Here is a 115,343-nt window from a genome sequence, read left to right as displayed (position 1 = left end):
ATCGTAGCCCTGATGGAGTATGCTATTGAGCAAAAGCAGGCCTCCGAGCTGCCGCCACTGAAGGAATCCTATGAAGCTGTGGCGCAAAAGTACAGGCTAACGCCTAAGGAAGTGGAGAAGGAGTGCAAGGCGATGGAACAGCGTATCCGCAGAACGGTTCTGACGGCGTTGACGAATCTGGCCTCCATTGGACTTACGGATTACAGCAATCATAAATTTGAGCATTATGCGCCGCTTTATTTTGATTTTCAGGACGTGCGTATGAAGATGAGGGCGATGGAAGAAGAGCAGGCGAGCGACAACAAGAGCAAGGTAAACATCAAGAAATTCCTGCAAGTGTTCTACATGGAGACAGTAGAGAAAATAAATAGCTAAAATAGTAAGTGAATGAAACCCATATTACAGCGCAGGTATGTGTAATTCAGAATTCTAGAGATCCTTTTCAAGGGTCTTTTTTTATTTTGTGTTATATAAAGTTACATAAAAAGAGGGTTTTCTATATGAAAATTTAGATTTTTGTACAAAAAAGTAGTCAAAAACAACATTGTGTTAATTTATTTTTCATATGTTGTTAATAAAATGTGTAGGATTGCGTAAGTTCTCGTAGGTGCAGAAATACAATACGTACATAAATACAAATGATCGATTCGGTCGATTCCAATCTAATCAGGAAAAGGGGTTTTTCCATGAAAAAGGTAGCATCCATCGTTATGGCTTCAGTTCTTGCTCTGGCACTTAGTGCCTGCGGCGCAGCAAAATCAGGAGAAGACAGCAGTGCCCAGTCTGCAAGTGGATCGGCAGTAACCAAATATACATTTGGTACGGATGCAACATATCCTCCGTTTGAGTTTCAGAAGGATGGAAAATACGTTGGGATCGACATTGACCTGATGAATGCCATTGCGGCAGAAGAAGGCTTTGAGGTGGAAATTAAACCGATGGACTTCAAAGGTATTATTCCGGCCATTACAGCGAATCAGTTGGATGGAGCGATTGCTGGCATCAGCATCACGGATGAGCGTAAAAAAGTTGTGGATTTCTCCGAACCCTATTATCAAGCCGGATTGTCCTTAATCGTGAATGAAGCTAACAACGATATTAAGAGCCCGCAGGATTTGAAAGGCAAAACGATTGCGATCAAAAAAGGAACGTCAGGTGCGAATCTCGCTGATGAATATGCGAAGACCTATGGCGCAACCGTGAAATATTTTGATGATAGCCCATCTATGTATCAGGAAGTAGCGAATAAAAACGCGGATGCGACACTTGAAGACTTTCCGGTGGTTTCTTACAAAATTGCCGTTGATCCGAACTCAAAGCTTAAGATTGTTGGTGACCGCTTGAACGGTGACTTCTACGGCATTGCCGTTGCCAAAGGCGATGCTGAATTGCAGAAGAAGATCAATGAGGGACTGAAAAAATTGCAGGCAAACGGCGAATACGACAAGATCGTTGAGAAATATCTAGGAACAGCAGCGAAGTAGAAAGGGGCGGTGACACGGATGGATTCCTCCTGGCAAGTCATACTGGACGCACTGCCTCTTCTGTTAGAGGGAACGGTCGTTACGTTAAAAATTGTTGTGATCTCGCTCATCTTTGCAATGGTGATTGGTCTGATCTCCGGCCTGATGAGCACTTCCCTGAATCGGTTGTTGCGACTGGTGGCTTCGCTTTATGTGGATATCATCCGTGGCACACCGCTTCTGGTGCAGGTATACTTCATTTACTTCGGTCTGCCTGTGTTTCTGGATATGCGTATCCCAGCCATGACGGCGGGCATTATCGCGGTTAGCTTAAATGCTGGTGCATACATCTCGGAGATTTTCCGGGCAGGGATTGAATCTATTGGCAAAGGGCAGCATGAGGCCGCAAGGTCACTAGGTCTGAGTCGTTTCAAAACGATGTGGCTTGTGGTACTGCCGCAGGCGACCCGGCGTATGATTCCTACTTTTGTAAACCAGTTTATTATCACGATTAAGGATACTTCGTTATTATCAGCGATAGGGATTGCGGAGCTTACACAGAGCGGGGAGATCATCGTTTCCGCGAACTTCCGGGCATTTGAAATCTGGGGTACGGTCGGTGTGTTCTACCTGATTATCATCGTGCTGTTATCACGGGCTTCCCGTTTCATTGAAAGGAGGTATGCAATCCGATGATTACGGTAGAGAACTTGAGGAAACAGTTTGGCGCGAACGAGGTGCTGAAGGATATCTCCACAACGATTCGGGAGCAGGAAGTGGTATGTGTGATCGGCCCTTCGGGGTCTGGCAAAAGTACCTTCTTACGCTGCCTTAATCTGTTGGAGGAAGTCACCTCAGGCAAAGTGGTCATTGGCGAGGTGGAGGTTACCTCCCCGAAGACCAACATCGACGAGCTACGCACCAATGTGGGTATGGTGTTTCAGCAGTTCAATCTGTTTCCGCATCTGACCGTGCTGGAGAACATCATGCTGGCGCCCAAACATATCCGGAAGCTGAGTAAAGCCGAAAATGAGAAAAAAGCAATGGAACTGCTGGGTAAGGTAGGGCTGTCTCAGAAAAAAAATGCCTATCCTGATCAGCTGTCCGGTGGCCAACAGCAACGTGTAGCCATTGCACGTGCACTTGCCATGAATCCGAGTGTGATGTTGTTTGATGAACCTACCTCGGCTCTTGACCCCGAGATGGTTGGGGAAGTGCTACAAGTCATGAAAAACCTTGCACATGAAGGCATCACGATGATTGTTGTGACACATGAGATGGGCTTTGCCCGTGAGGTCGCGGATCGGGTGATCTTTATGGACGGTGGTTATATTGTCGAGGAAGGCACGCCGGAGGATCTTTTTCAGAATACGCGTCATGAGCGGACCAAGGCATTTCTTGGCAAGGTGCTGTAACAAGCAGCATCCAGAGCAACACATGGCTACTACTATCTCTCTAATATCAAAATAAAATATGATCATATCCCTTGCGGGTAAACTATAGATCAAGCACATCGGATATGATGAACTTGAACAGGTTTACTTGCAGGGGATTTTGGTTGTCGTGCGTAATACATATAGAAGCTCTATACAAGTTGGAGTGTTCATGTGAACCTATAAATCCAACATTATATAGACGGCTTCACTGATAGCATCATCAGTAAACATCCACGAGCGGGAGGTCAGCATGATGGAGCGAGTAACTCAGATGGATAAAGAGATTTTCCGGTCACATCTGATGCAAGCGATGGAGAAGATTCGAATGCGGGATCAACTGGAATACGAGGAGGTTCAATTGCTCATTAAACCGATATACGAGCCGGAGAAATCTCTAAATGGCGCAGACGAGATGATGCGGCTGGTTGTACTGGCCCCGAACAATGTGCTGCATCGGCAATTTACGGTGGATGAGGCTGTGAATCTCTTATGTTGGCATGTTCCGTTAGTTCCTCTATGGATTGATGTTTCCTTGGTGGAGGTGGAGCAGAAACGGGCCGTGTTTAGACTAGCTTGCAGTTTGCGTCTGCGTAAGCCTACACAGCTTCGTCATGCGGACACAGGACATGCTCCATTCCAGGTAGTATAGGTGCGGATAGGCGAAAGAGTGTGATACTTAGAACAGAACTCGGAGATCAATGCGAATAAGATTCCCGTTAGAACTTCATTAATGAAATGTTAGTTTTCAAAAGTAATTATAATAGGAGGTTCTATATGAATATCAGCGCCAATGAAGAATTGGAGACCATTGCTATTTCAGATGTGCCACATATGAAAATTCACGGAAGAACAACAGGACAACGGTCGCCGGTAACGTTGTTTTGGACAGGCAGTGCAGTCGAATGTAACGTAAAGGGTGCAGAATTTTGGGTAGAAATAGAATCATCTTATGATCTGCTTGAGCCCTGGATTAGCATCATTATTAATGGTGTTCCAGTGAGTCGGCAGATGTTAATCAGAGGCAGAGCCTGGATCTGTATATTCCGTGGGATGAACCCGGCTATGGTGAAAAATGTACGTATCATTAAGGATGTACAGGCGATGAGTGTTGACCCGGGCAACAGCCTGCAGTTTCATGCAGTGAAGGCCGACGGCACGTTCCTGCCTGTAGAAGAGAAACCCCTTAAAATCGAGTTTATTGGAGATAGCATTACCTCGGGTGAAGGAGCAATTGGGGCGAAGACAGAAGAGGACTGGATACCCATGTGGTTCAGTGCACTTCACAATTATACGTTCATGACGGCTGAGGTATTGGATGCAGAATACCGTGTCATCTCTCAGAGCGGATGGGGCGTGCTGAGCAGTTGGGACAACAATCCCGCTGGCAACATTCCGGAGTATTATGAGCAGGTCTGCGGTCTGCTAAAAGGGGAGCGCAATGAGCGGCTTGGTGCGTTGGAGCCACATGATTTTACCTCTTGGCAGCCTGATGTGGTTGTGGTCAATCTGGGTAGCAATGACGATGGCGCATTCCAGTCTCCAGCTTGGACAGATCCAATCACCGGACAAGTGTACAAGCAACGCCTCAACGAAGATGGGACGTATCATGAGGGGGACTTGGCCAAATTCGAGAAGGCGGTGGAGCAGTTCCTGATTAAGCTGCGAAAAAATAACCTGCAAGCGCATATCATATGGGCTTATGGCATGCTTGGAGCTTCCCTGCTTCCCGCAATATACCGTGCGGTGGATGCATATCACAAGCAGACAAATGATCATGCTGTTTCGATCCTGCAGCTGCCGAATACAACCGAGGAAACGATGGGTGCGAGGACACACCCTGGCGATCGATCACATCGCCGTGCGGCTGATGTTTTAACAGAGTACATTCAGCGAATTCTATAATATACAAGTTGAACTGCATCTTTTACACGGAACACTCCGATGACAGAATGGTGTAAATGAATAGTTCAACTTATATAGATTCTCCCAATGGTTGTTATATACCCAAGGGTAACGAAAGACCGCACAGCAGGATGCTGTACGGTCTTTTTGCAGTTGTTTTATGGAGTCCGGTCGTCTAATTCTAATCAACCATCTGTTGCAAGACTTCGCTGTACCTCATATCGGATGGAAATGATCTGTCCGAGCGTCTGGGTACGAATCGTTTTCAGCAGGGTGGGCACGGTGCCTTTTGGAAATAAAGGGATACCTTCACCCAGTACTTTCGGGATAATAGCGACCTCAATTTCATCCAGTAACTGCTGCTCCATCACCGACTGAACAAGCTGGCCTCCACCTAGAATCCACACATCTCCATCGAAGGATTGTTTCATCCTTGGAATCAGTGTCGCCACGTTCTCGGTTGTGAATTGTACATGTGGTGCAGAGGGCTGTTCTGAACGAGAAAGCACATATGTCGGACGATCTGCATAAGGGAATTCCCCCGGTATGGTAAGCACTGCCTCGTACGAGGAACGTCCCATGACCACACTGCCAATCGTTTGATAAAATGTGGCATAACCGTTATCGCCTCCATCACCTTCCACATCAAGTAGCCAATCGAAAGTGCCATCCAATCGGGCAATATATCCATCCAGACTCATGGCAATGTACAGGATTGCTTTTGAATTGGAGGTATTCATATTTCATCGCTCCCTTCCTGTGATACCTGTAGGATACAGCATAACTATGACAATATCTGACGTAGTTTAATAGCTTATTCAAAGTACAGCTAAGGAGGGAGCTTGGAAGCCTGGATCAGCAATGAACTACCGTATCGTTTATCCCTGTAGCGAGCTATGTTTCATTTCATAGATTTTCTGGAGTATATGCTGATTTTCTTCCTTCATCGCATCGGACTCTGCATGTACATAATATTCTACCAGCCTGTACCCGAACACGAACAGAATCATCTCGTGTACACAGTGGTCTGCGAGTGGGGGAGCATCGGCATATTCCGCAAAGCCCTTGTAATACGCAGGGACACAGCGCTGATAATACTCCACCATATGCTCAATATCACACTCATCGGCAACCAGGCTGGCGATATCCTCTCCAAAGTATCCCCACCCTGAGGTATCCCAATCGATGAGCGCGATGTTCCCATCGGCATAGATCAGATTGGTCACCCAGAAATCCCGATGGTTCAACACAAGCGGCAGCTGTTCGATGCGAGCCAATACTTCGTCCGAGTGTTCATCCATATCGATCAACATTTGCCGGATATGGGGTGGGAACTCACAGGCTTCAGAACGGATGTAATCATAAACGACAGGCCATGAGCGATAGTGCAGATACGTATTTTTCATGAGATCGGCATGGCTCAAGTTGGTCAGACTCTTCAGCACTGCGGGCTGTTCCGCGTACAGTTTGCCTTGATAACGCCCTAATTCCAGCGCAGCCTGTTCAAACATTTCAACAGACAGATCCAGACCGGACACGCCGTCGATATATTCCAGCCACAGCTGAAATTCATTTTCTTCAGCATTCATCTCCGCGTAATAACAGGTGGGCCAGCGGAAGGTTTCCGAGAATGTCGTTCCGAGGTCAGACATGTACAGATCATATTCCCGGCGCCATGAACCGGGATCATTATAACGTTCCCATTGTTTCTGAACCTTCAGTACAAGTTGGTAAAGCAACTTTTGGCCATCTTCGGTTTCGGCTGTTCCTGTTACCAGATTGACGTTACCCATAGTTCCGCCATGCAGAGTAGTTGTATGATAGTCCGCTGCAATAATGTTCTTCTTAAAATATTGGTTTAAAACATGAGTTAAGGTTTGAATTGTTATCTTCGTCATCTTCGTCTTATTCATTTCTTCCGACCTCCACTTTTGTTGGTTTGTTTACTCTGAATCCTGTTGATTTTGTTTTTCGCCCTTTTTTCGATGAGGTAGCTGGTTTTATGCTGTACAAACCTGTTCTCCGACTGCTGGGAAGTATAGCTCTGCCAACGTTCATGCTGTAATGAACCGTCCGCGAGTGCTGAGAGAACGGCACATCCAGGCTCGGTCTGATGGCGGCAATCGGTAAAGCGGCACTGAGCGAATAAATCCTCGACATCGGCAAAGCTTGCACGAATACCTTCGTCAGCATCAAAAAGCCCAAGCTCACGCATTCCAGGCGTATCAATGACCATTGCACCCGAAGGCAGCATGAAGAGTTGACGATGTGTTGTAGTGTGTCGGCCCCGACTGTCGTCCTCCCGTATGGCCTGGACTTTCATGACGTCATTTTCATTTAATGCATTAAGCAGCGATGATTTACCCACGCCGGACATGCCGAGAAAGACAACGGTTTGACCCGGAGCAAGATATGGGGCGAGTTCGTTCAGCCCCAGACGGGTATGACTGCTGATCACGTGAATGGGCACATCGGAGATGCGATGTCTAACTTCTGTGAGCATGGGATGTTCCGCTGTAACAAGGTCTGCTTTGGTCAAAATGATGACCGGTTTACCACCGCTTTGTCTGGCTTGAGTCAGGTAACGCAGAATACGATTCACATTGAGATCTTGGTTCAGCGAAGTCAGGATAAATACAACATCGAAATTGGTCGCAACAACCTGCTCCAATATCGTTTTGGCATAGCTTGCAGCATGACCCGCATAGTCTGCACGCGAGAATTTGGACCTTCGGGGCAGCACCTTAACGATCAGGGAATCACCGATATCGTTGTAGCGTAGCAGGACAAAATCCCCCACACAAGGAAAGTCAGTCGGCATATCTGCCTGATAATAAAATGAACCTTTCAATACTGCGGGGACTTCACCGCGCTCTGTCATGACCGTGAATTGCTCGCGCCGTAGTTCCGTAACTCTGCCAGGTATTAATCCATCTGGGACCTCTTCTGTTTCGATATATCCGTAGGTTTTTAAATTCATCATGGGTATAGGGTTAGCTCCTTTAAATGTTGTTTTTGGACGCAAAAATGCCGCAAACAAGCAGCCTCTAAGAAGCTACTGTTTTGCGGCATCAGGACGCAAAAAAGATACGACCTTCATCGTATCTGCAAACAGCAATATTCACGAAAGGTTACTTTGAAGGGCACAACAAAGAATACGGGAGTCATCCCGCTTTTTTTCAGTTATGCCAGCTATTCAGTTTTAATACTGAACCACCAAATCCATATAAGTAGTAGCCAATTAAAACCTCTCCCTTCGTGTAAGGAACTTGCTTATCGCTAAGCTTCTTTACTATAACCTGTTTTGGAAAATGTTTCAATATTAGTTGGAGGCCGATTTCAATTCTTTTTGAAATCCAATTCTCATTTTTCTGACTCCGTGATAAGTGTATGGATTTTGCTCAAATTTGATTTGAAGTAGGTTGTAAAAGACCAACACTTATATTGTTCCGGTATGTCAATTTCATCGAGATGTTGCTGGTTCTGGATAGCCTCTGTCACTAGTACGATTACATCTGTGATATAACCTTTGACATCATGAAGCTCTTGCAGAGAGCAAACTTCTCCATGCCCGGGAATGATTGTCTCCACCTCAAGCTGCTCGATCTGTTCCAATATACGCCGCCACTCCTGTGGGTTGGCATTAGCCAAAACGGGATGATGTTTGGAGAGAACCAGATCTCCTGTGACAACGGTTTTCTCTTCAGGAATGTACAAGATAGCATCACTATGTGTATGTCCTCCGCCAAATGTAAGGAGTTGAACTGTACATTTGCTGCCATGAATGACCATCTGTTGATCAAAGGTTATCGTTGGAACAGTATGTTCCAGATCGGGGAGCATCTGCATAAACTCACGGTCACTGGCATTATCCCAGGCCATCTCGCGTTTTAACTTTATATCGGTCTCTTGCTGCAGTTGTATCTCTTGTTGATGAATCGCCTGATTCATCTGCTCCGTATTCTCCCGATATTGAGCTATTCTTTGTCTTGAAAAGGTATCCATAATCTCGCGGGTAGCCGTTGTCGAGATGATGAGAGCTTCGGGTACAAACACTTGATTTCCAGAGGTATGATCACTGTGCCAATGTGTATTTACAACGTAGGTTACCTGTTTCCCTGTAATAGAAGTGGCTGCTTCTTTCAGGTCGGATGCGGCCTGCGGGGTCAGGAAAGTATCCACGACCATTGTTGCATCGCCCAAATCAATGATGGTTGCATTCCCTAATGATCCTGTTCCTGGAACCGCAATGGCCGCAATGACCTGATCCGTGACATGTTTTAATTCAAAATGCTTGGAGCCTCGAAAGGCTGCGATCTTGTCTCTCAAAATCCCCACTCCGATCTGTTTATTGAAATATATTGTAGAGTTCATATTTTAATTTGAGTGGTAACTTCGGTTAGAATCTGTGTTTGTTGTATCGATCGTAGGCTTCGGCGGGTTATACGTTTCCTACAGTTACATTCATAGTTCCCTGTTGATTTATGATCTGATGAATCATTGCGAGCAGCCGTACGGTAAGATCAGCTCTGAAATTCAGTCGATATCCACCGCGTACGCGGTCGACAAACCCAAGTTCAATGCATTCTGTAAGAACCTGATCCAGATGTATAGTGTCTGGCAGGTGCGTTCGTAGTGTCTTTTCATCCAGTGCATACTCTGGCTTCAAGTCATCGATTTCTCGCAAGAGAATGAGTAAGACCAGGCGAACGTCATCCGATAACAAGTTGAGCGGGAATGCAGCTGCTGTCCTCAGCAATTCCACCGATTCTTTCAAGAATATCGGTGTAGCCATACAAGCAAGGCGATCTTTCGCCCAGAGACCTAAACCTGCTGGACCAAGGTGTATATGTACTAGAGATGGATTTCCACCTGAACTAACAGGTAGTGTAGAGGAAGGACCTTCGGTTAGTGTAATCATATGTTCGAGAAATGCGATTCGATCTGTTAATTCCATCTTATGGAGCGTCTCGCGGATTTGAGGGATTAATGATGTGAGTCCACCCTCACGTCCTAATAGGTAATCGGTCGAGCAATTAAACGTTTCTGCTATCTTTACGATCAGGGGAAGATCCGGTAAAGAATCACTATTTTCCCACTTGGAAACAGCTTGTGCTGACACGGATAAAAGCTTTCCTAACTCCTCCTGCGTCATGCCGCTAGACCGGCGGAGTTGTGCGATCTTTGTTCCCATTCCTTGCAGGTTGTTCATTGTGAAAAACCTCCTTGAACATGTTTTTCTATAGAATAACGTTTGTTCTTCATTATTTGTATGGAGGTCTAGGTGAAACTTCAACCAGCCGTTGATATTTTGATATCGCTGGTTGATTGAACATTAGCTTGGCTTGTAGCTTCGGATGTTAAGGACGAGTATAGATGATGAATTGTCCTTCGGCAGCAGTTTCGCCACCTACCCAGCCTACAGGCAATCCTTGATTTTTATAGACATTAAACATAGTTTCAAAATACGGATGTGGCTCCTTACATAACAATCGGGCTCTCGCAATCTGAAATAGATCACTGCTGATAATATCAGCAAGATGGTTAAGTCGATCAGGATTCAGTCCCAATTCCGTGGCCTGTCCCTCTAATTTTTTCTTCATCATGCCATAGAAGTCTTGTTCTTCTTCATACAGAATAAATGCTCGGTCGAGGGATTTTTGCTCCTCTCCAGAGGCAGGTGGAATATCTCCTAAGGCGTCTGCGGTAATGTCCAGTAAAAAGTAACAAGGCGGCTCAACGTCTTCTCCCTGGTAAAATATCAGGGCTTCTTCCAGATTCGTAAATGAATTTTGTGTCTCGAATGCTGTTCCAGTCACTGCACCGTCATGGGTAATCGAAAGGGAAGCCCCCTTCAATACATCGCCTTCTTCAATGTAATTAATAACCTCACGTACATCTGCAGGAAAGAGATCTTTACGGCTCATCGTTGTTTTCAACCCCCGACATTTAATAGTGAATGTTCTATAGTTCTACATTGGTGCGTGAAGGGCCTTCTTGTCACACAAACTTATTCAAGAATGTTGTGCAGCATACATGTTCGTGGAATAGCTCGGATATGTTACAATTTTACTATGACAAAAAGTGACGTAATTAAGGTGGGGTTCTGATGAATCAACGCAGGCTGGCGATGATGCGCCTTATGGATTCCAGACATAAGTTCACAGCTCGGGAGCTGGCAGAACGATTTGAAGTGTCGGTTCGTACGATCCAGCGTGATCTGGATGCTTTACAGGCGATGGGATTCCCTTTATACACCGAGGTAGGCGTCAACGGCGGATACCGGGTGCTGCCCAATCGGATTTTGCCGCCCTTGCAGCTGACACAGCAAGAAGCACTGGGCCTGTTTATGATGCTTGAATATTTGGAAAAGGTTCCTGATTTTCCGTATGGTATGATTCGGGGGCATCTGGCCGAGCAGTATTTCTCCACGCTGCCTGCGGATGTACAGGAACGGATTACAGGGATGAGAGAGCATATTGCATTTATGCAGCATCCGGGTGAACATCGGGAGTCTCTCACATCCGATCTGTTAACGGCCGCAGTCGAGAAGAGACTTGTTTCATTCAAGTACCATGCCCGTAGCGGCTGGAAAAAGATAAGCGTGTATCCCTTGGGCATCTATTATGAGCAGGGGTATTGGTACATGCCTGCGCGGAATAAAGATCGCGTATTGTTATATCGTGTGGATCGAATAAAGCAGCTGACGGTGCTGGATCAGATCGATGAATCTGTCCCTACACTAAAAACATGGCTGAAACAGGCTGCGCACACAGATGGCGAAGAGGTTGTACTGCAATTTACAGCATTCGGGGCAAGAATAGCGGCATCGGATGCGTTATTCAAGACCGTATCAGAGCAAAAGTGGTGCGGCATTGTGCCGCATTCGGAGTTTGCTTTTACCGCGCGTAGGCTACTCTCCTATGGACCCGAGGTTAAGGTGATATCGCCACCGGAATTGCAGGAGCAGGTTCGTGTGATGTTAGAGCAAAGTCTGGCGCAGTATAGGAACGAATAGAGGAATTAATAGAGGATTTTGGCTTCTCATATGGAAGATATAGAAGTGTTACCCGAAATGCTGGGGCATGACTTAACGTAATCTTATATCGATTCAGCGAAAGGGGGGCTACCATGATTCGATTCATAAGAAGTTTTAACACCCGCTCTATGCAGAGTCCATGTGAGGAACAACGGCGGTTGTTTGCATAGAGCCTAATATCCATTTCCGCCATCATTGACGTGATGAAGTCAGAAGTTTCCTCGTGAGGCTCTGCTACCTTAAAAGATTAACTTTTTAAGGAGTGGAGTACGATGAAATATGTAAATGCAGATGCCGTCTTTCCGAAGGCATTGCTCGAAGAGATACAGCGACATCTCCCAGGTGGATTAATCTATATTCCGAGGCCGAAGGACACCCATAAGAAATGGGGAGAGAATTCAGGCGGTCGACAACTAATTCGGGAACGGAACAACGAGATATGCCAGAAGTTTGCTACGGGATCAACGATCGATGAGCTTGCAGATCAATATTGTTTATCCTTGGAAAGCATCAAGAAAATTGTATATTGCAAAAAAGTGAAGTGAAGTTGAAATCAAGTGAGATGAAACTGGATAAAGTATGAGTCACATTCGAGCTATCGGATGTGGCTTTTTACTATGTACTTTTGGTGTGCGGACATGTAGATGTACAGAATGGTTAGAAAACGAATATTACGTATCTGTCCGACACTAGTATCCGTACAATAGAGTCCAGAGCACGCGTTTACTTATATATAGAGTAAGGAAGCGGGCGTAACCAGCGGAAGGAACGGTGATCTGTAACATGAACATCCAAGTGGAACTGACGAATTCAGACAAGGCGTACATCATCAAAAACATGTATCCGTTATACCTGCATGACCTGTCTGGACATTATGGGATGCGGGAGGGACATCGACCGAATAAACATGGCATTTACGAGGAAGATTCTGCTTACCGAACGTTACAAGACCAATATGATGTGCAAAATATATGGTGGGAAAAGCCGGGCTGTCTCTATCCTTTTTTGATCATGGCCGAGGACAGGCCTGCTGGATTTGCAATGGTAGCAACACCGCCTCACTGTGCGCCGGGCATCGATTTTTTCATGCATGAATTTTTCCTGCTACAGCCGTATCGGGGAACGGGTGTCGCGGAGAAAGCGGCTGTAATGATCTTTGCTATGCTTAAGGGCAACTGGGAGATATTCACCAATCCAGGGGACAAAAACAAAACGGGTCAGCATTTCTGGCGCAAGACGGTAGCGAATTATACGCAAGGTTTGTACGAGGAAGAGGTAGCCATGACTGCAGACGAGGATGGGCTCAAATTGATCTTTCGTTTCTTGAATCATGCCGTTGAGAGTTAGGCGGGTAGGTCGGAGTATTACAATTGTGCAAACCATCTAACAAATCAGGCTCACACTTCACCTGATACAGGTCGTGTGAGCCTATGGAAATGTTGTAGCATGGATGTGTAGCTGTGATCAGGACTGATTCATTTTTCCTTTTTCAACACTTAAAAAACGTAAGGAAGATTTCGCTTTATCAGGTAAATACAGATTCAAACGCTGCTGTGTATATGGTCCAACTTCTGTATGGAAATTGCCAGCTTCGTCAAACTGTACAGTGACATCTTCGATATGAATCGATACAGGACCTTCTTGTACTTTAATAACAACGCTCTGCCCTTTAAGACTCAGGAATTTACCTTCCAGAATCAAACGTCCATCATTCTTATATTGAGCAAAGAATGTTTGATCTTTATATGTGGAAGGTTTGATATATACTTCTTTATTAGGCATTTCAGGAAGAGTAGATTTGTCTGTAGGCTTTAAAGGACTACCTTTCAAGCTGTTGAGTGAATCTTGCAAGTGCTTTAGAATAACAAGTGCTTCTGCCTTGGTAACGTTGCGGGAGCCTTCATAACCGGTATAAGACAATTCCGTTACGCCCCGGACGTAATCTTTGGCAAGTACATATCTGACAGCATCATACCCATCCCAATGTTTCCCGTCTGCGGCAGCTGCAATCTCTGCTATTTGAATACGAGTGATTGGCTGGTTACGGTACTCTTTTTGTGTTATACCTGTTAGCGGATAGTTTCGATCCTTGGCTATTTGGTAGGCTGCATCAACCTCTGTCTTTTTGCCGCTTTGATAGGATGTAATATCAATCCGATATGTTTTCAGTAACATCATCCAGAATTCTGCTTCACTTACCATTGCATTGGGTTTCAACTTTCCATTGCTTGCCGGGGTAATAATACCTGTATTCAGTCCCCATTCGAGTGTTTCCTGCAAAGGGTGACTGACAGCATCAGAGGGTAATGTCTTGGAAGTACTGCTATAATTTTTCGTTTTCCATTTCGGATAAACCTTAACTTTGATTCGTGCTGTTTTTCCTTCCAATGTGGCTTTGATGGTGTAGTCTCCAGGTTTGAGGGCAGTGATCATTCCTGTTGCAGATATACGAAGTCCATTATCCTTACTGCTTATGTATCGTATTCCTTCAGTTACCTCATCAAAAGTGCTATCGTCGTAGTGACTGTACCATATCGTTTGCTGCTGCTCACCCTGATTTAACGTAATTTCATCGGTATACGGACGAATGGAAGTGAGACTGTGCCCTTTTCCTGTAGTAAACGACCATGTTTTTGATTTTGACTCTGAACTTTTGCCGATAGAATAGATAAGCGAAATGGTATACGTATGATTGCCTTTTAAAATAGACTTGGGATAAACAAACAGGGTGTTACTTTTTAACTCCTCATAATACGGAACAACCTTTCCGAGGTTATCTTTGATCTCTACCTGATGATTAGTGATTTTATCTGTTGCGACAGCTGATATGATATAACCGGAAAAATCCACTTTAAATTGAGCCAGTGGGTTAGGGATTTCGAATCCATAGAATCCTACAGGGACATTGATTTGTTGATCATAGGGATATACAGCTACGACATCATTCTTTGATGATGTGGTCCATGACCCGGCTAAATCAACAACAGCTGTGCCATCAACCAAAGCAATACCTATTTCGTCAAAAGCAGCGTCTAAAATAATATCGCGGTGATATGCGGTATCCAGCCAGCCCTGCATCGCATGTGAGCTGCTCGTTTGCTGGAAGTGCATAACTTCTCCGCTGGAAAACGCTCTACTTGAGGGTTGATAATTCGCGGTAACCAAGCGATTTTTAACGCTTTTTCCTGTAAATCCTGGCGTGTCTTCAATTTCGGAGTGTGCTTTTAATCCGGGAAGCTTACTTTTGTTAGCGTTATAATACGAAGCGTGATTATTTGCGGCTCGTGTGATCGCTGCATTTAATTTTACTGGAGGTACGCCCACTTTTTCACGAACCGAGTTGAGAAAATCAAGCGCATCCAATTGATCCTGGGTATACCCGGAACCGGTGCTGCTGTCTGCACTGGCTTGTGTTATACCGATGGAACTGAAAGTGGATGTCATAATGGTGAAAAGAGATACGAATGCGAATAGAGATGCCAATCGAGTAATGAAGCTTATTCCCCTCTTTGGAGTTTGTTCTCGCGTAAACAATGTATATAACCTCCCTCTGTGTAATATGAATACATTCGACAATTTCCTCTGTGAATCCTTCTAACGTTGTTATATGCTATTTTTTGTGCTTACATGGACATGATGTGCTCTTGTACATCAGAAAGAGACTTCTCCCAGATGCGAATCGCAGAGAAAGCCTCTTTCTGATGATTAGATTAGGAATTCGTCCGGGTAAACGTGGCATTGCCCTTCGCTGTAGCGTTACCATCAGCACTCACGGCTTCCAGAGACGGGGAGACATTTGCATCAATGCGAGCAACATAGTTGGCGTGACGGATCATGCGATCCGGTACATTGTGTGAAGTGAACTGGCTGTAGCCTGTAGCTTCAGGCAAGGATGGGCCCAGCATTTTGACTTCATGCAGTGTTGGGGTGTACCAGTTGCCCGGATTGTTCCACAATACGGCGTTGACCATATTGATTCGCACATAGCGGGCCGTGAAATGCACCGCATCCGTGGTGAAACCGTACGTCAGATTATTAGTGCGATCCAGCGTGGAGTAATTGACGCCATCGTTGCTAATCTCGATTTTGTATTTGTAATACCCCTCGGAACCTTTATACATAAACCACGAAGTGTTAATCTCCGTAATGGTCTTTGGTGCTCCAAAATCGACCTGCCACCACGCAGGCCAGCTATTGGAAGAAGCCACCCACGAGGTCTGGTAGTTACCGTCATTGACAAGGGAAGGGGACGAGCCAGAGGCCGTCGAGCTGGCGGAGGCTGCTTTGCCTTGGGCATGATTGACGAGAGCGGGTAACGTGACCTGACCTGTTGTCGCATCAATATTCCATGTCGTATGCCATTCTAGCGAGGCCGTTCCATTGCCATCATTCAACGTGAGGGGCAGCCAGATGTGTTTATGCTCGCCAAGGTTCATCGGATTCCAGCGATCCGCCATATAGATATAGGAAGTGGCGCTGCTGCCCTGGATCGTGGCAATATCATGAATCTGGGAGCCGAAGGCAGACGGGTTGCCATAAGGGGTAAGCACAGACCATGGTCCGGTCATCGAAGTAGCTGTAGCGTAAGCACCTTGGTTCGGATACCAGCCAGCCGCCTGGGAGGTGAAGAGGTAGTAGCGATTTCCTTTTTTCACAACAGCAGGGGCTTCACGGTATGCATTCTCGAACAACCATCCTACAAAAGATTGTACCCCCGTGTAGCTTGAATTCATTCTAAAAACAGCCATCGTATCATTCGCACCGCCGTTTTTGCGAGAAGCAGTAACCAGATAACCCGTTCCGTCCGTATCCACAAAAACAGTCATGTCACGGGATTCATAGTCAAGTGGACGGAAGCTGCCTTCATACGTAAATTTGCCGTTCGGTGTACTGCTTGTGGCTACCGCAACGCGGCCGAGGTTGTAGTCTGTTCCGTTCTCATAGTGAGCCCAGAGCACATACTGCTTGGTGGAGGTGTTATAAATTACTTTAGGACGTTCAATCTTGCTTGAGGCGAGTTCTGTCGCGGAGCCTTTGGTCAGGATGGCATTGCTAAAAGTCCAATTTTTCAAATCCGTTGAGGTGTAGACGTTTACACTGTCAAATTTGCCGCCCACCGCATGTTCTCCATACAGATAATACGTTGAACCGACCTGCAGGATATTACCGCTGTTGGCGTGAATGGGATTGCCAGCCGTATCAAGCCAATCGGTGCCATTGGTGATTGCTACACTTGCCGCGCTGGTCCGTTGAGGATGCAGGCCAAGCAAGGTTAATGCGAGTGTAAAAACCAGAAGCCAGACCGTCTTACGTTTTCCCATTACGTACACCTCCATATAGATTGGAAAATAATTAAAGCGCTTTCAAATCTATTGTAGTTGATTTACAATATTTAGCAAGTGAACAATTCAATCATAGCTGAACAAAGCAGTATCTTAGGGGGATAAGCGGCGGTAGCATCGATCCACTCCAACATAAGTGATTGGATATGAAGCCAATTGGAAGGTTATGGCGTATGTAACCGTTAGGGAGTTTTCCAAAAAAATGATTAGTAATTAGATATAAGCACTGGAGGTACTGGATGAGATGAATGCGACGAAAAATCCGTTATACTACGAGATAAACTCTGTTGAAGACTACATATCGATGATCAAAGAGATGCCTCATGGTCAGGAGGGGTATTATTATCGCGGAGAAAACAGGCGATATGTGACTCTATCCTCGTCCTTACTTCGATCAGGAATAGCACGATTGCTCCGGGATAACCCGGAATATTATGTGGATACAGTAAACGATTATGTTCGAGATATGGCAGATCAAGCGGGAGAGTGGGAGTGCCAGCATGTGCTGGCCTGGTGTCACCATGAGGGTCTGCCTACGAATCTGCTGGAACTTACAGCGTCTCCGCTACGCGCATTGTATTTTGCCTGTTTGGGCCGCACCGACCATAGCGAGGAGCCGAGTCAGGCAGGTTACGTATATGGTTTTGCGAGAGAGAGTACAGTCGATGTGACCGAACTCATATTGGAGAATGGGAAAATGAAGGCATCTCGTTATAACTTGATTGAGGATATGGGCGATGACCCGCGATGGATAGATCTGCTGTCGGATAACGATAAAAAGAGATCATCATACCCTGATCTGGCCCAATTCCCCTACCTGACTTACCAGGTCCCACACAAATATAGAGGTTCAGACGAACCGAATGGCCTATATTTCTATCAGTTGTTTCAGACGGTTTCCTCATCGTCCAGTCCGGAGTTTTCTTTTGATATCATGCAACAGCAGTACACACCTTCGCTGATCGTTAAAGTGAGCAATCAGACAGAGATTCGAGAGCAGCTTCATCACCGATTGGGGCTGTACAAGTGATTGAGATATCGCTACATTTTTTGCCCCCACGGATAGTCGCTGGATGACAGGACAATGTCTGGATGCCAGTGGTGGCTCACATTTATAATTTCTGATGATATAGCCATGGATTGAAGGAGGAACGGTTATGGATCGCTTTGTGATCAGTACGAATGCTCTAGTGGTCTTGCAGAAAGAGGATGGAGACGCGGTGTTGGTCAAAGGCGGTATCATCGCTGATGGTTTTGAAGTCTTGGCGACCTACTCCAAAGGTTGGCTGACATTTGCTTATCTTAAAGATCATCAGGGTATATGGTGGTTCAATGCGCGTACAAACAAGGCCAGTTTGTTCAGTCAGGATACGGAAGCATTCCGCGTCGTACACGAGGATTACAGCTCTGATTCGCAGCATGTCTACCTGGAGGACAAGCCGGTTTCTCCCTCCGATCCAGGCAGCTTTGAGCTGTTGCCAGGGACGCCTTATTTTGCAAAGGATAAACACCAGCTATACGTCAAAGCCAGTCAGCATTTTCATGTGTTTGATGAAATTGATACAACTCTAGCGATTGCACAGCATGATTACTGTACGGATCTGGATCATCTGTTTCACTTGTCGAGCGGTCTTCATTATGCCAATGAATATAAACATGAGATGGTAGATTGGTTGCAGGAGCATTATCCAGATATATCTGGCTGGTGGCAGGCTGACTACGCTCATCATGCGGATAATGCGGTGCAGCTTACGGGGGATTGGTATGCCACGGCTACCTCCGTATTCTATCGGACAGAGTCTGGCGGTGGGTGCAGGCGAGATGCTAAAGAAACCTTCAATTTGGTTCGCGGTGCGGACCGAAGTTCATTTGAACCGCTAGACGAACAGTTTGCGCGTGATCGGAATCGGGTTTATGTTCAGTGGCGTATCATCCGTGAAGCAGATCCGAAGAGCTTCGAGTCACTTGGAGGCCGATTTGGTCGAGACAAGCAGCATGTTTATTATAACGGGTATCGTGTTGAGGGAGCGGATGTGTCCACATTTGAATTGTTAGGCAGTATGGAGCATCTGGGTTTATCCAGAGATCAGAACGACGTATATCATGCGCAGTATGCGCGTACGAGTCAGCCTTTCGGTCATCCTGACGATGTACTTCAACGGATCAAGGGAGCGGATGCGGCAACTTTTGAAGTGCTCACACCATCCGGTAGTTGGGCTATAGATGCGAATCAGGTATATCTGTGGGGCATAGTCAATAAAAAGATAGATCGTGCCAGCTTTACTCATCTGTTCGAAGCTGATCCCCAGAGCTGGGCCAAGGATCGAGGTAGTCTGTATAATGCGAATGGCAAACGTACCGTAAAAGGCATCGATGGAGCATCCTTTGTCATGTTAAACAGGTATTGGGGCAAGGATAATCAGGCTGTATTCAGTTTTGTGACCGGAGGAGTATACAAGACGGCGGATGCGGAGACCTTTCAGGTGACGGATGATCAAGATAGCGCGGAGGATAAGCTGTTCTTTTATACGGTAGCAGGAAGTGTAGTACGGAAAAAGAAGAAGTGAAAATAGAGATAGAAATGAAACAGAACATTCGAAATCAAAAAAACGGTATTCAAAAAAAACCCCTCCTGTTCCTTATGTTGGAAGGAGGGGATTTTGAGCTGTCAGCTTGTTGGTCTTCAGGGAAGTAGCTTTATTGAGATTTCTTCAAGAGGCTGTCTTCAATAAATTGCAGCTGTGCTTCCAGAGATATCGGGTCATTATAGAATGAGCCCTCTGTGTTGATGAAATAAACCTGTTTGTTTTTCACAGCAGGAAGTCCCTTCCAAATATTGCTTTCGTACACCACATCAGGGTTGCCGTCGTCCCACCCCCAATTGCTTGTGAAAATATAATCGCCTGCATATTCGGGCAGTTTCTCCAAGGACAGGCTTGCACCTGTGCCTTCCCCATCAATGAGATCCTTCTGGATTAGAGTAGGGGCTTTCAGTCCAAGGTCCCGGTACAAAATCTCCCCCCCACGTGCACCTTTGTTTCCCCACGCGTAGATGCCTTTGGCATAGGGCTGAAGGATCGAAACCGTATGATTGCCCACGACGGCTTGAATCTGTGGTTTAACGTTGGCAATTTTGGCATTCCAATGGTCTACCCAAGTCTGAGCTTCTTTCTCTTTGCCCGTTAATTTTCCGAATTCAAGCAAGAGCTCTTGTGGAGTTGCACCGCCATATTTCAAGCTCACTACAGGGGCGATTTGGGACAAGGATTCATATTGATTGTCCACCAGATAGTCATATGTGATGATCAGATCGGGTTCCAGACTCAGTATTGCTTCTGCGTTGCTTCCTTCCTCCAGATTGATAATCCCTTCCAGCATGCCTTGATGGTAAGGATTTCGCATCGCATCATTAGTCGATGCTACCGGCTTGACACCAAGCACCAGTAAATTCCCGATGGCACTGCCCGTCAGATCGACAATTCGCTGAGGGTGGGCGGGAATGGTAATGGTTCCTCTACTATCGGTATAGGTCCGGGTTGCTGGCGTTGATGTCTCGGACGTGGCGGCTGATTTTTGTTGAGATACATTCGATTTCCCTGCTGTACCTGATGCTACTTTGTTCGGTGCTGTTGCTCCACCGGCGCATGCCGAGAGAATTAAGGTGAAACATAAGAGCAATGCCGCTGTGGCAATGGATGATGATCTGCTTGTCTTAACCATGGATAAACCTCCGCTTAAATGTAAATGAGAATCGTAATCATTGAAACTATAGCATTGAGGTTCAGTCCCAACAAGGGCAGATCGGGTATGAAGCTTGGGCATATCCGGTATCAGGTTCCCAGTCTGGGAGACAGTTGCCCGGTATTGAGCAGGGGTAGTACCGTATATTTTTTTGAAACTGCGGCTTAAGGTATGGGCATCCGGATAACCAACAAGTTCAGCAATTTCTTGAAGGGGGACTCCTCTGCGTGCCAGTATCTTGGCAGCCTCCTGTACACGAATTTTTGCTAACAGCCGTATGGGGCTTTCATTCAGACGAGACTTGAACAGTTTGGTCAGGTAGCTGACACTGCATTCGAACAGCTCTGCCAGGGATTTAAGTGTGATAGGCTCCATATAATGTTCCTGCATGTAATGTAACACCTGAGAAAGTAAGTCTGGGGCCACAGGTTCGATTCCTTGCTGTTTCATCTGTAACAGAAGTGCATGAACAAACTGATAGAACAGTGTACGTGCCTGAAATTGGTGGAGCATATCGGGGATCGTCCAGTTCGTGTACATATCATCCAGCTTAGACAGCAAAGAGGTCGGGTGGCCAGGGACAAATGCATATTGATATTGAAAGGAAGAATCGACTCCCGGTTGCCTTAACAGTGGATGAGAAGCAGGTAACATCATGACTGCTTTGTACAGAATCAGATAATATTCCAAGCGATCTTCTGCGAAAATGTCTATAAAGGCGCCGCGTCCTCCATGTAAGACATGGAATCTGCTCATGTAATATTGGGATTGATCAAGGCGTACCTGGGCATGTCCGTCCAGCACATATAAGAATGAATGTGCGGGAAGCTGGTATCGTTGTAAGCCTTCTCCGGGTTCCAGCACGGCAAGGCGAATATCCATGACTTTGACCGAAGAATAATTCCATACTCGGATATGATCATCTAGTGTTATTTTCATTCGTACGAACCTCCTGCCGTGCGTGGGCATTTCTTTTTATTATATTGATAATGATTCTCAACGTAAAGGGATAAAAAAGGGATAACGGATCTTGGCAAATCTCCGTTATCCCTCGTTATATAAGACCCTATAATCGGTCTATTTATGACCTTTACGAACTTTAAGCTGCATGCGTTTGATCGTCGTATTCTGCATAACTTCCAGTACCAGCGGCCCTTTGCCGTTCAGGATTTCCACATCCGTTACATTATCCAGAATGGTAATAATTCCGATATCGTCTGCGCTAACCCCTTCAATCTTCGCAATGGTACCTACAAAATCAACTGCACGAAGCTTCTTCTTCTTACCTCCGTTGAAGTTCAGCTTCATGATCTGCTGGTTCAACTGTTCGCGCTTGTCCTTTTTGCGTTCAGGCACGATCTTGAGGCGCTTCTCGAATTCTTCTCTGCGGCGATCGACCGCTTCCTCGGAGGGGGCTTTCATAACCGGGATCTCAAATCCAATATAGGATTCAATCTCCGCAAGACGTCTGCCGTCCTTCGGGGTTACCAAAGTGAAGGCTCTGCCTGTTTTACCTGCACGACCCGTACGACCTGTGCGGTGCACATAGCTTTCTTTTTCAAGCGGGATATCGTAGTTGATAACATGGGTGATGTTTGTGATATCAATCCCACGCGCAGCAACGTCAGTAGCGATCAGATAACGGAATTGTCCACGTCTGAACGCGTTCATGACTTCAATTCGCTCATCCTGCTCCATGCCGCCATGAATACGATCAGCCGGATAGTCCAGATCTGCCATGACCCGGAACAGTTTATCGACATTCTCTTGCGTACGGCAGAATACAATGCAGCTATCCGGGTTTTCGGTAATCAACAAGTCCTGTAGCAGTGCGGTTTTGTTCACTTCCGAAGTGCGAACCACGGCATGTTCGATGGTGGCTGTGGTCAGTCCGCTGGCCTTAATCTCAATCTCTACAGGTGTATTCATATATTTCCGTGACAGCTTCGCCACATCTTCCGGGAACGTTGCGGAGAACAGCATCGTTGTCCGTGCCTGTGGCAATGCCTGAATGATGGCTTGTACCGTCTCGATAAAGCCCATGTTCAGCATCTCATCCGCTTCGTCAATGACCAGATATGCGATGCGATCCAGCGGCAGGGTGCCCCGTTCAATATGATCCAATACCCGGCCTGGTGTGCCGACAGCCACATGGGTCCGTTGTTTCAGCTCGGCTTTTTGAATATGAAAAGGGGATTGTCCATACAGTGCGGTTGCTTTAATACGCTTAAAGCGCCCGATGTTGGTAATGTCCTCATTGACCTGCAAGGCCAGCTCTCGTGTTGGAGTCAGAATCAGAGCCTGCGGTTTATTTTCGTTCCAGTCCACCAATTCGCAGAGCGGAATACCGTATGCGGCTGTTTTACCGCTGCCCGTCTGTGATTTCACCACAAGATCCTGATTCTCCAGTGCGACGGGAATAACCCGGGTCTGAACTTCAGTAGGGTTCTCGTACCCCAGGCTGTCAAGTGCTTTGACGATTTCTTCCCCCAGGCCATAATCTTTAAAATGTTGCTTACTCATCGTTTACCTCTTTTGCGTTTTAGTTTGGAATGCAGTGTGCTTACGTTATGTTGGTTCAATCAACATGTCCATGATCTTACTTACTTGATCTCACTTACAAGCATTGCACCGTACATGTAACATATACCTAGCTTATTATACTCTATGTACAAGTGGAACGTGTGGCAAATAAAGAGACCCTCCTACGGATAGCCGTTCCCCCCTCCATGCAGGGAAGAAGTTACGGTCATAACCCGCACCCGCACCCGCACCCGCACCCGCACCCGCACCCGCACCCGCACCCGTAATATTCTAACGATCTCAGCTGAGTTTATTTGAACCATATAGCGCTTTCTGAAATTGTAACGATCACCAGGGAGCTTATTTTACTGAAAACACGATAAAAACGTCTGATCTCACTTCATTTTGCCCAAATAAGGTCTCCTGAGATCGTTAGAAAATAAAAACGCATAAAATGGACTAAATAGCGTTTCTGGAGATCGTTAGATGAAACGAGTCCTTCAAATCAGAGATGAGGGCATTCTACGATGCTCCCCTTCTTCATATGTGCAACGTTCCACGTGAAACGATTTGTATCATCCTACAGAGAGCTTCATCTATAGTGAACTCATATTAAGAAAAGACGATACCCCCATCATGACATGGGTGTACCGCCTTGATACATACAGTGTTATTTTAGAATACTCACATATTTGCCGTAAACGTATGCTATCTGTCCATTCAGCTTCACTTTGACCCAGCCATAGGCATGGCCTGTGCTAACTACTTCAAGCGTCGTGCCTTGTGGCACAGAAGTAATCACTTTAGATTTGGAGGATGCACCCGCACGTACATTCAGATGAGTGGCTATAACCCTCGCTTGTTTGCCTGAGACAGATGGAGAAGGTTTACTGCTTCCGGTAGACTTAGATGGTTTACCTGGTTGTGTGATGTCCGGCTTCACAGTGCCTGGCTTTGGTGCTTCAGGTGCAGGAGTTGGCTTCGGCTGTGCTGGATTGCCTGGCTTGTCCGGTGCAGGAGTTACCGGTGTCTCGGATGATGGGGGTGTTGAAGCCCCGTCATTGCCTTTACCTTCTACTGCTTTGCGAGCCTTGTTCAACTGCTGATAGAACGCGCCTTTTGTTTTTACGCCTTTGAATTGTGCTGCATCTACCTCTGCTTTGGAAGAGAGAGCTTCAATCTCGTCCGAAGTTACAGCATCCAAAATGTTAATGGAGGCAATGTTCGTATATTTGCCGTCTTCCGTAGTCGGAACGGTCATAACGCCGGCATTAATAAGTTCCACGACATCTGCACGTTCCGGTGCAGTCAGGTTTACACCAGTGATTTTCCAATGATGCTGAATTTCCGGTTCGTAGACACCTTTCATCACGTCTTTCAGATATGCGATAGACAGATTACGGATCGTGCCTTGAATCTCACCAAAGGCCGAAGCATCTTTGGAGGACCAGAGTTGCTTGAACTTGCGTCCTTCAAGCGCCCCGCCTTTGGCAATGAGTGCTTCCATCCGATAAGCATTCATACCGAGCTTGAGCGTATCACCCTCCTGAACAGCTTTTCCATTACTGTATTTCAAATTCGTGATTCGGCTGCCATATGGCTTGGTCAGATCAATCTCATAAGTTACACCACCAAAGAAATCATCGGTGCTATATTTGGAAGCACGTCGCTTTGGATCAAAGCTGATGGTTACATCCCCTGGGCGAGTAGAGTTGAAGTATCCCGCAGACCATTCCATGTAATCCTTCAGGTCGCGTCCGGTCACTTCATATACAGTTACTTCACCAAACGTGTACTGATAGTTGAATGCAATATCCTTTTTCTTGATCGGGCCAACGTCGAGTTTGGCTTTGTCATTATCGATCTGATGTGCAACAACATCCGCATCACTGTAATGGAGCATCACTTCGGTGAAGAAATCAGACAGTGGCGTTTCCTGAATCTGTACGGCAGGGATGCCTTTGATCTCATCCGCCGGAACCAGATTCATTCCTTTCAGTTCCGCGACCACGATATTAGCATCGGCACGAGCGAACTCGTGGAACGGATGCAGTGTTTTTTCCAGAGAAGGATCGGAAACTTCATAAGTGCCGTCTGCTTTTTTGACAGCGAGTGCCTTGGCTTCCTTGCTCTTCAACACAACCTTGCCGTCCTCTTTGGCAAACGTCAGGTCAATACGTGACATGTGTGTACCGTATTTGTTGGGCTCGGAGATCAGCACGCCGTTTACCGTCTGTGATTCAATCAGCTGATGCATGTGTCCGGCAAAAATAGCAGCCAGCTCCGGGTTGGCATTCGCGATATCCGTTACCCCGGTTCCGGGTTTTTCGTTCTCATTATCCAGTCCCATATGCATGAGGCCAACCATCACATCGACTTTGCCTTTCAGCTCGGCAATGGCTTTGCGAGTCTCCTCGACAGGATCTTTAACAATGACACCATCCAGGTGATCGGTTCCTTTTTCGAATTCGGTGATCATCGGGGTGTTCATACCAATTACGCCTACTTTGATACCATCGCGCTCAATAATCGTATATGCAGGCATGTAACGGTCGCCGTTTTCTTTGAAAATGTTACCGACAAGCGCCTGGCCTTTGAACTGAGAAGAGATTTTCTCCAGCACATCCAGGCCAAAGTTGAATTCATGATTGCCCATAACCCAGGCATCATAGTTCATCTCGTTCATGGCCACCATCATCGGTGACTGGGGTTGATCATTGAACAATTCGGCAGAATTGTCCTGAATCATATCTCCTGCATCGAGCAGGATAGTGTTGGGATTCTCAGCACGAACTTTTTTTACCATCGTATAGAGCTGTGTCATGCTTCCGGCAGGGTTGGGGCCATCCAGTGCGTAGTCCCATGGCATAAAGCGACCATGAATATCAGATGTGCCAAGTAAAGTAATCTTAGTCTCTGGATCTGCTTCAGCTGCGTGAGCATCTTCCGAAGCGAGCGGCGCGAGTAGCACGGAAGTGCCTAATAGAATGGATAATGACCAACTAGCGAAACGTTTTAAACCATGTGTACGCATGTGTAATCTCCCTTGTGTTCTAATGTGTGTAATGATATCTATCAATCCATACTAGAGAAACATCAAGGTAATGTAAACGCTGATGTAACATATATGTTCGATACAGTTGCGTAAAGAAGGGAAAAAAGATAAAGCAATAGGAAGTATACTTTTCAAAGTAAATAGTATGTTTTATATGTGTATAAAACCAAAATTATCCATTATGATGTCCTTGTAAGCGCTTTATAAAATAAACCAAACCAAGGAGGAATATTATGTTGAAGTCCAAATGGTTTAAGACGGTAGGTACGCTTGCTCTGGCAGGTGTGCTGGCCGCGTCAGTCGCGGTAGGCAGTGTCAGTGCCGGATTGGCTAAAGGCAGTAAATTCTTGGGGAATATTATAGCTAACCAGGTACCAAACAATTTCAGTCCCTACTGGAATCAGGTGACGCCGGAGAACTCCACGAAGTGGGGTGCGGTAGAAGGTACGCGTAATGTGATGAACTGGGCCCAGGCAGATATGGCTTACAACTATGCGAAAAACAATAAAATGCCTTTCAAATTCCATACGCTTGTTTGGGGAAATCAGGCACCTAACTGGATGAATGGCCTCTCTGCTAATGATCAGAGAAACGAAGTGCTTCAATGGATCAGAGCCGCAGGACAGCGTTATTCCCAAGCGGAGTTTGTTGACGTAGTCAATGAGCCGTTGCATGCAAAACCAGCCTTCCACAATGCGATTGGTGGAGATGGACAGACGGGTTGGGATTGGGTTATCTGGTCATTCCAACAAGCAAGACAAGCCTTCCCGAATTCCAAGTTGCTGATCAATGAATACGGCATTATCGGTGATCCTGCGAAGGCAGATCGATATATCCAAATCATCAACCTGTTGAAAAACAGAGGCCTCGTTGATGGTATCGGTATTCAAGCACACTACTTCAATATGGACAATGTATCTGTGAACACGATGAATACCGTTCTGAACAAACTGCAAGCAACAGGTCTTCCAGTGTATGTATCCGAACTGGATATGACTGGCGATGACAATACCCAGTTGCAACGTTACCAACAGAAGTTCCCTGTACTGTGGAAGCACCCGGCTGTTAAAGGGGTTACGCTGTGGGGTTATAACGAAAACCAAACTTGGACTAGTGGTTCCCACCTGGTAAGAAGCAACGGCACAGAGCGTCCTGCAATGCAGTGGCTGAAAACCTATATGGCGAACAATCCTTAAGTCTAGGAACTGGCCTTGGAGCTAGCTTTTGTGTAAATCTTAAGGATTAGTAAAAGCAGATCGGATTCACCTACCTTTTAAAATCAGTTGACCTGCATTATCCCCTCAAAAAAGGCCTGTCCTGCTAACCATGCAGGACAGGCCTTTTACGTTTACTATATACAATAGTATGTTGCTTGCATTTCTTACTTTTCTAAAGGGCTGTATTAACTTGTTTAATTACCTAATAACCATACTGTTAAATGAATCTGCTTCTAGCTGCACATGAATTGTTTGTCCTTCGGCGAACGTCAAGTGAAGGTCGCGGCGATCCGGGAACGGATTGTTAACTACGATGACGAGACTATTATCCGGGTTGCGGAAGGCAACGGCTTTGCCGCTCCATGCGCCGGAGAGGCCCAGACGGCGAGCACCGTTAACGACATGGTGAGCAAAATGCTTCATCACATAATACTCCGGATTACGAGTAATATCCTTGGTTGCGGGATCAACTGTAATCATTGAGTTCTGCTCCCAGCCCCAAGTACTTCGTCCTCTAGGCTCCAGCACCATATTCCAATAGATATAGGCGTTGACGCCGTTACTGAAATAATGCTGATAGAGGTTATATACGTGCTTGGCATAGTTCCACGAGTTGTTACCATCCCCGCATTCATTCTCGGTCTGCATGTAACGAAGCTCCGGGTAACTTGCCACGGTACGTTGAATGGCGTGTTTGCCTGCCCATTGATATCCGACCCCTTTGATATAGGAATAAGCTTTGGGATCACTGAGCACCAGCCCGGCGTATTCATCGAATCCGGTTGTTTTCTTTTTCATCAGTTCTTCCCACGGATCAGGTGCATTGATCGTACCCAGCCAGATTTCCGTGTCCAGACCATGCTTCTCAAAAGCAGGCCCCAGGTAATCCGCGATAAATTCACGCAGTTGCTCGCCTGTCCACATACAGGACGGGAACTTCTGGTCCGCGATCACTTCATTCTGCACATGCACCTGATGAATGGTAATGCCGGCTTCACGGTAAGCTTCAACAAACTTCACAAAATACAGAGCGTAGGCTTCGAGAATTTCCTTTTCCCAGCGCAATGTGCCGTAGTTGTAGGCTTTGGGGAACTTCATCCAGGTTGGCGGACTCCATGGCGATGCGAATAACTGCAAATCCGGGTTATAACTCAAAGCTTCCTTAATATAAGGGATCAGATATTTGAAATCCCGTTCGATGGAAAAATGGTTCATGGCCACATCTCCGTCGACCTCGTTGTGGCTGTACCACTGCTCTGCATAATCACTCGCGCCAATCGGCAGGCGACAGATTGTAAACCGATGCTCTCCTTCCGGATGGAACAGGGAGTGCATGACTTCGTGACGCTGTTCGTCACTTAAATGAGCCAGAGCCAGATAACCCAGCTCGTTGAAGCATCCACCAAATCCCTCGACAAGCTGATGTTGTTCTCCGGTTAGCTTTAAGTTAGCGCTTTCATTTGTGAGTGTGGCAGATATCTTCATCCATGGCTCTGTAGGTGTTGTCGAAAATCCGTTAAACGTAAATGTCATATGATGATCCTCCTCGTATGCTTTTCGGTGTTCCTCTTGATTACGTTCAGTATATCAACTTTCCCTGCAAAAGCAGATGTGCTAAACCGTGTAATATTTACCCTAATCCAAGGTTGGGAACTTAACAAAGCACGGATGGAACGGGGAAGGGAGGGCCAACCCACACATAGCAAACATGGATAGCTGTAATTATTGAATGACCAGCGTCGTGGCAACATATACCCTAATCCTGACGAATAGAAAATAGAAAATCCCCGCTTGAAATTCATGCGGGGATGTAGTCACGTTATTTATAATGAATGAAATTCACTAATTACACGATCATGGAATTGAGGTATAGAGTCATCCGGTTTATCTTTCTGTTGACGTTTGTACATCTGCACGAGCTGTACCCACGGTTAAGGCGCTGTTCATCATTAAGACGGGGGCGTGCCCTCATCAGGCTCAGGCTGCGGTTTATTTTCAAAGATCAGAATCGTTTTACTATTGGCAATATACCCAACGGTCGTATGAAGCTGCTCTGAAATAAATCGAACCGGAACATATGCACTACCATCCTTCATCAACAGCGGAGCATCATTCATGATGGGTTCATCATTGATTGTTACCTGTTTATTGCCTACGCTCCAGCGAATGGTTTGATCCTCTTGGGTAATCACAGCTTCACGCGTACCGCTGTTCCAATTCACACGAGCATTTAACTGCTCGGATACAAAGCGCAGAGGCACATATGTCCGGCCTTCATCGATAAAAGGGGCCGCATCCAATATGTATGCACGATCGCCAACGTATGCCGTAGTAGAGCCTTCAATCAGGCGTTGGAAACGCCCCTGTGGTGTGCGTTTCTGCTCTCTTACATTCATCTGGTTGAGCAGATCCATCGTATGACTGCCGTTGGTCACATCCAGATAATTATTCTGTACAGTCAGTCCCGTAGCCTCTGTCTCTGTCAGCACATTCTGTGCGCCTGAGGACATAGAGGAGGAAGCGGAGATATGATCTATACTTGGAAGCCCCGAATTGTCAGGTGTAAGAGATAATTCAGAGATCGGTGCCAGATTCCATATCCGGTTGCCCGATAGCTTTAGTGTGTTCAGTTTGATTAGCTTGCGCAGAGGCTCCAGATCATAGATCTGATTCGAATCCGCATTTAACTCGGTTAAGTTCGTAAGTACCGCAATGTCGCTCAGTTGCTGAATCTGGTTACCCGAGATATCCAGTGACCGAAGTTGTGTCATGTGGCTCAAAGGTGTAATGCTGGATATATGATTGCCTGCTACATTTAGCTCTCGCAATGTATTCGGCAGATCAGAGAGTGCATCAAGTGCCGAAATATGATTATTAGCCAGATTTAACTGTGTTAGCCCTGTCTGTTCTGCAAGTGGAGTGAGATCTGTAATGTAATTGTTTGAGATTTCAAGCCATTTCAGCGAACGCAGTTCGGATAGAGCGTCCAGACTTGAGATCTGATTGCCGCTGGCATGCAGTGTATGTAATCTGGGGAATTCCCGCACAACGTCAATGGAGGTTATTGAATTGTTGCTGATGTATAGTCGTCCCAGTTGCTGCAATGCAGCAAGAGGCTTAATGGATGTAATGTAATTGTTACGCACGTCAATCTCGCGAAGCTCAGTTAGGTGTTCCAGTGGTGTGAGATCCGTAACTTCGTTGCCATATAGACGCAAGTGTGTCAGATTCACGGCATGCTCCAGCCCGGACAAATTCTGGATACCGGCATTACTCAGATCCACCACACGAAGCTGCTTCAAATCTGTGGGCGTCAGGGATTTACCTACAGGAATATTCAAAATCAGTTTAAGTCCGTCTTCCAGTGCAGGATCTTTGATGAGGGGATTTTCCGTCTCAGAGGCAGTATAGGCCATCGCTTGCCCCGCCGTACCTATACTTAGAATACATATCAACAATAACAGTGTGATTCTCTTCATTACATGCCTTCCCTCCAAATCATAACGTCTCTAGTTATTAACCCATCTTGGGGAAATAGGAACATTGATTTTGTAACGTGTGTCTATCTATACTTTTATTCTATATGATATGGGCCATGCCCTGCACTTCTTCAGCATAACTTTGTCCAAATTAAAGATATTTACATCGCGTTAAACATATTTGCATCGGTCTGTATTCAACTCCTTTATGAAAAGGGTAAAGAAGTACAGATGCCATATGTGGAGAGGGAGATATTGATGAAGAAAGCGATGATCATTAGCAACCCGTCGTCAGGCAAGGAAAAAGCGGAACAGTACGTGTCTCAGGTTCAGGCTATTCTGGAAGCCAAGCAGTACGCGGTGGTCGTTAACGAAACGGCCGGGGAGGGTGATGCTGCTCATTACGGTCTGAATGCCTGCAAGGACGGGTGTGATCTGGTGATCTCCATCGGGGGAGATGGTACATTGCATGAAACCATTAACGGTATGCTGGATCAGGAGCATCGTCCTCTTCTGGGGATTGTTCCACTCGGAACGGTGAATGATTTTGCGCGGGCGTTACATATCTCTCTTGACCCGGATGAAGCGATCGAACAACTTCGCTCAGAACAGACCCAGTTGGTAGACCTTGGCATGGTGAATGGGCGGCTTTTTGCCAATGTGGTGGCTGCCGGATCGCTGGCGGAGGCGCTATTCTCTGTTTCGGCAGAAGAAAAATCCAAGCTGGGCTCGTTTGCTTATTTGAAGGAAGGATTGAAGGATCTAGTGAATACACCAGCAAACACCCTGAAGATCGAATATGACGGGCAGTTCTGGGAAGGGGAGTCCCCGCTCTTTCTGGCAGCACTCACTAACTCGGTCGGAGGTTTCGAGAAGCTGTCACCGGATGCAGAGGTCGATGATGGATTGATCCATTGTTTTGTGATCCGGAACATCGGTGTGTTCAGCAGCCTGACGCTAGGTACTTCGCTGTTCTTCGGCAATCTGAAGCAGCATAAAGATGTGGACTATTTTACAGCCAAAGAGGTGTATGTTCACTCAGATGAAAGCATTCGTACGAATGTCGATGGAGAGGAAGGCCCTGCTTTACCGATTGATATTCGGGTTCTGTCTGGCTATATGCAGGTCATCGTACCGGAAAAAAGTTAACGAAATCTGCCCATGGCCGGGCAGTCTGGCTCAAATCAAATCATTTCTCCATATAAATGTGGGGAAAGTCTATTGAAACCGATTGCAGATATGTGTCACAATCATAGACGGAAGACAGGCATGGACATGTATAGTTATTACGTATATGTACCAGGTCTCCTGCAAACACACTATTTTATTGAATATGGAGGGGAAACATCTTGAGAACCATGAAACTGGGCAGCAGTGCACTCGATGTGCCTGTAGTTGCTGTAGGTTGTATGCGAATCAATTCATTGGACAGTAAGGACGCGGAGCATTTTGTACGTTCTGCCATGGAAATAGGAGCGAATTTCTTCGATCACGCCGATATTTACGGTACGGGAACATGTGAGGAGATTTTTGCCGATGCTGTGCAGATGAATCCCCAAGTTCGTGAAAATTTGATTCTTCAATCCAAATGCGGCATTCGCAAAGGCATGTTTGATTTCTCCAAAGAGCATATCCTCAATTCGGTAGATGGTATTCTGCAACGTCTGAGAACTGAATATTTGGACGTGCTGCTTTTGCACCGCCCGGATGCACTTGTAGAGCCGGAGGAAGTGGCTGAAGCGTTCGATCAGTTGGAACGTGAAGGGAAGGTTCGCCATTTTGGGGTATCGAACCAGAACCCGAATCAGATCGCATTGCTCAAAAAATACGTCAAACAGCCGCTGGTAGCCAACCAGCTTCAGATGAGCATTACCAATACCACCATGATCGACAGCGGCATCAACGTCAATATGGAGAATGATGCTGCGGTAAACAGAGATGGCAGCATTCTGGATTACTGCCGTCTGCATGATATCACCATTCAGCCGTGGTCTCCATTCCAATACGGATTCTTTGAGGGTGTCTTCCTGGGTAATGAGAAATTCCCGGAGTTGAACGCCAAAATTGATGAGATTGCTGCGAAGTATGGCGTAAGCAATACAACGATTGCCATTGCGTGGTTGCTTCGTCACCCTGCACAGATGCAACCTGTGACTGGTACGATGAATATTGAACGTCTGCAGGATTGTGTGAAAGCAGGCGAAGTTCACCTGACTCGTCCAGAATGGTATGAAATTTACCGCGCTGCAGGGAATGTACTGCCTTAGGTCAGACACTTTAAGTACGAATAACAGTAAGTGTACTGCAAAATGTACACTGATCAACGGTAGATCAACACGAGCCCGCCCGGCTCGTGTTTTTTTATATACTTTGGGGCTTGGAAGAATAGCCCATTTCGATATAAAATATAGATACATACTTTATCGTTTAAAAGGGTTAAAATGTAATTAATACAAATTAGTTGAAATTATTTTATTGAAAAGCACGTACATATTACATATAATTACTTTTGCATACCAACAATCTCGTTTTGGCGTTTTTATTTTGGAGGGTGGTGTTCCCTTGGAGCCGACAACCACGATACGCGATCATTTAGAACGTTATCTGAAGCGTGAACAGATGTCGATTAGTCTTTTTTCAGAGTTGTCCGGAATTAATTCTGGCACACTCAGCAACATTTTGAATAAAAATCGGCCGATCTCCATGCAGCAACTGGACCGTATTACGGCGGCAATGAAGCTTGCGGCAGGCCATTTCTATGAGTTGTATATTGATGAGTGCTTTGTGCACGCTACTCCGGATTGGCGGAGGTTGGGGCCTTTTCTTCATCGATGTGCTGAACTGGATAAGCTGGACTGTATCGAAGAGGTCATTCGTCTGATGATGGATAACCTGTCGTATATCCCGTTGTTATTTGATGTGGCGGAGGAATTCTATCACGCTGGTAAATGGAAGCCGGCAACTCTCCTATATGAAACGATCGCTGAAAGCGAGAAGATGCAGCATTCGGAGCGGCTTGCACTCTGTCAGTACCGATTATTCAAGCTGGGGCTGACGAATGACCAACAGCGCAATGTCATTATTGCAGCTCAATTCGAATATTATGTGGATCGGTTGGATGAACGCTATCAACTGGATGCACTGAATGAACTGATCAATGCATTTGCCTCACTTCACAGATGGAGTAAGGTACAGGAGTTATCCGAGAAACTGCGAGTAAAGGCTACCATTCACTATGAATTGAATGGAAGAAGGAAAGCAGAAGAAACAAAACGACCTATCATTTTTTATATCATGTATGCTTATTTGGCCGCGGGCAGTGCATACTTCCATTTGGACAACTATGAGACAGCTCTTAAATATGTCGCGTTATATTCTGATTCCTCTTGGGTGAACAACCCCGATCATGAAGAAATAGTTGTTATTCAACAATTTCAGGAATGGGCTGAAGGGAATCGTTATATATATCAATTAATGGCCGGACAGTTTGAGATCCTTCCTCAGTATCTGGCCTACATTTCAACGAAAGAGAATGAGATATTTCCAGCTTTATGTGATATTGTTTCTGCCGCGAATCGATACGATATGGATATCGATGACGTGTTAGAACAGTACGCACCGCACTTTACTTATCAGGAGCAGAAGAACCGGATTGGGAAGGTAAGCAAGCAGGTTACAGATGATCGTTACGTCCGTCTTTTGGCTGGTGTGGGCAAGTATTGCCTGAAGAAGGATAGGTTTGCACAAGGTTTAAATTTTATTCTGGATAGCTTAAGATTTGCTATTGAAATTTGTGATGGACGAGGTATGCTTAGAAGTGTCGGACTATTTGAGCAGTACAGGGATTATGCGTCCGATACAGCTATACAGCAATACAAAATCTTGATTGGTGAGGTGCAGAAAATCAATGAAGAAAAAGCTGGCTTTGCTGATAGTTACTTGTAGTATCGTGGTGAGCATCTTGCCGACCGTTGCTGGGTCATCCCCAGTCAAGGAAGATACTACTCCTCCAATCTACCGAACGAATGATCACGGTCTAGGGACATAAGCCTGGGCCACAGAACGCTTCTGATTTAGTTCAGAGGCGTTCTTTTTTGTGAGCACATCTGTCATATCTTCATTCAACTATCGATTGGCATAATGCGCTAAAATATGACAAAAGGAGGGGGGACTATGGATCATATGGAATTAAAATCACAGATCGAAGACGCGAGGCAACAGCTGCATCAGATACACTTGCAATACGGCAGTCTGCTTCATCCTGAAGTGATCAGACAATCCGTAGTACTTGATGCCCTCCTCAACCAATATAACCGAATCCGTGTGGAGAAACTGTTGAACTAACCATGGCCTATTTACAAAGATGGTTTTGTATACTATAGTTAGTTACATGAGTAACTAACCGACTAAGTTAAATTATTATTATTATGTATGAAAGTTGGAAACAAATGAAATCGACTTTGGATGAATCTCAGCCTATTTTCCATCAGATCGCTATGATGATCATGGATGATATTGTAGAAGGCAGATTAAGAGTGGAGGAGCAGGTTCCTTCAACGAATGAATTGTCCCGCTTCTACAATATTAATCCGGCTACGGCACGAAAGGGGCTGCAGGAGTTGGTAGACAAAGGCATTATATACAAGCAGCGAGGTGTGGGTATGTTTGTTGCCAAGGGAGCGAGGGAAGCTTTGCTTGTTGAACGGAAAGAGCATTTTTACGAAGAATATATCAAGCCTTTACTTGAAGAAGCCAGGCGTATTCGTATGGATGAGGACATGATTATTGATCTGATTCGAGGCAAGAACAATAAGGAGAGTGAAGTATGATCCAGATGGAACAGGTATGTTACAGTTATCAGCAGAATAACCCCCCTTTACTAAACAACGTCACCTTGCATGAGAGTGAGCCTGTGATTGGGGCAATCTGGGGAAGGAACGGTGCTGGTAAAACTACGCTAATGAGCCTGCTCGCTGGGCACAACCGCCCGGACAGTGGAACAATTCAGATTATGGGCCAGAACCCTTATAATAATCTGTCAGCTCAAGGGCATTTATGTTATATCCAGGAGAATCATCCACTCGGTAAAAACTGGACGATGGATGACCTGGTCAAGATCGGATCGCATTTTCATTCCCTTTGGAATCAGCAGCTTGCCACACAGCTTATCGATGTATTTGAACTACCGTCTAATCAGAAGATTAGTAAATTTTCAAAGGGCATGAAGACAGCCGCTCAAATTATTCTGGGTCTGTGCAGTAATGCAAGTGTAACGATTATGGATGAGCCTACCAACGGGCTCGATGCTGAGAAACGGAAACTGTTCTATGAGGCATTGTTGGAGACGTATGAAGATAACCCTCGCCTGATTCTGATCTCGACGCACCACATTGAAGAGGTACAGCCTCTGTGTGAAACGCTGATTGTCGTCCATCAAGGGAACGTGTTATACCATCATTCTATGGAGGAAATACGCGAACGTGGAATTCTGCTAACAGGGTTAATTCAAGATGTGGAAGCAGCGTCTCAAGGTTCCATTATTATCGATTCTGCCCGTATGGGCACAACCGGAAAAGTGATGATTGATGACGTGTATTCCAAGGGATGGATCGCAAAGGCCGAGCAACATGGGGTATCCATTGAAAAGGCAGCATTCCAGGATTATCTGGTGAATGTAACCCGCAAGCAGGAAGAGGTGAGAGCATGAATGCAGTAAAAGGAACCAATCGGCTGATTTTGGACGATATGCGTTTATATCTAATCATCTTTACTTCCATTGCTCTTGGATTGACAGCCATCTATATCGCTATAGGTTTTCTGTTTGGCGTCAGTTATTCCTCGCAGTTATTCGGGCCGATGTATGGAGGGATATGTACTTTTGCCATTGCAGGTCTGATCACGCTCTATCCGGTAGCTATTGGTATGGGCAGCACACGGATTCAATTCATGAAGTCATTCTATCTGATGGGGGCCTGCATGGTTGCCGGCACAATGGTCTTTCTGCATTTAATTTATTTGGCTGTACATTTGCTGAATGTAGAAGGAGGGCTGCAGGTCACGTTATTCCAACCGGGTATGCTCTACTCTTCTGATTATCTTGTATTTCCTTATCTGTGGATTGACTTGATGCTTGGACTTTTAGTACTCGGTCTTTCCGTTTTCCTGACCGTTTGCTGGATTCGATTGGGGATGCGCAACTTTCTGTTTCTGTTGTTTGGTTTGGGCTTGGTGATGTCGCTGGTGGTTGCGTTTGGAGATATGAGACAATTCACGCTCTGGATTGCCTATCAAAATCGGATGCTCGTATTCACGGTGCTGGGTATAATCGGTGGCGCGCTGCTTCTGTCTACGTACCCCATGATGAAGCATGCTCCGTTGGTACGCAAAGGCAGCAAAGACTAACTGTGATCAATTACAGAGTTTAAGCCTTTTGGGAACGTAAATGAGGTTATTCAGTATTAATTACACCAGTAATTAGGCACGAGGGATAAGAAAAACACGAGGACGTATGCGCGCCTCGTGTTTTCTTTATTTTCTCACATGGGTTGTACTTTCATCTAAGCTCGAGCCTGTGGTTTGAAACCTTCCTCTTCAAGATACTCGCCAGCTTCACCGCGTGATTCAAAAGCCATCTCCAGCTCCTGACCAGCATATACACACCACATGTCATTATCATACTTTAACGTAAGTGTGTGTCCCTCTTCATTGATCCAGATCCCACCGCCTGATGACAGGATAACCGGAGCAGATTCTTTAGGGGACGGTGCTTTCTCAGTCACTTCAACTGCATCTGGATTATGAGACATTGCTTTAAGCGTTGCATCCAGCAATGTGCGCAGATCTGCTTCGGAGTAATCACGGACATTGACGAATCCTTTGGCATCCGTCTCGTAGTTCGGCAATAACCCTGCATAGATATAACCATTACCGTTCGGGTGAATATGGAGTGCTACAATCTTTTTTTCGTAGGCACTGTCCTCGTAGTGGAAATTCACACGCCCCAGAGAAACATTTTTGCGCTGCAGCTGTGGGTATGACTCCAGAATTTCAAGCTTTTGTTCAACGTTAAGCATATGTGCCTCCTGTTACTGTTAGGTAGTGGGATTATACCACAGGTGAAGGCTTGAAACATCCTCTGTTCATGAAGGATAGCGTGGTACGGCGTGGTATGAACACACCTCTCCAGTATAATCCTTATGCTTCTGTTAAAATACGTTGCCCAAGTGCTTTAAGGTTCTCCATGACTTGCAGATATGGATAAGGCCCGTAGCTGATTCGTGCTACACCTAGTGTTGCCAGTTGTCTGGGTGAAGGTTCGTTGGAGGTTACCATCACGTTGACGGGAATTGGCGAACGGTCACATAGTTCCTGAATCCAGTGCTGGTCCTGTAAACCTGGAATGAATATACCGTTTGCTCCTGCTTCCGCATATGCCTCGGACCGTGCAATTGCTTCGTTAACTAACGCTTCATTATGTTTCTCAGCAACTTGTTGTAGAAATAAATCTGTGCGTGCATTGATAAAAAGGGGAATGCCTGCCTCACTTGCAGCTTCGCGAGCAACGGATAATCTCAGACATTGTTCTGTGACGCTGTACAAACCTTCACCATGTGGCAACTGGTCCTCGATATTGATGCCTACAGCCCCATGTTCAATAATTTGCAACACGTTTTGCTTCACTTCTGACACAGACCTGCCATACCCTCCCTCTATATCGATGGTTACAGGCAGATCTACACTCTTTGTAATACGTGCAAGATTAGCAAGCACCAGTTGGAACGGCAGAGCTTCACCATCCTGTTCCCCATGAGCGGCGGCAACAGACCAGCTTCCCGTAGCAATAGCTTTGGCACCTGTAGATTGAATGGTCTGTGCGCTCCCGGCATCCCACACGTTCACCAGTACGAGTGGTTGTCCCTTCACATGATATTGATGAAATTGTTCAGCTTTTTCTTTCTGTGTGCAATGGTTGTTTTTCATTTTGGCTCACTTCCTTTACAGAAATAGATAAGGTGCTTTTACTGAAAATTCCTACTGTAATGACATCTGTCGCTCGTGCTGAAGCAGCCAGTTTTTACGTGTTAGTCCTCCTCCATAACCGCCCAGTTCTCCGCTTGTATTAATGACAAGGTGACATGGAATAACAATTGCTAGCTGATTAGCACCATTGGCCTGTGCCACTGCTCGGCAAGCAGACGGTTTCCCAACGGCATTTGCGATCTCCTGATAGGATCTCGTTTCCCCGGCTGGGATAGCTAATAAAACTTCCCAGACTTGTTTTTGAAATGGTGTTCCTAAACAGAACAACGCTGTGTCGAACGCTGTCCTTTTGCCGTCGAAATATTCATTTAATTCCCTTTCAATCGATCGAATAGGTGCTGTTGTGCCAGGTACAATCGCAGATTTAGTACGTTTGCGCAGGCGTTCCACCTCACGTTCCAGCCCTCGGCGATCAATGAATTCAAGCAAATATAAAGCCTGCTCATCCGCCACAGCCATCATAGGGCCAAGACGGGTATCGATCCAGGCTGCTTTCAATATCCGTTCCTCATCTACATGGGTAGGTGCAGCTCCCATAATTCGCGAAAAGGCATCCCGAAACCCGCTGCTCGACTCATACCCAGTAGAGAGCTGGCTATCGATGACGGTACGTCCTGAGCGAATATGCTTCAGCGCCAGTCCCATACGCCGAGCCCGTGCATATTCGACAAAGGTCATCCCGAATCTTTTTTTGAATTGACGGCGGGCTGTAGATTCATCCATGGATAATGCTTTAAAATCCTGTCCCTTCCAGCGTTTCTCCGGCTCCTTCTCTACAGCTTCGATCAGCATGCGAACCACATCCGAAACATGATTGGGGTGAGATAAAGGCTTACAACGCTGGCACGGACGGAATGACGCAAGCAGGGCCTGCTGGGCCGTTTCATAAAACTCGCAGTTCTCAAACTTTGGCTTCCTCGCAGGGCAGGTAGGGCGACAGAAAACACCCGTTGTTTTAACCCCGACATAAAATAAACCTTCATATTCTGAATCTTTGGCAACCAGCGCCTGATAATATTGTTCTTTCAGATCGGCAGAGATCATTGAACCGCACGTCCTCACTTCACTAAAATCGTAATCTTTTCCTTAATTATAGGGTAGAATCACATCTCCCATCACCGAAAATCAGGCATCAATTCTGGATTCTAATTTGCTTTTTTATCCCAAACCATGAATTGTTCAGAATTTGTTTAGAATGAAGTGATAACATTGACCTATGTATTTAGTTAAAAGGTAGTAATATGTGCCTACTTAAAGTTTAGTTAGATAGAAAAAAATTGTTTTTAAATGAAAAGATATAGAGAAATCATGCGGAGATTGACGAAAAAGGGAAGATAAGAATCGGAGGTCAGATCAAGATGAGATATTCTACGTATAAAAGCATTCACAAACATGAACAGGTTCTGATGGCAAAACCAGAGTTTACGTATGAAAAGCATACTTCTATGTTTTCCTTGCGAGATCAGATAACACGCCGAGCAATGATTAAATTTCTCATTACGATTACTGTATTTATTGCTGGTTGCAGTGTAGTGTTCAAGGCTTCAGCTGGTGATCAGCCGGTACATCTGAATCAGCAGATCGTTGTATCTTCAGGCGATACACTGTGGAGTATATCCCTTGCGAACAAACCAGAGCAGATGGATACTCGGATTTATGTCGAAGCGCTTAAAAATACAAACCAATTGGCCCACGGAACAATTCAAACGGGACAAGTGCTGGATTTACCGCAATTTCGTCATTAATCATTAGAAATGGCATGATTCTGCTCCCCAACTTCTTGGCTGAAAACTCATACGTTCATCACTACGAAAAAACAGTTGCAATCTGAATTTTTAAATCATTTACATATTATGGAGCTTCATGAGGGACGATATGGTGTAGTGATGATTAAGGTTCACGTTCCAATCTGTGTGAGAAGGATGCAAGAAGAATGGAAGGGAGAAGATGAAGTATGAAACTGACGATCAAGAGGTCTGCACTTTATACAGCTGTGTTATGTATGGTCATTGTCGTTAGCGCCTGTGGCGCGAAAAATAATAAAGAGTCTGTACAAGAGCACGCTTACCCGCAGTCCAAGCAACCGATCGAGGAGGCTGGACAAAGCTCTATACCTAATGCGGATGCCAAAAATAACAAGGACCAGAATAGCGCACAAGGCGAAGAGAGCAAGATGCAGATGCAATCTGACGCTGCGGCGACATCAGAGGAGATTGACATTGTCATTGATCAATCGGATAAACCGATGGAGGGTAACAGCTTTGATTTTGCGATCAAACAAGTGCCCAAAGGTTACAGTCTAACGGAAATGCGCTGGACATCCAACACGGTAACGATTGTGAATACGATGCAGGAAGCGATCGAGCATGGCGGGAGCGGAGAGGACGGCTTTTATTTTAGCGGTAATGGACAGTTCTCAGGCTTTATCTATTCGGACGAGATGAAGGGTGAACGCGGAAAAGCCACATTTGTATTTACCAATGATGAGGGTAACATGCTGATGTCCGAGAAGGAGATTCAGTTGAAGTAAATATATGTTAAGCAAGAAGTGGAATGGATTCAGCTCCTTCGTTCGTATAGAACGGAGGAGTTTTATTTTGCAGTTAGGATTCGTTTCAGCGGTATAAAATTCATAATGCAAGCTATACTAGAGTATTGAATGATGTTTAACTTGTTTTAAGTTAATTTAACTTGGTTATTGAATTTAAGTGAAGAATGACATAATATAGGAGTGTGAGGTGAATTGATTATGCCTATTACATATAGCGAGAAGAGTCTATTTAACAAAAATTCAAATCATATTGCTAGGGAACTTGCTTTCAAGTTAGGCGATTATGAGAACAGTGTTCTGCTGTTTAAAGTACTTGCACATGCTTTGCGTAATAATGAAACCCTTATACAAGAGTTTGACGAAGAAATTTTTGATAATCATGAAGCCTTTCAAAAAGGATTTGAGCAATTGTTGCAGCACGCTCTAATCGTCGCCACAGAAAAGGATGTAGAATTTGTATATCCAAAAGATAAAAAAGATATCGCTGAAGAATATACACCTAGCCAATTAGCCCAGTTTTTCGGTGTTAGTGTCATGACGATTCACAATTGGCTTAAACAAGGCAGATTCATTGGTGTTCAAAAAGCGGCTGCTAATAAACATAATAAGATAGCAGATGATACAGCCTTTAGGATGTCATCAGGGAAAGTCGTCACTGTTCGTGATGTTGTGGATATGTGGAAGAAGCAGGAGGATGAATCTATAACAAAGGAAGAGAACGACTTGGAATATTACACTCGTCAAATCTCGTTTTATGAAGAAAAATACGGTGGTGAATTTGAACAAACGCTCGGGACACAAAGTGAACTGACATCTGAGGAAGAAACCGATGCTCAAGTTTGGCAACACTTGCTTGGGAGGCAGAGACTTGAGTTTAAAGATACCGAAAAGTAACTTTAACTTCATAGAGGTAAACTTTTCAGACATCATCTCCGAAATTCGAGAAAGTGCAAATGGAATTCGAAGTGATAACAGGAGTATTAGAAAAACAATCCTGTTTCATGATTTCTCTAAATTAATTTGCATTGAGGAACTGGATAAGCGTCGATGTTTCATTGAGTTATATTGGTATGATTGGTACGATAGCAACAAACAATTGATCATGAAATTCCACGCTCATAATCACCCAGTCGGCACACCTTCTTCTATTACAAAATATGATCCATTCCATATTCACTCTGGTGATGATGAAAGACATCATAATGAAAAGTTCCGTGAATTAAATGATATTCTTGAATTTATTCGATTAAGACAACTGAGTATGAGACGTTAGATGACATTAATATTAGTAAGGCCTCCTCAAGTATCCTCTTTGTAAGGGGTATTGAGGAGGCCTTTTGACATCTGACCACTACATAAATTCAAAGAAATATCGAACGACGTGGAACATGACCGGCGAGGTGTAGGTGAGACTGTCGACCCGGCTGAGATAACTCTTTTTGAGCGCGTCTGACTTGTTGTCATCTCCGATCAGCAAATCACGCTTCAACACGGATACGGTGAGGCTGCCGAAGAACCCGGCGAGCCCGATCAGCGCCCCGATGAACAAGGAGAATTGCCAATCAAATGGTGTAAGATAGGAATGGATGAAATAGGAGGTTGCCGTCGTGACCAGGAATGCACACACAAACCCTTCCCATGTGATAAAAGGATTGGCTGTAGGCACCACTTTCCGTTTGCCCAAATATAGAGATACGAGATAGTGCACCACATCATTAAGCTGTGTCAACACCACAAGGAAGAGGACCAGCTTTGATCCGTACTCGGGTGAGGCAAACGGGAAATAAGCCAGATGACTTAACCCAAATACCATCAGCATGAGTCCCCACTGAGTAGAACTGACACTGCGCAGGAACCCGATCGTTCCTTTGTTGATCAGACGTGGCATGGGCAAGACGAGAAATACATAGAGCGGAATAAAGATAATAAACATGCCATACCATCCAATGTATATCCAGTAAAACTGCACCGGGATCGCGAGATATGCCCAAAGAAACAGACGACGGTCGGCTTTGCGGGTGTTGCGAATCATGGAGAAGTATTCTTTAAGTGAGAAAAATGCAAGCACCATGAGCGAGATCAGCGAGACGATGGGATTAAACAGGGTAGCGAGGCAAAAGATGGCCAGCATGCCCCACCAGGTTTTGATTTTCGTTCCAATGCCCGAATAATCCTTGTCCGGCTGCAGTTTAGCAATGACTTTGTACACAATATGTATAACGAGTAAAGCTGCAAAAATCAGGGTTAATGTGAATAGAGAGCTGTTCATGTACGAAGATCACCTGCTTATTCAATATGAGATTCCAATATAGGGTACCTATGTTATTATGAAGGAATAGTGCCAACTTGATAAGGGGAAATATGAGGATGACCGAAGAACGTTCGATTTATATTTTGCTGACAAATACAGGTACGCTGTTCACAAGAGTTATTCAGACTTACACCAAAGCGCCGTACAATCACGCTTCCATCTCGTTTGACCGGGAATTAACGGAATTGTACAGCTTCGGCCGCAAACATCCGAGCAATCCGTTGAACGGTGGGTTTGTGAAGGAGGATATCCAGACAGGGACGTACAGTAAATATCCGAATACGACATGTGTCATCTACGAGCTTCAAGTATCGGAACGTGAAGTGGAAAAAATGAAGCGTGTGCTGCACATTTTCATACGCAGTCGCCAGAAATATATGTACAACCTGCTCGGCGTTCTTGGCATTACGCTCAAGGAACCGGTGGAGTTCAGTAACTCCTATTTTTGCTCACAGTTTGTAGCCGAGATATTGCAACGCTCAGGGATCAAGCTGTGGAACAAGCTACCTGCACTTGTGACCCCGGATGATTTTCGCCAGTGTGAGCAGTTGAAGCTGGTTTATGAGGGAAGATTACGGGAGTATAAACCGGAGGTTCAGGACGGGGAAGATTAAACTTAATCAATGTTAGTCAAAATTCAGGTCCAAGAAAAGTAGGTCGAAAGAATTTGTTTGATAGGGGATTAATGATGAATAAGGTAAAAATGTTTTATTCGAATTTAAGTGATTATGTTGGTAAGCATCCTTTTATAGGTCTTGTTCTTCTGATTTTTTTTGCCGCCAGTGGTGCTTTACTTATATATAACTTTGGCAAAGATATCGGGGAATTCATCCAGTTGAGGCAGTCAAGTTAGGTAAAGGAAAAACAAAATGTATTGATTAGTAGTCTTGTTTCTATCTGGGATAAAAAAGAAGAAACCGCCCCCACGGGTGGTTTCTTTTGTTAGTCTTTTGAGATTGGACAGCTATAGGGATGTATAGGTCTTAAATAATGTTTTAAACAGTATAAATGTTGAAATTTGACGAAAAAGATGAAAAAATAGTCCGTTTTATCTGCTGAAAACGGTTTTATCACCTAATTTTTACCCTTTTGTTCAGAATCCGTTCAGAGTTGTGTACTACAATAGGCCTATCTATTTAACAGAAAAGATAGAGCAAGTATTTTAGAATGAGAACATCTGAGGAGGATGAAAATGGGCAAGATCCGAAAATCATTTAGTTTATTCGTCGTTTCACTCATGTTGCTACAGGGAGCGTTAACTGGTGCTGGTCCTGCGGGGGCAACACCGGTTGACAGTAATTCAACCTCTACAACAAGCACGAATTCACCCGTCAATACGGAATCATCTGATCCATCGAATAATACGTCGACAAGCAATAGCAATGAAGTATTAGATAATAACAGCGGTACGGAACAAAACAGCAGCGGCGGTTCAAATACAGAGAGTACAAATAATAATGAGAACACGGGTAGCACGGGCAACACAAATACGAACACGAACACTAGCCCTGAGAATAATGAGGGTACTGGCAGTAACAATAACTCCAATTCGGGAAATAATAACTCGTCCAACGAGGAATTAAATCCACTCGAAGAGTTGAATAATGCTCGTGTAAGCAAAAGCGAAGCAGAAATCCTTGCCATTATTAAAAGCCCAGATTGGTTGGAGCTTCCAGAAGGGTTTAAAAATCTCCATCCAAATGATCAGTTGATTGTTGCTCGTGCGGTAAAGAAGTTTATACCTTTCAATGAAAAGTACGATACAAATGCTCAAGTGCAATATGCTTTGGAGGTTGGATACAAAGGCCTCATGACATTCCTGCAAACCGATGTAGTCTTGTTTAACCAGCATTTGGAGGATTTATATACTCATTTGAGTAAGGTATCTCAATATACGTCTTCCCCTCTGTTTATGAGTTTACAAGGACTTGGTATGAAGTATCTCTCGTTCTCGAAAGTGGATAAAGAGTTATTGTCTAATATCGCTAAGCGTTTTACGCATGATGAGGATATCTTTACGAAGGATTCCTATGGTTTCTTCCTTATGCTGCTGATGCAGTATTCACCTATTAACAGCTCAGACGGAACTGAGGGAATGGCCAATGCTTTATTGAAATTGCACACCTTCCAGAAATTGATAGAACAAGAAGTAGTAACGAATGAAAAGTTCCCTCTGGATTTCAGCAAGATGTCCAGTTTTGCAAATGATGAGGTCAAAATGGGACAGCTCGCTCAATGGATGCTTGACAAGAAACCGGTTGAAGGATATCAGAGTTATGAACAAATTCAGAAGGCATTTAATAGTTACTTCGGTCCTGTAATCACTCCCACAGACCCTGATTCTTCAACAGGAGGTGGCAGTAATTCTGGGGGTAACTCAAACAACAATAATGGCAACAATACTGGTGGTAACTCGAGCAGCGGTAATGGTAACGGGGGCGGTGGATCAACTGCACCAGCAACGAATGTATCAACAACCAAGCAAGAGCAGATCGTGGTGGATGTGAATAGCGTTAACGGCACCAACCTGACCAAGACACCAATCACACGTACAACCGAAACCAACGGTACGGTTAAAGATTTGGTGAAAATGACAGATGCGATCGCCAAACAATCGGTTGAAAAGGCAAAACAACTGGGTAGCAATACGGCACGCATTGTGATTCCAGATACGAAAGATGCTGTGTCTGAGACTCGGGTTGAAATTCCTAAAACAGCTGTCAAAGATCTAAGTGACGGTTCGATGAAACTGGAAATCTCAACAGAGAATGCAGTCATTTCAATTCCGACGAAATCAATCAACGGCTTCGATCAAGACTTGTACTTCCGCGTAGTTCCACTCAAAAAGGAATCGGAGCGCAAAGACTTGGAAGAGCGGGCGAAGAAAGAGCAAGTGATTCAGCAAGTTGCTCCAAATACGAATGTTCGTGTACTGGCTCGTCCAGTTGAGATCGAAACGAATATGCAGAGCCGTGAAGTGACGCTGACTTTGCCGCTAGGTAACAGCCTGCCAACGGATGCGGCAGCTCGTCAGCAGATTTTGGATAACCTGGCTGTGTACATTGAACACAGTGACGGTACCAAAGAACTGGTACAAGGCAAGCTCGTGAAACTAGCTAATAACAGCGAAGGCATTGAGTTTACGGTAACCAAGTTCAGTACGTTTACACTGGTTGTCGTGGATGGACTGAAAGCTACTCAAAAGACAAATCACCCGTACATCCAAGGTTTCGGTGCAGATTTCCGTCCAGATGCATTGGTTACACGTGCTCAGATGGCTGCAATGCTGGCTCGTAATCTGCCGGGTGAAACAGCAACAGCTACGGTGGCAGGGACAACCTTTGCCGATGTAGCCGCAACACATTGGGCAACAAGTGAGATTCAACAAGCACAAGCCGCAGGTATTATGAATGGTCTGAGTGGCACAGCGTTTGCACCAGAAGGTTCGATTACGCGTGCACAGATGGCAACAATCGCGTACCGTTGGTTGCAGAAACAACAAACGAACGCTGTAACAACGGATACCACAGGAACAGCATCAGAAGTATCTTCCTTTACGGATGTAGCCGCGGATCTGTGGGCAGCCGATGCGATTGCCTATGTGCAATCCGCAGGCCTGATGACGGGTTACAATGATGGTACATTCAAACCAGACAGCAAACTGACCCGTGCAGAAGCAGTAAAAGTGCTGAACGTCCTGTTCAAACGTACACCGCTGACAGGAGTGGCGACGCCATCCTTTAGCGACGTGCCTGCAACACACTGGGCCTACGCAGATATTGAAGCTGCAGCACAGAAGTAGTTTTTTAACTAAAAAGATGGAAGCAAAAAACCACCCGAGGGGGTGGTTTTTTGTGTATCTACTGAGATTGAAGTAGCATAGGGATTATGAAAATCATGAATAATGTTTTCACAGTATACTATAACGTAAATAAGCATGAGAGGTGAAAGGATGAAGCTCAATAAATCTGTTTCCATTATAGTGCTCATCACGGTTGCTTTAGGTTTCATACTGGGATGGTATCTCCATCCGAGTAGTGAACTGGAGAAATGGGAGCCAGATCTAATAAATCTTTATCGCGCTGAAGAACAGAAAACAATACATAAAAAAGAAGATCCGCAACGTTTTGACCAGATTCTCTCTTTAATTGTGTTTGAAAAAGGAGATATGATGTCAGGTGGCAATGCTCCGTTATCAGAAGATGAGGTCAATGATATAAAAAAGGGTGGCGCCATAGAATATGTCTATAATGAACCAATTACAATAGAGATGAACAATGGCAATAACTCTGCAGAAAAAGTGAAATTCAAATCAATTCTTTTTCCTGTAGATGATAAGTGGAATGGTGCATGTTACATTCAAACAACAGATTTCACATATTTGTATTTTGAATCAAGGCCAAGTTTATCTTTTATACTTAGACATATGTAGGTTTCAAAAGAGCTGCCCCAAAGCCATTCATCGGCTGGGTACAGCTCTTTGTTGTATATGCTTATTTTATAATGGATTGATCTCCATCTCATATCTGCAACTCAATCTACTCTGCTAAGATCCAACATCTTTAAGTCTATGCTCAGCAGGGCTAGTTCTGCTGTTCCGGTATTTCTGCTTGTTGTTCATAGAGCCTACCCTCTCGCAAACGATCCACGAATCCTTGAAGCCAGACATAGTATTGCTCTGCATGCTGGAGTTTGTGCAAATCTCGCAAGGCCTCTTCCCGTTCTTGTGCAGTTGTATGTTCCGATAGAATTATGGTTGTCAGGTCAGGGATGACCTCGCGGATGCCTTCCAGCATCACATCCACTTCCCGTTGCAACTTTAATCCGAAGAAGTTTTGAAACGTGCGAAAGAAGTCAGTCTCCGCCACATATTGATCCTGCCGTTCCTTTTTCTCGTCCAGCTTATAGATCATTTGAGATTCGGTTAACGAACGAACGGCATAACTCATGTTGCTTTTGCTCATATTCATAGAGGTTTTCATCTCTTCCAGCGTCATTGGACGGTCTTCGAAATACATCACGCCATACAATTTACCAAACGTATGATTAACCCCATATAAGTCCATCGTATTGGCAATCGCCTCGATGACTCTCTCCCTTAGTGCAGACCGATCAGGTAACGATAAATGATTCGGGTTCCCGGCAATTTCTTTTCCCACAATGTCACCTCGGCAATAGAATAAACGTTTCCATGAACATATTCATATTTTACATGACTCCTTCGAATTTTAACACAACCCCGAAATAGATTTTTCAATTCGAATGTACAATCATTTTTGTACAGAAGATTAAACAAGTCAATATATATCTATAAATTGCCAATTGTTAAAGAAAATTTGGACAATAAGGAGTGGGAGAATTGCGTTTGAAATGTTGGAGGGAGTCGGAGGCGGTTCTATTCACGTTGCCTGCTCTAATCCCGCTGTTGATTTTCTGGCTGGGGCCTCTGGGATACATCGTATATCTCAGTTTTACGGACTGGGACTTCATGAGCCCGGACAAGCTGTTCGTCGGGTTGGATAACTACACGTACCTGCTAACGAACTCTGAATTCTATCGATCTTTGAAAGTTACGCTGTTGTTCGGACTCGGGAGTGTGATCCCTACGATTGTGGGAGGACTTGCACTAGCGATGCTGATGAATAGCAAAATGAAATCATCCGGTATTTTTCGCACATTACTCTTTTCACCATGGGTGACACCAACGGTTGCCGTATCCATCGCTTGGTCATGGATTTTTGAACCGCAAGTGGGTCTGGCCAATCTGATACTAGGTTGGGCGGGGATATCGCCGATTGGATGGCTTCGTGATATGGACTGGGCACTGGTTGCTGTGTTGATTGTAACCTTGTGGAAGTCCATTGGTTGGGCGATGGTGTTCTATCTGGTAGCTCTGCGGAATCTGCCGTCCGATCTGCTTGAAGCAGCTTCTATTGACGGGGCGGGAGCTTGGGACAAGTTCAGAAGCATTACGTTGCCGCTGATCTCGCCAACGACCTTTTTCCTCTCCATCATTCTGACCATTCAATCGCTGCAGGCTTATGACCAGATTAATGTCATGACCCAAGGCGGCCCGGCGGGTTCAACCCGAACGCTGCTGTACATGTACTATCAGTCTGCTTTTGAATCGTTTAATGTCGGAGAAGCTTCATCGATCGCTGTAGTTATTATTCTGATCTGCGTGCTGTTATCGGGAGTGTCCTTCCTGCTTGGCAGACGCCTGGTGCACTACTAATGACAATGACTATGCCAAAAAGTAAAACTAGCCAAATGAAGCCCAGAGAGATGCATAAGGCATCCCGTAAAAAAGTAAAAATCAGTGCCATCCTTCGCTATCTGGTGCTAGCTATTATTGCACTTGCCACTGCCTTTCCGTTCTATTGGATGGTCATTAGCGGATTCAAAACAAATGATGAAATCTGGCAGTTCCCACCGACCTTCTGGCCGGAGACATTTCTGTGGCAGAACTACGTGGATGCCTGGAATGCTGCACCGTTTGCACGGTACATGCTGAACAGCACCGGGGTCGCCATAGCGATCTGTCTGCTCCAGATTGTGAACTCCAGCATGATGGCATACGCCCTGACTCATATGAGATTCCGCCTCAAAGGAACGTTGACCGCCATCATTCTGGTGGGTTACATGATCCCGAGCACAGCCGTATATCTGCCAGGTTACTTGGTGTTAAGTGAGCTGAATCTGCTGGATTCCTACACGGGCCTGATCGTATCCAACTGTGTCAGTGTGTTCTCCATTTTCCTGATTCGTCAGGCCTTTATGCAGGTGTCTCATGAACTCGTGGAAGCCGGACAGCTGGACGGGGCATCGCATTTCCGCATTCTCTGGACGATTATTGCACCGCTCGTTCGCTCCAGCTTCGCCGTGATGGTGCTGATTACATTTATCGAACAGTACAACAACTATTTCTGGCCAATGCTCATCACCAAAGACCCTGACCTGCAGCTGGTATCTGCCGGGCTGCGAAGTTTCTTCGTGGAGGGCGGAGCCTATGGCCTGGCCTGGCCGCAGATTATGGCTGCAAGTGCGTTTACCATCGCACCTTTACTTATTCTTTTCGTGTTCACCCAGAAAACGATCATGCAGAGTGTTAACATGACGGCTGGCGTCAACAAGAATTGATATGCTTCACCTTTTGCCTAATAAAGTCACCCAAAAACAGGAGGAACAACAATGAATTGGAGCAAGCCAGGCATGACTTTAAAAAAGAAAATGAAGCTGAGCTGGAAAGGTGGCATGTCGCTGGTACTTGCCGCAAGCTTCGCTTTAATAACCGCTTGTGGAACACAAGCCCCGGCAGAATCGAATTCAACGGCTGCTGCTAGCGGCAGTACGGACACACAGGCCAAAGCACCAGTGGAGATTGAGTTCTGGTATGGGCTGGGCGGTAATCTGGGTGACAATATGAAAAAGAAAATCGATGCCTTCAACGCCTCGCAGAATGAAGTGGTTGTGAAGGGCATTGTACAAGCGGACTACACCGAGACAGAGCAGAAGCTTCAAGCGGCCATTGCGTCCAAGAAAGTACCTGCCGCCGTTCTGAGTGCCAATATTGACTGGGCGCGCAAAGGTTACTATGCACCTATGGATGAGATGATCGCGGCTGATCCGGAATTCAAAAAAGATGATTTCATTCAAACGTTCCTGGAACAAGGGAATGTGGATGGCAAGCAGTTCTTTTTACCGATGTATGGCACGACTCAAATTATGTACTACCGTATGGATACCTTCAAAGAGAACGGAATTGACCCGGCAAGCCTGACGACATGGGAGAAATTTGCCGAGGCTGCCGCGAAGATGACCAAGAAGGAAAATGGTAAAACGACCTTCTACGGCTGGGAGCCGATGTGGGGTAGAGACAACATGATCGATGCGGTCATGGGCAAAGGCGGCAAAATCCTCAGTGATGACGGTAAAACGGTGTTGATTGACTCCCCTGAATGGATCGAGACATGGGAACTTTTCCGTAAATGGATCAACGAAGACAAAATCATGGGCATTCAATATGGCGGTCAAGGCTGGGAGTATTGGTACAAGACCATTGACGATGTGATGAAAAATAAAGCGGCTGGATACACCGGTTCAAGTGGCGACCAAGGCGATCTGGACTTTAAAATCGTTGCGGCCATGCAACAGCCAGGCTGGGAAGGCATTGGCGAAGGCAAACCGGTAGCGAGTGCAATCCTTGCAGGTATTCCGGCAGCAGCTAGTCCAGAGCAACAACAGGCAGCGTATAAATGGCTGACGTATTTTTCCAAAACCGAGAACACCGCTTCATGGTCGATGAACACAGGTTACATTGCGGTACGCCAATCTGCACAGCAAGATCCAGACTTCAAGAAGTTTAGCGAAGAGAACCCACAGATTACCGTACCATTGCAACAGGCAGCACATGCTTCAGCTCCATTCCGTGATCCAACAGGCGGCAAAATTAACGATGCCCTGAAAGAAGCAGCGGATAAAGTGCAGATCAACAATGTTCCTGCAGAGCAGGCGCTGAAGGAAGCCAAAGAGAAAGCACAGAAAGAACTGGATCGAATCGCTAAATAATTCATTGTAATACATGAAGTTTGCATCTTCTCTCATGTATAAGCTTTAGTGCCTAAGGAAAAAGGGTGGTACAACACGTACCGCCCTTTCCATTCATTACGATCACAGACAAGGAGTTTAGTCCATGCAAGAGAATAGAGTAGACGATAGAACACAGGTGCAGGTTGAAGCCATTCTGTTTGATAAGGATGGGACGTTGCTTGATTTTACAGGCATGTGGGGGTTCTGGACAGATTGTGTGCTCAATGATTTCAGAGAACAACTGGTTATTCGTGGTCTAGAGATGGATGAAGCCGATCTTCCAAAGATCTGGGGCACGTTTCACGATGAACAGGGGCGGATGAACGGTTACGATGTCCGGGGCCCGCTCGCCATGGGTACGATGGATGAAGTATATGCCGTTCTGACGTGGCATGGATATCGTGCAGGACTCAGCTGGGCAGAAGCCAAAATGATCGTAAGAGCATGCCTCGCACAGGCCGAGGAAGCGATGGAGTTACATCGTCCGGCGCATCCGCTACCTGGTGTGAGAGAATTTTTGGAGCAGTCTCGCGAGCAGGGGTTGAAAATGGGCGTAGTGACAGCCGATGAAACGGCAAATGCAGTCAAACATCTGCAATGGATGGGGCTGGAGGATTACTTTGACATCGTCATTGGCACAGATCTGGTGGAACGCGGTAAACCGTTTCCTGACATGTTGCTACTTGCTTGTGAGCGACTCAGTGTACAGGCACAGCAAGTCATGGTGATTGGCGACACGGACGGAGATATGGAGATGGCGAGAGCTGCAGGAGCAGGCTACAAGATTGGCATTGGTGAGTCTGGGAAAATACAACTGGCGGATCGCACAATCCAGACGTTCCATGAATTGCTCTCCGGTGGGTTAGGCCGATGACGAGTAGTCAGACTTATCTGGGCTGGGTGTTGCTGGCACTTGCCATTGGTCTGGAACTGAGTGCCACGATATTACTTAAAGTGTCGGATGGTTTCTCCAGATTGTGGCCTTCCGTGATGATGTTTGTGTGTTACGCCGCAAGCTTCACCTTTCTGAATTATGCCGTCAAGTATATGCCGCTGGCTGTGGCCTATGCGATCTGGTCAGGCGTGGGGATCACGATGATTGGCGTGGTGGGGCATTATTTCTTTGGTGAACGACTACGACTGACATCGATGGTATGGATCGGTTTTATTTTGATAGGCATTATTGGACTGAAATGGAGTGATTCGTAATGAGTACTACTGAGCAGCCACTGGCTACCTTTCAGGTGATCACGGACACACATGTACGGGACGAGGCAGATCATATTCATAACCGGCATCTCGAGCAGGCGCTGGCGGATATAGCTTCGTTTAGCGATGGAAGCAGTGGCATTATGCATGTGGGTGATGTAACCGACCGCGGGTTGCCGAGCGAGTATCGGGAATGGCAACGAATCTGGGAGCAATATGCGGAGAAGTTGCCGGAGATACGTTTCACAGTAGGTAATCATGATATTGGTGCAGTCATCTGGCAGAAGCCGCCAATGGTATTACTTGAGATGACCGAAGGGCATGTTGCTGAACTGCTGGAACAAGATGCGGAGTTAGAGCATCCGGTGAAGCAGACTGCGGAGGAGTCAGCGGCGCTGATTCAGAAGCTGGCTGGCAACCAATTCGAGCTAGCTGGGCAGGCCGGACATGAAGGAGAAGTGGGGAGTCCAGATGGCGGTGTAGATGGCTATGTGTATGACAGGGAGGATGGAAATACAGATGGAAGTGCACATGGAGAAGTTCAGACGGAAATACCTGCTGGAGCCAACGCCGAAACAATTACTGTAGCAGGCTTATGGCATCGGCGTTTGATTGATTTTGAAGCGGCGACAGGCATGAAGGGAAGTTATCACGATCACTGGATCGATGGATATCATTATATCTTTCTCGGCACGGAACAACCGCATCCGAAGGACTGTGAGATGTCGTCTGAACAGTTGGAGTGGCTAGATGCGAAGCTGGCTGAACAGGCTGTACTGGATCATCCCATTTTTATCTTTATCCATCAGTCGTTGAGGGACACCGTTGCGGGATCACTTCAGGCACAAGGCTGGTATGGCGTGAATCAGGATGCGGAATTGAAAGCCGTGCTTGCCAAGTACCCACAAGCGATTCTGTTCTCCGGGCATACGCATTGGCAGCTGCAAGCACCGCATACGATGTACGATGGTGCAGGCCACATGCCAACCATGTTCAATGCTTCCTCTGTTGCTTATCTATGGACGGATGAGGACGAGCATCTGGAGGGTAGCGAAGGGCTGCATGTTGAAATTTACAAGGATCGGGTGGTTGTGAGGGGGCGTGATTTTACTGCCGGGAAATGGATTGAGGGTGTGGAGTATACGGTACGGTATCCAGTAGTGAAGGGCTAATCATCGTTTTACCAAAATAGTAACAGACGGCTATTGAAATGATGGTAATAGTCCAACAGAGTCGCTCCTATAAACGACTCTGTTTTTTTATTTTCTTTTGTCCCTACTAGATTAGGCGAAACCTTAAAACTCTCAATCAAGCTCGCTATGTGAAATTTTACAGCTGTAATAATTCCCAGTATTTTATATATGATTATAATATTAGATGTTGTACACTGTTCTCAATTCACCCATTTTTTGTGAAAGGATGTTCTCTTCTTGAGGAATATAAACTGGAACTGTTATGGAAAGTCGATGTTACCTGTAATTATACCTGTTTTAGGAGTTGTTATTTTTAATACATTTAACCTTCTTCTAAAAAGCACGGTTACTCTTGCTGAAAAATCTTACAGTCTAGGATACAAGTTAGGTAGTTTAATCGATACATTTTTCTAGCATAAATTGTTTAATATGTATCGGGAATGATGCGTTAACAATTTTCGATTTCCAGATATTTTCACACATTTATTAAGGAGTTCCCCGTATGCAAGCACAAAATATAAAAAGATTAATCATTATTGATTTTATCATTGGTTTTACTGTGTTATGTTTAAATTTTAGTACAAGTCCGACATCCGTATATAATTTCATGATTTTTCTACTACTCGTGTACTTTTATCATAAAACTCAAAATAAAATGTATGTGCCCTATTTCATTCTGCAATTTTTCGTTTTCTCCCTCGTATTTCTTAATCGCCTATTTCCTCATTTTTTGAATGGTAGAGACCCTTTTGTTAATACCACTATGATTATTCTCAGTATTGCAGGTGTACTCTTTATGCTGGCTGTAGCTTTTGGTACCCGAATAAAGAAACAAAAGTAGAGGAGAACAGGGCTTGTAAGGTCAATCTCTATACATATACATATTTTGGGGGTTGGTCCGTTAGCAAAGGAACACAAAGTGTCCCTAATAGTTATAGTGATTGATTACATACATACTTACAATATTTATAGGGGTGTCTAATTCTAAAGCAACATTATCTGAACATGTATCGTTTAAAGATCTTTACAACTGAATCCTAGAAAGGGGCTACTTGCGAAAGCGGGTAGCCTTCTTTGTATCTTAACTTCGAAGTAACTATAACTCGAAGTGGGCCCCTATCTAACATCACCCAATGTATTCATCTGGGTAAAGTTGTAAATGGGTATGCCAACGATTTATACTCAAATAGATACACATGGTTAGTCCTTATCATGCTCTAATCATGATGAACAATGAGTGCATTTAATTCACGGAGAGGATGTAGAAGCGGAATGCGAGAACTACAAGTTCAAACGAAGTATGGTACCGTTCAAGGCGAGCTTTTACACGTTGCAAGTGTATGGAAGGGTATTCCGTATGCAAAGCCGCCAGTAGGAGAGTTGCGTTTCCGAGCTCCAGTAAAGCCCGAGTCATGGGAAGGAATCAGACAGGCTACCGAATTCGGGCCTGAGAATATACAACCACGTCATGATTCAGAGTGGATGGGCGGGCAGAAGCCGCCAGAGTCGGAAGACAGCCTGTATCTGAACATCTGGGCACCCGAAAAAGAAAGCAGCCACCTCCTTCCCGTTATGGTCTGGATTCACGGTGGATCATTTGTCACCGGATCAGGCAGTCTGCCTGTATACGATGGCACACAACTAGCCGTCCGTGGCGACGTAATCGTGGTGACGATTAACTATCGACTTGGGCCGCTAGGATTCCTGCACATGGCTCCGTTAGGTGATTCCTACGTATCCAATGCAGGGTTGCTGGATCAGGTAGCTGCGCTACAATGGGTGAAAGATAACATTACTGCCTTTGGCGGTGATCCGGGTCAGGTTACGGTGTTCGGCGAATCAGCAGGTAGTATGAGTATTGCCGCATTGATGGCGATGCCAGCAGCCAAGGGGCTGTTCCAACGTGCCATCATGGAGAGTGGCGCTTCGCAGCTCATGCCTTCTGAGCAAGCTTCGGCTTTGCGTGAAGGTATGTTGAAGGTTCTTGGTGTAGACCGAGACAACCTAGATAAGCTAAACAGCATTCCGGTAGAACAGATTATGGCGGCAGCGGAAACGGTGAAGCAGCAGAGCGGAGCAGGCATGGCCTTGTTGTTCCAACCCGTTCTCGATGGTGAGACACTGCCGCAAATCCCGCTTCAAGCCGTAAACGAGGGTTCCGCACAAGGTGTGTCTGTACTTATCGGCACAACGAAGCATGAAGGAGCATTGTTTATACAGCCAGATGTACCGTTCTCGAATGAAATTGATATGGTGCAGGGTGTTGATTTCATGACACCAGATCTGGAGAATCGCGCTGCTATCGCGGATAGTTATCCGAAGACAGCGGATGGACAAGCTCAAGTCATGACGGATATGTTCTTCTGGCGGTCAGCACTACAGTATGCATCTGCACAGCAGAAGCATGCTCCAGTGTGGATGTACCGTTTTGACTGGGTGATGCCGGAGCATCCACTTCTGAAAAGGGCGATCCACAGCATTGAGATGTTCTTTGTATTTAACACGCTGGATGCGCTAAAATTCATGAAGGCTGTGCCGGATGAAGCGGCTAAAGCACTTGCTCTCAAAGTGCAGGATGCCTGGATTTCCTTTGCGAGAAACGGTAAACCGGAGACAGCGGGAATCGAATGGCCTGAATATCGTCAGGATCGAGCGACACTCATTTTCAACCATGAGATTGAAGTTGTTCATGATCCAGAGGCTTCTAAACGCGAACTGCTGGGTGTTAAGTAAGGCATGCTTTCCTTCGTTTCCAAGCAGAGAACATGATGAGGTTTCAACGATTCAACAATTCAGGTATCTGAAAATACAAAAGGCGTCCTCTCATGAATTATCCATGAGAGGCCGTCTTATTTGGATATGTGATGCTCCCTGTAAGGGAGAGTACACTTGATTTCTTATTTACGCGAGGCTCGTGTACGAGAGACCTCGTCGAAGTAGAAGGAACGTTTTCCGCCCGAGAATATCACGACCACCACATGGATGAACAGGATAATATACACGAGGAAGGACGCAAAATTTAAACTCAGGAAAATCCAGACCAGATAAGAATTAAGCACATCATCCTGAGTGTTAGGGTATGCATAATTGCTTACCAGTTGAATAATCGTTATCAGAAGCCACGGAGCATAGATGGCGATAAATCGTTTCAATAGCGCCGGAAGCGTAGGCACACCACTTTGACGATCCACATAACGGAACCGTAGAACCGCAGAGCCCGGTGTAACTCCGTTGCGTACCCAAGGGATAAAGAACAGAACGATAACCATCGCCGTGGATGTATTTATAGCATCTTGAATGTCATTGGATGCTGTGAAGATGGACATGATTATGTCGATGATCATCACGACAATACCATCGATAAGCAGTGCAAGCAGCTGTGGCACAGGATAGACTCGGTTCTGCTCCACAATGTGCTCGCTCTTGGCCCGAATACTCGCGCGTGACGGGAATAAAGCCAGCAGTAACGGGGCTGCGAAGAAACCAATCACTGCACCGGAGGTGTTCAGCATCAGATCATCCACATCGAATAACCGGTAAGGACAGCTGTAATATCCGTACAACCCGGTGAGTTGGGTGACTTCAAAAAATAAGGAAAGTCCGAAGCCAGCCACCAAGGCGTGTTTCCAGTACGCTCTCTTTTGCCAGAAATACCGGATATATACCCCCAGTGGCATGAGCAGTAATACATTGAACAGCACTTGCAGGAAAGCTCGGCCCTTAATCATGTTAATCCACGTAGAGGGTTGAGACCAGATGATGGGGTTTTCCTTCATAATGTCTTTCACAAACATAAAGGGTGTCAGGTTATAATAGACGGCATTTGCAGCGTGCCCCGCACAGGTGTTTCGAGTCGTCGGAAGCGGCAGTATGACCAGACAGTAGGCGGCTAAGAGGAAGAAAATAAAAGAAAAGCTGACAGTAAACCGTGACCAGCTGAAGAAGCCATCTTTACGATAACCATAGATTAACCACGGCACCAACAGGAACATAGAAGCAATGACAAAGATAATAAACGCGGTCTGAATAGGAAAAACATAGGATGACATAAGGCGAAACTCCTTTGGGATGAAAGATTAATTTTATAGAATCATGTATCGGTTTTTACAAAGGGCAATCCATTACTGATGCTGTTAAAATTTTCTTATAATTACCATTACGATGATGCGCTGTTTTCTAATCATAATGGTCTTTCCTTAAACTGAAGATCATGTTCTTTTAAATTTCGTTTAAAAATAGACAAATGAGGAATGCAGTGAGGCATCGTATGGAACATATCACCGAAATCACGTATACTTGCGAGATAGCGAAAATGCAGAATGGAGAGTTTAATACATATGTCTAATTTGCCTAATTGTCCAAAATGTAATTCGGAGTATACGTACGAGGATGGCCTGTTGTTGATCTGCCCGGAATGTGCGCATGAATGGTCTCTGGAAGCAGAGCAAGGTGATGCTGAGGAATCCAAAGTTGTGCGTGATGCCAATGGGAATGTACTGAATGATGGTGACACGGTTACGGTCATCAAAGACCTCAAGGTGAAAGGTAGCTCCCTCGTCGTAAAACAGGGAACCAAGGTGAAGAACATCCGTCTGATCGATGGGGACCACGATATTGATTGCAAGATCGATAGCTTGGGTGCGATGAAGTTGAAGTCCGAATTTGTGAAAAAAATCTAGGCTGACTCGTAAGTAGCATACTTGAGCCTGCCTGCATGAATTAATCCATAAAGAGCGTTCATTTCTGCATTGCTGTGGAAGTGAACGTTCTTTTTTGGCTGCTGAGAGAAGAAGAATGAACCTTTGAAGAATTGGCTTTGTCTATAGATTTGAAAAGGCTGATGCAGAGAAAGGAGGTAAAACATTTGAGCGAAAAGGAATTGTTTGAAATGTACAACAAGGATGTGTACCGGACTTGTTACTACATGCTCCATCATGCGCAGAATGCAGAAGATGTCTGCCACGACGTTTTTATTACCGTCTTCCGTCAGGACTGGAGGAAGGTAGAATACATGAAAACATGGCTGATGAAAATCACAGTGAATCACTGCCTTAATTTTATGAAAAGAGAGCATGCATCCAAGCAACGGGAAAAGAGGCTTTTTATGCTTACGCCGCAGCGAACGGAAGATCCGGTTGATCAGGTGGCTCAGCATGTGGAGGAATCGGAACTATGGGAACAATGGGTTCAGGAACTGCCGGATAAGATGCGTTCAGCCATTCTGCTACGCTATATGAACGAATTTAGTTTATCTGAAATTGCAGAGGTGTTAGAGGTTCCGCTAGGGACGGTGAAGTCAAGAATATATAAGGGAATCCGTTTGCTGAGGAAAAAATGGGAGAAGGCCAGTAAACAACATCAGAAAGGGGAAGGATATAGTGAAACATACGGAAAAAAGGTTGTCTCATCATCTGAAAAATGAAACGGATATCCACTATCCCGATTTTAATGCCATGTGGGATCAGATCCAAAAGGATCAAGAGCGTTGCCCTGAACTTCATGCTGTAGCGACGAAGGAAAATGTACGGCGGAGCCTGAGATGGAAAAAAACGACACTGATCGGAACAGCAGCCGTTATTCTTATGGCGACACCTGTATATGCAGCAGTCCACTATGACTGGTTTGACCTGTTGAATCACCGGAGTGGTATCCAGAATGCGTTGCAAAATGGACTTGGGCAGAAACTGAATCAATCGGTGACAGTCGGCGGGGTAACATTAACACTCGATACTGCCTTTACAGATGATAATCGTACCGTTATTTTGTACACCTTGAACCCCGGTAAGTACAAAGGGGATACGGTAAGATTCCCTTCGATCGGCCTGCGGGATGAGACGGGGAAGCGGATCGAAGGCAGGTATTATCATGATTTTGATCAGGTGAACGGAGTATACAAAGGTTATTTTGAAACGGAGTGGACACCGTCAGGAAAAGAAGCTGATGTTGATTTCACAGTAAATGGAGTCCAGGTATTGGCTCCCGCGGAACAGGCAATTAACCTGGATCTCTCCCAGCGGAAGTCACAAGGATTCGATATCCATAAAGACGGCTTGGGTAAACTCGCAGTGAGTGTATTCAACGAGAAAGATAATCAAGTGATGCTGTCTACATCGTTAACTTATGACCAGTCTGATGTCCGTGACTATGCTTATCCTTTTTTGAAGATTTATGATCAGAAAGGACAGACATTAGAGTCGGTTGCACCGAGTATAAGCGGTAAGCCAGGAGCCAATGGTGAATATATATCAGAACAGTTCTATAACCTGGATACGTTAGAGCAGCAAGCCTCATCTTATGTACTCGCGTATCATAAAGAAGAAGGCAGAATGGATCAGTCCCTGAATATCGGTATACGATTAGATAAAACGGAGATGCTTAGCGGCACGAGCAGAAAAGTGTTGAATCTTCCTCTGGGCCAGCAATCGGAAGGAGTGCTCGTGAAGGAGGCCATCATTACACCGACACAAATCCGGGTGATTCTTGCTCAGGATAAATCTATCTTGCAACTGCCCTATTTGAAATATGATCTGGATGTGAATGGTACCCGGTTGGAAGGTGGCGTATGGCCGTCAGATCATTCGAATCAAATGGAATTGCGCTTTGAAGTAAACCCAGGTCTGAAGATTAATCCGGATACCCCGATGACTCTGTATGCCCATCATCAAGTCCAATATATTGAGGGTGAGTTCGAGCCGGTTACTTTACCTGCAATTGGCGAGAAGCCACAAGTTGTGGATTCAAAGCTTGGCGGTTATACAATCCATTGGACCTATTACCTTAAGGACGGGGATTTGTACGTGGAAAGGTATAGTGATGATCCGCATTTTGGAGGGATGAATCAGACCTTTATGCTCGTAAAGGGTGAACGAAGCTATGGTATGCCTACCAAGACCCAGTTTGCGGGTGACGGAGACAATCAGGGTATTGATCGGTATGAGAAGTATACATCGGATACGGCAGTTGTATATCCTTGGATGTACAGTACAGAAGATCCGGAAGCTAAAATAGCTGTACCATTAGTGGAAGAGAAGAAAAAATAAGAAGGATTGATGTAATACGGTTTGTATTTTATAAGTGAGTGAACTATTCTGGTTTATTGTGAACTTAGAGTTGACAGTAAATATTTAGGAGAACTATACTTGGGAAAATTAAAATAACAAACGCAATGATCAGGAGTATTAAGGTATATGGCGTGGTTCAGAGAACTGTCAATTCGGTGCGAGACAGTCCGGCCTGTCCCCAACTCACCTGTGAGCAGTAGGATCGAAGAACAGTTGTAGAAGTGTCTTCATTGGTTCAGCGAACGAAGGACTGAATGAAATGGTGGATATGACGAACTGAATTCACGTAGATTCTGACGGGTAACCTCCGTCATCAGGTCCTGAGATGTTATGGAAAGATAGGTTGGTATAAACCCTTTCCATGAACAAAAAGAGTGGTACCGCGAAGGTCAGACCTGTCGCCTCTTAGCTGAGGCGGCAGGTCTTTTTTGATGTTCCGTAGGGCCATAATCCAGAGAAAAGGGTAGGTGTACAAGAGATGGACAGAGATCAGGAGCGCATTATTCAATATTATTCCGGTTTTGATGAGTGGGGCAGGCTGGAGCGTGAACCCATCGAATTTATCATTAATATGAATTACATTCGGGAGTATCTTCCTGCAGGCGGTCTGATTCTGGATAACGGTGCTGGACCGGGGAAATATGCGATGGAACTCGCCAAACAGGGATACCAGGTGACGTTATCGGATCTTACACCTTCATCCGTAGCACTGGCGCAGGAGAAAGCCGAAGCATTGGGGCTGACTCAGCAATTTAACGGATTTCATGTACTGGATGCCACTTGCCTGAACGGGATTGCGGATGAGACCTATGATGCAGCGCTTATGCTTGGACCACTGTATCATCTGCAGAAGGAAGAAGCGCGGATGGCGGCAGTGCGTGAACTCTATCGTGTAACGAAGCCGGGAGGCATTGTGTTTGTGGCAGTACAGACCCGGATGCGAATGAGCATCAACTCACTGCAATCACCGCAGCAATGGAGACCCAATGACAGTATGGACGCGATTCAGTCTTTTGTCGAAAGAGGCACGTTTGATCATCAGGATCAAGGGCGTTTCACGGGAGCATACTATTTTCATGTGCAGGATGTTGTGCCGTTCATGGAGCAGCATGGCTTCGGGACTGTTCAATTGATCGGCTCCTCCAGCCTCAAAGCGTTGATTACAGACGAGCAGCAGCAATATTGGAGGGAACGCGGTGAAGAGCAAGAACTGCTTCAATACTTGATTGAGGCGGCCAAAGACCCTTCCATTCTGGGAATCTCGTCCCATCTGTTGTATATCGGAAGGAAGTTGTAGAAGATGGGCACTTCTATAGCTTAATTTTCGGTTAGTGAATTCATTGAATGGATAGATTGCATGTTATAATGGACGTATCGAATAATCGGAGGTGTCAACTATGCAATGGAAAGAGGTTCAAGAACGTTTCCCAAATGAATGGGTTGTTTTTGAAGCGACGAAGGCCTATTCGCAAGAAGGTCAACGTTATATTGAAGAAATGGCTGTTATAGATTCATTTAGTGATTCAACAAAGGCCTTGAAACGATATAGCGAATTGCATCAGGAAGACCCTAATCGGGAATATTGTTTTTTTCATACCTCACGTTCTGAAGTTGTGGCTAGAGAAAGGTATGTTGGAATAAGGCCGTTATTAATCTAAACTCTATGGAAATACTCCTAAAGTGATCCTGATGTAATAAGAAAAGTGCCCTCTGGAAACAGAGGGTACTTGTGTTTTTGCTCAAAATAGTCCAATATAAAGTTATATAACAAAAGGTGATCTACTTACAATAGGTTAGATGGACGACGGATCGCTTCATACACAGGAGGAACATATCATGGAAATCGGAATCAGTACATTTGTAGAAACAAATCCAGATGTAAATACAGGAGAAGTGATTAGCCACGCACAGCGTATTCGTGATGTGGTGGAAGAGATTGTTTTGGCAGATCAGGTGGGCCTGGATGTATACGGCGTAGGGGAACATCATCGTTCGGATTATGCAGCTTCATCTCCGGCAGTCATTCTGGCGGCGGCAGCTTCGCAAACGAAAAACATTCGCTTGACCAGTGCGGTAACGGTGTTGTCGTCGGATGATCCAGTACGTGTGTTCCAGGATTTTGCGACATTGGACGGTATTTCGAATGGACGTGCAGAGATTATGGCAGGGCGTGGCTCATTTATTGAATCGTTCCCATTGTTCGGTTATGATCTGGGCGACTATGATGAATTGTTCGACGAGAAATTAGACCTGCTTCTGAAACTGACGGAGTCGGAAAAAGTAACATGGTCGGGCAAGCACCGCCCTTCCTTCAACAACCTTGGCATCTATCCGCGCCCGGTACAGGAGAAGCTCCCGGTCTGGATTGGCAGTGGCGGTAATCAGGAATCGGTTGTTCGTGCAGGTCTGCTCGGATTGCCGCTGGTGCTTGCCATTATCGGTGGTCGTCCAAAACAATTCGCACCTCTGGTGGAGCTGTACAAAAAAGCAGCCGCACATGCCGGACACGACGCTTCCAAGTTAACCGTTGCTTCCCACTCTCATGGCTTTGTTGCCGATACAACCGATGATGCGGTAGAAAAGTTTTTCCGGCCTGCACAGGCAGTAATGAACCAGCTGGGACGTGAACGTGGATGGGGACATTACGGGCGTGAAACATTTGATGCAGCACGTAGCCTGGAAGGTGCGCTATACGTAGGGGATGTGGACACCGTCGCTGAGAAAATCATCTATCTGCGCAAAGAGGTTGGTATCACCCGTTTCATGCTGCATACGCCACTCGGTACACAGCCGCATGATGAGGTCATGCACGCGATCGAACTACTGGGCAAAGAAGTAGCGCCGAAAGTTCGTGAGGAAATTGCACGCTGGGAAGCGGAGAAGGCCTAAGTTTCGCCCGGACAATGAATATAAAGTCACACAAAGAGGAGCAGCCTTTGCTTGCGTAAAATACGCTCGGGGCTGTTCCTTTTTGTGTTATTTATTAATAAAAAGAAGTCCATAGGCAGCACTACTTCCGCAAGCACCGAGCGCAATGGGAAGTTGATCTGTAGAGATTAAGAAAGCAATTAATCAGCCAGACATTCCAGGAAGAACTTGCTTGACTAACAGGTGCCTGATATTCCGATCCATTCCATCATAAACGAGACAGACATGCAAAATTATGCTTTATCTTCACAATTGGCGGCCTCGTATTTCTCACGGTGAAGTTTCTTCATCTGGATATAATCCTCATCCTTCTTCGCTACCTCCCATTGCGCTTTGAAAATGGCAGCAGCTTCCGCCTTCATGGGGTCGTTCTGATAAGGTAAGATCGAGCCATCCTCCTTCGAATATTTACGTCCGCCTTTATGATTCGTATAACGTCTGGCCCGAGTATAGCCCATCTGTAAAAACTTGCGAGCCATATCCATGCCAACGAAATCGTTCTTTTTCTTATACTCCAGAAATAGTTCATAGATCTTCTCCGATGACTCTGTGGCGATCTCGGGTGTCTTGAACCGCCAGTGCGGAAGAATCTCGCTTTTGTACGGTTCCACCATGAGTACACCCTGCTCGCCCTTGCCAACGGTATATAATTCAGGTTGCTTGCGCAAATCGAGCTCCTCGTAATTGAGACTGTAATCGAATTTTTTCATCCGGTTATCCTCCTTGGAAAAATATTTGCGATTGCATCCACTTGCACATCGTATAGTAACGTTCATGTGCTCTTTTTCTTTTTTACCCCGATTCTGATGTAACATGCACGGTTAATGGGGAACAATAGAAGGAAATGTCAGGAGGGATAACGCGATGGGCATGTCGGGCAGATATGTGGTAGTAACCGATGAATTATTGAATGCCATTCGATCAGGAGAGATTAGCGTGCTTGATTGTCAGGTCGATCTGGATATTGATAAAATGTGGCAGATACTGCAGTTCACGTTGAACGGTAATCTGGTGGATGGAGAACCTCCGCTTGGATACGTTGTGCCGCTCGCCAGTCAGCAATATCTGGGGAACTATTCGGATATGGATTTGTTCTTGATTGATAACAAGCGGGTTCTTGAGGCTTATATGGCATTGGAGCAGCTTACTCCTGAGGATGTTCAGATGCGTTTCAGCTTGGATAAAATGCTTGCTGAAGGAGTATATCCCGTAATGGAAGGCTGGGATGAAGAGGACCTTTTTCAGGAGATCATGCAAACGATTGACCAAATCCAAGCTTTGTTTCAAGTCACCGTAGAGAACGGCAACGGGATTATCTTCTATGTGTTTTAGATGCCTATTTTTATAACGAGAAATTCCAATCTGTCGCCATCATGGTTTGGGACAATGTTTGATTCATTGGCTATCCGGTTATTGATACACACAAGGCAGCGCCTTGATGATTTCGCCGAAGAGAGGGAGAGCCACTATGACACAAAATCAGAATGAAGAGAACAAAGCGATCCAAGACGATGAACCGGATCAATTTGAGACACCTGTGACGCCGGCAGATGAAGTGAAGGATGAAGAAGCTGCGGAAGATCAGGAGCAGGAATAGTCTGAAAATATTACACGAAACAGCATGTTTCCACGCGCATGTTATGACATACGAAGGATAGAAGAACCAGAAGGCCGGCCGTGTTCCGGCCTATTTGGCCTATTTTTATACGTATCCGTTTACATTGTTTCCGCATGCCCTCATAATATGGGTTGAACCATATTTTTCTAAGGGGGAGATCCCAATTAAAAGCCAAAAGTTGTACCAATGGTTGGCAGTACCGCTTGTCCTGTTAATGGTTTTTCTTACAGGGTGCCAGGCCGTAGGTGGCGTTGATGTTAGCCAAGCCATAGTCAATAACACAAAAGTAAAATCCGGTGAATCTAAACAATCCATGCACATTAACATAGAGCCGGACAAACAACTTGCAACCGATGAAGCTCTCGAAATGATCAAACGAATCAATTCGATCTCACTGAATATCGACCATGCCAAAATGAAAGACACCGACACGGCATCGGTCAAAGGATCACTGAGCATGGATGGAACAAAACTGCCTTTCCATCTGTCCATGGACAAGTCGGGCATGACCATCGATATCGATGGTGCGCAGAAACCGGTTTACATATCTCTGGATACACTTGGGGGAGCAGAGACAATGCTTCTTCCTATAGATACAAAAGAGCTGGAGAAACAGATGCAGGAGCTTTCTCCAAAGGTATTAACTTTTGTCATGAAACATCTGTCTAATCCGAAAAATATATCGGTAACTCCTGTTCAGGAAGCCGTAAATGGTGAAACGTTGTCTCTTAACAAACTGCATATGGAGATTAACGGTGAAGAGTTGCTTGCCATGGTTAAGCCATTCCTGACGAGTATTGCCAAAGATGAGCAAGGTCTCAAGCAGTTGATTGGAGACCTGTATGATGTGCTGTACCCTGTATTTGAAAGTTATATGGGCTTGGAAGGTATGGAAGGTATGGAAGACGATGAAGTGACTTCCATCGTACCCAAATCGAAGGAAGAAGCAGTCACATCCATCTATGACATGATTAAAGAAGGTTTGGACAGTATTCTGGTGAACTATGATGAGGAACTGAACAACCTGCTGAAAGATACACCGGAGCTGAAAACGGTATTTGGCCCGGAAACCAAATTGAATCTGGACTTCTTCGTGGATAGCAAGCTGGACATTCGCAAACAAAGTATATCGTTGAAAGTGGCTGTTCCTGCTTCGGAAGACCTGCCGGTTCGTGCTGTAACGATCAGTGCAGACAGTGAACTGTGGAATATCGGCGGTGCTGTCACGGTGGATGAAGTAGATGTTTCCCGTGGTGTAATGGAACTTGCAGAAGGGGAAGTTACACCTGGTCAGGTGCTTCGTAATTTTGATCCGAATTCATTCGTATATCAATTACTGAAAAATGAGATGAAGATAACAGCCAAAAGCATCTTCCTCTACCCAGAGGACGAAGAAACAGGTGCAATCACCGTCAAAAATACAACGTTTGTGCCGCTTCGGTATTTGTCTGAACAATTGGATGCAGAAGTGAAATGGAATAAAGGTTCGAAGCAGATCGTTGTCATTGATGATATTACAGGGGACGAGATCGTGCTGACGTTAGGTTCTTCGAAAGCAACAGTTGCAGGCCAAGAAGTCACGATGGTGGAGTCTGCCTTTGTTGGCAAAAACGGCAAAACCTATGTACCGCTACGCTTTATGGCTGAATCACTTGGTGCTACAGTGGATAAAGAGCAAGAAACAGGCTGGATTTTTATTGATCGCCCATAATATAATGTATCTAGCTGAAAATGATGCGTGAATTGGAAGGGGATTTCAGAGAATGCCAGACTTCGCGTAATGATGTAGAAAAGAACAAGGCGCAAAAATTCCGTTAGCCCAACACGGGATACGTCTGTTCTTTTTGACCCATTACGAGGAGCTTCGGCGTTTGATCTGAAAGGATGAAACGATACGGGAGTACCTCTATTGGAGGTGCTCCTTTTTGTCGTGTCATCGCAAAATAATCCCTAAGAGGTGTTCTATATGAATCATGGATTTTCGATTGTTGCGAGTGCAGTGATGTTACGCCCTTTTACTTTGCAAGACCAAGCCACTCTTACAGCCTTGACACATCAGCCTGAGATTACCGACCTGTTACCCGATTGGAAGATGACAGAAGAACAATTAACTGATTTTTTGCAATTTGTTGTGGGTAGTTATGAGCGGTTTGATCCGCAAGATGTGCGAATGTTGCTTGCGGTCATTCATCAGGAAAGTCAGCAATTGATCGGTTGGTGTGGTGTGTTTCCAAACGATATGCTTGATCCGTCTGATTATGAAGTGGCATATGCTATCTCACGCGATCACCGCAACAAAGGTTATATCACAGAAGCGGTTGGGGCGTTAATAGCATATCTATTCGAACATACATCGTTAAATCGGATTGTGGGCATTGTGAAGACGTACAACCCGGCTTCTCGTAAAGTGTTGGAGCATACAGGCTTCCAGTATGTGAATCGGAGACGCCTGTCTGATGGGGAGGTCTATGATTATTTTGAACTTCACAGCACGAGTTCCGATGGGGAAGCTGCTGGGCAGATTAAATCCAAACCATTATCGATAAACCTGCGCCGAGCAGAGCGCGAAGATGCCGCCATGCTGACGGAAATCTGTACACGTGCTTTTGATCATGCCATACACGTCTGGGCGAACGGAGAGCAGAAATTGGATAGCAATCTTTGTCCTCCGGGGTATAACGCTGTTCGCCTCCATGAGTATGTGATTCGTGAGTGGGACTATTATGTAGTGGAAGCAGATGGTTGTGCCATTGGTGGCGTGAGCGTAAATGTGCTTGGACATGGAATCGCAAGGTTGGATAAAATCTATATCGACCCTGTCTGCCAAGGACGCGGAGTAGGCTCACAAGTGATCAGACAGATTGAGGCTGTGTTCCCGCATATCCAGCACTGGAGGCTGGAGACTTCTGGTCGGCAGACAAGTAATCATCATTTTTACGAAAAACTCGGTTATGTTCGTACATATGCCTCCGATGCAGAGTACGGTTATGAGAAGAAGATAGATACGGGGAGCGGGCAGTATGATCCAGTGAAAGAACGTGAACATGTTCAAGCCGATTTGGATTTGATGTGGTACAGCTCCAGCACAATGAAGAGCAGCCGCATCACCGATTGTAATCTGAGCGGAAGCAAATTAACGAACTTGAATATGACGGAAATGCTGCTGGCGGATTTGCGTTTAACCCATACCAAGTTTGAATTCTGTGCACTGGACGGGGTTCAGTTTCAGGATACACATCTTGGTGCAGACCGTGTACCAATGCAGTGGAAGCATTGTGACCTGAGTGGAAGTCATTTTGCCGATTGTGATCTGTCTGGTGTTGAGCTTGAGGCATGCCAGGTAAAAGGAATGAAGATCAATGGAGTTTCCATTGAGCATTTATTGGAGGCATATGAGAGGCTTAACAATAATTGAAAGGATTCCAGATCAATCCGGCGGTGAGCAGTCGCCAAGTACGGAGTAAATACAGATCATCGAATGAAGCTAAAGCTAAAAGCTAAATGTAAACATGCCCTTCCGAACCATCAACGCTTGGAAGGGCATGTTTTGTTGTTTTGAGATTATCGGTAAGCCGCGTACTGAGCTTCAATTACGATGGGCAGTAACATCGTTTATCTTATTACATCGTCTGACTTCTATTACGTGTGTTGCAGTAGCTGTGGATTTTTGCTAAATCCGGTGCTGCCAGCGGTATAACCCATCCCTTGATAAAATGCATGGGCTGCTTCACGATCCGCACGATTACCGCTGTTTAGCGATATAGAGTCCACTTGCTGTGCCGCTGCCCATTGTTCAGCAGCAAGTAGAAGTTGACGGCCGATGCCGGAGCCACGGTAATGCTCATGAACAACCAGTGCCATGATACGGCAATGTCTTCCGTTCTTTTCATATGAATAAGACGTCTGCATACCAATTAGTCCCACTACACGTCCGCAAATTTCGGCTACCAATGTTGTGAAATTGGCATCAGCGGTGATGTGAGTGTATCTTTCCTGCATCTCGGCGTAAGTTGTTGGATATCCAAGTTGATCCATGAGAATAACCATGTCCTGCAGATCCTGATCGGTGCTATGCCGAATGTGTACATCCGTGCTCATACGCTGGATACCTCCCCAGAACGTTCTTGGAGAGACAGATCAATTATTGTGTCGAGTAACTCGGCAAAAGAAATCCCTGCAGCGGCTGCACTTTTGGGCAGCAGACTGTTACGGGTAAGTCCCGGTAAGGTATTTACCTCCAGCACATAAGGCACACCTTCCCGAATGAGCATATCCACCCTGGCGTAGACACTGCATTTGAGCACGTTATAACAGGTTAACGCCGCGGCTTCTACGAGCTGTTGTAAATCAGAAGGTAGTTGCACGACCTGCTCATCCGCACCGTTATCGTCGTATTTGGCAGCATAATCGAAAAAGGCTGCATTGGAACGGATGGAGATCACGGGCAGCATTTTGCCATCGACAATGGCACAGGTAATCTCTTCTCCTTCAATGTATTGCTCGATCATCACACTGTCGTCCCAGGCAAGAGCAGCTTCTACCGCCGCAGGCAAGGCGTCCGGCTCATATACGATCTGTGTGCCAATGCTGGAGCCGCCGGAATTGGGCTTGACGACTACCGGGTACATTAAGTGTTGGAAAGCCACCGAGGACAAATCTTGCATTCGTTTCACTTGAAGCCAATCGCCTGTAAGTACTCCTGCTTGCCGCATGAGCTGTTTGGACATGTCCTTGTCCATGCATACACTGCTTGCAAGTACACCGCAGCCCGTATAGGGGATACCTAGCGATTCAAGTGTGCCTTGCACCGTACCATCTTCTCCGTATTTTCCGTGCAGGGCAAGCAAGGCCACATCAATTCCATCTGACTTGTCGATCAAATCCCGCTTGGAATTCAGCTCGATGGGTACGACCTCATATTTGCTTCTGTCCAGATTCGCAATCATCTCCTGTCCGGTGAGCAGGGATATATCTCGCTCTGAAGATGTACCGCCCATAATAACGCCGACTTTCATGTGAAAATCCTCCCTTATCTCTATAAGCTGAAACAAAGGTTTTACACAACCCACTCCGATAACAGAATAACCTTCCAATCGCTGTTATCCCCAGATTTTTGGGGTTCCCTTTCTCAAGGGGAAATCTGGTGATAAAGGCGACCGCTTCGCTTTTTTAGGTTTTTTCTGTCCTCTCCGTTAATGTGTAAAAAATTAGTTCATCTTATATTGTGCTTATATTAAATCAATTCAACATGCTCGTAACGGTCTCCCCGATGATACGAATGCCTTTGCGGATGTCCTCATCGCTGACTCTGGAGAATCCAAGCCGCATGGTGTGAAGCCCTTGACCCGGCTCCAGATAAAAGGTATCTCCAGGGGTAAAGGTCACTCCCTTTACCTTGCACACGGCAAGCAGTTCTCTTGTTCGCACCTCCGGTGGGAATTGCACGAACAGATGCAGGCCGCCTGCTCCGGATATTTGACACATCGGCAAATGCCGTTTCAGGCAATGTACAACGAGTTCATATTTTCGCTTGTACTCTGTACGAGCTCGTTTCAGATACTTTTCAAAATTACCGTTGCTCAGATATTGATATAACAGAGATTGATCCAGAGTAGACGTATGAATACTGCGAGCTCGTTTCATGCTTTCCAAATAATCGATCAACGCAGCATCCGCAATAATCCAGCCTACACGAAGCCCAGGGAACAATATCTTGGAGAAGCTGCCCAGATACACGAGGCCATTCCCGTTACCCATACTTGCGATGAGGGGTGAGACATGGGAGCCGGAATAACGAAGCTCTTCATTGAATCCATCCTCGATGATCGGAACTTGATACGCATTCATCAAACGTATGATTTCAATTCGTTTGGCGGGGGAAGTCACGATTCCGGTTGGGTTGTGATAAGAGGGCACAAGATAGGCCAGATCATACGCACTGCCAGCCAGCTCTTGCTCCAGCTGCTTCAGGTCGAGTCCATCCGGTTCCATATGGATACCGGTTAGCTGGAACTGGTGCAGCTTCAGGTTTTTGATTGCTGTGTGATGTGTGGGATTCTCACAGAGCGCTTTACCGCTCTTTTTGCGCAATGCCCCAAGCACCAGATCGAAACCCTCCGTAAATCCGTTCGTAATCAGAATATCCTTGCCGGTAAGGTCTACCCCTTTGTTCTCCATATAGCGCAGTAAATATTTCATGAGCGGTTTGTATCCTTGCGCGTAACCGTAATTAAGCAAAACTTCCCCTTCAAGCGACATCCGATCCAGAAAAGCCCGCTTCACATTGTGCAGATCAAACAGCTTTTCATCCGGCGCAATGCTGGTAAACGAAATTTCGCCGCGCTCTGCTCCCGAGCCGTGTTTCATCAGATCGTATTGCTCTGCCTGAATCGCATAGTCGCTGACCTCTGCTGTCCAGTCCATTTGCCAGTGCGTTGTGGCCTTCGGCGTTTCAATGAGCGTACTGACGTAATTGCCCTTACCTTTGACTGCATAGATCAAGCCTTCCTCTTCAAGTTCGGCATAGGCGAGCAGAATAGTGCTGCGGCTTACCTTCATGAGTGTGCCAAGCTCACGGGTTGAAGGTAACTTCTGATTAGGCTGTAAACCGCCTTTTAACATTAATCGCTTCAAATAATCTTTGACTTGTATATATACAGGGCGGTCCTCCGTCAATTGCAGATCGGAATACATCCCATCACTCCCTCTACTGGTATCTTGCCATATTATAAACCCAGCAGAAAGAACCACGATAGCTCTGTTTCACTGCTAAGGTGGCCTGGGCTGTACGAACAACGGGAAAAAGCCCTGGCTCATATGCCGGGCTGGAGGTGAAGCCTATTCGATTCTAAGAGTGTAATGCTATGCTGTCTAACTACTATGACATGTTCTGACTAGTCTCTAAATGGTTATCTATCTCTTCTTCTACGCGTATCTACATACTCTGATGAGGTTAGGCTATTTAAATCATTCTCATTCTAGATGATGAACTGGATGCTGTAATAAAAAAATCTTTAAAGGCTAATAATTGCCATTCATTGCTTGCTGCAATTGGTTTTCGTATAGATGGTGAATCTACAATCTACTACAAAGCTACGGTTCTTGCTAACTGTACTCTTCTCGTGTGCACGTCACCGAATTCAGTATGAAAAAGATAAAGCATGGTAAGCCCAATAAGACGGGCGTGGATACAAAGACATATGTCTTAGTGCCCAAATTCTTCCTCATACCCCTATAGTACCACTTTGAATCAGGGAAGTTAACCTTTTTTTTGAAATATTTGTCGCAAAAGCGAAAATTGCGTGAATTGTACTTCTTTTAACTCAAAATGGTGTCGGATTATGATATGTGTTAGGATGTACTTCTATAGAATATTAAGGAAGTGAAAATGATGATTCAAATTACGGTTCCTACTCCGGATGTGACCATTACAAAGCAGGTAAATCCACAGTTGAGCCACATTTACGGATTTACTGATTTTCACCTGATTACGCGGGAGCAAGGTGGAATTTTCATGTTTTATAATAGCGATGGTGAGTTGTTATTTGTCGGGAAAGCGCGAAAATTAAGACCGCGAATCAAAAAACATTTTGAAGATACGGTATCCCCGATGAAAGATCACCGCGAGGAAGTCGCGACGATTGAAGTGTGTCTGGTAGAAGACCCGGTAGATCGTGAAATTTACGAAACCTACATCATCAACACGATGCGAGCGAAGTATAATGCTGATAAGGTGTTTTATAAGTAGGTAGAGGATTTACAGAGATATAAAGTTGACAATGTATACACACTGTCGGGGAATACCAGGACATATGTCCTAGATGATTATGTAGATGGGCAGGGTGTGATTTATGCATCGCATCCGGCTCCGTTTATCAAGCAAAATTAGTTCCACATAGTCTGTGAAGAGGTTGAAGAAATCAAATTGTTAAGGAAGTAGCACTAGGCATGGGCTTTACAGATTTACTAAATACATAAGAAGAGGTGATTGTGTTGATCGGTCGTAGCGGTAACCCTACACTTAAAGACAGCACGTTTGAGAACAGAGGATATGGAGAGGATCGATACCAGAATTACATGACGATTAACGGCACGGTGAACAAAGCATTCATCACATTGATCATCCTGCTGGGTAGTGCATTTGCAACCTGGATGATGTTCTTTAACGGACAAGAAGTGATGCCGCTTGCATATGGCGGCTTGATTGTTGGTTTCATTTTGGCGCTGATTATCTCGTTTAGACCTGTGGTATCTCCTTATCTTGTTCCGATCTATGCGGTAGCGGAGGGCATGTTCCTGGGAGCACTTTCCGCACGTTATGAGTCCTTGTATAACGGAATTACTCTGCAAGCAGCCTTGCTGACTATGGCGGTGTTCGTAGCTCTGTTAACGGCGTATAAAACGAGATTGATCAAAGCAACAGAGAACTTTAAGCTGGGTGTGGTGGCAGCAACGGGTGGCATCATGATTATGTACTTGCTTAGCTTTGTGCTCGGCCTGTTCGGTATTACGGTTCCATATCTACATGAAAATAATCTGATTGGTATTGGCATCTCTGTTGTGATTGTCATTGTTGCTGCTCTTAATCTGGTATTGGATTTTGATTTTATTGAAGGCGGCGCGGATCAGGGAGCACCCAAGTATATGGAATGGTACGGAGCTTTTGGATTGATGGTTACGCTGGTATGGCTGTACATCGAGATTCTTCGCCTGCTTAGCAAATTGCGGAGCCGGAACTAAAGCAAGCTAGGCATAAAACAAAAAAATATACCTTTAGTACTCGTTGTTTGTACTCTTGAATTCATAAAAAGCCCCGGCGCATGTAGATGCTCGGGGCTTTGATCGTTTTCAACATATGGATATGTCCTACATCTATACCGTTTAAAACGGATGTTACTAAAATTCCTAAAATATAAAGCGACATTACAGAGTTTCTATGCAACTCTCGCAATAATTTGGTTATTCTCCAGAACGGCTTTAGATTCAGTATTAGCAGGGTAGTAACCTTTTTTTAAAAATAAAAAAACGAGAATGGGTCTTTAAACCCATCCTCGCTATCAAAGACTAATCAAGCCATGATAGAGATGCTCCAGCGTGATCGTTTGCGGCTCACTTGGCAGTTCACCGCCAGCAGAGCAGGCAGCCAGCATATGCTGAGAATCAAGTGGCTGGCTGTAGAAGTGATGATGTGTGAGTTGGTTGTTTAGAGCATCCGGATGTTTAACATCATCATCAACATTTGTGTTTTTCGGACTGTTCGAATCGTGCAGCTTCAAATGGATAATGTGTTCATCTTGTCTGCAACGCCAAATTAGCTCGCCCTCAAGGCTTTGTTCCTGCTTGCTTGGAAGAATAGCAAAGGCGCTCAGCGGCATGGACAAGCCCGTGCCTATAGCTTTAATGTAACTCTCCTTTAGCGTCCACAGACGATAGAAGGTATTTAACTGTTGATCGTCAGACTGCGTTGCCAGATACGTATTCTCTTGTGGCGAGAAGAAACGCTCTGCGATCTGCAGGTCGATCGGTGCTATTTTCTCCACATCTACACCGAGTTCATCCTCACCTCCAGCGATTAGCGCAACCCAATCGCCGGAGTGCGAGACATTAAATGGTACGCCAGCAACGTTGTTGAGGGCAGGTTTGCCGTACTTGTTACGGGTAAACGAAATCTCTCCAGGCTTTAAGCCAGTCAACTTGCTTAATTTCACACGGGTCAGCACTTCACCGATAACAGAGCGGTACGCGTCCGCCAGATGTACAAAACGAGAAGCCTGTGCCCGGCGCTCCTCGGATACGGATGACAGAAACATATCCCAGTATACTTCGGGTATCACAGAGGGTACTTGCAGTACTTGTATAGTTATCATCATTTATCACCTGACGTTGTATTCGGCATGGCTGGCTGTCTTTCCTTTATTTTCATCCCGTTCCTCGAGCTTCTTCGTCGCCTCAGGTTTGTTGTGTTCTTTTCCATTCTTGATGTGCAACTTGTATCCGATCCCACAGTTCTCTTCGTTCCTGTTCGGTATAGTACACCAACGGTTCATAGAACTGCTTAGCCAGAACGTCTTTCCATTCGTTATAGGTTTGAATCTCCATTTTACTTATGCCTTCAATTCCATGCGTGCGAAGCATACATCCCCTGAGCTCATAGCTATGGCCTGCATCCCTCTGACGGAGCAAAAATGCATTATGCCAAGGCGAATCCACGGATTGACTGTAAAATGCATGCTTGGGAATAAACTCTTCCAGAGTTGTGAGTTCTTCAGGATCATAATCCACTCCCTTGCTTGGTCCGTTAGGCTCGTATTCAAGCCTCCATCCACCGGGGACAACGGAAGAGGGCATTAATGTATAAGTAAACGGCGCGGGTCCATAGGCTCCGTAACGAAGAGGAAGCGGTTCAAAAGGCATGCCGCCCAGACCCACATCCACAATCCAACGTTCCGCAGTCGGGTCTGCATCTGGCAAAGAGACAGATAGACCGAGATGGAATGAGTTCACGCGTGGCTGCTCTCCATGGGGCTGAACGCCCGCGCGGTGCCAATGCACCTTGTATCCCAGCGACTGTAGTAAAACACTGAAGGCCCCATTCAGATGGAAACAGTAACCGCTGCGTCCACGAAGGATGAGTTCGACAGATTCCCGAAGATCGATGCCTTCGGGTCGGCCCGCAAAAATATCGACCGTTTGCCAAGATAAATGGTGGATATGTGCCTGCTGAACTTCGGAAAGGAATTCCAAAGTGGGTTTCTTGATTTTATTAATGCCTATCCGCTTCAGATAGGCGTGTATTTCAGATGGAGTCAATGTAATCTTCATCTCAATCACCTCTTAGTCATATCATGGGCTGCATGCGAAATGTCTTGATAGCTGCTACCCTGAATACATTGTAAAAGCGAACATCTGAAATGCACACTCATGTTTAGTCCAATTGTACCGGTACAGTTTCTGTGGTGATAAAATATGTAGAGGAGATATGGTTTATAGTACATACATATTTCGACAAATGAGAGTTTGGTTTCTTTTTCCGGGGTATGTTAACCGTTTGGAGTGGAAATAGGTTAGAATATAGATAGATAGCAGGATTAGGAGATGGAAAACATGGCTAATGATGAAGTGATTTTGACACAGGAAGGCTTGGAAAAGCTGGAGGAAGAACTGAAGGAACTGAAAACGGTGAAGCGCAAGGAACTGGCAGAACGACTGAAGCTTGCGATCAGTTACGGGGACCTGAAGGAGAACAGTGAGTATCATTCAGCCAAAGATGATCAGGCATTTATGGAGACACGCATTCTGATTCTCGAGAAAATGCTGACTAAAGCGAGAGTAATCAGCTCTGACAATATTGACTCTAACAAGGTGAGCATTGGTTCCACAGTGTTGCTGAACGACCTTGAGTTTGCCGAAAAGATTGAATATCAACTGGTGGGTCCAGCAGAAGCGGACGTATCCAACAACAAAATTTCCTACGAAAGTCCGCTTGGCAAAGAGCTGATGGGCAAAGAAGTCGGCAGTGTGATCCATGTCAATGCTCCGATGGGTGTAATCAAATACGAATTGCTTGAAATTAAAGTATAGACAGCTTCGAATCAGAGTGAAGCACATATGTAGAGTGGTGAATTACACTCTGTATGCAGCACAGTAGAATTTTTCTTTAAAGAGATGCTTCAGAAGCCTTGCCATTGGCTGTCTGGATCATCTCTTTTTTATGCTTTATTAATGAGTATATGGTTAAGTCATATCCAATTGACCCATACTGGAATTAGCCCTCAATATGGTGATTTTCGACAAATTTTGATTTTTGAATGACCTGACAAGCGGAGTAGTATATAATTACGGGAAAACTTTAAAGTGATGGAGTAGATACAATGAATTTGAGTAAGTCTGATCTGGACCCAAACAACGCTGGCAAAGGGGAACGTTTCTCGCGTGCTGGTTTTATTTTGGCGGCTATTGGTAGTTCCGTGGGTCTCGGTAACATGTGGAAATTCCCGTATATTACGGGCGAAAATGGGGGAGCAGCTTTCTTCCTGCTCTTTATTGTCTGTCTATTGCTCATTGGTCTACCTGTACTGCTTGCGGAGCTGGCTATTGGACGCAGTGGACGGGGTAGCGCAGCGACGGCATTCATTAAAGCAGGCGGGCACAAAGGCTGGCTGGCGGCTGGTCTGTTGCAAGTATTAACACCGTTTATCATTCTGTCCTTCTACGTCATCATCGCGGGCTGGACATTGCAATATGCCGTAACTTCGTTTAGTGGCACATTGTTTAACAATCCGGATTATGGCGCACAATTCGACAGTTTTGTCGGTGGTTATATGCCGATTGTATGGCAGTTGGTTTCTGTCCTGATCACAGGCTGGATTGTAGCGAAGGGTGTATCAAACGGAATTGAGAAGTTTAACAAAATTCTGATTCCTGCCATGTTGGTTCTGTTAATTGTACTGATGATTCGTGCAGTTACACTGCCGGGATCAGGTGCCGGGGTTTCCTTTTTCCTGAATCCGGACTTCTCTCAGCTCACAACAGAGTCGGCGCTAGTTGCGCTGGGACATGCCTTCTTCTCGCTGTCGCTGGGTATGGGTATTCTCGTAACATATGGTTCGTATGTGGATAAAAGCCAATCTCTCGGTGCAGCAACGGTTGCTGTCGGTGCGGGAGACTTGCTCTATGCTTTTATTGCGGGTCTGATCATTTTCCCGACGACCTTCTCGTTTAACATTGCACCCGACCAAGGACCGTCCCTGATTTTCATCGCGCTGCCTGCAGCATTCTCGGCTATGCCACTAGGCTTCCTGTTTGCTGGATTATTCTTTGTTTTGCTGGCAATCGCAGCGTTGACATCAGCGGTTTCGCTGCTGGAGGTTCCCGTAAAATATTTCATGGAGCGTTTCGCATGGAGCCGTAATCGCGCCGTATGGAGCATTGCTCTCGCTGTATTTATCGTAGGTTTGCCTTCCGTGCTGTCGATTGGACTGTTCCCGGAGTGGAAGATCGGCTCCAAGAGTGTGTTCGACTGGATGGACTTCATGGCGTCCAACATTCTCTTGCCTGTAGGTGGATTGTTAGTTACGATTTTTGCGGGATACTTTTGGAAAACGGCTGCTGAAGCAGCTGGTCTGAGCTCCGGCTGGTTCCGCATCTGGATCTTCATGCTTCGTTATGTCGCACCTGTTCTGGTTCTGCTCGTTCTGTTGCATACGTCTGGCATTATTCACTTCTAGGCCGTCTGCGCAGATTTACCAAGCATAAAACCTCTTGGAAGAAATGCAAAAGCCCTTGTGTTCCCTTGTTAATTTTGGGACAATACAGAGTAGAGGTTTTTTGGGTAAGACGACCGATGAACCATATGCTTTTTGCGAAAAGAGGTTTATACCATGATTAAATCATCCATTTATGGATTAACATTAGAGCAATTACGTACTTGGCTGCCTGAGCATGGGCAGAAGAAATCCCGTGCTTCCCGCATTTGGGAGTGGTTATATCAGGAGCGAGTCCATGATTTCGGCGGCATGTCCGATGTTCGTCAGGAATGTTTGGATGTGCTCACGGAGCACTTTACGATGAATTCACTGAGTGAGCATGTGAAGCAGGAGTCGGCAGACGGTACCGTGAAATTCCTGCTCCGACTGCAGGACGGCAACTTGATCGAGACTGTGCTAATGCGGCAAAAGTACGGTTTGACCGTCTGTGTAACCACACAAGTTGGATGTAATATCGGCTGCAGTTTCTGTGCCAGCGGACTGATCAAGAAAAGCCGTGATCTCTCCGCTGGAGAGATTGTAGAACAGATCATGCATGTACAGCGCCATCTGGATGCAGCGGGTCAGGGCGAGCGTGTCACCAACGTTGTGGTGATGGGGATTGGCGAACCGTTTGATAACTTCGAACATATGAGCAACTTTATCGAAGTAGTTAAGGATCGCAAAGGACTGGCTCTCGCAGCGAAGCGAATCACGGTGTCCACAAGCGGTTTGCCGGATAAAATCAAGGAATTTGCTGACAGCAGTCTACAGGTAAACCTTGCGATTTCGCTCCATGCGCCGAACAATGAACTCCGCACACACATTATGAAGATCAACCGGGCGTTCCCGATTGAACAATTGATGGATGCGGTAGATTATTATCTGGAGAAAACAAACAAACGTATCATGTTCGAATACATTTTGCTTCGGGATGTGAACGATCAGCGCGAACATGCGGCTGAACTCGCAGAACTGTTGTCCAGTCGCAAGAGCATGGTCAGCGTGAATCTGATTCCATACAATCCGGTGGATGAGCACAGCCAGTATCAGCGTAGTACGGAGGAGTCCATCTTGGGTTTCTATGACACGTTGAAAAAGAACAACATCAACTCTACCGTACGGATGGAGCATGGGTCGGATATCGATGCCGCCTGCGGGCAATTACGCAGTAAACAGATGAAAAATAGCGCGGAAGCCAAAGCAGACGAGCAACCACTTGCAAAACCAGATGCAAGCCGTCTGGCGATGGGATAAGGTACGCAACCCATAACGTAGCGTAGCGCAGCTCATAAAATGCGCATGGGGGACAGGGTCACGGTTGGGCTAATGTTTTCTTGCTAAGTTGTAAAGTGTGCCCGAGTCGAATGAAAACAATAAACGCCTTTATCTAATCACGGAAAAAGTGAGGATAGAGGCGTTATTTGTGTTACAGACTAACTTTAAGTTGGAGCCAATTCGGCCTAAGTAAGCTATGTTAGGCTTTTCGTCATCAGCAGATGGGGGATACCATCCTCCATGAATACCTCTGACGCAGGAGCATAACCAAGACGTTCATAGAAGCCGGAGGCTTGAACCTGGGCGTGAAGCTTGGCTTTCTGCAGTCCATCCTCTATTGCCATTTCCTCCAGTTTGTTGATTAATACACGACCAAGGCCGTGCTTGCGGTAATCCAGCATGACACAGATGCGCTCCAGTTTGGCAACTTGCTCCACGATGCGCAGTCTGGAAGAGGCGGCAGGTACACCATCCACATAGAGCAAGATATGGCGTGCTTCCGTGCCTAGCATATCAAATGAATCAAACTCATCAGATGCAGGTACGCCTTGTTCTTCTACAAAAATGGCCATACGAATGGCAAAGCACGCATCGAGCAGTTCTTGGGTGTTCGCTTCAACAATAGTTATATTCATGAAATTGTTCTCCTCTGCATGTTTGGAATTGAATATCGAAATGGAATGGAAAGTGATACACTAAACTAGTGTAGTTATATCATTAATTATGTTGCGAATGCAACAATTTTATAAGGATGTGAACTCTGTGAATGAACCTGAAGAACAAAACGAGCTGAGCGGAGTGCATAAGATACATGAACCACACGGAGCATGTGAGACGGATGAACAAAACGAAGCAAGAGAGGTGCTGCGTGAGATTGGCATGATCGCTCGCTGTCTGGATTCCATCAGCAATGTGGAATTCCAGCATCTGAACCTGTCTCGTGGACAATATTTGTATTTGTACCGTATCTGTGAGAACCCCGGCATCATTCCGAATCAACTGGCTGAACTGATCAAGGTGGATCGTACAACAGCAGCCAGAGCAATTAGCAAGCTGGAATCAGACGGTTTTATTGTCAAACAGCCAGCATTGGGTAATAAGAAGAATAAGGTGCTCTATCCAACAGAGGCAGGACTGGAAGCATGGGAGTTTATTCGCAAAGAAGGTGTACATTCGGATCAGGTCACACTGAACGGTCTGTCAGAGGAAGAGATCCAAACCGCAATACAACTGCTGAGGAAAATGAGACACAATATTGAGGTGGATTGGAGATTTGTTAAAAAGGGAGGCCGCCGCCCATACATGGATAACCATGAATAAGCGCACACTTTGGATAAGGCCATCTTCATTCACCAGAAGTATCAGAAATGGCTCGGTTGCCCCGTCATATATTCCCGTCAGGAGGAATGGTGTGAAGTTTATTTTTCGGAACCAGCGGTCATGGTACATACTACTTCTGATTGTTGCATCTGTAGCGATCGTGTTTCTATGGAGGGAGCGGTTTATCATTGAAAAGGTATCGCCTACAGCCGCCTTTGTTGAAGAACATATGACCAATGCGAATGGCACACTTGCAACATATTTGCAGGATGCCCCGTCCGAGAGAGCGGATATCGTTGCAGGGCGAGAGACATTGTCGGAATCCGTGGGGCTGTGGATGCAATATGCTTTGGCGAGTGACAACGAGATGTTGTTCGAGCAGGCTTACAAGCAGCTACAGACGTATTATGTAATTAGGCCGGGCATTTATATCGCTTGGAAGCTCGATCCACAGGGGAAAGCCCATGTGGGCACCAACGCGCTGGGTGACGATCTGCGAATTATGGGAGCGCTTCTGCAAGCAGCAGATCGGTGGGGACAGGGTAGGGCAGATAAGCTGGCGACAGCATCGGCACTCTCTCGAACATTAACTCAGCGAACAGAAAAGCAGGGGTACATGGTTGATTTTTATGATTTCAAAAGTGGACATTCCACAGATACGTTGAGTCTGGTTTATGTGGATTTACTCGCATTGCAAGCGATGAGGGATCACCAGATGCTGGACAAAGAAGCTTATGCCAGGTACGAAGATGTGTTGCATAAAATGCCAGACGATGGATTATTCTATCCGAAGAGCATCGATGTAAACACCAAAGCTTATACCTATGATGATAAGATCAACCTTATTGATCAGCTCATCGTGGCGAATCACGTCATGGAGACGGAGCGTAGACCGGACAAGCTGATTACTTTTCTGAAAAAAGAGTTCGACACCCGCGGCAAGCTCGCCGGTCAGTATGACCGTAAGACACGCACTCCCGCTGTAGAATACGAATCCGCATCCGTCTACGGGCTGGCCATCTTGCTTGCGGTTCGCTCAGAAGATTCAGCTTGGGCGAAGCAATTGTATAAACACATGATTACCTTCAGGGGTCAGGACACACGTTATCCGGGTGGTTATGTGTTTGAAGAAAACACGCATCTGTTTGATAATTTGTTCCCGTTGTTGGGTGAAACATACTTGTATAATTTTCTTAAAAAGTAAATTTTTATTTATATAATATGAGATTATATGTTACTATATCATTGTCTTTAATTGTCACTTTTTGTTGAATTTTCAATAAAAAAAGAGGTGTTGGCACCGAGTCATTCTGAAATTCGATGCAGAGAAGGAGGACTATGAGAAATAACGCACCTACCCAGCGTCTGGCCTGGGGTTACGCCATCTTGATTAGTCTCGCCATCGTACAGCAGTTCTTTGTGTATCTCCACTTGTACATGAATCAAAGCTATACCAAGCTTGATGTTGTATTTAGCATAGTATCACTAGGGGCGATAGCCGCGGGGCTTTTGCTTCCCGTTGGTGTATCCGTCGTGTTGATATTTGTTTACTTGGTTACCTATTTTGTGTGGCTCGTGACTTTCGCAGAACCGAATGCGCTCATGTTTTCCTGGTGGCTACTGATCCCGGCGAATACGGCGATTGCAGCACTGATTAAGAGAAGACTTGTGAGAAGTGCTCGGGTGATTGAGCGTCTGGAACAGATGAAGGATCGTAATCCGGAGATTGATCTGGATACGACACTGGGCAATAAGGAAGCATTTGAAGATACATTAATCAAACAGAGCAACCTTGCCCGACGTTATTCTGATTGCTATGGGTTCAGCATCGTGATGTTTAAGATTGAATTTCTTCCGCTTGTGCTGGAGTCACTCGGTTCAGTGAGGTATTCACAATTTTTGCTTGAGATTTCACAGACCATTCAGAAACAGATTCGATATGAGGATCACAAATTTTTTGTAGACCGTGGTCGTTTTGTCATTTTGTGCCCAATGGTCAATGTGGATTATCTGCCAATGCTAACACAACGAATTAAAAAAAATATTATGGATCTGGACGTGCACGACAAAAAGGGAAACGATCTACAGACCGTTATCAAATCCGGTGCGCTCGTGTTTCAAAAGGAACAATTCAGCAAATACGACAATCTTGATGCTGTTCTTGCTGCACTGGAACGAAACACGGAGACGGATTTAATTGGGGAATATATCTGACAGGAAGGAGCGAGGCTGATGGATTATATGTCCTGGTTTATCCCGATCTGTATTGCTGTCAGTTGTATTTTTGTGGTGTTCACCATCGGATTAACGATTGCAACGCTCCGATTTCGCTCTAGAGTTATTCGAAGGTATGATCGGAGGAAAATGGATGGCTGATTTCATTCTGATCTTGTCGATATTCAGTATTTGGATTGCTGTATTCGAATCCATCGTCATTATGGTTGGTGCCATTCGTTTCATACACAAGCAAGAGAAGAAGGGCATTCAGATTCCGGAAAATATGGATCATTACCCGACCGTCACGGTTATGGTACCTGCCCATAACGAGGGTCTGGTTATTGTGGCAACGGTAGAGCATATTTTGCGTCTGAACTATCCGGAGGATAAGGTACAGGTGATTGTCATTGCGGATAATTGTACGGATGATACTGCCGATCGGCTTAAATCATTTCTCGGACAGACCAGCTATGTGCACCGTAATGTCACGGTACTTGAACGCAAAGGCACCGGAGGGAAATCCGGTGCGCTGAACGACGGACTCGAGCTGGCAACCGGCGAATGGATCTGCATATTCGATGCAGACGCTGCACCGGAGCGGAATTCATTAATGTTTCTCGCACAAAAATCGTTGGAAAATCCAGAACAGTATGGGGTCGTATTTGGGCGGAACAAAGCCCGTAACCGTGGGCAAAACTTCCTCTCCAAATGCATTAATCTCGAAATTATTACATCACAGCGTGTCTACCACACGGGGTTATGGGAGCTGTTCAAGCTTGGAACGATCCCAGGTACAAATTATATCATCAAGACAAGTTTGATTCGGGAGATCGGCGGCTGGGATGTAACAGCGATTACGGAAGATACAGCTTTGTCGTTTGAGATTATGAACCGAGGCCAGTTGGTTGCTCTTGCACCGCAAGCGGAAGCGTATCAGCAGGAGCCGGAACAACTTGGTGTATACATGAAACAACGTGAGCGCTGGGCCAAGGGGAACTATCAGGTCGTGCTGGACAACATTCATAATCTGTTCAACCGTTCCAGCTGGCGCAACAAGTTGCTTGTTCTCTACTACGCAGTCAGTTACTTCTGGTTTATGCTGGCCATTATTGTGTCGGACATCATCTTTGTGGTCAACCTCGTTTATCGGGTTATTGCAATATTCAAACCGGAAGTCAGTTCTCCATTCCAGTTTGCAGGGGATGCCTACGTCTATCTGGTCATTGGTTGGGCACTGATGTATTTTATCTATGTGCTACAGATCAACCTGGCACTGGCAGCCGATATCGGGCAGAGCAACACCCGTAACTTTATCTACGCTTGTGTATCGTATTTCACGTATGCACAGCTATTCATTCTGATCTCGATCCGCGCCTTTTACAATCTGTTGATGGACAAGATCCGCAAACGGGAGAGCAAGTGGTACAAAACGGAGCGATTTGGTTAGGACGTAGAAGCGAAGTTATACTCAGATTGGTGAAAGTTTTGCACAGAAAACCGTGGATAACACAATATATAGGAGTTTAAAGCCCAAAAACTATCCACATGTGGATAAGTATTTGGGCTTTGTTTGTATTTTTACTCTGCTTTGTTCTGTCTTTTGTATCTTCAATGGTGGTGTTTCTACCCCTTAGTTGCTGCTGCCCGTACATAAACTCGTTCACCGTGCTGATCTACTTCTACTGGGGCTTCAAAGAAATCACTTAATACGTCCTGTGTCATGAGATCACCGGTTAATCCACACCCGAAAACTTCACCCCGACGGAGCAAAAGGCTGTGCTGGAAGACAGGCAAAATTTCCTCGGTATGATGCGTTACATAGATCAGCGAAGGTGAGTCTGAACGTACTGTCAGCTCACTGATGCTGTCCAGTAGACGCTCTCTGGAAAATAGATCAAGCCCATTACAAGGCTCATCCAAAATGAGCAGCTGTGGATTCGCCATCAGAGCACGGGCAATAAGCAGTTTCTGCTTCTCCCCCTGCGAGCAAGTGCGATACTCACGATCCCACAGATGCTGGCAGCCCAGCGTTTGCATCCAGTGCATCGCCTGATCCAAATCTTCGTCTGCCAGTTTGTCATACAGACCGATCGTAGCGTGTTTCCCACTAATCACGACATATTGCGTACGATCAGAAGCGTACAGTTTCTCCTGCAAGGAGGAACTGACCCAGCCAATCAACTTTCGAAGTTCCCTCAGGTCTACACTGCCATATTCATGGCCGAGTACCGATATGCTGCCTTCCGTAGGCCACAGGTAGCCGGTAATCATATTAAGGAGCGTTGTTTTGCCGGAGCCGTTCAGGCCAAGCAGCGCCCAGTGTTCGCCTTTGTTTACACGCCAGCTGACATCGTGCAGCAGGGTGAGGGATTCTCTTTTCCAAGTAACATGCTGTATATCAATGATCATTGAACCATCCCTTCTCTCTGATAAATATTGCGCCTCTGCTTCTCAACTTATTGTATTGAACCTGCTATGCAAGTATCAATGGCTTGTTAAGCTTTAGCGGATGGATCACTGCGCAAGAATATAGCACACACGCCGATCAGGGGCAAAAAGGAACATAGTCGGATGACGAATGAAATACTGGTCACATCGATCAGAGAACCAATGACAACCGAACCGAGTCCCGCCATACCAAATGACAGGCCAAAAAACAATCCAGATACGGTTCCAATGTGACGCGGCAGCAATTCCTGCGCGTAGACGATAATAACACTGAAGCCCGACATCAAGATTAATCCGATGATACCGCATAGCACCATAGATAGGACGGGACCTGCATAAGGAAGCAGTAGTGAGAACGGAGCGGTACCTGCAATGGAAAACCAGATCATCGGTTTGCGCCCGTAACGATCCGCGAGTGGTCCGCCAAGCAAGGTTCCAATCATGCCTGCGAATTGAAGGATAAACAAACAGAGCTGTGCCTTCGAGAGCGGCAGATGATGCACAGCCGTGTAATAAAAGGCGTAGTATCCTGTCATAGCTGCGATATAAACAAATTTCGAGAATAACAGCAGAATGAGAACACTCATGGATATGACAATTCGTTTTCGACTCACGGGCTGAAACGTTGATTCAGCTTCAAGTGGCGCATGATGTTTGGGCTGCGTAAGTCGGGTACGTTCGGCGTTCAGCTTGTGCTTATACCAACGGCTGACGGAAGATTGGATGAGGATGCCGATAAGTGCAAAGGCCATTAGCCACAGAAATTGTAACTGACCATGCGGAAGCAGTACAAAAGCGACCAGCAGAGGGGCAATAGCTTGTCCGGTATTCCCGCCAACCTGAAAGATGGACTGTGCCATGCCGCGGCCTCGACCCGCTGCCAGATGGGCAACACGCGAGGATTCGGGATGAAGAATGGATGAGCCGATACCAATCAATGATGCGGATACGAGCAGCATCCATAGCGATGACGAGAAGGCAAAGCCAAGAATCCCGAACAGGGAAAACACCATGCCGCCAGGCAGCAGAATAGGCATGGGTTTGCGATCGGATATATAGCCGATCAGCGGTTGCAGCACCGAAGCAGTAATGTTTAGTGCGAAGGCAATCCAGCCCATTTGGGCGAAGCTGAGATGCATGGCTTGTTGGAACAGCGGAAAGGCTGATGTAACAACCGTTTGCATGGCATCATTCAGCAGATGGGCAAAACTCACCCCTGCAAGGGCCCAGTTCGCTGCGTGGTTTAGTTGAATTTTGTTTACGGCGGCTTGAGCCATTTAGATCACCTCGGATATTTTTATCCATAATAAAAGATAGCCAGAGAGCTTGTCTTTGTGAAAAGTGCTTGGAATCTAAGCACGATTTGCTATAATGTCAGCAGGTGAGAAACGATGGAATTAAACATGGCATTCAATGGTTTGGAGTTATGGAAAGCTTCTGGCGGGTTCGCCAATGAACCCCATATGCATGATGACTGGTATCAGGTAACCCTGCCCATTAGAGGTCAATGCTTGCTGGTGCAGGAACAACAGACATATTCATTACAGGCTGGATTCGGAATCATCGCCCATCCCCAGATGGAGCACTTTTTTGAGATCGGCTCAGACGCAGCCGTCATTGTGATCAAATTTCGTAACCTGCCGGGAAGGCTGGCGAACCAGAGTTCAACAGCAGTCCCTTCAGAATTACAGGTCACTCAAGCTTTTGATCCCGCGGAGATCAGCAGGCTGTTCCGGGGTTGGCATGTGACCGGGCTGGAGGATGAACCGGACCCGCTACTCATTCAGGAGACTGAACTGTCTGTAGAGCAGTATCTTGAACGCATATTGTCTGGACCCGAGCATTCGCACGAAGCAGCAAAAGAGGTTGGTTCCATCTGGGCCGGAAGCCGAGAGGGGCTAATGCTTTCTGGCAATGATCGTTCACATATCCTTGGAGTTACCGGGAGTAATGTGGGCATAGACCCTCATATGCAGCGTGTATTGGAGTACATTCACAGTGACTTCACAAGCGCGATCGATATTGACTCGATGGCAGCGGTAGCACATCAGAGCAGGTATCATTTTATGCGTTCGTTCAAAATGCTGACAGGTTCAACGCCGTACCAGTATCTACTGAATTTACGTGTGGAGGAAGCTGTTCGTTGTCTGCGCAATACAACCGAATCAGTGACGGCAATCAGCTTTGCACTGGGATTCTCACATGTTAGTCAGTTCTACAGGGCGTTTCAGCGCGTCAAGGGTGTAACACCGATGCAATTTCGCAATCAGTTATGATATGCAGATGTAATACATGTTGAGGCAGAATAGTTAGACTATTCCTGCCTTTTTTTCGTATTCGGATGTAAGTATCATGCATTTTACGTAAGCCACGGGGGCTAATGATTTTTAAAAATGAAGGGCTAACCTGATTTTATTGTTGCTAAACACGAAAGACTCTGCTAAGATGAGAAAAAGTTTATGAAAGCGTATACATTTAAATTAAAATTACAACGTTGTAATTATGGAGGCGGCAAGTACTGAAAAGACTTAACTGAGGTCCAAGAAAGATTGTATCAACCCACTATTCCTTTTAAATAAGAGATATAGTATAGGTTATTACCAAATCGGAAATTGGAAAAACAACAGATAAATCGGTGAAGTTGATATTTTTTTATCAAAAAATTCAAACGTTGTAATTATGGAGTGAAGGGAAGTGTTTACGTTGAAAAAACGCATGTCCACGCTGTTCAGTCTGATTCGGCGGGATAAGTATTTGCTGCTGATGTTCTCACCAATCTTTCTGTATTATCTCATCTTCATGTATCTGCCGATGCCAGGTGTACTGCTTGCATTCCGTAATTTTATACCCGGTCAAGGCATGTTCAGCGGCGAGTGGGTGGGTTTACGCTGGTTTGAGCAGTTTGTAAACTCGATCTACTTCTGGCGGCTGCTACGCAACACCTTTTTACTGGCTTTTCTGCCGCTCTTATTTGGTTTCTCCATCCCCATTCTATTTGCAGTCTGCATCGTAGAGATTAAGAACCGAACCTTTAAACGCTTCGCGCAAACCGTAACATATCTTCCTCACTTTATCTCCACCGTTGTGGTGGCCGGCATTATTATCAACTTTCTATCACCAACAGACGGTATCATCAACACCCTAATCGCTAGACTCGGTATGGAAAAAATAAACTTCATGATGGACGCCGGCTGGTTCCGTACCATCTTCACCAGTTCAGACATCTGGCAGAGCTTTGGTTTCAGCTCCATCATCTACATCGCAGCCATTATGGGCATTGACCCCGAGATGTATGACTCCGGCAAAATCGACGGCGTGAACAAATTCCAGGAATTGTGGCATCTCACCCTGCCAAGCATCAAACCAACCATTGTTATTCTGTTGCTACTGTCGCTCGGCGGCATTATGAGCGTAGGTTTCGAGAAAGTATACCTGCTCTATAACGGAGCCACATATGAAACGGCAGATGTACTGTCCACTTATGTGTACCGGATGGGGATTGAGGGCCAGAACTATGGCTTTGCCACAGCTATTGGACTATTTAACTCGATTATCACCTTTATCCTTGTTTTTGCAGCCAATACCCTGACTCGCCGCCTGACCAAAATGTCACTCTGGTAAGACACACACTGATCCAAAGGAGAGCCTGTATGCAAAAATCGAGAAGTGACCGATTATTCTATGTCTTCGTCTACCTGCTGACCATCCTGGCGGTTGTAGTCACCTTATATCCATTCCTTTACGTGGTCAGCATTTCCTTCAGTTCGGTGGATGCCATCGATAAACAAAAAGTGGTGCTCTGGCCTGTAGGGTTCACTCTCTCAGGATATAAGATGGTGCTTCAGTACAAGGAACTGTGGGTGTCCTTCTATAACACAGTCTGGTATACCGTTGTGGGCACGCTGCTAAACATTGTAGCAACATGCCTGGCCGCATTTCCTTTGTCGAGACAGCAGTTTTTTCTACGGCGCAAGCTGAACTTTTTTATCGCTTTCACCATGTATTTCTCAGGTGGACTCATTCCAGTCTACATGCTGATCACATCGCTTGGTCTGTACAATACGCGCTGGGTGATGGTGCTGCCTGTACTGGTAATTACGTTTAATGTGATGATCTGTCGCTCAGCCTTCGAAGGCATTCCGAATGAAATATTTGAGAGCGCTAGCATTGATGGAGCCAATGAGATGACGATGCTGTATCGTCTCGCTGTTCCGATTATCAAGCCTACACTGGCAGTACTTACGCTGTATTATGCCGTATTCCACTGGAACAACTTTTTCTCGGCCCTGTTATATCTGGGGAAACAGGATATGCAGCCGCTACAGATGTTCCTGCGAAGGGTGCTGATCATGGCTTCGCCAGAGGTGATGCAGAAGATGGGCGGTACGATGACATCCGGTGCATTGGCGGTTTCATCGCTGCAAGTTCGTTATGTATCTATTGTGGTCAGCATTCTGCCGATCGTCATGATCTACCCGTTTATCCAACGGTACTTCGTTAAGGGCATTACCCTCGGAGCCGTGAAAGGATAGATTGCATTACCAAGCACCACAGTCATTCAAGCAAGTCATTCAAGGGAGTTCAAAAGGGTTCATACCAAGGAGGAATGATGGATGAAAATCAAAGGGGCAGGAAGAAAAAGTGTAATTGCAGCGATACTTGCGATCAGTTTGGCGGGGTGCAGCGGGGGAACAGGTGCAGGAACCGATGCGGGGAAAACACCTGAGAGTACAGAAAAAGCCTTCAATTATACCGGCGCTGGGCCGGTAACGGATCAACCGGATGCCAAACTGTCTGTCTTGGCAACCAATGCATGGACCACGAACGTGGATTTGTCCACCGCAGCCATCGTTAAGAAAATTGAGAGCAATGCGGGTGTAAAAGTGGATTGGGATCTGATCCCTCCTCAGAATTATGCAGATGCGGTCAATCCGAGGCTGGCTGCCGGTACGGGGCTCCCGGATATCGTTTACCTGCCGGATCAGGATCAATTAATGAAGTACATTAACAGCGGTCTGTTTATTCCAATTAATGATCTGGTAGAGAAATATGGCGTCAATCTTAAAAAAATATATGAAAAGTCGCCATCCGTGAAAGCCAGTTTAACCACGCCAGATGGTAAAATGTATTATGTTCCGCAACAGACGCTGACGCGTAACTACATGCCCGTATTCATGGTGAATGAACGTTGGCTCAAAAAGCTGGGATTATCCGAGCCAACTACGCTCGATGAGTTCACAGCGATGCTGCGCAAATTTAAGACAGAAGACCCGAACGGCAACGGCAAAGCCGATGAGATTCCATTATCCATGGAATCGAAGTTTATCCCTATGGCCTTCGGTCCAGCCTTTGGACTGGACCTATCGAACAATTTCTACGCAGACGATCAAGGCAAAGTGCACTTCAGCTATTATGAGCCAGCCTACAAGGAATACCTGACTTACTTGAATGGTCTGTACAAAGAAGGTCTGCTTGGGGTGGACTACGCGAGTACCACAAGCGACCAGGTTACTTCACGGATCTCGCAAGACGTAACCGGAGCGACGTTTAATTTCAGCTGGTATATGTCGATGGTATACAGCCCGCTCTTCAAGGATTACAAGCCGGAAGAGCCGATTATCAAAGGTATTCTGCCATTAAAAGGGCCGCACGGAGACCAGTTCTACATCGGACGTACACCGGTTAGTGGTATCTTCGGTATTAGTAAAGATAGCAAAAATCCGGAACTGGCTTTCCGCTTCCTGGATTATGCGGTTAGTGATGAAGCACAGACATACTACACTTGGGGCATCAAGGATGACACGTATACAGAAGAGAACGGCGTGAAGAAGTTCACGGATAAAGGTAAAGACAATGAATATATCCAAAAGCTTGGAATCGGCCCAGTAAACCTGCCAAACATCCAGTCCACGGATTCTGCGGATTCGATCGTTGCACCATGGCATGCGAAGCTGGACAAAGAATTAGAGAAATATGTGCGTGAGCCGTTCCCGTTTGTGTATGCTTTGCCGGATGAAGCGAGCGTAGAGAGCATGTCCATGCCTGACATCACAACGTATGTGGAAGAGATGAACTTCAAGTTTATTAGTGGTGATGCAAGCCTGGATCAGTTCGACAAGTACATCGAGACACTAAAAAGCATGAATGTTGAACAGGTGATTGCAGGCAGACAGGCACAATATGATCGCTATAAAGCTGCACAGAAATAAGAGACAGGTTTCAGGCATATGAGAGGTGTTGATTCAATTTGATTACCATTAAAGATATTGCCAAACTGGCGGGGGTGAGCTACAGCACGGTATCGAAAGCACTGAATGATGATCCCCGGATCAAACCGGCGACCAAACAGAAGGTGCTCGCGGTAGCGGAAAAACACCAATACCGGAAAAATATGCTGGCCCGGCAGCTCTCCACCGGCAGAAGCAATATCATCGGTTTTGTGCTGGACGAACTGAGCAACCCATTGTTCTCCAACATATCGGGCAGCCTGCATACCGAGCTGAAGAAGCGAGGATATCAGATGATTCTGGTTGTGGCCGATGACGGGGTGGACGTGTTCAGCCAGCTGCGAGTCGATGGTTGTATCCTGTGGGACTATGCGCTGGACAATCGGGATGCATTTTGGAAAAAGTTTGCGACCTTGAACATGCCATGTTTTGTACTCGGTACAGATGAAGCACCGAACTCTCCTTACATCAAGATTGATCGTAAGGAGGGGTTGTACAAGGCTGTGGAACATCTGAAATCACTCGGTCACAGCCGAATTGGATTCATCGGTAACTCACAGCATGTGAAGCTGGAAGGTTATCGGGAGGCATTGCAGCGCACAGGACTGGTTTTTAATGAGGACGATGTGTTGCCCGCGCATTCTTCGTGGGAAGACGGATATTTCGCGATTCGGAACTATACGTTTGGCGCGGAGTCTCCCACGGCATTTATCGGCTTGAACAACCTTGTAACACGGGGAGCACTTCGGGCTTTGCTCGAAGCTGGCTACAGCGTGCCGCGTGATATCTCCATTATCGGTTATGATGATCTGCCGGATATGCAATACGCCGAAGTAGCATTGACCACCATTGGTCCGCCCCTGGATGAACTGGCTGCCCAGGCTGCAGAGCTTATCGTATCTCTAATCCGTGACGAGCAGGTGGATGTGCCAGTTGTTATCCAGCCGAAGCTGAATCTGCGTAATTCAACAGCAACGTGCCGGCAGTAATGCCGGCTTTAATAGAAAGCGAGTGTAGCGAGTAACAATAGAATTGCAGATAGAAAACAAGTTAACCCTAGAAAGGTAGGTTAGATAGAAATTTGGATGTATGAACAAATGTAGAGCTGTCATAGAACGAACGATTGAGTGAGTGCAGTGGCTAGTAACAGATGCATGTATTGCAACGAAACAAATACTAACTTCTAGGAGGTACCGCGATGCAGGTACAGACGCAGCTATCCTGGTCTGAGCGAATTGCAGCTACGATTATGCAGCAATGTAACGAGGACGGCTTTCATGCGTTCCCTTCGGGACGATGGGCATATGTAGAAGGCATGACGTTGATGGCTATGGCACGAACAGGAGAAGAGTACAATAAGCAGGAATATATCGATTTTATGAAAAAACATATGGATCTGTATGTACAGCCAGACGGGTCCATCGGTACGTATTCTCTGGAAGAGTATAATCTGGATCAGATTAATCAAGGGAAAAACCTGTTTTCGTTACTGGATGATGCCAAGGATGGGCGCTATGCAGAAGCCGCTCATCTGCTCGCAGCACAGCTTGCAGGGCAGCCTCGTACATCCGAGGGCGGATTTTGGCACAAAAAAATCTATCCGTTCCAGATGTGGCTGGATGGACTGTACATGTCTTCTCCTTTCCTATCTCAATATGCAAAGACGTTCCAGTGTCCTGAGTTATTTGATGAGGTAGCTCACCAAATTTTACTGATTGAACGCCAGACGCGTGATCCGCGTACCGGGCTGTTATACCACGGCTGGGATGAGTCTAAAGAGCAGATTTGGGCCGACTCCCTGACCGGATGTTCCCCGCATTTCTGGAGCCGAGCTATGGGCTGGTATGCCATGGCCATCGTGGATAGTGTGGAGCATTTTCCGCTAAATCACCCTAAACGGGGTACGATCATTGGTATCTTTGAACGGATGTGCAATGCGTTGGTACGCGTGCAGGAGCAAGAGAGCGGATTATGGTTCCAGGTGCTGGATCAAGGGTTCCGCAAAGGAAACTATCTGGAAGCTTCGGGCTCAAGCATGTTTATTTATGCACTCGCCAAGGGCGTGCGATTGCGTTATCTGGAACCTCACTTCAAAGAAGCGGCGGAGAAAGGTTGGCAGGGACTTACCTCCAGGTTGGTGGAAGAGACTACGGAAGGCGTGAAGTTGAACGGCATCTGTCATGGAGCGGGATTGAGTCTGGATCGTGATGGCTCGTACGGCTACTATGTCAGCGAGGCGATTGTAAGCGATTCCTTTATGGGTGTTGCTCCGTTGTTGCTGGCTGCACTGGAAATGGAGTGTTTGCCATGACGGAGCAACGCTCGGCAGCGGATCTCGTGTTGGAGTCATCTGCACCCTGTATTACGGTTGCTTCTGACGGGTCAGGAGATTATACAACCATTCAGGCAGCAGTGGATAGTCATCCAGATCATGGTATTGGCAGCCTTCCGATCCGAGTGAAGGCAGGCGTATATTATGAGAAGCTGCACATGGATAAGCCGGGCATCCATCTGATTGGTGAGGGCGCCGAGCAGACGATCATCACCTATGATGACCATGCACTCAAACGATTTCCCGACGGTTCGCAGTATCATACATTCCATTCGTACACGGCTTTCGTCGGGGCTGATGATTTCAAGGCGGAGGGCATCTCTTTCGTGAATTCGGCTGGGCCAGGTAGCGAGGTAGGACAGGCGCTAGCGATATATGTTGATGGGGATCGTGCCGTGTTCCGCGGATGCCGCTTTATCGGTCATCAGGATACGATCTTTACCGGACCGCTGCCTGAGCAACCGCTGGATCGCAGTTATTTCGGCGGGCCGCGTGACGGCGCCGAGCGCAGGAAGTTAAGACAGTACTTCGAGGATTGTTATATCGAAGGGGATATCGACTTTATTTTTGGCTCGGCTACAGTTGTGTTCAAGGGTTGTGAGATATTTACGAAGAGCCGCCTGACCGAGGCTGAGGTTGCGGAAGGACATGTGAATGGCTGGATTACAGCGGCATCTACACCAGAAGATGTTCGTTACGGATATGTGTTTATGGAATGTGATCTGACCAGTAATGCCCCTCCGCAATCGGTGTATCTGGGCAGGCCTTGGCGTAATCATTCCAAAGTCTGTTTCCTGAATTGCTGGTTCGGTGCACATGTGAAACAGGAGGGCTGGCACAACTGGAACAAGGTTGAAGCGGAAACCACAGTGCTTTATGCCGAATATAAAAGTGCCGGGCCTGGAGCCGGACGTGCGGACGTGCGCGTGCCCTGGTCTCACATACTGACGGAGGAAGAAGCAGCCGAGTATACGTTGTCCCTCGTTCTGTCAGGGGAGGATGGCTGGAATCCATTTGATTAAGTGGGGGCCCAGAAGCTATTTTGGCAAAGTGAGCAGAGGCTGTGTCTAAATTCGATCAGGAATTTAAACACAGCCTCTTTGGTGCTTGCTAGCGAAAATATTGTGTGGTTTTTTCCCCAAGATGCAGTATGACTCAACAGGTAGAGCCTATCCATTTATGTGGCACCTCATTTTTGAAGATTTCTTAGTAGTACACATCTTGCTGTTGACCAGAAGTTGAGTGTTAACTAGTATCGTTATATAGGATTTTATCCTATTATTTGTATGTTTGTGAGGTGAGCATGATGGATTGGGCCAATTCAATTCGAGAAAAGTTGATGCAGCATTTAAAGGATAATCGGATCAAACATTCCCACTTTGCTGTGGCATCAGGTATAAATTCAGGAACGCTCAGCCGAATATTACAAGGGAATAAACCTATATCTATGAAGCAACTCGCAGCAATTACCGCTGGGATGGGATTGCCTGAAGATTACTTTTTTGATGATTATATAAACGAGTGTTTTTCAACTTTAATCTCCATTAGACGGATAAGGCCATTTATATTTCGTTGTGCTGATTTTAATCGGCTTGGTTGTATTCAACAAGTCACGAATCGTATATTAGAAGATCTTTCTTATGTTCCAGTATTATTTGATATAGCTGAAGAATTGTTCAATACGAACAAACATGCAGCTGCAGAGATTTTATACAGAGGCGTGTGTGAAGCGGAAAAGTATCAGCATTCTGAACGTCTTGCACATTGCCACTATCGTTTGTTTTTGATTGATTTAGGAGATGACATTGATAAAAATGTACGAGCTGCAACTCAGTTTGAGATATACGTGAATCGTTTGGATGAAACGGATCAACTAGCAGCATTAAAGCATCTGATGCATGTTTTCGGAATGGCCCATAAGTGGGAGAAAGTTGATATGTTAGCCAAAGAGATGCAACGAATTGCAACGATACAATATGAATTGTGTTTCCGTTCTGTTCGTCCATCAGAAGTAAAGAAGGGAACAGAAAGACCGCTTTATTACTATATTTTATATGCATATTTGGCTCAAGCTACAGCAAGTGAAAAGTGCGGTGATTTCAAACGAGCACTGGAACTTGTAGGTTTGTATGACCATGGTGAACGCTGGATTCGAGAGAAGGATGAGGAAGCTGAGCAGATTATCGGGCAATTTTCGGAGTGGGCTGCCGCCAATACTTATCTGTATCGTCTGATGTCAGGAGAAGTGCATGTGTTAGATGAATATGCTGATTATATAGCAACCCGTGAAGGTGAAATATTCATTGCTCTGTGGCATATGATCCGAGCTGCGAACATATATCATTTCAATATTGACAACATCTTGGAACGCTTTGCAGGATATATACCCTATCAGTCGGGGGAAGCTGAGTTTGGCGAGTATAAACCGAATATAATAAAAGAAAAATACATTCAGTTTCTAGGTGATTTGGCCGTTTATCGCTTCAATGAAGGTGAGGATTTCCATTCTGCTACAGAGCTTATGCTAGAGGGCTTGAATTTATCGATTGAAATGGGGAGCAGCAAAATTATTAATTCCTGTTTGGCTATTTTCAAAAAAATCAGAGAGCATTCAGAGCTTCATAAAGAGATTCATACAGTTACGAATAGTATAGAGAATAAAGTTAATTAATGAATCGGTTTAATCAAGGCGTTTTTCTAATTTAGAGAAGCGCTTATTTAATATCTGATTACAACTCATTTTGTGCCTTTAAATCAATATTCTATAATCTGACATCAAATTCTAAAATATTATGGAGGGCTGAATTTGATGAGGAGAAGCATACTTATACAGTTGAGAATGGAGCAAGCCAGGAGCCGCCTGTACGAACTTGCGAAGGAATATAACGGGTTTCTACATCCTGAAGTCATCGAACAGTCGGTAATTCTGGATAAACTCATTAACCAGTTTAACAATAAACAAGAGACCAGAAACAAAGCCGATCATTGAGCAATCGGCTTTGTTTGGTCGGTTGTTAATGTTATTTGATACGATCCAATCAAAAATCAAAGTTATCCGGGTCAGGGCCTACACGTACATTTTCGTTCAATGCATTAATACGTTGCATCTCTTCCATGGACAGCTCAAAGTTAAAAATATCTGCATTTTCGATAATTCGTGGTTCTTTGGTCGATTTCGGGATGGTCACAACACCATTTTGCAGATCCCAGCGCAGGATAATCTGAGCGATCGATTTGCCTTTGGATGCAGCAATCTCTGCCAATACGGAATTGTCCAGCAGTTCGCCTTGCATTAGCGGTGACCAGGCTTCAAGCTGAATGCCATGCTGATTGCAGAATGCTCGTAAATCTTCCTGCGTTAGACGCGGGTGGTACTCAACCTGGTTGACCATCGGTTTCACTTGTGCGTCCTGCATTAAATCTTGCAGGTGATGAATCTGAAAGTTGCTCACGCCAATTGCACGAATCCGGCCTGCTGCGTACAATTCTTCCATGGCCTTCCATGCACCTTTGTACTTGCCAGCTTTGGGCCAGTGAATCAGGTACAGATCCAGAATATCCAGTCCAAGTTTGTTCATCGTTGTATCAAATGCGGCCAATGTCTCCGTATATCCGAGGTCTGCATTCCAAACTTTGGAGGTGATAAACAGGTCTTCGCGCTTCAAATTGTTTTCCTGTAACGCTTCCGCAATGGCTTGTCCTACTCCTGCTTCATTACCATAGATTGCTGCTGTGTCGATACTGCGGTAACCATGTTTGATCGCACTTTTTACCGCTTCGATCAGTTCGGATCCTTCTTCGACTTTGAATACGCCTAGGCCAAACCAAGGCATGTGAACACCGTTATGCAATGTAGTTGTGGATTGTAAGTTTTTTGCTATTTTCATGTGAAATCCTCCTTGAGAGTTGTATATATTTCCATTAAAAGTGAAATTGCCAACAATTCATGATACAAAATTAAATCACACTAGTTCAAATAACGTCCAACCTATATAGTTACGTATATAAGTTGACGATATATAATATGAGACCAGAGATGGATCTTAACGGTCTACGATCTATAACGAGGAAGGACTTTTCTTCTAGATCACACCTTAACAATGTTTGTATTCAACCTGTCTGAGCTTGTGGTAGCTTGCTGTTCAAGATGCTGCGCCCATATCGTCAGGATTGCCGAAATGAGTACCATTAATGCACCGACCCAGGTGGTGTGAATCAAACCGATGGAGTCATTCACGACGCCGCCCAGATAGGCACCTATAGCAATACCTCCGTTAAACGCGGCAATGTTAAAGGCAGACGCGACATCTTTGGCTTGTGGTGCAAACCTTTCTGCGATTGTAACTACAACCACTTGAAGGCCAGGCACATTCATGAAAGCGAGCAACCCCATGCCCATAATGGTCGCGAGTGCGGCCCATTTGAATGGAACGGTAAAATACAGGATACCAAGAATGATCGTTTGCACAACAAACATCACAAGAAGTGACTTCAATGGATTGCGGTTGGCTGCTTTACCGCCGATCATGTTACCAATGGCAATGGCCACACCGTACAACAGCAGAATGAAAGCAATCGTTTGATCCGAATAACCGCTAATGTCATGCAATAACGGAGACAAGTATGTGAACACAACAAATGTGCCTCCGTAGCCTACAGCTGTGATGATAAAAGCAAGCATCAAACGACCGCCCGTTACGAGTTTCACCTGATCTCGAAATGCTGTACGTATACCACGTTGCAACGTTGAGGGCACAAGCAAGAGGTTAGCAATTAAGGCAAGAATGCCAACAGCTGCAATCAGGATAAAGGCAGCACGCCAGCCAACATGTTGGCCTACGAATGTACCAATAGGCACGCCCGTTACCGTTGCAATGGTCAGACCCGAGAACATCGTGGCAATAGCACTTGCTCTGCGGTCAGCGGGTACCAAATCAGCTGCTATGGTAGAGCCAATCGACATGAACAAGCCATGTGCGAGAGCGGATATCACCCGTGCGATAAGAAGCACAGTAATCCCGGTGGATAAGGATGCCAAGGTATTGCCTGCTATAAAAACCATCATGATGGCGAGCAGCAATGTTTTGCGTGATATAGCAGACGTCAGTGATGTCAGGATCGGTGCGCCGAACATGACACCCAGAGCATATATGGTAACGGTTAGCCCCGCTGAAGATACACTGATATGAAGATCATTTGCGATCAGGGGCAAGAGTCCTACACTGATAAACTCTGTTGTACCGATGGCAAAAGCGCTGATTGCTAATGCCAGTAGCGCCCAAGTGCTGTGTTTTGTCTCATGATGCATGTCCTGTTCAACTCCTAGAATGTAGATTTGCTTACCGGCAAATGCTATTATGAATTATTCGGTATAACATGAACAGTACGTACTTTTTAGTACCCTACGTACTTTTTGGTGCCTATACTTTAGCATGAACGGAAGCAAATCATAGATGCATCAGGGAGGAAGACAACGATGGAGCGCAAAAAATATAATATCTCGGTCGAAGCAACGCTGGAGGTTATTGGCGGCAAATGGAAGTGTGTTATTCTTTGTCACCTGACACATGGAAAGAAACGAACTAGTGATCTCAAGCGTATTATGCCCGCAATCACCCAGAAAATGTTGACTCAGCAGTTACGGGAGCTGGAGAATGACGGTATTGTAAAACGAATTGTATACAATCAGGTGCCACCCAAGGTAGAGTATGAATTAAGTGAATACGGGCGGAGTCTGGAACCGATTCTGACCGCACTATGTAATTGGGGTGACCAGCACATCATCAAGGAATACGGCGACAAAGCAGCCATGCTGGAAGATAACGGACTTAATGACTTTACTACTGACAATGACAGGGAGCTGATGAAACCGTGAAATACGAAATTCTATACGATGGTGCATTTGCTATGCTCAAGGTAGAGTTACAGCGTGGGGAACGTTTCAAGGCTGAAAGTGGAGCCATGGTGTCCATGTCACCTACTGTCGAACTCAAAGGTTCAGCAGAAGGTGGTATGTTTGCCGGATTTGGCCGTATGCTGAGTGGAGAGAAATTTTTCTTTCAGGAATTAACGGCAGCCGGGGGAAGCGCTGAGATTCTATTATCTCCAACGACCTTGGGCAGTGTAGAGGCTGTTGAACTGGATGGTTCGTACTCTCTCTATGTGCAGAAAGACGGATTTCTGGCAGGAACAGAAGGTATCCAGGTGAATACCAAAATGCAGAATCTGAAAAAGGGCCTCTTTTCCGGAGAAGGCTTCTTTATTATTGAGATCAGTGGACGAGGCACGGTGTTTCTATCCTCATATGGTGCGATACATCCGATACAGTTGGCCGCTGGCGAAGAGATCATTGTGGACAATGCTCACCTGGTAGCTTGGCCTCATTACGTCGATTATCGCATCGAAAAAGCGTCCCAAGGCTGGTTGTCCAGTGTGACAAGTGGCGAAGGATTGGTCTGCCGTTTCCGCGGAGAGGGCACGATCTTAATCCAGAGTCGAAATCCACAGGGATTTGGACATTGGGTGAAACAGTTTATTCCCACACGATAAATAAAATTAATTTTTTATATATGAAATTAAAGATGCAACGGATGTGTGTTTCGAAGCGTTATTATAACAGGTTCATTATACGCCAGATGATACATACATCTCTGCTGCACTAGATCGTACATCACGGAGGTAGAACAATGAAAAGCTCACGATACTCGAATCCGCAAGATAGTCCAGGGTACCTGTTATGGCAAGTAACAACGATGTGGCAGAAGGAAGTACGCAGGGTGTTAGAACCGCTTGATCTGACACAGCCGCAATTTATTTTATTGCATACATGTCTATGGCTTAATGAACGTGACACGGAAGGCAAGGGAGTCACTCAGGTACAGATTGCTCATTTTGCCAATGTAGACGTTAATGTTACTTCCCAAGTGCTGCGAGCCCTTGAAAAAAGAGGTTACGTTAAGCGTGAGCGTCATCAGACGGATACACGGGCAAATATTATCACGACAACGCCGGAAGGCACAAAGCTGGCTATTGAGGGAATGAATCTCGTGGAGGAATCAGATAAAAACTTCTTCGAACTTCTCGCGGATCGTAAAGAGGGTTATATGGAAATCATGCAGGAATTTATTCGGAACAGAACAGATCATTAATACGAAATACTACTGTGATTCATCAGCGGCTTTCGTTTGCATGAAGTGGATTCATGATATATGTTGCGCGAAAAATGACGAAAAATGGATAAACCTCCCTAACCATGTAAGGTTGGAAGGTTTATTTGTCATTGAAATCTAATCCAGTCTGTAGGATGCGAATGGCTGGCCATAACGGAAATCCTCGCTCAGCTGAGCCAGTTCGGTCAGCAATTCATCTGAAAGCTTTAGATCGAGGCTAGCCAAATTTTGCTCCAGTTGCTCTGTCTGCGTCGCTCCCACGATTACAGTTGATACAGCTGGGCGAGTGAGCAACCATGCCAGCGATAATGTACTTGGAGAGCAACCGGCAGCCTCGGCCTTGGCACTTACCTGCTCACTAAGCTGAATGTTGTGTTTCAGCAGGAAGCGGTTGAACGACGGGTCGGTATCTGCTCTGGAGCCAGACGGTACGTTGGTTGGTCCATTGTATTTACCCGTCAGGATACCGCCAGCCAGTGGGAAATACGGAATAATGCCGACACCTTGATCGAGGCACAGCGGAACAAGTTCGTTCTCGGGTGTGCGGTCGGCGAGCGAGTAGCTGGTTTGCGTGGAGATATATCGCGCATATCCTCGCATCTCGCTGATGCCGAGGGCTTTCATCAGCTCCCAGGCGGCGTAATTCGAGGCGCCGATGTAGCGCACTTTGCCGGACGTGATCATGTCGTCGAGCGTGCGCAGTGTTTCATCCAGCGGGGTATGCGGGTCAAAGGTATGGATCTGGTACAGATCAACATAATCCGTCTGCAGACGCCGCAGGCTATGTTCCAGCTCTTGCTGCAGATGGTAGCGCGAGGAACCGCGCCCATGAGGACCATCATGCCGGGGCAAGCCGGCTTTGGTAGCAAGCACCGCGTTTTCCCGCCGACCAGCCAGTGCCTGTCCGATAATTCGTTCTGATTCGGTGCCAGCATAGATGTTGGCGGTGTCGATAAAGTTGATGCCACGATCCAGTGCCGCATGAAGAATGCGGGTCGAAGCGGCCTGATCTGCTCTTTTGCCAAATGCATTCGTGCCCAGTCCCAGTGCCGATACGCGCAGACCGCTGTTGCCTAAACGCCGATATTCCATTTCTCATCGCTCCTTCTGTGTCCAGTATTTGTATAGCCGATTATAACGTAATCTATTGAAAACGTGTTATTAATATAGTTAAATGAATGAAGAAACCGCAATTAAAGGAGATATGATGGAAAACAGTGCTGCACATTTAACCAGACGTAAGCCGAAGAAACCAAAGAAAAATTGGAAAAAGCCACTCATCATAACCCTTAGCATACTCATTGTGCTGGGAGGACTCGGGTTTATTTTTCAAAAGGAAGTTGTGAGGTTGGCCTTTAATATGTTCGCCTCGGGTACGGTAAAGGAAGCATTGGATAAATCGTATAAAGCTGTTGGTAACGAAGAGGCTCCAGTCGTGGAGCATACCGACCCGTTCTCAATACTGCTGCTGGGTATCGATCAGCGCGATAATGAACCAAGCCGTTCAGACACCATCATCTATTCTGTCGTGCGTCCTAAGGACAATAAGGTGCTGCTGCTGTCCATTCCACGTGACTCCTACACCGAAATTGTGGGTCGTGATGTAAAATCCAAAATTAACTCGGCCTATGCTCACGGCGAAGCCAAGATGGCCATTGATACAGTGGAGAAGCTGCTGGAGAACAAGGTGGATTTCTATGCGGCGATTAACTTTCACGGGTTGAAGGACATCGTAGATGCGGTTGGCGGCGTAGAGTTGCCGATTAAGAAAGATATTGAGAACAAAAGTAAAGCTCATGAGAAGCTGTTCGTGCAAGCCAACAAACCGATCTATAACGGGGAAGAGGCGCTCGCATATGTACGTTACCGGGAGGATTCTGATTTTAACCGTACGATGCGTCATCGGATATTTCTGAGTGCGTTCATGAATCGTGCATTGGAGGTCAAAAATCTGACCAAAATTCCGGATGTCATTACTATTGCCGGATCCAACTTTACAACGAATATGAAATCAGATTTCATCGTAAATTTTGCCGAAGCTTTATATATGAAAGACAGCATTCCAACCATCAGTAATTACATGTTAAAAGGCGATGGGAAAATGCGTAGTGGCACGTGGTATTATGATCTGTCCGATGAAGATCTGACCTATGCGCGAGGTATGATTGCGAGCTGGCTTGACCCGAATACAACGCAATTAATTGAACCGGAATCTACGGATGAAAGTGGCACAGCAGAAAAAAGCAATACAACAGATAAAAACTAGGTTTGCAGCAATGTGGAGCAATGGGCTTCGCGTGTTGCTGATGATAAAATAAAAAAACACCAAAGTACACAGCAGGGCAGTTGCTCTCTGTGTACTTTTTTTGCTTGTCGTATAGGTATGGATATAGGCGCTTATACCGGTGTCAAACCATTTGTTTCACCTAGATTAATCCCTCAAGAACCAAGTGAGGTTACAGCTAGGGGCAACTGTGAAGTCAGCTGTTCCAGATCCAAATTTTCTGAACTGTTATCAACAGAGACAAGCTTTATATTTTCCCACGTACAGACGTTGGCTTTCAATCCTTGCACAAAAGCATGCCAATGCTCGAGTTTCCATCTGTCCCTCTCCAATCCTCGATTTCGCAAGCGCTGTTCAAGCACATCCATATGTACATCGACCCGGAGCACAACAGGAATGACTTGATCCCACCCGTATTTTTGAACCAACTCATCAATGTAATCGCTTTTATGAAAATAACCAACAAAAGGCGCATCCAGAATAACCGATCTGCCCAGTTGCAGATTGTCATTGGCTACGTTTAGTAACGTTTCGTACTCTAGATCCATCACGACATCGCGGTAATAGCTGTTGCCGTCACGATCATGAGGAGAGTACCCTTGCGTTTCCAGAAGTTTGCCTGTAAACGTGTTACATAAAATATCTTTATCCAAGTAACAAAACTGATGCTCGGTGGCTATTCTTTTGCCAATGGTTGATTTACCCGAGCCAGCGGAGCCAATTAGAAAAATCAGTACAGGTTTCATATGCTTCCCCCTACAGATAATCAGGATCATCTAGATCATGAATAGATTTTACTCTTCATATAGTTCGCATATACGAACTTAATTCGCGTTGGTGAACATTCGCTTCTAGAGTAAACTGTTTCTCTCAGAAAAACAATCCTTTTGGGGAAAAAAGAATTCAGAAAAAATTTTGAGAAAGCGGTTGATATTTTCAGAAGGCCTGATCTATAATGAGGGCATCGTTCGGTGATGTGAAATAAGTTCACATATGCGAACTTCGACGTCGAAGAATTTGAAGGAGATAACATGGACAATATTCGCATGAATAAATCTGCGGAGCGTGTAGCAGATTTACTCGTATTATTTGCCAAGAGTGGTGCTCCGTTAACACTGAATGAAATATGCAAACAGATGAACATGCCCAAGAGCAGCGGGTTTGAACTCGTGCAGACGCTGCTGCACAAAGGGTTTATCGAAATGGACGATGCACGTCTCAAGACATATCGCCTGGGTATTGCGGTGTTTGAGACAGGTATGGCTTATTTGTCTAATATGGGAGTTCCCCATATGGCCCGGCCTTTGCTTCAGGAATTGAATCGTCAGACAGGCAGTACGGCCTTTCTTGGCATTGAAGACAAGGGAAGGATTGTATATCTGGACAAAGCGGAGAGTTATTCAGTGATGCGTCCAACGGCCAAACTAGGCTCTCGCCGGTATATGCATACGACCGGACTGGGCAAGGCATTGCTTGCAGCTCTTCCAACCAGCAAGGTACTGGAGATTTTGGGAGAAGGCGAGATCCCTTCGCGCACATCCTACTCCAAAGTGACGGTTCCCGATATTTTGCAGGACATGCAGGAGATTCGTGAACGCGGTTACTCTATCGATGACCGTGAGGATCATCTGGAGATGTACTGCATCGGTTGTGCTGTCTATGATCAGTGGGACGAGCCGGTGGCTGCAATCAGTGTAGCTAGTATGTATTCTGGAATGACCCCGGAACGTGAAGCTAGCATTGTGAAGCTGGTCAAAGAAGCCGCATGGAAGCTCTCAGGTCAACTGGGATACAGCGGTGATCGCTTGTATCCGCAAAGACAAGAGTAGGCTTATGGAAGTGCAGATTAATAGAAACTTTATAAGTTGAACTATTTATTTACACGTGAACGGAGAGGACAGAAAAAACCTGAAAAAGCGAAGCGGTCGCCTTTATCACCGGATTTTCCCCTTTGGAAAGGGAATCGTAAAAATCTGGGGATAACCGCTACTCTCCAGGTTATTCTGTCATCGGAGTGGATGGTGTAAAAGCTGTAGTCCAACGTATGTAGACATATGAGTTAAGGGGGATACAGATATGTGGCGTAAGCTGGAGAACTTGAACACCATTGCCGAAACCGGCATTGTACTGATTATTCGGTCAGAAAGTGAAGAAGAGGCACTATCCGTTGCAGAAGCTGCAATTGCAGGAGGAATCCGGGCACTTGAAATTACGATGAGTGTGCCGGGAGCACTTGATGTTATTAAGGTTTTATCACGTAAATATGCTTCCCAAGGTATTTTGATCGGTGCAGGTACAATTCTCGATGGAGAAACGGCACGAGCTGCTATACTGGCTGGAGCAGAGATGCTGGTGAGTCCTCAACTCAACCCTGATATGATCAAGGTGGCTAACCGTTACCAAGCAGTAACCGTTAGCGGGGCGTTCACTGCCAAGGAGATCGTAGAGACGCTTGAAGCGGGAGCGGATATCGTGAAGCTGTTCCCGGCAGAAGCTGTAGGACCGCAGTATGTAAAAGCGATGTCGGCGCCTCTGCCTCAAGCTGCAATTGCGCCTACGGGTGGAGTTACCCCGCAAAATGTGAATGAGTGGCTTGCGGCTGGTTGTGTTGGCGTTGGTGTTGGCAGTTATATAACCAAAGCAGCCAAGGATTCCGGTGATTATGGACGAGTAACGAAGGCTGCCGAAGAGTTTCTACAGGCGGTAGCTGCTGCGCGTTAATTAACCCGAGCAGATCAGATAACCCATGCATATGTAAATGGAGTTCACAGCGACCAGGGCTTTGCACTATGCTGGTCGTTGTGAGTATTCAGGGGGAGGAAGGTCTGGATCATGTTGGGACAACCGTAGGATAGAGCGTTTTTACCCAGTTATGAAAACGTATACTTCAGTAAAATCTTCTCCTTAATGGGGGAAGAGCAGGGCTTGTCTAAACTTTCAATTTCCATATTTATTCATTATATATAATTTGAGTAATTTAATATTTATGTATGTTGAGGAGAGTGACTTCCATGGCAACATTAAAACCATCACCATCCCCTGCTTCGGTAACTCAAGTGCCGAAAGTAGGTTTGAGATGGGGCATCATTTTATTATTGCTTCTGGGTGCGGTTGTAAACTATTTGGACAGATCCAATCTAAGCATTGCAAATACAACGATAGCAGCGGAATTCGGGCTGTCTTCCACACAGATGGGTTTGCTGTTATCCGCCTTTTTATGGCCTTATGCATTGGCGAATCTGCCAGCCGGCTGGCTCGTGGACAAATTTGGACCTAAAAAGATGTTTACCTGGGCGTCTGGACTGTGGTCTACGGCCACCATATTGAGTGCTTTTACCAATACGTACTCCCTGTTATACGCGATGCGTATGCTGCTTGGTGTATCTGAATCTCCCTTCTTTACCTCCGGTCTGAAGGTAACCGAGCGCTGGTTTGCCAAGAGTGAGCGGGGACTGCCTACCTCGATTATTAACACGGGCTCACAGATTGCGAATGCGATCGCACCGCCGCTTTTGACGGTTCTAATGTTAACGATGACGTGGAGAGGGATGTTCATTTTTGTCGGTGTCATTGGTCTGATTATTATGCTGATCTGGCTCAAAGTGTATCGTGATCCGACATTTGCCGAAAAACAGCTGATCAAAGGGCCGGAGGCTGCGGCTGAAGAGAGCACAAGTACGGAAAAATCAAAAACTGCTGATGCTCCCAAAGCAAACTGGGGTTCTTTGTTCAAACACAAAAGCACCTGGTTTATGATCATCGGAAACTTCGGTATTATGTTTACGATCTGGGTATACCTGACATGGCTTCCAAGCTATCTGGAGAAGGAGCAGGGCTTTACGCTGAAGGAGACGGGCTGGATTGCCTCGATTCCGTTTGTAGCCGGAATTATCGGCGTGTTACTGGGCGGATTAATCTCGGACTTTTTCATTCGAAAAGGAGTAAATGTAGTGACCTCACGTAAGGTTCCTATCGTTGGTGGAGCTATCCTGGCCGCAGCGTCGGTAGCACCTATCCCATTCATCGATAGTACAGTTGTGAGCATCGTTTTATTGTCTGTTGGTTACTTTGCTTCGCAACTGCCATCAGGTGTCATATGGACACTGGCTGCAGACATTGCTCCAGGTGAACAAGTAGCCTCCTTGGGTGCAATACAGAACTTTGGCGGATTCCTGGGTGCTGCGCTTGCTCCTGTTGTAACCGGATACATCTTGGACACGACAGGCAGCTTTAATAATGTATTTTTGCTGGGTGCAGGTTTGCTGCTTCTGGGTGCATTGTCCTACGGTGTATTTTTGAAAAACCCCATCCCTAAACCGACCCATTGAGTCAATTAATCATAATGGCGTTTTATAATTACCCTCTATAGTATAGTTCGATCGTTTTTTTGATATCTCCACTCTACTTCTATAAATAAACATCAGCATCTTCTGGGATCTGTGATATCGCAGACCTGGAGTGCTGGTGTTTTTTTGTGTAGCGGCTTAGAACTGTATCAGATGGAAAGTTATCATGAAAACCTCAATTTTTGACATAAGTATAGTAAAATATAGGAAAACATCTTATGACAACCAATGGAGGAAGTCCATGAAGGAATTTAAGGATCGGCTTAGGCAGGTTCAGGAGCAGCAGAGGCAGCTCGCCAAGGATTATCAGGTCTTACTACAAGAGTATCAATCGGATGACCTCACGGTTCGCAATGAACAGTTGTTGGAACAGACGGAAGCTCAGAAGATCAAGCTGCAGCAGCTTGAACTGCGTGCACGTCAGATGGAAGAGGAAAATGCACGCCTTCGCACAGCCTTGTCCGAACAGATGCTGGACGAGAAGCTGAATTTGATCCGGGTATCGCGGGAGAAGATGGAGACCTATTTTCAAGGTAAAACGGCAGTACATAACGACCAAATCAGTGAATTGGAACATCGAACCAAAGCTAATCTGAATACTCTCTTCAATCAGGCTTCCCAGCATCTGCAAGAGGATACGGCTGAAATGAAGGAACGGATTGCTTATCTGGCAAACGAGGTGAAATCACGGATCGAATCGCACAAGCAGGCTGTGTGGGAGAGAGCCGAGGCTGTGCGTCAACAAATGCAACATGGCTATGACCATATGGCAGAGGAGGAACTGAGTGAGGAAACCATTCAGCGCCGGATCAAGCAGAATCGGATGGAGATGCGAATTGGTCTCAGTTGGATTAACAAAGTAGCCATCCTGCTTCTCATCCTGGGTGTGGGGGCAGCCTTTCAATACTCCTATTCAACATGGTTTAGCGACGAGATGAAAGGTGCGGGTTTCTTTCTACTCGGTGCGCTGATGCTAGCTGGTGGGGAGTGGTTGTTCCGCCGGAGACAGAAGACATTTGCAATGGGACTGCTGGGGGGAGGAATCTCCGTACTGTTTGGTTCAATTTTCTATAGTTATTTCCTGTTGCATATTATCGGGTTATATACAGGCTTGGGTCTATCCGTCCTGGTGTCGGCTGTATCCGTGCTGTTGTCGTTGCGTTATCAGTCCAAGACAATTTGTTCCTTTGGTCTAGTGGGTGGATATGTACCATTCTTCTCATACCTGTTCACGTTTGGGTTCGAAGGCACAGCGGTCTATACCGCGATGATTTATCTGTTGTTGCTAAATGGCATCATCGTATTCATTTCCTTTGGGCAGCGCTGGCCGATCGTGCACTATATCAGCTTTTTGTTCCATGTGCCGTCCATGCTGATTCTACTTTGGCTATCGCCAAGTGAGCAGGTGGGCATGTTGTATTCTGTCGTGACATTTGCCTTGTACTTAGGCATTACACTCGCCTATCCATTTAAACATCGGGTGAAGCTGACCTGGTGGGATTTTGCTTTACTTGCCATGAATACGAGCTTAAGCTGTCTCGTCTTGTATGTACTGCTCGATGCGGCGGGCTGGAATGATGCGCAGGGATTGCTTGCTATTATTTTTGCACTCGTCTATCTCGGACTTGCGAGGTTTGTTCAGCGTTATATGGCACAGGAGAAACAGACGATTCTGCTGTTCTATCTTACGTCGCTCACCTTTACCATTCTGTTTGTTCCGTTCCAGTTTGGTTCGAAATGGCTGTCGATGGGCTGGTTGATTGAAGGTGTACTGCTCGTTACGTTTGGACATTTCAGAAAATTCAAGGCAGTCGAGCGTGCGGGCTGGGGCATCGTGCTTCTATGTATTACAATCTTTGTGCAATATGACCTGTTGTCGTTGTTCTTTTTGGGGGAACAATCATACTTCATGTTAAAATACTCCAGCCTTACAATGGGGACCCTACTCATTACGCTTTATTATGCTTGGGCGCTGCGCGTCAACGCCTCCGCAGGAATGGGAAGAAGGTTTAGCTACGCTCCGTGGGAGCGCGGTTTCCTGGAAGGTTTCAGGTATGTGACCCTTGTGAATGTATGGTTATATGTGCTTTATGAATCGAACGAACTCTATGTCAGGGCTGTTGATGAAACGTTCCTGTTATATATGTTCTACAAGCTGATTATGTTTGCGTCGCTGACGATTGCTCTGGCGTATGGACTGGGGAAAGTGAAGTTGCTTCGTAATCCGTTCCTGCGGGGATATACCCTCTTCCTTCATGGCGTAGGGTGCTGTATTGCACTGGCAGTAACCTTGACGATGCCTGCATTGCAGCCAGGCGTGGAGCAGCATACGGCGGCCGAGATTATCGGACTGGTTGTCCTGATTATTTTCAACGTGGGTGTATTCTTCGCAGGGCGAGACCTGCTCATTGCGGGAATACGTGGTCAGTTCAAAAGTGTCGAGTGGTATCCCGTTATTGCGGCGATCTACTTGCTCGGCGTGATCACCGTGTTCCTGACCATTCAGTTCCAGTGGGGTGACGTGGGGCTGATGTTCAGCTTGATCTATCTGGTGCTGGCTATTCTCTATATCGCGTATGGGTTCCGTAGAAAATATGTCATGATTCGGCGTCTCGGTCTGGGCCTGACGTTGTTCGCAACTGGCAAGATGGTGTTCTACGATGTCAGTCTGTTGACGGCGGGCAGCAAAATCATCGCGTATTTCAGCTTTGGTCTGCTGCTACTGGGTATCTCGTATCTGTATCAGAAGGTATCCAGCCGGATGGAGGAGGTTCAGGCGAAGGAGAGCACGATTAAGAGCGAGGGTGAGAATATATCCACTACATCAAATACAATAAACCCAACAAATCAATCAACGCGATCTAATGAATCTGAGAAAAGTAACTCAGGTAAATCTGAAGAAACAGATGATGAACAACATTGATGTAGGCTTATAACGATAACGAGTGTTGTTTTACTTATCCTGTTAAAAACGCTGTGCTCGCTATACTGCATCCTTTATTGAACGTTGTCAAAGGACTCTGGAATTAAAGTGATTTCAGAGTCCTTTTTAGTGCAAAAAATGCTATGGGATAGCTTCGTAGAGCTCAGTCATGAGGTCTGATAGTTCACCCTGTGGCTTAATTGGCTGATGATTCATATCGGTAGGTGTCATATAAAATATGACGTTTTCCTGTTTAAACATGGTCACATGAAATAGCACGCCTGTTGTGTCTTCTGCCTCTGGATGCTGAACAATTTTTACATGTCGAATCTTTTCAATCCAGTCATGAATCAACTTGGGATTAGTCGTTCTTTTTGTAAAACCGTCACTGCCACTCATGATTTCAATTGAATCTACTTCAATGATGTTATCGGGATAGAATGACCCCAGCTCTCGTGGAGTTTTATTGAATTCCGCTGGATTGGGCAGATCAGAGCTTTGACAACTGCTAAGGATCAAAGCAGCAAAAAGAGCGCATGTGATTGCGTGAATGGTATTTCTTTTCACTGGAATTCCTCCCCTTATATTGTGGAACGAAGGACGTGCTACAAATGTTTCGTATAGATGACATTCGTGAAACGTTTTGTACAGGAGTCGCGTTTATAATAGAGTAGCTGCCACATTTAAGGTTGATTGTTCATTCGAAGCCACGAAATTTCGGAGGCTGATGTCCCTTCTGGTGATACACCGCCATCGTCACTCACGCGTGACAGCACAGTTAGGGTGATCGATAAAGCGAAGGCAAGCAGCACGTATATCAAAATGGTTTTTTTCTTCATGGGAGATACCTCTCTTGTTGAATAAGCTAAAGCGTCCGTCAGGGCGTTATGAGAAAAAATGCACAACGTCTGGTATAGTAATAGAATGAGTAACGAGTGTTTAAGTCTGTTTAAGTCTATGGTGTTCCTGTATACCACTATATGAAATGGCAGGCATGCAAACAATGGAGCAAATCTGATGAATTTATCAGTATCCGAATACAAAGATAGAGATTGAGTGACATTAAAGGTGGGGGAATAACATGCGGGAGACGGCAAAAATCGTCATTCGTACGCCGGGACAGGAGAGCGATGGTTCATTCGCCTATGTGAGCCAGGGCCGCTCGATTACGGTGGGGCGTTACACAGGTGTCAGTGAACTGGACTTGTCCATCTATAATCAGATGATATCGAAGCGGCATTGCCGCATTCATTATGACACGAAAGAACAGCTCTGGATCGAGGATCTGGATAGCAAAAATGGAACCGAACTTAACGGGCAACGCCTCGTCCCATATGAGAAATATCCGTTTGGCGAAGGCGACAGCCTGACACTGGTCAACGGTTTGATTCACCTGCGGGTGGAAGGTGATCTCGGGGAGACGAGAGAATATCGTATATCAGACTTGCTCGGCGAGGGTGTGCGTTTACAGGATCATCTGCAGACGGTGCAGGTAAACGAAGATGAAATTCCGCTGTCCAAGAAGGAATACCAATTGTTCAAGCTATTGTATAGTGAATTGGATCATTTTGTAACAAGGGAGCAGATCATTGCTCAGGTGTGGCCGGAACGAAGTATGCTTGAGAGTGATCCGGTAGGCATTGACGAGATTAACTCGCTCATCTACCGCACGAATCGCAAGCTGGGCATTCATTTTACGATTAAATCCGTGTACAAAAAAGGGGTATACATGAAGTCTCATGTCGGAGAGACCGACGAATAGCTATATTACAACCTCTAAACAAGAATAACCAAGTAAATAGGATCAGGCCTTGAAAAGAATAGGGACAAAGGGAAGCTTCTGCGCGATCATAGACCGCCGAAGCTTCCTTTTGTTATGATGGGGTCATGATGATTATTCAATTATTGCCATGGCTTATCGCCGTGTTAACTCTGATCGCTGTTGTATGGATCGTAATCGTAAGCTGGAGAAATGGAATCTCACCCATGCCTACGTCCCGCCCGGTCAGGCAAGTGGTCATTCAGGAGGTCAATCGCATATCGGGTTATGGTGACATCATGGAAGCTGGCTCCGGTTGGGGAACACTTGGCATGGATGTGGTGAAGCATTGTCCTGGCAAAAGATTGACTGGCATTGAAAATTCACTCATTCCACTTTGGACTTCTCAATGGCTGACATGGCTCAGTATATGGCTCCGCCGTGCCGGGGGGCAGCAGCGTTCGTTGAAGGGGCGCCTGCGCTTCATTCGTGGTAACATTTACACCTGTTCCTATGCGCATGCTGACTGTGTGATTTGTTACCTGTTCCCCGGTGCAATGACTCGGCTCGTGGACAAGTTCCAACGCGAACTGCCGCCTGGTGCGAAGGTCATTAGCGTCTGTTTTGCACTGCCGGGCAAAGAACCGTTACGTACCATCACTTGCCGCGATGCGTTGCGAACCAAGGTGTATGTGTATGCTTTTTGAAAGTGGGGCAGGTTGGAATTTCTCTATAGACGTAAACTGGTTCCCACCGTGTATCTTGATTTCGTCTCAGCTAACTTCTAACGATCACCAGAGACGTTATTTGGCTGGATTTAACCATACTAAAAATCTAACGATCACCAGTAACGCTATTTCAATAGAAAAGGAGTCTTTTGGCCATTTTGTGGTATGTTTCTTGGAAATAAGCTTCGTGGTGATCGTTAGAATTTGAAAAGTCCGTTTTACTGCAAAATAAGCTCCGTGGTGATCGTTAGAAATTAATTCAGACGTGAACCTGAGCTTTCGCTGCTATCTATATCCTGATTTCATCCTTGAGCGATGCGAAATTTTCGTTAGGCAGACGGTTTCCTGTTAGATGACTTATTTTCCTCTGG

General features: G+C 45.7%; 107 protein-coding genes (1 of these 107 cut by a window edge). 73 read left to right on the top strand and 34 right to left on the bottom strand.

Annotated features, from left to right (window positions below; translation table 11 throughout):
* From AC1VYS_RS28310 to AC1VYS_RS28285, 6 genes are all read left to right on the top strand, one after another.
* Window positions 1–375, top strand: partial view of a response regulator gene (locus tag AC1VYS_RS28310; RefSeq protein WP_482912412.1) — the end only. 528 nt of this gene lie to the left of the window's left edge; 375 of the gene's 903 nt are visible here — the last part of the coding sequence; the start codon falls outside the window, past its left edge; the stop codon is at window positions 373–375.
* Window positions 376–686: 311 nt separating this feature from the next.
* Window positions 687–1,484, top strand: a complete 798-nt coding sequence (locus tag AC1VYS_RS28305) for a transporter substrate-binding domain-containing protein (protein WP_482912411.1) — start codon at window positions 687–689, stop codon at window positions 1,482–1,484.
* A gap of 18 nt (window positions 1,485–1,502) precedes the next feature.
* Window positions 1,503–2,159: an amino acid ABC transporter permease gene (locus AC1VYS_RS28300; protein ID WP_090923441.1), complete on the top strand. Its 657-nt coding sequence runs from the start codon at window positions 1,503–1,505 to the stop codon at window positions 2,157–2,159.
* Complete coding sequence (locus AC1VYS_RS28295) at window positions 2,156–2,878, top strand: amino acid ABC transporter ATP-binding protein (protein ID WP_482912410.1); 723 nt, start codon at window positions 2,156–2,158, stop codon at window positions 2,876–2,878. Before AC1VYS_RS28300 ends, AC1VYS_RS28295 begins: the two co-directional genes overlap by 4 nt.
* A gap of 274 nt (window positions 2,879–3,152) precedes the next feature.
* Window positions 3,153–3,548, top strand: a complete 396-nt coding sequence (locus tag AC1VYS_RS28290; RefSeq protein WP_482912409.1) for a hypothetical protein — start codon at window positions 3,153–3,155, stop codon at window positions 3,546–3,548.
* Window positions 3,549–3,679: 131 nt separating this feature from the next.
* Complete coding sequence (locus AC1VYS_RS28285; protein ID WP_482915153.1) at window positions 3,680–4,801, top strand: SGNH/GDSL hydrolase family protein; 1,122 nt, start codon at window positions 3,680–3,682, stop codon at window positions 4,799–4,801.
* Between the two features lie 185 nt (window positions 4,802–4,986).
* Here the strand turns inward: AC1VYS_RS28285 and AC1VYS_RS28280 are convergent, their stop codons facing one another.
* From AC1VYS_RS28280 to AC1VYS_RS28255, 6 genes are all read right to left on the bottom strand, one after another.
* Entirely contained in the window at window positions 4,987–5,541 is a 555-nt protein-coding gene (locus AC1VYS_RS28280) for a dihydrofolate reductase family protein (RefSeq protein ID WP_482912408.1), read from the bottom strand.
* Between the two features lie 138 nt (window positions 5,542–5,679).
* Window positions 5,680–6,714, bottom strand: coding sequence for an aminoglycoside phosphotransferase family protein (locus tag AC1VYS_RS28275; RefSeq protein WP_482912407.1), 1,035 nt, complete (start codon window positions 6,712–6,714; stop codon window positions 5,680–5,682).
* Window positions 6,711–7,784 (bottom strand): ribosome small subunit-dependent GTPase A, encoded by a 1,074-nt coding sequence (rsgA, locus tag AC1VYS_RS28270; protein ID WP_482912406.1) that lies wholly within the window; start codon window positions 7,782–7,784, stop codon window positions 6,711–6,713. The genes AC1VYS_RS28275 and rsgA overlap by 4 nt, the downstream gene beginning before the upstream one ends.
* A gap of 380 nt (window positions 7,785–8,164) precedes the next feature.
* Window positions 8,165–9,130, bottom strand: coding sequence for an MBL fold metallo-hydrolase (locus AC1VYS_RS28265; protein ID WP_482912405.1), 966 nt, complete (start codon window positions 9,128–9,130; stop codon window positions 8,165–8,167).
* Between the two features lie 112 nt (window positions 9,131–9,242).
* The gene (locus AC1VYS_RS28260) at window positions 9,243–10,013 is read right to left on the bottom strand and encodes a helix-turn-helix domain-containing protein (RefSeq protein WP_482912404.1); all 771 of its coding nucleotides are present in this window, start codon (window positions 10,011–10,013) and stop codon (window positions 9,243–9,245) included.
* 148 nt (window positions 10,014–10,161) lie between these two features.
* A complete protein-coding gene (locus AC1VYS_RS28255) occupies window positions 10,162–10,728 on the bottom strand; it encodes a hypothetical protein (protein WP_482912403.1) in 567 nt (188 codons plus the stop codon).
* A 182-nt stretch (window positions 10,729–10,910) separates the two neighbouring features.
* Between AC1VYS_RS28255 and AC1VYS_RS28250 the strand changes: the two genes are divergently transcribed.
* The 3 genes from AC1VYS_RS28250 (at window position 10,911) to AC1VYS_RS28240 (ending at window position 13,187) form a co-directional block, all read left to right on the top strand.
* The gene (locus tag AC1VYS_RS28250; RefSeq protein ID WP_482912402.1) at window positions 10,911–11,819 is read left to right on the top strand and encodes a helix-turn-helix transcriptional regulator; all 909 of its coding nucleotides are present in this window, start codon (window positions 10,911–10,913) and stop codon (window positions 11,817–11,819) included.
* Between the two features lie 293 nt (window positions 11,820–12,112).
* On the top strand, window positions 12,113–12,385 hold the full coding sequence (locus tag AC1VYS_RS28245) for a CD3324 family protein (RefSeq protein ID WP_482912401.1): 273 nt from the start codon (window positions 12,113–12,115) through the stop codon (window positions 12,383–12,385).
* Window positions 12,386–12,623: 238 nt separating this feature from the next.
* The gene (locus AC1VYS_RS28240) at window positions 12,624–13,187 is read left to right on the top strand and encodes a GNAT family N-acetyltransferase (protein ID WP_482912400.1); all 564 of its coding nucleotides are present in this window, start codon (window positions 12,624–12,626) and stop codon (window positions 13,185–13,187) included.
* 117 nt (window positions 13,188–13,304) lie between these two features.
* On the opposite strand, the gene AC1VYS_RS28235 is transcribed toward AC1VYS_RS28240, so the two are convergent.
* The gene (locus AC1VYS_RS28235) at window positions 13,305–15,323 is read right to left on the bottom strand and encodes a CAP domain-containing protein (protein WP_482912399.1); all 2,019 of its coding nucleotides are present in this window, start codon (window positions 15,321–15,323) and stop codon (window positions 13,305–13,307) included.
* A 227-nt stretch (window positions 15,324–15,550) separates the two neighbouring features.
* The gene (locus AC1VYS_RS28230; RefSeq protein WP_482912398.1) at window positions 15,551–17,161 is read right to left on the bottom strand and encodes a family 43 glycosylhydrolase; all 1,611 of its coding nucleotides are present in this window, start codon (window positions 17,159–17,161) and stop codon (window positions 15,551–15,553) included.
* Between the two features lie 265 nt (window positions 17,162–17,426).
* Here AC1VYS_RS28230 and AC1VYS_RS28225 point away from each other — a divergent pair, with 265 nt between their 5' ends.
* Window positions 17,427–18,212: an FRG domain-containing protein gene (locus tag AC1VYS_RS28225; protein WP_482912397.1), complete on the top strand. Its 786-nt coding sequence runs from the start codon at window positions 17,427–17,429 to the stop codon at window positions 18,210–18,212.
* 127 nt (window positions 18,213–18,339) lie between these two features.
* On the top strand, window positions 18,340–19,749 hold the full coding sequence (locus AC1VYS_RS28220) for a DKNYY domain-containing protein (protein WP_482912396.1): 1,410 nt from the start codon (window positions 18,340–18,342) through the stop codon (window positions 19,747–19,749).
* A gap of 130 nt (window positions 19,750–19,879) precedes the next feature.
* Here the strand turns inward: AC1VYS_RS28220 and AC1VYS_RS28215 are convergent, their stop codons facing one another.
* The 3 genes from AC1VYS_RS28215 to AC1VYS_RS28205 form a co-directional block, all read right to left on the bottom strand.
* Window positions 19,880–21,862, bottom strand: a complete 1,983-nt coding sequence (locus AC1VYS_RS28215) for an AraC family transcriptional regulator (RefSeq protein WP_482912395.1) — start codon at window positions 21,860–21,862, stop codon at window positions 19,880–19,882.
* 138 nt (window positions 21,863–22,000) lie between these two features.
* Window positions 22,001–23,446, bottom strand: coding sequence for a DEAD/DEAH box helicase (locus tag AC1VYS_RS28210; protein ID WP_482912394.1), 1,446 nt, complete (start codon window positions 23,444–23,446; stop codon window positions 22,001–22,003).
* 670 nt (window positions 23,447–24,116) lie between these two features.
* Window positions 24,117–26,480 carry a 5'-nucleotidase C-terminal domain-containing protein gene (locus tag AC1VYS_RS28205; RefSeq protein ID WP_482912393.1) on the bottom strand — a complete coding sequence of 788 codons (2,364 nt, stop codon included), beginning with the start codon at window positions 26,478–26,480 and terminating at the stop codon, window positions 24,117–24,119.
* Between the two features lie 254 nt (window positions 26,481–26,734).
* On the opposite strand from AC1VYS_RS28205, the gene AC1VYS_RS28200 reads away from it, so the two are divergent.
* On the top strand, window positions 26,735–27,697 hold the full coding sequence (locus AC1VYS_RS28200) for an endo-1,4-beta-xylanase (RefSeq protein WP_482912392.1): 963 nt from the start codon (window positions 26,735–26,737) through the stop codon (window positions 27,695–27,697).
* A 219-nt stretch (window positions 27,698–27,916) separates the two neighbouring features.
* On the opposite strand, the gene AC1VYS_RS28195 is transcribed toward AC1VYS_RS28200, so the two are convergent.
* Both AC1VYS_RS28195 and AC1VYS_RS28190 read right to left on the bottom strand, forming a co-directional pair.
* Window positions 27,917–29,251, bottom strand: a complete 1,335-nt coding sequence (locus AC1VYS_RS28195) for a glycoside hydrolase family 30 protein (protein WP_482912391.1) — start codon at window positions 29,249–29,251, stop codon at window positions 27,917–27,919.
* 416 nt (window positions 29,252–29,667) lie between these two features.
* Window positions 29,668–31,197 carry a leucine-rich repeat domain-containing protein gene (locus tag AC1VYS_RS28190; protein WP_482912390.1) on the bottom strand — a complete coding sequence of 510 codons (1,530 nt, stop codon included), beginning with the start codon at window positions 31,195–31,197 and terminating at the stop codon, window positions 29,668–29,670.
* A gap of 258 nt (window positions 31,198–31,455) precedes the next feature.
* Between AC1VYS_RS28190 and AC1VYS_RS28185 the strand changes: the two genes are divergently transcribed.
* The 7 genes from AC1VYS_RS28185 to AC1VYS_RS28155 all read left to right on the top strand — a co-directional run bounded on the left by AC1VYS_RS28185 (window position 31,456) and on the right by AC1VYS_RS28155 (window position 37,599).
* Complete coding sequence (locus AC1VYS_RS28185) at window positions 31,456–32,346, top strand: diacylglycerol/lipid kinase family protein (RefSeq protein WP_482912389.1); 891 nt, start codon at window positions 31,456–31,458, stop codon at window positions 32,344–32,346.
* Between the two features lie 200 nt (window positions 32,347–32,546).
* A complete protein-coding gene (locus tag AC1VYS_RS28180) occupies window positions 32,547–33,464 on the top strand; it encodes an aldo/keto reductase (RefSeq protein WP_482912388.1) in 918 nt (305 codons plus the stop codon).
* 295 nt (window positions 33,465–33,759) lie between these two features.
* Window positions 33,760–35,142 (top strand): helix-turn-helix domain-containing protein, encoded by a 1,383-nt coding sequence (locus AC1VYS_RS28175; protein ID WP_482912387.1) that lies wholly within the window; start codon window positions 33,760–33,762, stop codon window positions 35,140–35,142.
* Between the two features lie 228 nt (window positions 35,143–35,370).
* On the top strand, window positions 35,371–35,541 hold the full coding sequence (locus AC1VYS_RS28170) for an aspartyl-phosphate phosphatase Spo0E family protein (RefSeq protein WP_441925117.1): 171 nt from the start codon (window positions 35,371–35,373) through the stop codon (window positions 35,539–35,541).
* Window positions 35,542–35,645: 104 nt separating this feature from the next.
* Window positions 35,646–36,026, top strand: coding sequence for a GntR family transcriptional regulator (locus AC1VYS_RS28165; protein WP_482912386.1), 381 nt, complete (start codon window positions 35,646–35,648; stop codon window positions 36,024–36,026).
* Window positions 36,023–36,904, top strand: coding sequence for an ATP-binding cassette domain-containing protein (locus AC1VYS_RS28160; RefSeq protein ID WP_482912385.1), 882 nt, complete (start codon window positions 36,023–36,025; stop codon window positions 36,902–36,904). The genes AC1VYS_RS28165 and AC1VYS_RS28160 overlap by 4 nt, the downstream gene beginning before the upstream one ends.
* On the top strand, window positions 36,901–37,599 hold the full coding sequence (locus AC1VYS_RS28155) for a hypothetical protein (protein ID WP_482912384.1): 699 nt from the start codon (window positions 36,901–36,903) through the stop codon (window positions 37,597–37,599). Before AC1VYS_RS28160 ends, AC1VYS_RS28155 begins: the two co-directional genes overlap by 4 nt.
* A 155-nt stretch (window positions 37,600–37,754) precedes the next feature.
* On the opposite strand, the gene AC1VYS_RS28150 is transcribed toward AC1VYS_RS28155, so the two are convergent.
* From AC1VYS_RS28150 to AC1VYS_RS28140, 3 genes are all read right to left on the bottom strand, one after another.
* The gene (locus tag AC1VYS_RS28150; protein ID WP_482912383.1) at window positions 37,755–38,270 is read right to left on the bottom strand and encodes a hypothetical protein; all 516 of its coding nucleotides are present in this window, start codon (window positions 38,268–38,270) and stop codon (window positions 37,755–37,757) included.
* Between the two features lie 121 nt (window positions 38,271–38,391).
* On the bottom strand, window positions 38,392–39,177 hold the full coding sequence (locus tag AC1VYS_RS28145) for an isocitrate lyase/PEP mutase family protein (protein WP_482912382.1): 786 nt from the start codon (window positions 39,175–39,177) through the stop codon (window positions 38,392–38,394).
* A 51-nt stretch (window positions 39,178–39,228) separates the two neighbouring features.
* A complete protein-coding gene (locus tag AC1VYS_RS28140; protein ID WP_482912381.1) occupies window positions 39,229–40,281 on the bottom strand; it encodes a bifunctional transcriptional activator/DNA repair enzyme AdaA in 1,053 nt (350 codons plus the stop codon).
* Between the two features lie 314 nt (window positions 40,282–40,595).
* Between AC1VYS_RS28140 and AC1VYS_RS28135 the strand changes: the two genes are divergently transcribed.
* From AC1VYS_RS28135 to AC1VYS_RS28120, 4 genes are all read left to right on the top strand, one after another.
* Window positions 40,596–40,982: a LysM peptidoglycan-binding domain-containing protein gene (locus AC1VYS_RS28135; RefSeq protein ID WP_482912380.1), complete on the top strand. Its 387-nt coding sequence runs from the start codon at window positions 40,596–40,598 to the stop codon at window positions 40,980–40,982.
* 209 nt (window positions 40,983–41,191) lie between these two features.
* Entirely contained in the window at window positions 41,192–41,767 is a 576-nt protein-coding gene (locus AC1VYS_RS28130) for a hypothetical protein (RefSeq protein WP_482912379.1), read from the top strand.
* A 219-nt stretch (window positions 41,768–41,986) separates the two neighbouring features.
* A complete protein-coding gene (locus AC1VYS_RS28125) occupies window positions 41,987–42,682 on the top strand; it encodes a helix-turn-helix domain-containing protein (RefSeq protein ID WP_482934444.1) in 696 nt (231 codons plus the stop codon).
* The gene (locus AC1VYS_RS28120; RefSeq protein ID WP_482912377.1) at window positions 42,657–43,061 is read left to right on the top strand and encodes a toxin-antitoxin system TumE family protein; all 405 of its coding nucleotides are present in this window, start codon (window positions 42,657–42,659) and stop codon (window positions 43,059–43,061) included. Before AC1VYS_RS28125 ends, AC1VYS_RS28120 begins: the two co-directional genes overlap by 26 nt.
* Before the next feature lie 78 nt (window positions 43,062–43,139).
* On the opposite strand, the gene AC1VYS_RS28115 is transcribed toward AC1VYS_RS28120, so the two are convergent.
* Entirely contained in the window at window positions 43,140–44,057 is a 918-nt protein-coding gene (locus AC1VYS_RS28115; protein WP_482912376.1) for a phosphatidate cytidylyltransferase, read from the bottom strand.
* A gap of 98 nt (window positions 44,058–44,155) precedes the next feature.
* Here AC1VYS_RS28115 and AC1VYS_RS28110 point away from each other — a divergent pair, with 98 nt between their 5' ends.
* The 4 genes from AC1VYS_RS28110 to AC1VYS_RS28095 all read left to right on the top strand — a co-directional run bounded on the left by AC1VYS_RS28110 (window position 44,156) and on the right by AC1VYS_RS28095 (window position 48,531).
* Window positions 44,156–44,713 carry a hypothetical protein gene (locus AC1VYS_RS28110; protein WP_482912375.1) on the top strand — a complete coding sequence of 186 codons (558 nt, stop codon included), beginning with the start codon at window positions 44,156–44,158 and terminating at the stop codon, window positions 44,711–44,713.
* Window positions 44,714–44,787: 74 nt separating this feature from the next.
* Window positions 44,788–44,952, top strand: a complete 165-nt coding sequence (locus AC1VYS_RS28105; protein ID WP_482912374.1) for a hypothetical protein — start codon at window positions 44,788–44,790, stop codon at window positions 44,950–44,952.
* A gap of 339 nt (window positions 44,953–45,291) precedes the next feature.
* Entirely contained in the window at window positions 45,292–47,901 is a 2,610-nt protein-coding gene (locus AC1VYS_RS28100; RefSeq protein WP_482912373.1) for an S-layer homology domain-containing protein, read from the top strand.
* Between the two features lie 150 nt (window positions 47,902–48,051).
* Window positions 48,052–48,531 carry a hypothetical protein gene (locus AC1VYS_RS28095; RefSeq protein ID WP_482912372.1) on the top strand — a complete coding sequence of 160 codons (480 nt, stop codon included), beginning with the start codon at window positions 48,052–48,054 and terminating at the stop codon, window positions 48,529–48,531.
* A 151-nt stretch (window positions 48,532–48,682) separates the two neighbouring features.
* Here the strand turns inward: AC1VYS_RS28095 and AC1VYS_RS28090 are convergent, their stop codons facing one another.
* On the bottom strand, window positions 48,683–49,258 hold the full coding sequence (locus tag AC1VYS_RS28090) for a GbsR/MarR family transcriptional regulator (protein WP_482912371.1): 576 nt from the start codon (window positions 49,256–49,258) through the stop codon (window positions 48,683–48,685).
* A gap of 200 nt (window positions 49,259–49,458) precedes the next feature.
* On the opposite strand from AC1VYS_RS28090, the gene AC1VYS_RS28085 reads away from it, so the two are divergent.
* The 7 genes from AC1VYS_RS28085 to AC1VYS_RS28055 all read left to right on the top strand — a co-directional run bounded on the left by AC1VYS_RS28085 (window position 49,459) and on the right by AC1VYS_RS28055 (window position 57,823).
* The gene (locus tag AC1VYS_RS28085; protein ID WP_482912370.1) at window positions 49,459–50,334 is read left to right on the top strand and encodes a carbohydrate ABC transporter permease; all 876 of its coding nucleotides are present in this window, start codon (window positions 49,459–49,461) and stop codon (window positions 50,332–50,334) included.
* Between the two features lie 50 nt (window positions 50,335–50,384).
* Window positions 50,385–51,239, top strand: a complete 855-nt coding sequence (locus AC1VYS_RS28080; RefSeq protein ID WP_482915152.1) for a carbohydrate ABC transporter permease — start codon at window positions 50,385–50,387, stop codon at window positions 51,237–51,239.
* A 51-nt stretch (window positions 51,240–51,290) separates the two neighbouring features.
* Window positions 51,291–52,667: an ABC transporter substrate-binding protein gene (locus AC1VYS_RS28075; RefSeq protein ID WP_482912369.1), complete on the top strand. Its 1,377-nt coding sequence runs from the start codon at window positions 51,291–51,293 to the stop codon at window positions 52,665–52,667.
* 124 nt (window positions 52,668–52,791) lie between these two features.
* Complete coding sequence (locus tag AC1VYS_RS28070; RefSeq protein WP_482912368.1) at window positions 52,792–53,562, top strand: HAD family hydrolase; 771 nt, start codon at window positions 52,792–52,794, stop codon at window positions 53,560–53,562.
* Window positions 53,559–53,897, top strand: coding sequence for a DMT family transporter (locus tag AC1VYS_RS28065; RefSeq protein WP_090921184.1), 339 nt, complete (start codon window positions 53,559–53,561; stop codon window positions 53,895–53,897). Before AC1VYS_RS28070 ends, AC1VYS_RS28065 begins: the two co-directional genes overlap by 4 nt.
* The gene (locus AC1VYS_RS28060) at window positions 53,897–55,069 is read left to right on the top strand and encodes a metallophosphoesterase family protein (RefSeq protein WP_482912367.1); all 1,173 of its coding nucleotides are present in this window, start codon (window positions 53,897–53,899) and stop codon (window positions 55,067–55,069) included. The genes AC1VYS_RS28065 and AC1VYS_RS28060 overlap by 1 nt, the downstream gene beginning before the upstream one ends.
* A 1,293-nt stretch (window positions 55,070–56,362) precedes the next feature.
* A complete protein-coding gene (locus tag AC1VYS_RS28055; protein WP_482912366.1) occupies window positions 56,363–57,823 on the top strand; it encodes a carboxylesterase/lipase family protein in 1,461 nt (486 codons plus the stop codon).
* A 164-nt stretch (window positions 57,824–57,987) separates the two neighbouring features.
* Here the strand turns inward: AC1VYS_RS28055 and AC1VYS_RS28050 are convergent, their stop codons facing one another.
* Window positions 57,988–59,139, bottom strand: coding sequence for a VanZ family protein (locus tag AC1VYS_RS28050; RefSeq protein WP_482912365.1), 1,152 nt, complete (start codon window positions 59,137–59,139; stop codon window positions 57,988–57,990).
* 288 nt (window positions 59,140–59,427) lie between these two features.
* On the opposite strand from AC1VYS_RS28050, the gene AC1VYS_RS28045 reads away from it, so the two are divergent.
* The 6 genes from AC1VYS_RS28045 to AC1VYS_RS28020 all read left to right on the top strand — a co-directional run bounded on the left by AC1VYS_RS28045 (window position 59,428) and on the right by AC1VYS_RS28020 (window position 65,040).
* Complete coding sequence (locus AC1VYS_RS28045; RefSeq protein ID WP_434748816.1) at window positions 59,428–59,769, top strand: zinc ribbon domain-containing protein YjdM; 342 nt, start codon at window positions 59,428–59,430, stop codon at window positions 59,767–59,769.
* Window positions 59,770–59,954: 185 nt separating this feature from the next.
* Window positions 59,955–60,512: an RNA polymerase sigma factor gene (locus AC1VYS_RS28040; RefSeq protein WP_482912364.1), complete on the top strand. Its 558-nt coding sequence runs from the start codon at window positions 59,955–59,957 to the stop codon at window positions 60,510–60,512.
* Window positions 60,469–62,130, top strand: a complete 1,662-nt coding sequence (locus AC1VYS_RS28035; protein WP_482912363.1) for a DUF4179 domain-containing protein — start codon at window positions 60,469–60,471, stop codon at window positions 62,128–62,130. Before AC1VYS_RS28040 ends, AC1VYS_RS28035 begins: the two co-directional genes overlap by 44 nt.
* A gap of 499 nt (window positions 62,131–62,629) precedes the next feature.
* On the top strand, window positions 62,630–63,448 hold the full coding sequence (locus tag AC1VYS_RS28030; protein ID WP_482912362.1) for a class I SAM-dependent methyltransferase: 819 nt from the start codon (window positions 62,630–62,632) through the stop codon (window positions 63,446–63,448).
* A gap of 100 nt (window positions 63,449–63,548) precedes the next feature.
* Window positions 63,549–63,809 (top strand): hypothetical protein, encoded by a 261-nt coding sequence (locus tag AC1VYS_RS28025; RefSeq protein ID WP_482912361.1) that lies wholly within the window; start codon window positions 63,549–63,551, stop codon window positions 63,807–63,809.
* A gap of 178 nt (window positions 63,810–63,987) precedes the next feature.
* Entirely contained in the window at window positions 63,988–65,040 is a 1,053-nt protein-coding gene (locus AC1VYS_RS28020) for an LLM class flavin-dependent oxidoreductase (RefSeq protein ID WP_482912360.1), read from the top strand.
* Between the two features lie 272 nt (window positions 65,041–65,312).
* Here the strand turns inward: AC1VYS_RS28020 and AC1VYS_RS28015 are convergent, their stop codons facing one another.
* Complete coding sequence (locus AC1VYS_RS28015) at window positions 65,313–65,789, bottom strand: DUF4385 domain-containing protein (RefSeq protein ID WP_482912359.1); 477 nt, start codon at window positions 65,787–65,789, stop codon at window positions 65,313–65,315.
* A gap of 154 nt (window positions 65,790–65,943) precedes the next feature.
* Between AC1VYS_RS28015 and AC1VYS_RS28010 the strand changes: the two genes are divergently transcribed.
* The 4 genes from AC1VYS_RS28010 to AC1VYS_RS27995 all read left to right on the top strand — a co-directional run bounded on the left by AC1VYS_RS28010 (window position 65,944) and on the right by AC1VYS_RS27995 (window position 70,112).
* Entirely contained in the window at window positions 65,944–66,411 is a 468-nt protein-coding gene (locus AC1VYS_RS28010; protein WP_482912358.1) for a DUF1877 family protein, read from the top strand.
* Between the two features lie 136 nt (window positions 66,412–66,547).
* Window positions 66,548–66,676, top strand: a complete 129-nt coding sequence (locus AC1VYS_RS28005; protein WP_482912357.1) for a hypothetical protein — start codon at window positions 66,548–66,550, stop codon at window positions 66,674–66,676.
* A 199-nt stretch (window positions 66,677–66,875) separates the two neighbouring features.
* On the top strand, window positions 66,876–68,408 hold the full coding sequence (locus tag AC1VYS_RS28000; RefSeq protein WP_482912356.1) for a copper amine oxidase N-terminal domain-containing protein: 1,533 nt from the start codon (window positions 66,876–66,878) through the stop codon (window positions 68,406–68,408).
* Between the two features lie 255 nt (window positions 68,409–68,663).
* Window positions 68,664–70,112, top strand: coding sequence for a GNAT family N-acetyltransferase (locus AC1VYS_RS27995; RefSeq protein ID WP_482912355.1), 1,449 nt, complete (start codon window positions 68,664–68,666; stop codon window positions 70,110–70,112).
* Between the two features lie 224 nt (window positions 70,113–70,336).
* Here the strand turns inward: AC1VYS_RS27995 and AC1VYS_RS27990 are convergent, their stop codons facing one another.
* The 3 genes from AC1VYS_RS27990 to pdxR form a co-directional block, all read right to left on the bottom strand.
* Window positions 70,337–70,795: a GNAT family N-acetyltransferase gene (locus AC1VYS_RS27990; RefSeq protein ID WP_482912354.1), complete on the bottom strand. Its 459-nt coding sequence runs from the start codon at window positions 70,793–70,795 to the stop codon at window positions 70,337–70,339.
* Complete coding sequence (locus tag AC1VYS_RS27985; protein ID WP_482912353.1) at window positions 70,792–71,712, bottom strand: D-alanine--D-alanine ligase; 921 nt, start codon at window positions 71,710–71,712, stop codon at window positions 70,792–70,794. Before AC1VYS_RS27985 ends, AC1VYS_RS27990 begins: the two co-directional genes overlap by 4 nt.
* A gap of 223 nt (window positions 71,713–71,935) precedes the next feature.
* Window positions 71,936–73,390: a MocR-like pyridoxine biosynthesis transcription factor PdxR gene (gene pdxR, locus AC1VYS_RS27980; RefSeq protein ID WP_482912352.1), complete on the bottom strand. Its 1,455-nt coding sequence runs from the start codon at window positions 73,388–73,390 to the stop codon at window positions 71,936–71,938.
* A 697-nt stretch (window positions 73,391–74,087) separates the two neighbouring features.
* Here pdxR and AC1VYS_RS27975 point away from each other — a divergent pair.
* Both AC1VYS_RS27975 and AC1VYS_RS27970 read left to right on the top strand, forming a co-directional pair.
* Window positions 74,088–74,444 carry a nucleotide excision repair endonuclease gene (locus tag AC1VYS_RS27975; protein WP_482912351.1) on the top strand — a complete coding sequence of 119 codons (357 nt, stop codon included), beginning with the start codon at window positions 74,088–74,090 and terminating at the stop codon, window positions 74,442–74,444.
* Window positions 74,445–74,689: 245 nt separating this feature from the next.
* Window positions 74,690–75,436 (top strand): Bax inhibitor-1/YccA family protein, encoded by a 747-nt coding sequence (locus AC1VYS_RS27970; protein ID WP_482915151.1) that lies wholly within the window; start codon window positions 74,690–74,692, stop codon window positions 75,434–75,436.
* Window positions 75,437–75,753: 317 nt separating this feature from the next.
* Here AC1VYS_RS27970 and AC1VYS_RS27965 read toward each other — a convergent pair whose 3' ends face one another.
* Window positions 75,754–76,563 (bottom strand): 4'-phosphopantetheinyl transferase family protein, encoded by an 810-nt coding sequence (locus tag AC1VYS_RS27965; protein WP_482912350.1) that lies wholly within the window; start codon window positions 76,561–76,563, stop codon window positions 75,754–75,756.
* An 82-nt stretch (window positions 76,564–76,645) separates the two neighbouring features.
* Complete coding sequence (locus tag AC1VYS_RS27960) at window positions 76,646–77,518, bottom strand: arylamine N-acetyltransferase family protein (RefSeq protein ID WP_482912349.1); 873 nt, start codon at window positions 77,516–77,518, stop codon at window positions 76,646–76,648.
* Window positions 77,519–77,800: 282 nt separating this feature from the next.
* Here AC1VYS_RS27960 and greA point away from each other — a divergent pair, with 282 nt between their 5' ends.
* The 3 genes from greA to rlmN all read left to right on the top strand — a co-directional run bounded on the left by greA (window position 77,801) and on the right by rlmN (window position 81,198).
* On the top strand, window positions 77,801–78,277 hold the full coding sequence (greA, locus tag AC1VYS_RS27955; RefSeq protein WP_482912348.1) for a transcription elongation factor GreA: 477 nt from the start codon (window positions 77,801–77,803) through the stop codon (window positions 78,275–78,277).
* 290 nt (window positions 78,278–78,567) lie between these two features.
* Window positions 78,568–79,923 (top strand): sodium-dependent transporter, encoded by a 1,356-nt coding sequence (locus AC1VYS_RS27950; protein WP_482912347.1) that lies wholly within the window; start codon window positions 78,568–78,570, stop codon window positions 79,921–79,923.
* A 153-nt stretch (window positions 79,924–80,076) separates the two neighbouring features.
* Window positions 80,077–81,198 (top strand): dual-specificity RNA methyltransferase RlmN, encoded by a 1,122-nt coding sequence (gene rlmN, locus AC1VYS_RS27945; protein ID WP_482912346.1) that lies wholly within the window; start codon window positions 80,077–80,079, stop codon window positions 81,196–81,198.
* Between the two features lie 215 nt (window positions 81,199–81,413).
* On the opposite strand, the gene AC1VYS_RS27940 is transcribed toward rlmN, so the two are convergent.
* Window positions 81,414–81,854 (bottom strand): GNAT family N-acetyltransferase, encoded by a 441-nt coding sequence (locus AC1VYS_RS27940; RefSeq protein ID WP_482912345.1) that lies wholly within the window; start codon window positions 81,852–81,854, stop codon window positions 81,414–81,416.
* Between the two features lie 244 nt (window positions 81,855–82,098).
* On the opposite strand from AC1VYS_RS27940, the gene AC1VYS_RS27935 reads away from it, so the two are divergent.
* The 5 genes from AC1VYS_RS27935 to AC1VYS_RS27915 all read left to right on the top strand — a co-directional run bounded on the left by AC1VYS_RS27935 (window position 82,099) and on the right by AC1VYS_RS27915 (window position 86,203).
* Window positions 82,099–82,539, top strand: a complete 441-nt coding sequence (locus AC1VYS_RS27935; protein WP_482915150.1) for a MarR family winged helix-turn-helix transcriptional regulator — start codon at window positions 82,099–82,101, stop codon at window positions 82,537–82,539.
* A gap of 91 nt (window positions 82,540–82,630) precedes the next feature.
* Window positions 82,631–83,743, top strand: coding sequence for a glycosyl hydrolase (locus AC1VYS_RS27930; RefSeq protein WP_482912344.1), 1,113 nt, complete (start codon window positions 82,631–82,633; stop codon window positions 83,741–83,743).
* Between the two features lie 134 nt (window positions 83,744–83,877).
* Window positions 83,878–84,753 (top strand): diguanylate cyclase domain-containing protein, encoded by an 876-nt coding sequence (locus AC1VYS_RS27925; RefSeq protein ID WP_482912343.1) that lies wholly within the window; start codon window positions 83,878–83,880, stop codon window positions 84,751–84,753.
* 18 nt (window positions 84,754–84,771) lie between these two features.
* Window positions 84,772–84,915 carry a hypothetical protein gene (locus tag AC1VYS_RS27920; RefSeq protein WP_482912342.1) on the top strand — a complete coding sequence of 48 codons (144 nt, stop codon included), beginning with the start codon at window positions 84,772–84,774 and terminating at the stop codon, window positions 84,913–84,915.
* A complete protein-coding gene (locus AC1VYS_RS27915; protein WP_482912341.1) occupies window positions 84,908–86,203 on the top strand; it encodes a glycosyltransferase family 2 protein in 1,296 nt (431 codons plus the stop codon). Before AC1VYS_RS27920 ends, AC1VYS_RS27915 begins: the two co-directional genes overlap by 8 nt.
* A 176-nt stretch (window positions 86,204–86,379) precedes the next feature.
* Here AC1VYS_RS27915 and AC1VYS_RS27910 read toward each other — a convergent pair whose 3' ends face one another.
* Both AC1VYS_RS27910 and AC1VYS_RS27905 read right to left on the bottom strand, forming a co-directional pair.
* On the bottom strand, window positions 86,380–87,165 hold the full coding sequence (locus tag AC1VYS_RS27910; RefSeq protein ID WP_482912340.1) for an ABC transporter ATP-binding protein: 786 nt from the start codon (window positions 87,163–87,165) through the stop codon (window positions 86,380–86,382).
* Window positions 87,166–87,251: 86 nt separating this feature from the next.
* The gene (locus tag AC1VYS_RS27905) at window positions 87,252–88,481 is read right to left on the bottom strand and encodes an MFS transporter (protein ID WP_482912339.1); all 1,230 of its coding nucleotides are present in this window, start codon (window positions 88,479–88,481) and stop codon (window positions 87,252–87,254) included.
* Between the two features lie 114 nt (window positions 88,482–88,595).
* On the opposite strand from AC1VYS_RS27905, the gene AC1VYS_RS27900 reads away from it, so the two are divergent.
* From AC1VYS_RS27900 to AC1VYS_RS27860, 9 genes are all read left to right on the top strand, one after another.
* Window positions 88,596–89,480 carry an AraC family transcriptional regulator gene (locus AC1VYS_RS27900; RefSeq protein WP_482912338.1) on the top strand — a complete coding sequence of 295 codons (885 nt, stop codon included), beginning with the start codon at window positions 88,596–88,598 and terminating at the stop codon, window positions 89,478–89,480.
* Between the two features lie 439 nt (window positions 89,481–89,919).
* The gene (locus AC1VYS_RS27895) at window positions 89,920–90,825 is read left to right on the top strand and encodes an ABC transporter permease (protein WP_482915149.1); all 906 of its coding nucleotides are present in this window, start codon (window positions 89,920–89,922) and stop codon (window positions 90,823–90,825) included.
* 29 nt (window positions 90,826–90,854) lie between these two features.
* Window positions 90,855–91,736 (top strand): carbohydrate ABC transporter permease, encoded by an 882-nt coding sequence (locus tag AC1VYS_RS27890; RefSeq protein WP_090921438.1) that lies wholly within the window; start codon window positions 90,855–90,857, stop codon window positions 91,734–91,736.
* Window positions 91,737–91,817: 81 nt separating this feature from the next.
* Window positions 91,818–93,413 carry an extracellular solute-binding protein gene (locus tag AC1VYS_RS27885; RefSeq protein WP_482912337.1) on the top strand — a complete coding sequence of 532 codons (1,596 nt, stop codon included), beginning with the start codon at window positions 91,818–91,820 and terminating at the stop codon, window positions 93,411–93,413.
* A gap of 38 nt (window positions 93,414–93,451) precedes the next feature.
* A complete protein-coding gene (locus tag AC1VYS_RS27880; protein WP_154959556.1) occupies window positions 93,452–94,420 on the top strand; it encodes a LacI family DNA-binding transcriptional regulator in 969 nt (322 codons plus the stop codon).
* Window positions 94,421–94,629: 209 nt separating this feature from the next.
* Complete coding sequence (locus AC1VYS_RS27875) at window positions 94,630–95,742, top strand: glycoside hydrolase family 88/105 protein (RefSeq protein WP_482912336.1); 1,113 nt, start codon at window positions 94,630–94,632, stop codon at window positions 95,740–95,742.
* A complete protein-coding gene (locus AC1VYS_RS27870; RefSeq protein WP_482912335.1) occupies window positions 95,739–96,785 on the top strand; it encodes a pectinesterase family protein in 1,047 nt (348 codons plus the stop codon). The genes AC1VYS_RS27875 and AC1VYS_RS27870 overlap by 4 nt, the downstream gene beginning before the upstream one ends.
* 284 nt (window positions 96,786–97,069) lie before the next feature.
* Window positions 97,070–98,434, top strand: a complete 1,365-nt coding sequence (locus AC1VYS_RS27865; protein WP_482912334.1) for a helix-turn-helix domain-containing protein — start codon at window positions 97,070–97,072, stop codon at window positions 98,432–98,434.
* Between the two features lie 138 nt (window positions 98,435–98,572).
* Window positions 98,573–98,752, top strand: a complete 180-nt coding sequence (locus AC1VYS_RS27860; protein WP_482912333.1) for an aspartyl-phosphate phosphatase Spo0E family protein — start codon at window positions 98,573–98,575, stop codon at window positions 98,750–98,752.
* 49 nt (window positions 98,753–98,801) lie between these two features.
* Here the strand turns inward: AC1VYS_RS27860 and AC1VYS_RS27855 are convergent, their stop codons facing one another.
* Together AC1VYS_RS27855 and AC1VYS_RS27850 are read right to left on the bottom strand one after the other, a co-directional pair.
* On the bottom strand, window positions 98,802–99,644 hold the full coding sequence (locus AC1VYS_RS27855; protein WP_482915148.1) for an aldo/keto reductase: 843 nt from the start codon (window positions 99,642–99,644) through the stop codon (window positions 98,802–98,804).
* A gap of 206 nt (window positions 99,645–99,850) precedes the next feature.
* A complete protein-coding gene (locus AC1VYS_RS27850; RefSeq protein WP_482912332.1) occupies window positions 99,851–101,071 on the bottom strand; it encodes an MFS transporter in 1,221 nt (406 codons plus the stop codon).
* A 168-nt stretch (window positions 101,072–101,239) separates the two neighbouring features.
* Here AC1VYS_RS27850 and AC1VYS_RS27845 point away from each other — a divergent pair, with 168 nt between their 5' ends.
* The 3 genes from AC1VYS_RS27845 to AC1VYS_RS27835 all read left to right on the top strand — a co-directional run bounded on the left by AC1VYS_RS27845 (window position 101,240) and on the right by AC1VYS_RS27835 (window position 102,911).
* Window positions 101,240–101,638, top strand: coding sequence for a winged helix-turn-helix transcriptional regulator (locus tag AC1VYS_RS27845; protein ID WP_145333715.1), 399 nt, complete (start codon window positions 101,240–101,242; stop codon window positions 101,636–101,638).
* Window positions 101,635–102,312 (top strand): TIGR00266 family protein, encoded by a 678-nt coding sequence (locus AC1VYS_RS27840; protein WP_441925026.1) that lies wholly within the window; start codon window positions 101,635–101,637, stop codon window positions 102,310–102,312. The genes AC1VYS_RS27845 and AC1VYS_RS27840 overlap by 4 nt, the downstream gene beginning before the upstream one ends.
* A 137-nt stretch (window positions 102,313–102,449) precedes the next feature.
* Window positions 102,450–102,911: a MarR family winged helix-turn-helix transcriptional regulator gene (locus AC1VYS_RS27835; protein ID WP_482912331.1), complete on the top strand. Its 462-nt coding sequence runs from the start codon at window positions 102,450–102,452 to the stop codon at window positions 102,909–102,911.
* 138 nt (window positions 102,912–103,049) lie between these two features.
* Here the strand turns inward: AC1VYS_RS27835 and AC1VYS_RS27830 are convergent, their stop codons facing one another.
* Window positions 103,050–104,024 (bottom strand): aldo/keto reductase, encoded by a 975-nt coding sequence (locus tag AC1VYS_RS27830; RefSeq protein WP_482912330.1) that lies wholly within the window; start codon window positions 104,022–104,024, stop codon window positions 103,050–103,052.
* An 82-nt stretch (window positions 104,025–104,106) separates the two neighbouring features.
* Here AC1VYS_RS27830 and AC1VYS_RS27825 point away from each other — a divergent pair, with 82 nt between their 5' ends.
* Window positions 104,107–105,198, top strand: a complete 1,092-nt coding sequence (locus AC1VYS_RS27825) for an LCP family protein (RefSeq protein WP_482934443.1) — start codon at window positions 104,107–104,109, stop codon at window positions 105,196–105,198.
* A gap of 173 nt (window positions 105,199–105,371) precedes the next feature.
* On the opposite strand, the gene AC1VYS_RS27820 is transcribed toward AC1VYS_RS27825, so the two are convergent.
* Window positions 105,372–105,962 carry a P-loop nucleotide/nucleoside kinase family protein gene (locus AC1VYS_RS27820; RefSeq protein WP_482912328.1) on the bottom strand — a complete coding sequence of 197 codons (591 nt, stop codon included), beginning with the start codon at window positions 105,960–105,962 and terminating at the stop codon, window positions 105,372–105,374.
* A 285-nt stretch (window positions 105,963–106,247) separates the two neighbouring features.
* Here AC1VYS_RS27820 and AC1VYS_RS27815 point away from each other — a divergent pair, with 285 nt between their 5' ends.
* The 4 genes from AC1VYS_RS27815 to AC1VYS_RS27800 all read left to right on the top strand — a co-directional run bounded on the left by AC1VYS_RS27815 (window position 106,248) and on the right by AC1VYS_RS27800 (window position 112,485).
* Complete coding sequence (locus AC1VYS_RS27815; RefSeq protein ID WP_482912327.1) at window positions 106,248–107,045, top strand: IclR family transcriptional regulator; 798 nt, start codon at window positions 106,248–106,250, stop codon at window positions 107,043–107,045.
* A 247-nt stretch (window positions 107,046–107,292) separates the two neighbouring features.
* The gene (locus tag AC1VYS_RS27810; protein ID WP_441925014.1) at window positions 107,293–107,937 is read left to right on the top strand and encodes a bifunctional 2-keto-4-hydroxyglutarate aldolase/2-keto-3-deoxy-6-phosphogluconate aldolase; all 645 of its coding nucleotides are present in this window, start codon (window positions 107,293–107,295) and stop codon (window positions 107,935–107,937) included.
* Window positions 107,938–108,227: 290 nt separating this feature from the next.
* Complete coding sequence (locus AC1VYS_RS27805; RefSeq protein ID WP_482912326.1) at window positions 108,228–109,544, top strand: MFS transporter; 1,317 nt, start codon at window positions 108,228–108,230, stop codon at window positions 109,542–109,544.
* A gap of 259 nt (window positions 109,545–109,803) precedes the next feature.
* Window positions 109,804–112,485 carry a DUF2339 domain-containing protein gene (locus AC1VYS_RS27800; RefSeq protein ID WP_482912325.1) on the top strand — a complete coding sequence of 894 codons (2,682 nt, stop codon included), beginning with the start codon at window positions 109,804–109,806 and terminating at the stop codon, window positions 112,483–112,485.
* A gap of 141 nt (window positions 112,486–112,626) precedes the next feature.
* Here AC1VYS_RS27800 and AC1VYS_RS27795 read toward each other — a convergent pair whose 3' ends face one another.
* Together AC1VYS_RS27795 and AC1VYS_RS27790 are read right to left on the bottom strand one after the other, a co-directional pair.
* The gene (locus AC1VYS_RS27795; RefSeq protein ID WP_482912324.1) at window positions 112,627–113,052 is read right to left on the bottom strand and encodes a hypothetical protein; all 426 of its coding nucleotides are present in this window, start codon (window positions 113,050–113,052) and stop codon (window positions 112,627–112,629) included.
* Window positions 113,053–113,168: 116 nt separating this feature from the next.
* Window positions 113,169–113,324 carry a hypothetical protein gene (locus AC1VYS_RS27790; RefSeq protein WP_161556899.1) on the bottom strand — a complete coding sequence of 52 codons (156 nt, stop codon included), beginning with the start codon at window positions 113,322–113,324 and terminating at the stop codon, window positions 113,169–113,171.
* A 242-nt stretch (window positions 113,325–113,566) separates the two neighbouring features.
* On the opposite strand from AC1VYS_RS27790, the gene AC1VYS_RS27785 reads away from it, so the two are divergent.
* Both AC1VYS_RS27785 and AC1VYS_RS27780 read left to right on the top strand, forming a co-directional pair.
* The gene (locus tag AC1VYS_RS27785; protein ID WP_445646233.1) at window positions 113,567–114,247 is read left to right on the top strand and encodes an FHA domain-containing protein; all 681 of its coding nucleotides are present in this window, start codon (window positions 113,567–113,569) and stop codon (window positions 114,245–114,247) included.
* A 128-nt stretch (window positions 114,248–114,375) separates the two neighbouring features.
* A complete protein-coding gene (locus tag AC1VYS_RS27780; RefSeq protein ID WP_482912323.1) occupies window positions 114,376–114,951 on the top strand; it encodes a class I SAM-dependent methyltransferase in 576 nt (191 codons plus the stop codon).
* The last annotated feature ends 392 nt before the right edge of the window (window positions 114,952–115,343 follow it).

The sequence above is a fragment of the Paenibacillus sp. G34 genome, from assembly GCF_056856875.1.
The sequence above is the reverse complement of the archived record's forward strand: the minus strand, read 5'-3'. Positions and strand labels throughout refer to the sequence as shown.

Coding starts and splice junctions, on each gene's coding strand:
- AC1VYS_RS28305 (WP_482912411.1), top strand. CDS start 687: ATGAAAAAGGTAGCATCCATCGTTATGGCTTCAGTTCTTGCTCTGGCA.
- AC1VYS_RS28300 (WP_090923441.1), top strand. CDS start 1,503: ATGGATTCCTCCTGGCAAGTCATACTGGACGCACTGCCTCTTCTGTTA.
- AC1VYS_RS28295 (WP_482912410.1), top strand. CDS start 2,156: ATGATTACGGTAGAGAACTTGAGGAAACAGTTTGGCGCGAACGAGGTG.
- AC1VYS_RS28290 (WP_482912409.1), top strand. CDS start 3,153: ATGGAGCGAGTAACTCAGATGGATAAAGAGATTTTCCGGTCACATCTG.
- AC1VYS_RS28280 (WP_482912408.1), bottom strand. CDS start 5,541: ATGAATACCTCCAATTCAAAAGCAATCCTGTACATTGCCATGAGTCTG.
- AC1VYS_RS28275 (WP_482912407.1), bottom strand. CDS start 6,714: ATGAATAAGACGAAGATGACGAAGATAACAATTCAAACCTTAACTCAT.
- rsgA (WP_482912406.1), bottom strand. CDS start 7,784: ATGATGAATTTAAAAACCTACGGATATATCGAAACAGAAGAGGTCCCA.
- AC1VYS_RS28260 (WP_482912404.1), bottom strand. CDS start 10,013: ATGAACAACCTGCAAGGAATGGGAACAAAGATCGCACAACTCCGCCGG.
- AC1VYS_RS28255 (WP_482912403.1), bottom strand. CDS start 10,728: ATGAGCCGTAAAGATCTCTTTCCTGCAGATGTACGTGAGGTTATTAAT.
- AC1VYS_RS28250 (WP_482912402.1), top strand. CDS start 10,911: ATGAATCAACGCAGGCTGGCGATGATGCGCCTTATGGATTCCAGACAT.
- AC1VYS_RS28245 (WP_482912401.1), top strand. CDS start 12,113: ATGAAATATGTAAATGCAGATGCCGTCTTTCCGAAGGCATTGCTCGAA.
- AC1VYS_RS28240 (WP_482912400.1), top strand. CDS start 12,624: ATGAACATCCAAGTGGAACTGACGAATTCAGACAAGGCGTACATCATC.
- AC1VYS_RS28230 (WP_482912398.1), bottom strand. CDS start 17,161: ATGGGAAAACGTAAGACGGTCTGGCTTCTGGTTTTTACACTCGCATTA.
- AC1VYS_RS28225 (WP_482912397.1), top strand. CDS start 17,427: ATGAATGCGACGAAAAATCCGTTATACTACGAGATAAACTCTGTTGAA.
- AC1VYS_RS28220 (WP_482912396.1), top strand. CDS start 18,340: ATGGATCGCTTTGTGATCAGTACGAATGCTCTAGTGGTCTTGCAGAAA.
- AC1VYS_RS28215 (WP_482912395.1), bottom strand. CDS start 21,862: ATGAAAATAACACTAGATGATCATATCCGAGTATGGAATTATTCTTCG.
- AC1VYS_RS28210 (WP_482912394.1), bottom strand. CDS start 23,446: ATGAGTAAGCAACATTTTAAAGATTATGGCCTGGGGGAAGAAATCGTC.
- AC1VYS_RS28205 (WP_482912393.1), bottom strand. CDS start 26,480: ATGCGTACACATGGTTTAAAACGTTTCGCTAGTTGGTCATTATCCATT.
- AC1VYS_RS28200 (WP_482912392.1), top strand. CDS start 26,735: ATGTTGAAGTCCAAATGGTTTAAGACGGTAGGTACGCTTGCTCTGGCA.
- AC1VYS_RS28195 (WP_482912391.1), bottom strand. CDS start 29,251: ATGACATTTACGTTTAACGGATTTTCGACAACACCTACAGAGCCATGG.
- AC1VYS_RS28190 (WP_482912390.1), bottom strand. CDS start 31,197: ATGAAGAGAATCACACTGTTATTGTTGATATGTATTCTAAGTATAGGT.
- AC1VYS_RS28185 (WP_482912389.1), top strand. CDS start 31,456: ATGAAGAAAGCGATGATCATTAGCAACCCGTCGTCAGGCAAGGAAAAA.
- AC1VYS_RS28170 (WP_441925117.1), top strand. CDS start 35,371: ATGGATCATATGGAATTAAAATCACAGATCGAAGACGCGAGGCAACAG.
- AC1VYS_RS28165 (WP_482912386.1), top strand. CDS start 35,646: ATGAAATCGACTTTGGATGAATCTCAGCCTATTTTCCATCAGATCGCT.
- AC1VYS_RS28160 (WP_482912385.1), top strand. CDS start 36,023: ATGATCCAGATGGAACAGGTATGTTACAGTTATCAGCAGAATAACCCC.
- AC1VYS_RS28155 (WP_482912384.1), top strand. CDS start 36,901: ATGAATGCAGTAAAAGGAACCAATCGGCTGATTTTGGACGATATGCGT.
- AC1VYS_RS28150 (WP_482912383.1), bottom strand. CDS start 38,270: ATGCTTAACGTTGAACAAAAGCTTGAAATTCTGGAGTCATACCCACAG.
- AC1VYS_RS28145 (WP_482912382.1), bottom strand. CDS start 39,177: ATGAAAAACAACCATTGCACACAGAAAGAAAAAGCTGAACAATTTCAT.
- AC1VYS_RS28140 (WP_482912381.1), bottom strand. CDS start 40,281: ATGATCTCTGCCGATCTGAAAGAACAATATTATCAGGCGCTGGTTGCC.
- AC1VYS_RS28135 (WP_482912380.1), top strand. CDS start 40,596: ATGAGATATTCTACGTATAAAAGCATTCACAAACATGAACAGGTTCTG.
- AC1VYS_RS28130 (WP_482912379.1), top strand. CDS start 41,192: ATGAAACTGACGATCAAGAGGTCTGCACTTTATACAGCTGTGTTATGT.
- AC1VYS_RS28125 (WP_482934444.1), top strand. CDS start 41,987: ATGCCTATTACATATAGCGAGAAGAGTCTATTTAACAAAAATTCAAAT.
- AC1VYS_RS28115 (WP_482912376.1), bottom strand. CDS start 44,057: ATGAACAGCTCTCTATTCACATTAACCCTGATTTTTGCAGCTTTACTC.
- AC1VYS_RS28110 (WP_482912375.1), top strand. CDS start 44,156: ATGACCGAAGAACGTTCGATTTATATTTTGCTGACAAATACAGGTACG.
- AC1VYS_RS28105 (WP_482912374.1), top strand. CDS start 44,788: ATGAATAAGGTAAAAATGTTTTATTCGAATTTAAGTGATTATGTTGGT.
- AC1VYS_RS28100 (WP_482912373.1), top strand. CDS start 45,292: ATGGGCAAGATCCGAAAATCATTTAGTTTATTCGTCGTTTCACTCATG.
- AC1VYS_RS28095 (WP_482912372.1), top strand. CDS start 48,052: ATGAAGCTCAATAAATCTGTTTCCATTATAGTGCTCATCACGGTTGCT.
- AC1VYS_RS28080 (WP_482915152.1), top strand. CDS start 50,385: ATGCATAAGGCATCCCGTAAAAAAGTAAAAATCAGTGCCATCCTTCGC.
- AC1VYS_RS28075 (WP_482912369.1), top strand. CDS start 51,291: ATGAATTGGAGCAAGCCAGGCATGACTTTAAAAAAGAAAATGAAGCTG.
- AC1VYS_RS28070 (WP_482912368.1), top strand. CDS start 52,792: ATGCAAGAGAATAGAGTAGACGATAGAACACAGGTGCAGGTTGAAGCC.
- AC1VYS_RS28065 (WP_090921184.1), top strand. CDS start 53,559: ATGACGAGTAGTCAGACTTATCTGGGCTGGGTGTTGCTGGCACTTGCC.
- AC1VYS_RS28060 (WP_482912367.1), top strand. CDS start 53,897: ATGAGTACTACTGAGCAGCCACTGGCTACCTTTCAGGTGATCACGGAC.
- AC1VYS_RS28055 (WP_482912366.1), top strand. CDS start 56,363: ATGCGAGAACTACAAGTTCAAACGAAGTATGGTACCGTTCAAGGCGAG.
- AC1VYS_RS28050 (WP_482912365.1), bottom strand. CDS start 59,139: ATGTCATCCTATGTTTTTCCTATTCAGACCGCGTTTATTATCTTTGTC.
- AC1VYS_RS28045 (WP_434748816.1), top strand. CDS start 59,428: ATGTCTAATTTGCCTAATTGTCCAAAATGTAATTCGGAGTATACGTAC.
- AC1VYS_RS28030 (WP_482912362.1), top strand. CDS start 62,630: ATGGACAGAGATCAGGAGCGCATTATTCAATATTATTCCGGTTTTGAT.
- AC1VYS_RS28025 (WP_482912361.1), top strand. CDS start 63,549: ATGCAATGGAAAGAGGTTCAAGAACGTTTCCCAAATGAATGGGTTGTT.
- AC1VYS_RS28020 (WP_482912360.1), top strand. CDS start 63,988: ATGGAAATCGGAATCAGTACATTTGTAGAAACAAATCCAGATGTAAAT.
- AC1VYS_RS28015 (WP_482912359.1), bottom strand. CDS start 65,789: ATGAAAAAATTCGATTACAGTCTCAATTACGAGGAGCTCGATTTGCGC.
- AC1VYS_RS28010 (WP_482912358.1), top strand. CDS start 65,944: ATGGGCATGTCGGGCAGATATGTGGTAGTAACCGATGAATTATTGAAT.
- AC1VYS_RS28005 (WP_482912357.1), top strand. CDS start 66,548: ATGACACAAAATCAGAATGAAGAGAACAAAGCGATCCAAGACGATGAA.
- AC1VYS_RS27995 (WP_482912355.1), top strand. CDS start 68,664: ATGAATCATGGATTTTCGATTGTTGCGAGTGCAGTGATGTTACGCCCT.
- AC1VYS_RS27990 (WP_482912354.1), bottom strand. CDS start 70,795: ATGAGCACGGATGTACACATTCGGCATAGCACCGATCAGGATCTGCAG.
- AC1VYS_RS27985 (WP_482912353.1), bottom strand. CDS start 71,712: ATGAAAGTCGGCGTTATTATGGGCGGTACATCTTCAGAGCGAGATATA.
- pdxR (WP_482912352.1), bottom strand. CDS start 73,390: ATGTATTCCGATCTGCAATTGACGGAGGACCGCCCTGTATATATACAA.
- AC1VYS_RS27975 (WP_482912351.1), top strand. CDS start 74,088: ATGATTCAAATTACGGTTCCTACTCCGGATGTGACCATTACAAAGCAG.
- AC1VYS_RS27965 (WP_482912350.1), bottom strand. CDS start 76,563: ATGATAACTATACAAGTACTGCAAGTACCCTCTGTGATACCCGAAGTA.
- AC1VYS_RS27960 (WP_482912349.1), bottom strand. CDS start 77,518: ATGAAGATTACATTGACTCCATCTGAAATACACGCCTATCTGAAGCGG.
- greA (WP_482912348.1), top strand. CDS start 77,801: ATGGCTAATGATGAAGTGATTTTGACACAGGAAGGCTTGGAAAAGCTG.
- AC1VYS_RS27950 (WP_482912347.1), top strand. CDS start 78,568: ATGAATTTGAGTAAGTCTGATCTGGACCCAAACAACGCTGGCAAAGGG.
- rlmN (WP_482912346.1), top strand. CDS start 80,077: ATGATTAAATCATCCATTTATGGATTAACATTAGAGCAATTACGTACT.
- AC1VYS_RS27940 (WP_482912345.1), bottom strand. CDS start 81,854: ATGAATATAACTATTGTTGAAGCGAACACCCAAGAACTGCTCGATGCG.
- AC1VYS_RS27935 (WP_482915150.1), top strand. CDS start 82,099: ATGATCGCTCGCTGTCTGGATTCCATCAGCAATGTGGAATTCCAGCAT.
- AC1VYS_RS27925 (WP_482912343.1), top strand. CDS start 83,878: ATGAGAAATAACGCACCTACCCAGCGTCTGGCCTGGGGTTACGCCATC.
- AC1VYS_RS27920 (WP_482912342.1), top strand. CDS start 84,772: ATGGATTATATGTCCTGGTTTATCCCGATCTGTATTGCTGTCAGTTGT.
- AC1VYS_RS27915 (WP_482912341.1), top strand. CDS start 84,908: ATGGCTGATTTCATTCTGATCTTGTCGATATTCAGTATTTGGATTGCT.
- AC1VYS_RS27910 (WP_482912340.1), bottom strand. CDS start 87,165: ATGATCATTGATATACAGCATGTTACTTGGAAAAGAGAATCCCTCACC.
- AC1VYS_RS27905 (WP_482912339.1), bottom strand. CDS start 88,481: ATGGCTCAAGCCGCCGTAAACAAAATTCAACTAAACCACGCAGCGAAC.
- AC1VYS_RS27900 (WP_482912338.1), top strand. CDS start 88,596: ATGGAATTAAACATGGCATTCAATGGTTTGGAGTTATGGAAAGCTTCT.
- AC1VYS_RS27895 (WP_482915149.1), top strand. CDS start 89,920: ATGTCCACGCTGTTCAGTCTGATTCGGCGGGATAAGTATTTGCTGCTG.
- AC1VYS_RS27890 (WP_090921438.1), top strand. CDS start 90,855: ATGCAAAAATCGAGAAGTGACCGATTATTCTATGTCTTCGTCTACCTG.
- AC1VYS_RS27885 (WP_482912337.1), top strand. CDS start 91,818: ATGAAAATCAAAGGGGCAGGAAGAAAAAGTGTAATTGCAGCGATACTT.
- AC1VYS_RS27875 (WP_482912336.1), top strand. CDS start 94,630: ATGCAGGTACAGACGCAGCTATCCTGGTCTGAGCGAATTGCAGCTACG.
- AC1VYS_RS27870 (WP_482912335.1), top strand. CDS start 95,739: ATGACGGAGCAACGCTCGGCAGCGGATCTCGTGTTGGAGTCATCTGCA.
- AC1VYS_RS27865 (WP_482912334.1), top strand. CDS start 97,070: ATGGATTGGGCCAATTCAATTCGAGAAAAGTTGATGCAGCATTTAAAG.
- AC1VYS_RS27860 (WP_482912333.1), top strand. CDS start 98,573: ATGAGGAGAAGCATACTTATACAGTTGAGAATGGAGCAAGCCAGGAGC.
- AC1VYS_RS27850 (WP_482912332.1), bottom strand. CDS start 101,071: ATGCATCATGAGACAAAACACAGCACTTGGGCGCTACTGGCATTAGCA.
- AC1VYS_RS27845 (WP_145333715.1), top strand. CDS start 101,240: ATGGAGCGCAAAAAATATAATATCTCGGTCGAAGCAACGCTGGAGGTT.
- AC1VYS_RS27835 (WP_482912331.1), top strand. CDS start 102,450: ATGAAAAGCTCACGATACTCGAATCCGCAAGATAGTCCAGGGTACCTG.
- AC1VYS_RS27830 (WP_482912330.1), bottom strand. CDS start 104,024: ATGGAATATCGGCGTTTAGGCAACAGCGGTCTGCGCGTATCGGCACTG.
- AC1VYS_RS27825 (WP_482934443.1), top strand. CDS start 104,107: ATGAATGAAGAAACCGCAATTAAAGGAGATATGATGGAAAACAGTGCT.
- AC1VYS_RS27820 (WP_482912328.1), bottom strand. CDS start 105,962: ATGAAACCTGTACTGATTTTTCTAATTGGCTCCGCTGGCTCGGGTAAA.
- AC1VYS_RS27815 (WP_482912327.1), top strand. CDS start 106,248: ATGGACAATATTCGCATGAATAAATCTGCGGAGCGTGTAGCAGATTTA.
- AC1VYS_RS27810 (WP_441925014.1), top strand. CDS start 107,293: ATGTGGCGTAAGCTGGAGAACTTGAACACCATTGCCGAAACCGGCATT.
- AC1VYS_RS27805 (WP_482912326.1), top strand. CDS start 108,228: ATGGCAACATTAAAACCATCACCATCCCCTGCTTCGGTAACTCAAGTG.
- AC1VYS_RS27800 (WP_482912325.1), top strand. CDS start 109,804: ATGAAGGAATTTAAGGATCGGCTTAGGCAGGTTCAGGAGCAGCAGAGG.
- AC1VYS_RS27790 (WP_161556899.1), bottom strand. CDS start 113,324: ATGAAGAAAAAAACCATTTTGATATACGTGCTGCTTGCCTTCGCTTTA.
- AC1VYS_RS27785 (WP_445646233.1), top strand. CDS start 113,567: ATGCGGGAGACGGCAAAAATCGTCATTCGTACGCCGGGACAGGAGAGC.
- AC1VYS_RS27780 (WP_482912323.1), top strand. CDS start 114,376: ATGATTATTCAATTATTGCCATGGCTTATCGCCGTGTTAACTCTGATC.